108 protein-coding genes, 3 tRNA genes and 2 pseudogenes (1 of these 113 running past the window's edge) are annotated in these 113,849 nt (G+C 68.2%); 53 read left to right on the top strand and 60 right to left on the bottom strand.

Features of this window, described 5'->3' with window-relative positions:
- Together BMZ47_RS14755 and BMZ47_RS14750 are read right to left on the bottom strand one after the other, a co-directional pair.
- Nucleotides 1–180, bottom strand: the 5' end (the start) of a protein-coding gene (locus BMZ47_RS14755; RefSeq protein ID WP_091863201.1) for a KpsE/RkpR family capsule polysaccharide export protein. It extends 1,062 nt beyond the left edge of the window; only the first 180 of its 1,242 coding nucleotides appear in the window; it begins with the start codon at nt 178–180; its stop codon lies off the left edge, out of view.
- A gap of 130 nt (nt 181–310) precedes the next feature.
- Entirely contained in the window at nt 311–964 is a 654-nt protein-coding gene (locus BMZ47_RS14750) for an ABC transporter ATP-binding protein (RefSeq protein ID WP_007566489.1), read from the bottom strand.
- A 529-nt stretch (nt 965–1,493) separates the two neighbouring features.
- Here BMZ47_RS14750 and BMZ47_RS14745 point away from each other — a divergent pair.
- The 3 genes from BMZ47_RS14745 to BMZ47_RS14735 all read left to right on the top strand — a co-directional run bounded on the left by BMZ47_RS14745 (nt 1,494) and on the right by BMZ47_RS14735 (nt 4,503).
- Nucleotides 1,494–1,937 (top strand): PAS domain-containing protein, encoded by a 444-nt coding sequence (locus BMZ47_RS14745; RefSeq protein WP_007566491.1) that lies wholly within the window; start codon nt 1,494–1,496, stop codon nt 1,935–1,937.
- A gap of 57 nt (nt 1,938–1,994) precedes the next feature.
- Nucleotides 1,995–3,245, top strand: a complete 1,251-nt coding sequence (gene frc, locus BMZ47_RS14740; protein WP_091863200.1) for a formyl-CoA transferase — start codon at nt 1,995–1,997, stop codon at nt 3,243–3,245.
- Between the two features lie 82 nt (nt 3,246–3,327).
- Nucleotides 3,328–4,503 (top strand): HPP family protein, encoded by a 1,176-nt coding sequence (locus BMZ47_RS14735; protein WP_091863199.1) that lies wholly within the window; start codon nt 3,328–3,330, stop codon nt 4,501–4,503.
- A gap of 9 nt (nt 4,504–4,512) precedes the next feature.
- On the opposite strand, the gene BMZ47_RS14730 is transcribed toward BMZ47_RS14735, so the two are convergent.
- The 7 genes from BMZ47_RS14730 to BMZ47_RS14700 form a co-directional block, all read right to left on the bottom strand.
- Nucleotides 4,513–6,084: an ABC transporter substrate-binding protein gene (locus BMZ47_RS14730; RefSeq protein WP_091863198.1), complete on the bottom strand. Its 1,572-nt coding sequence runs from the start codon at nt 6,082–6,084 to the stop codon at nt 4,513–4,515.
- Between the two features lie 379 nt (nt 6,085–6,463).
- On the bottom strand, nt 6,464–8,209 hold the full coding sequence (gene oxc / locus BMZ47_RS14725; RefSeq protein WP_091863197.1) for an oxalyl-CoA decarboxylase: 1,746 nt from the start codon (nt 8,207–8,209) through the stop codon (nt 6,464–6,466).
- A 186-nt stretch (nt 8,210–8,395) separates the two neighbouring features.
- The gene (gene oxlT, locus BMZ47_RS14720) at nt 8,396–9,682 is read right to left on the bottom strand and encodes an oxalate/formate MFS antiporter (RefSeq protein ID WP_007566502.1); all 1,287 of its coding nucleotides are present in this window, start codon (nt 9,680–9,682) and stop codon (nt 8,396–8,398) included.
- Between the two features lie 152 nt (nt 9,683–9,834).
- A complete protein-coding gene (locus BMZ47_RS14715) occupies nt 9,835–11,658 on the bottom strand; it encodes a DEAD/DEAH box helicase family protein (protein ID WP_244536820.1) in 1,824 nt (607 codons plus the stop codon).
- Between the two features lie 93 nt (nt 11,659–11,751).
- Complete coding sequence (locus tag BMZ47_RS14710) at nt 11,752–12,855, bottom strand: branched-chain amino acid aminotransferase (RefSeq protein WP_167369050.1); 1,104 nt, start codon at nt 12,853–12,855, stop codon at nt 11,752–11,754.
- A 102-nt stretch (nt 12,856–12,957) separates the two neighbouring features.
- On the bottom strand, nt 12,958–14,718 hold the full coding sequence (locus BMZ47_RS14705; RefSeq protein ID WP_091863194.1) for an ABC transporter ATP-binding protein: 1,761 nt from the start codon (nt 14,716–14,718) through the stop codon (nt 12,958–12,960).
- Between the two features lie 109 nt (nt 14,719–14,827).
- Complete coding sequence (locus tag BMZ47_RS14700) at nt 14,828–15,349, bottom strand: Spy/CpxP family protein refolding chaperone (protein WP_091863301.1); 522 nt, start codon at nt 15,347–15,349, stop codon at nt 14,828–14,830.
- 148 nt (nt 15,350–15,497) lie between these two features.
- On the opposite strand from BMZ47_RS14700, the gene BMZ47_RS14695 reads away from it, so the two are divergent.
- From BMZ47_RS14695 to BMZ47_RS14680, 4 genes are all read left to right on the top strand, one after another.
- Nucleotides 15,498–16,436, top strand: a complete 939-nt coding sequence (locus tag BMZ47_RS14695; RefSeq protein WP_424974335.1) for a metal ABC transporter substrate-binding protein — start codon at nt 15,498–15,500, stop codon at nt 16,434–16,436.
- A 225-nt stretch (nt 16,437–16,661) separates the two neighbouring features.
- Complete coding sequence (locus BMZ47_RS14690) at nt 16,662–18,398, top strand: heparinase II/III family protein (RefSeq protein ID WP_091863193.1); 1,737 nt, start codon at nt 16,662–16,664, stop codon at nt 18,396–18,398.
- Nucleotides 18,399–18,466: 68 nt separating this feature from the next.
- Complete coding sequence (gene purH, locus BMZ47_RS14685) at nt 18,467–20,065, top strand: bifunctional phosphoribosylaminoimidazolecarboxamide formyltransferase/IMP cyclohydrolase (protein ID WP_091863192.1); 1,599 nt, start codon at nt 18,467–18,469, stop codon at nt 20,063–20,065.
- A 596-nt stretch (nt 20,066–20,661) separates the two neighbouring features.
- Nucleotides 20,662–20,916, top strand: a complete 255-nt coding sequence (locus tag BMZ47_RS14680) for a hypothetical protein (RefSeq protein ID WP_007564837.1) — start codon at nt 20,662–20,664, stop codon at nt 20,914–20,916.
- Here the strand turns inward: BMZ47_RS14680 and BMZ47_RS28610 are convergent.
- The 6 genes from BMZ47_RS28610 to BMZ47_RS14655 all read right to left on the bottom strand — a co-directional run bounded on the left by BMZ47_RS28610 (nt 20,908) and on the right by BMZ47_RS14655 (nt 30,464).
- Entirely contained in the window at nt 20,908–21,048 is a 141-nt protein-coding gene (locus tag BMZ47_RS28610; RefSeq protein WP_007564839.1) for a hypothetical protein, read from the bottom strand. The two genes, BMZ47_RS14680 and BMZ47_RS28610, sit on opposite strands and share 9 nt — an antisense overlap.
- A gap of 510 nt (nt 21,049–21,558) precedes the next feature.
- Nucleotides 21,559–23,241 carry an MFS transporter gene (locus tag BMZ47_RS14675; RefSeq protein WP_425285067.1) on the bottom strand — a complete coding sequence of 561 codons (1,683 nt, stop codon included), beginning with the start codon at nt 23,239–23,241 and terminating at the stop codon, nt 21,559–21,561.
- A 240-nt stretch (nt 23,242–23,481) separates the two neighbouring features.
- Nucleotides 23,482–25,164 carry a cation acetate symporter gene (locus BMZ47_RS14670; protein ID WP_091863190.1) on the bottom strand — a complete coding sequence of 561 codons (1,683 nt, stop codon included), beginning with the start codon at nt 25,162–25,164 and terminating at the stop codon, nt 23,482–23,484.
- Nucleotides 25,161–25,535 carry a DUF485 domain-containing protein gene (locus BMZ47_RS14665; RefSeq protein ID WP_091863189.1) on the bottom strand — a complete coding sequence of 125 codons (375 nt, stop codon included), beginning with the start codon at nt 25,533–25,535 and terminating at the stop codon, nt 25,161–25,163. Before BMZ47_RS14665 ends, BMZ47_RS14670 begins: the two co-directional genes overlap by 4 nt.
- A gap of 133 nt (nt 25,536–25,668) precedes the next feature.
- On the bottom strand, nt 25,669–27,615 hold the full coding sequence (gene acs / locus BMZ47_RS14660) for an acetate--CoA ligase (RefSeq protein WP_091863188.1): 1,947 nt from the start codon (nt 27,613–27,615) through the stop codon (nt 25,669–25,671).
- A 269-nt stretch (nt 27,616–27,884) separates the two neighbouring features.
- Complete coding sequence (locus tag BMZ47_RS14655; protein WP_091863187.1) at nt 27,885–30,464, bottom strand: PAS domain-containing protein; 2,580 nt, start codon at nt 30,462–30,464, stop codon at nt 27,885–27,887.
- 243 nt (nt 30,465–30,707) lie between these two features.
- Between BMZ47_RS14655 and BMZ47_RS14650 the strand changes: the two genes are divergently transcribed.
- The 12 genes from BMZ47_RS14650 to BMZ47_RS14595 all read left to right on the top strand — a co-directional run bounded on the left by BMZ47_RS14650 (nt 30,708) and on the right by BMZ47_RS14595 (nt 40,418).
- Entirely contained in the window at nt 30,708–31,196 is a 489-nt protein-coding gene (locus BMZ47_RS14650) for a phasin (protein ID WP_007564850.1), read from the top strand.
- Between the two features lie 132 nt (nt 31,197–31,328).
- The gene (locus BMZ47_RS14645; RefSeq protein WP_091863186.1) at nt 31,329–31,691 is read left to right on the top strand and encodes a hypothetical protein; all 363 of its coding nucleotides are present in this window, start codon (nt 31,329–31,331) and stop codon (nt 31,689–31,691) included.
- A 341-nt stretch (nt 31,692–32,032) separates the two neighbouring features.
- The gene (gene phnD / locus BMZ47_RS14640; protein WP_091863185.1) at nt 32,033–33,055 is read left to right on the top strand and encodes a phosphate/phosphite/phosphonate ABC transporter substrate-binding protein; all 1,023 of its coding nucleotides are present in this window, start codon (nt 32,033–32,035) and stop codon (nt 33,053–33,055) included.
- Complete coding sequence (gene phnC / locus BMZ47_RS14635; RefSeq protein ID WP_091863184.1) at nt 33,052–33,873, top strand: phosphonate ABC transporter ATP-binding protein; 822 nt, start codon at nt 33,052–33,054, stop codon at nt 33,871–33,873. The genes phnD and phnC overlap by 4 nt, the downstream gene beginning before the upstream one ends.
- Complete coding sequence (phnE, locus tag BMZ47_RS14630) at nt 33,870–34,676, top strand: phosphonate ABC transporter, permease protein PhnE (protein WP_007564858.1); 807 nt, start codon at nt 33,870–33,872, stop codon at nt 34,674–34,676. Before phnC ends, phnE (BMZ47_RS14630) begins: the two co-directional genes overlap by 4 nt.
- Entirely contained in the window at nt 34,673–35,482 is an 810-nt protein-coding gene (gene phnE / locus BMZ47_RS14625; protein ID WP_091863183.1) for a phosphonate ABC transporter, permease protein PhnE, read from the top strand. Before phnE (BMZ47_RS14630) ends, phnE (BMZ47_RS14625) begins: the two co-directional genes overlap by 4 nt.
- 218 nt (nt 35,483–35,700) lie before the next feature.
- A complete protein-coding gene (locus BMZ47_RS14620; protein WP_091863182.1) occupies nt 35,701–35,961 on the top strand; it encodes a hypothetical protein in 261 nt (86 codons plus the stop codon).
- Between the two features lie 194 nt (nt 35,962–36,155).
- On the top strand, nt 36,156–36,416 hold the full coding sequence (locus BMZ47_RS14615) for a hypothetical protein (protein ID WP_007564863.1): 261 nt from the start codon (nt 36,156–36,158) through the stop codon (nt 36,414–36,416).
- A gap of 52 nt (nt 36,417–36,468) precedes the next feature.
- Entirely contained in the window at nt 36,469–37,359 is an 891-nt protein-coding gene (locus tag BMZ47_RS14610) for an SMP-30/gluconolactonase/LRE family protein (protein WP_091863181.1), read from the top strand.
- Nucleotides 37,360–37,373: 14 nt separating this feature from the next.
- A complete protein-coding gene (locus BMZ47_RS14605) occupies nt 37,374–39,200 on the top strand; it encodes a glycoside hydrolase family 15 protein (RefSeq protein WP_091863180.1) in 1,827 nt (608 codons plus the stop codon).
- A 35-nt stretch (nt 39,201–39,235) separates the two neighbouring features.
- Nucleotides 39,236–39,748 (top strand): hypothetical protein, encoded by a 513-nt coding sequence (locus BMZ47_RS14600; RefSeq protein ID WP_091863179.1) that lies wholly within the window; start codon nt 39,236–39,238, stop codon nt 39,746–39,748.
- 70 nt (nt 39,749–39,818) lie between these two features.
- Complete coding sequence (locus tag BMZ47_RS14595) at nt 39,819–40,418, top strand: Uma2 family endonuclease (protein ID WP_091863299.1); 600 nt, start codon at nt 39,819–39,821, stop codon at nt 40,416–40,418.
- A gap of 364 nt (nt 40,419–40,782) precedes the next feature.
- On the opposite strand, the gene BMZ47_RS14590 is transcribed toward BMZ47_RS14595, so the two are convergent.
- The 5 genes from BMZ47_RS14590 to BMZ47_RS14570 all read right to left on the bottom strand — a co-directional run bounded on the left by BMZ47_RS14590 (nt 40,783) and on the right by BMZ47_RS14570 (nt 45,386).
- Nucleotides 40,783–41,424, bottom strand: coding sequence for a L,D-transpeptidase (locus tag BMZ47_RS14590; RefSeq protein WP_091863178.1), 642 nt, complete (start codon nt 41,422–41,424; stop codon nt 40,783–40,785).
- Between the two features lie 193 nt (nt 41,425–41,617).
- The gene (locus BMZ47_RS14585) at nt 41,618–42,436 is read right to left on the bottom strand and encodes a transglutaminase-like domain-containing protein (RefSeq protein WP_091863298.1); all 819 of its coding nucleotides are present in this window, start codon (nt 42,434–42,436) and stop codon (nt 41,618–41,620) included.
- Between the two features lie 63 nt (nt 42,437–42,499).
- Nucleotides 42,500–43,429, bottom strand: a complete 930-nt coding sequence (locus tag BMZ47_RS14580) for a transglutaminase family protein (RefSeq protein ID WP_091863177.1) — start codon at nt 43,427–43,429, stop codon at nt 42,500–42,502.
- Between the two features lie 75 nt (nt 43,430–43,504).
- Nucleotides 43,505–44,044, bottom strand: a complete 540-nt coding sequence (locus BMZ47_RS14575; protein ID WP_091863297.1) for a response regulator — start codon at nt 44,042–44,044, stop codon at nt 43,505–43,507.
- Nucleotides 44,045–44,219: 175 nt separating this feature from the next.
- The gene (locus BMZ47_RS14570; RefSeq protein ID WP_007564882.1) at nt 44,220–45,386 is read right to left on the bottom strand and encodes a transglycosylase SLT domain-containing protein; all 1,167 of its coding nucleotides are present in this window, start codon (nt 45,384–45,386) and stop codon (nt 44,220–44,222) included.
- Nucleotides 45,387–45,711: 325 nt separating this feature from the next.
- On the opposite strand from BMZ47_RS14570, the gene alaS reads away from it, so the two are divergent.
- Entirely contained in the window at nt 45,712–48,399 is a 2,688-nt protein-coding gene (gene alaS / locus BMZ47_RS14565; protein ID WP_091863176.1) for an alanine--tRNA ligase, read from the top strand.
- A 299-nt stretch (nt 48,400–48,698) separates the two neighbouring features.
- Here the strand turns inward: alaS and BMZ47_RS14560 are convergent, their stop codons facing one another.
- From BMZ47_RS14560 to mdeB, 5 genes are all read right to left on the bottom strand, one after another.
- The gene (locus BMZ47_RS14560; RefSeq protein ID WP_091863175.1) at nt 48,699–49,109 is read right to left on the bottom strand and encodes a DUF2147 domain-containing protein; all 411 of its coding nucleotides are present in this window, start codon (nt 49,107–49,109) and stop codon (nt 48,699–48,701) included.
- A 35-nt stretch (nt 49,110–49,144) separates the two neighbouring features.
- Nucleotides 49,145–49,822, bottom strand: a complete 678-nt coding sequence (locus BMZ47_RS14555) for a hypothetical protein (RefSeq protein WP_091863174.1) — start codon at nt 49,820–49,822, stop codon at nt 49,145–49,147.
- A gap of 230 nt (nt 49,823–50,052) precedes the next feature.
- Nucleotides 50,053–51,735 (bottom strand): dihydrolipoyl dehydrogenase, encoded by a 1,683-nt coding sequence (gene lpdA, locus BMZ47_RS14550; RefSeq protein ID WP_091863296.1) that lies wholly within the window; start codon nt 51,733–51,735, stop codon nt 50,053–50,055.
- Nucleotides 51,736–51,948: 213 nt separating this feature from the next.
- Complete coding sequence (locus BMZ47_RS14545; RefSeq protein WP_091863173.1) at nt 51,949–53,358, bottom strand: 2-oxo acid dehydrogenase subunit E2; 1,410 nt, start codon at nt 53,356–53,358, stop codon at nt 51,949–51,951.
- 238 nt (nt 53,359–53,596) lie between these two features.
- Nucleotides 53,597–56,272, bottom strand: coding sequence for an alpha-ketoglutarate dehydrogenase (gene mdeB / locus BMZ47_RS14540; RefSeq protein ID WP_091863172.1), 2,676 nt, complete (start codon nt 56,270–56,272; stop codon nt 53,597–53,599).
- Nucleotides 56,273–56,662: 390 nt separating this feature from the next.
- Between mdeB and BMZ47_RS14535 the strand changes: the two genes are divergently transcribed.
- Nucleotides 56,663–57,151 carry an Lrp/AsnC family transcriptional regulator gene (locus tag BMZ47_RS14535; protein WP_007564896.1) on the top strand — a complete coding sequence of 163 codons (489 nt, stop codon included), beginning with the start codon at nt 56,663–56,665 and terminating at the stop codon, nt 57,149–57,151.
- 81 nt (nt 57,152–57,232) lie between these two features.
- On the opposite strand, the gene BMZ47_RS14530 is transcribed toward BMZ47_RS14535, so the two are convergent.
- A tRNA-Ala gene (locus BMZ47_RS14530) sits at nt 57,233–57,308 on the bottom strand.
- A gap of 179 nt (nt 57,309–57,487) precedes the next feature.
- A complete protein-coding gene (locus BMZ47_RS14525) occupies nt 57,488–57,865 on the bottom strand; it encodes a TIGR02300 family protein (protein ID WP_091863171.1) in 378 nt (125 codons plus the stop codon).
- Nucleotides 57,866–58,106: 241 nt separating this feature from the next.
- Here BMZ47_RS14525 and aroA point away from each other — a divergent pair, with 241 nt between their 5' ends.
- From aroA to BMZ47_RS14505, 4 genes are all read left to right on the top strand, one after another.
- Nucleotides 58,107–59,456: a 3-phosphoshikimate 1-carboxyvinyltransferase gene (gene aroA, locus BMZ47_RS14520; protein ID WP_091863170.1), complete on the top strand. Its 1,350-nt coding sequence runs from the start codon at nt 58,107–58,109 to the stop codon at nt 59,454–59,456.
- 5 nt (nt 59,457–59,461) lie between these two features.
- The gene (gene cmk / locus BMZ47_RS14515; protein WP_007564918.1) at nt 59,462–60,100 is read left to right on the top strand and encodes a (d)CMP kinase; all 639 of its coding nucleotides are present in this window, start codon (nt 59,462–59,464) and stop codon (nt 60,098–60,100) included.
- Between the two features lie 95 nt (nt 60,101–60,195).
- Nucleotides 60,196–60,271: transfer RNA gene (locus BMZ47_RS14510), tRNA-Lys, on the top strand.
- A gap of 276 nt (nt 60,272–60,547) precedes the next feature.
- Nucleotides 60,548–60,751, top strand: coding sequence for a hypothetical protein (locus tag BMZ47_RS14505; RefSeq protein WP_091863169.1), 204 nt, complete (start codon nt 60,548–60,550; stop codon nt 60,749–60,751).
- Nucleotides 60,752–60,944: 193 nt separating this feature from the next.
- On the opposite strand, the gene BMZ47_RS14500 is transcribed toward BMZ47_RS14505, so the two are convergent.
- Nucleotides 60,945–61,340 carry a response regulator gene (locus BMZ47_RS14500; RefSeq protein ID WP_091863168.1) on the bottom strand — a complete coding sequence of 132 codons (396 nt, stop codon included), beginning with the start codon at nt 61,338–61,340 and terminating at the stop codon, nt 60,945–60,947.
- A 47-nt stretch (nt 61,341–61,387) separates the two neighbouring features.
- Here BMZ47_RS14500 and BMZ47_RS14495 point away from each other — a divergent pair, with 47 nt between their 5' ends.
- Nucleotides 61,388–61,834 carry a phage antirepressor N-terminal domain-containing protein gene (locus tag BMZ47_RS14495; protein ID WP_280142730.1) on the top strand — a complete coding sequence of 149 codons (447 nt, stop codon included), beginning with the start codon at nt 61,388–61,390 and terminating at the stop codon, nt 61,832–61,834.
- A 291-nt stretch (nt 61,835–62,125) separates the two neighbouring features.
- A complete protein-coding gene (locus BMZ47_RS28020; RefSeq protein ID WP_139220996.1) occupies nt 62,126–62,407 on the top strand; it encodes a hypothetical protein in 282 nt (93 codons plus the stop codon).
- A gap of 66 nt (nt 62,408–62,473) precedes the next feature.
- On the opposite strand, the gene BMZ47_RS28015 is transcribed toward BMZ47_RS28020, so the two are convergent.
- From BMZ47_RS28015 to BMZ47_RS14475, 5 genes are all read right to left on the bottom strand, one after another.
- Nucleotides 62,474–62,698 (bottom strand): hypothetical protein, encoded by a 225-nt coding sequence (locus BMZ47_RS28015; protein ID WP_139220995.1) that lies wholly within the window; start codon nt 62,696–62,698, stop codon nt 62,474–62,476.
- Nucleotides 62,699–62,719: 21 nt separating this feature from the next.
- The gene (locus BMZ47_RS14490) at nt 62,720–62,989 is read right to left on the bottom strand and encodes a hypothetical protein (protein WP_091863166.1); all 270 of its coding nucleotides are present in this window, start codon (nt 62,987–62,989) and stop codon (nt 62,720–62,722) included.
- Nucleotides 62,990–63,014: 25 nt separating this feature from the next.
- Complete coding sequence (locus tag BMZ47_RS14485; protein WP_091863165.1) at nt 63,015–63,476, bottom strand: hypothetical protein; 462 nt, start codon at nt 63,474–63,476, stop codon at nt 63,015–63,017.
- Nucleotides 63,477–63,490: 14 nt separating this feature from the next.
- The gene (locus BMZ47_RS14480) at nt 63,491–63,766 is read right to left on the bottom strand and encodes a hypothetical protein (protein WP_091863164.1); all 276 of its coding nucleotides are present in this window, start codon (nt 63,764–63,766) and stop codon (nt 63,491–63,493) included.
- Between the two features lie 100 nt (nt 63,767–63,866).
- Complete coding sequence (locus BMZ47_RS14475; protein WP_091863163.1) at nt 63,867–65,867, bottom strand: ATP-binding protein; 2,001 nt, start codon at nt 65,865–65,867, stop codon at nt 63,867–63,869.
- Between the two features lie 739 nt (nt 65,868–66,606).
- On the opposite strand from BMZ47_RS14475, the gene BMZ47_RS14470 reads away from it, so the two are divergent.
- From BMZ47_RS14470 to BMZ47_RS14445, 6 genes are all read left to right on the top strand, one after another.
- A complete protein-coding gene (locus tag BMZ47_RS14470) occupies nt 66,607–67,059 on the top strand; it encodes a LexA family protein (RefSeq protein ID WP_091863295.1) in 453 nt (150 codons plus the stop codon).
- Nucleotides 67,056–68,384, top strand: coding sequence for a Y-family DNA polymerase (locus tag BMZ47_RS14465; RefSeq protein WP_091863162.1), 1,329 nt, complete (start codon nt 67,056–67,058; stop codon nt 68,382–68,384). Before BMZ47_RS14470 ends, BMZ47_RS14465 begins: the two co-directional genes overlap by 4 nt.
- A 368-nt stretch (nt 68,385–68,752) precedes the next feature.
- Nucleotides 68,753–69,121, top strand: coding sequence for a hypothetical protein (locus BMZ47_RS14460; protein WP_139220994.1), 369 nt, complete (start codon nt 68,753–68,755; stop codon nt 69,119–69,121).
- A 492-nt stretch (nt 69,122–69,613) separates the two neighbouring features.
- The gene (locus BMZ47_RS28605) at nt 69,614–70,399 is read left to right on the top strand and encodes a hypothetical protein (RefSeq protein ID WP_091863160.1); all 786 of its coding nucleotides are present in this window, start codon (nt 69,614–69,616) and stop codon (nt 70,397–70,399) included.
- A gap of 324 nt (nt 70,400–70,723) precedes the next feature.
- Entirely contained in the window at nt 70,724–70,987 is a 264-nt protein-coding gene (locus tag BMZ47_RS14450; protein WP_139220991.1) for a hypothetical protein, read from the top strand.
- Nucleotides 70,988–71,863: 876 nt separating this feature from the next.
- Nucleotides 71,864–72,613, top strand: coding sequence for an endonuclease/exonuclease/phosphatase family protein (locus BMZ47_RS14445; protein ID WP_091863158.1), 750 nt, complete (start codon nt 71,864–71,866; stop codon nt 72,611–72,613).
- Here the strand turns inward: BMZ47_RS14445 and BMZ47_RS28000 are convergent.
- The 13 genes from BMZ47_RS28000 to BMZ47_RS29175 all read right to left on the bottom strand — a co-directional run bounded on the left by BMZ47_RS28000 (nt 72,588) and on the right by BMZ47_RS29175 (nt 83,177).
- A complete protein-coding gene (locus BMZ47_RS28000; protein ID WP_139220990.1) occupies nt 72,588–73,100 on the bottom strand; it encodes a hypothetical protein in 513 nt (170 codons plus the stop codon). The two genes, BMZ47_RS14445 and BMZ47_RS28000, sit on opposite strands and share 26 nt — an antisense overlap.
- 13 nt (nt 73,101–73,113) lie before the next feature.
- On the bottom strand, nt 73,114–73,497 hold the full coding sequence (locus tag BMZ47_RS14440) for a hypothetical protein (protein ID WP_139220989.1): 384 nt from the start codon (nt 73,495–73,497) through the stop codon (nt 73,114–73,116).
- 246 nt (nt 73,498–73,743) lie between these two features.
- Complete coding sequence (locus BMZ47_RS14435) at nt 73,744–74,742, bottom strand: hypothetical protein (RefSeq protein ID WP_091863156.1); 999 nt, start codon at nt 74,740–74,742, stop codon at nt 73,744–73,746.
- Complete coding sequence (locus tag BMZ47_RS14430; RefSeq protein ID WP_244536818.1) at nt 74,739–76,022, bottom strand: S49 family peptidase; 1,284 nt, start codon at nt 76,020–76,022, stop codon at nt 74,739–74,741. The genes BMZ47_RS14435 and BMZ47_RS14430 overlap by 4 nt, the downstream gene beginning before the upstream one ends.
- The gene (locus BMZ47_RS14425) at nt 76,022–76,207 is read right to left on the bottom strand and encodes a hypothetical protein (protein WP_091863155.1); all 186 of its coding nucleotides are present in this window, start codon (nt 76,205–76,207) and stop codon (nt 76,022–76,024) included. The genes BMZ47_RS14430 and BMZ47_RS14425 overlap by 1 nt, the downstream gene beginning before the upstream one ends.
- 68 nt (nt 76,208–76,275) lie before the next feature.
- On the bottom strand, nt 76,276–76,662 hold the full coding sequence (locus tag BMZ47_RS14420) for a hypothetical protein (RefSeq protein WP_091863154.1): 387 nt from the start codon (nt 76,660–76,662) through the stop codon (nt 76,276–76,278).
- 587 nt (nt 76,663–77,249) lie between these two features.
- Complete coding sequence (locus BMZ47_RS14415) at nt 77,250–77,927, bottom strand: hypothetical protein (protein ID WP_139220988.1); 678 nt, start codon at nt 77,925–77,927, stop codon at nt 77,250–77,252.
- A 464-nt stretch (nt 77,928–78,391) separates the two neighbouring features.
- The gene (locus tag BMZ47_RS14410) at nt 78,392–78,886 is read right to left on the bottom strand and encodes a hypothetical protein (protein ID WP_139220987.1); all 495 of its coding nucleotides are present in this window, start codon (nt 78,884–78,886) and stop codon (nt 78,392–78,394) included.
- Nucleotides 78,887–79,896: 1,010 nt separating this feature from the next.
- Nucleotides 79,897–80,127, bottom strand: coding sequence for a helix-turn-helix transcriptional regulator (locus tag BMZ47_RS14400; RefSeq protein ID WP_208601054.1), 231 nt, complete (start codon nt 80,125–80,127; stop codon nt 79,897–79,899).
- Nucleotides 80,128–80,158: 31 nt separating this feature from the next.
- Entirely contained in the window at nt 80,159–80,884 is a 726-nt protein-coding gene (locus tag BMZ47_RS27995) for a hypothetical protein (protein ID WP_139220986.1), read from the bottom strand.
- Nucleotides 80,884–82,143, bottom strand: a complete 1,260-nt coding sequence (locus tag BMZ47_RS14395) for a site-specific integrase (RefSeq protein ID WP_091863150.1) — start codon at nt 82,141–82,143, stop codon at nt 80,884–80,886. Before BMZ47_RS14395 ends, BMZ47_RS27995 begins: the two co-directional genes overlap by 1 nt.
- A gap of 435 nt (nt 82,144–82,578) precedes the next feature.
- Nucleotides 82,579–82,860, bottom strand: coding sequence for a PilZ domain-containing protein (locus BMZ47_RS14390; protein WP_091863149.1), 282 nt, complete (start codon nt 82,858–82,860; stop codon nt 82,579–82,581).
- Nucleotides 82,861–83,054: 194 nt separating this feature from the next.
- A complete protein-coding gene (locus BMZ47_RS29175) occupies nt 83,055–83,177 on the bottom strand; it encodes a hypothetical protein (RefSeq protein WP_007565073.1) in 123 nt (40 codons plus the stop codon).
- A 187-nt stretch (nt 83,178–83,364) separates the two neighbouring features.
- Here BMZ47_RS29175 and BMZ47_RS14385 point away from each other — a divergent pair, with 187 nt between their 5' ends.
- A complete protein-coding gene (locus BMZ47_RS14385) occupies nt 83,365–84,390 on the top strand; it encodes a hypothetical protein (protein ID WP_091863148.1) in 1,026 nt (341 codons plus the stop codon).
- A 9-nt stretch (nt 84,391–84,399) separates the two neighbouring features.
- Here BMZ47_RS14385 and BMZ47_RS14380 read toward each other — a convergent pair whose 3' ends face one another.
- From BMZ47_RS14380 to BMZ47_RS14370, 3 genes are all read right to left on the bottom strand, one after another.
- Entirely contained in the window at nt 84,400–84,585 is a 186-nt protein-coding gene (locus BMZ47_RS14380; protein WP_007565076.1) for a hypothetical protein, read from the bottom strand.
- 77 nt (nt 84,586–84,662) lie between these two features.
- The gene (locus BMZ47_RS14375; RefSeq protein ID WP_007565078.1) at nt 84,663–85,004 is read right to left on the bottom strand and encodes a DUF1236 domain-containing protein; all 342 of its coding nucleotides are present in this window, start codon (nt 85,002–85,004) and stop codon (nt 84,663–84,665) included.
- Nucleotides 85,005–85,092: 88 nt separating this feature from the next.
- Nucleotides 85,093–85,956, bottom strand: a complete 864-nt coding sequence (locus BMZ47_RS14370) for a formyltransferase family protein (protein ID WP_091863147.1) — start codon at nt 85,954–85,956, stop codon at nt 85,093–85,095.
- Nucleotides 85,957–86,067: 111 nt separating this feature from the next.
- On the opposite strand from BMZ47_RS14370, the gene BMZ47_RS14365 reads away from it, so the two are divergent.
- Together BMZ47_RS14365 and BMZ47_RS14360 are read left to right on the top strand one after the other, a co-directional pair.
- Nucleotides 86,068–86,802: an SDR family NAD(P)-dependent oxidoreductase gene (locus tag BMZ47_RS14365; protein WP_091863146.1), complete on the top strand. Its 735-nt coding sequence runs from the start codon at nt 86,068–86,070 to the stop codon at nt 86,800–86,802.
- Between the two features lie 3 nt (nt 86,803–86,805).
- Nucleotides 86,806–88,401, top strand: a complete 1,596-nt coding sequence (locus tag BMZ47_RS14360) for a cryptochrome/photolyase family protein (RefSeq protein ID WP_091863145.1) — start codon at nt 86,806–86,808, stop codon at nt 88,399–88,401.
- Here BMZ47_RS14360 and bcsS read toward each other — a convergent pair.
- Nucleotides 88,368–89,096 carry a cellulose biosynthesis protein BcsS gene (gene bcsS, locus BMZ47_RS14355; RefSeq protein ID WP_091863144.1) on the bottom strand — a complete coding sequence of 243 codons (729 nt, stop codon included), beginning with the start codon at nt 89,094–89,096 and terminating at the stop codon, nt 88,368–88,370. The genes BMZ47_RS14360 and bcsS overlap by 34 nt on opposite strands.
- 300 nt (nt 89,097–89,396) lie before the next feature.
- On the opposite strand from bcsS, the gene BMZ47_RS14350 reads away from it, so the two are divergent.
- A complete protein-coding gene (locus BMZ47_RS14350; RefSeq protein ID WP_268868599.1) occupies nt 89,397–89,999 on the top strand; it encodes an exopolysaccharide biosynthesis protein in 603 nt (200 codons plus the stop codon).
- Nucleotides 90,000–90,009: 10 nt separating this feature from the next.
- On the opposite strand, the gene ldtR is transcribed toward BMZ47_RS14350, so the two are convergent.
- A complete protein-coding gene (gene ldtR, locus BMZ47_RS14345; protein WP_007565091.1) occupies nt 90,010–90,522 on the bottom strand; it encodes a transcriptional regulator LdtR in 513 nt (170 codons plus the stop codon).
- A 162-nt stretch (nt 90,523–90,684) separates the two neighbouring features.
- The gene (locus BMZ47_RS14340) at nt 90,685–91,143 is read right to left on the bottom strand and encodes a DUF6163 family protein (protein WP_007565094.1); all 459 of its coding nucleotides are present in this window, start codon (nt 91,141–91,143) and stop codon (nt 90,685–90,687) included.
- Between the two features lie 206 nt (nt 91,144–91,349).
- Here BMZ47_RS14340 and hemB point away from each other — a divergent pair, with 206 nt between their 5' ends.
- From hemB to BMZ47_RS14295, 9 genes are all read left to right on the top strand, one after another.
- Nucleotides 91,350–92,408: a porphobilinogen synthase gene (gene hemB / locus BMZ47_RS14335; protein ID WP_007565096.1), complete on the top strand. Its 1,059-nt coding sequence runs from the start codon at nt 91,350–91,352 to the stop codon at nt 92,406–92,408.
- Complete coding sequence (locus BMZ47_RS14330; RefSeq protein ID WP_091863143.1) at nt 92,405–92,773, top strand: hypothetical protein; 369 nt, start codon at nt 92,405–92,407, stop codon at nt 92,771–92,773. Before hemB ends, BMZ47_RS14330 begins: the two co-directional genes overlap by 4 nt.
- 81 nt (nt 92,774–92,854) lie before the next feature.
- Nucleotides 92,855–93,343, top strand: coding sequence for an RDD family protein (locus BMZ47_RS14325; protein WP_007565099.1), 489 nt, complete (start codon nt 92,855–92,857; stop codon nt 93,341–93,343).
- A 124-nt stretch (nt 93,344–93,467) separates the two neighbouring features.
- Nucleotides 93,468–94,214, top strand: coding sequence for an arginyltransferase (locus BMZ47_RS14320; protein WP_039903251.1), 747 nt, complete (start codon nt 93,468–93,470; stop codon nt 94,212–94,214).
- A 109-nt stretch (nt 94,215–94,323) separates the two neighbouring features.
- Complete coding sequence (purB, locus tag BMZ47_RS14315) at nt 94,324–95,631, top strand: adenylosuccinate lyase (RefSeq protein ID WP_091863142.1); 1,308 nt, start codon at nt 94,324–94,326, stop codon at nt 95,629–95,631.
- Nucleotides 95,632–95,683: 52 nt separating this feature from the next.
- Nucleotides 95,684–96,541 carry a D-amino-acid transaminase gene (locus BMZ47_RS14310; RefSeq protein WP_007565106.1) on the top strand — a complete coding sequence of 286 codons (858 nt, stop codon included), beginning with the start codon at nt 95,684–95,686 and terminating at the stop codon, nt 96,539–96,541.
- Nucleotides 96,542–96,622: 81 nt separating this feature from the next.
- A complete protein-coding gene (locus BMZ47_RS14305) occupies nt 96,623–96,955 on the top strand; it encodes a hypothetical protein (protein WP_007565107.1) in 333 nt (110 codons plus the stop codon).
- Between the two features lie 142 nt (nt 96,956–97,097).
- Complete coding sequence (locus tag BMZ47_RS14300) at nt 97,098–98,390, top strand: adenylosuccinate synthase (RefSeq protein ID WP_091863141.1); 1,293 nt, start codon at nt 97,098–97,100, stop codon at nt 98,388–98,390.
- A 284-nt stretch (nt 98,391–98,674) separates the two neighbouring features.
- Nucleotides 98,675–100,066 (top strand): histidine kinase, encoded by a 1,392-nt coding sequence (locus BMZ47_RS14295; protein ID WP_091863292.1) that lies wholly within the window; start codon nt 98,675–98,677, stop codon nt 100,064–100,066.
- Between the two features lie 53 nt (nt 100,067–100,119).
- Here the strand turns inward: BMZ47_RS14295 and rpoH are convergent, their stop codons facing one another.
- Both rpoH and BMZ47_RS14285 read right to left on the bottom strand, forming a co-directional pair.
- The gene (gene rpoH / locus BMZ47_RS14290; protein ID WP_007565114.1) at nt 100,120–101,013 is read right to left on the bottom strand and encodes an RNA polymerase sigma factor RpoH; all 894 of its coding nucleotides are present in this window, start codon (nt 101,011–101,013) and stop codon (nt 100,120–100,122) included.
- Between the two features lie 259 nt (nt 101,014–101,272).
- Entirely contained in the window at nt 101,273–102,256 is a 984-nt protein-coding gene (locus tag BMZ47_RS14285) for an RluA family pseudouridine synthase (RefSeq protein WP_091863140.1), read from the bottom strand.
- 104 nt (nt 102,257–102,360) lie between these two features.
- On the opposite strand from BMZ47_RS14285, the gene BMZ47_RS14280 reads away from it, so the two are divergent.
- Nucleotides 102,361–102,436 (top strand) — tRNA-Glu (locus BMZ47_RS14280).
- Here the strand turns inward: BMZ47_RS14280 and BMZ47_RS14275 are convergent.
- Nucleotides 102,396–102,854 (bottom strand): tyrosine-type recombinase/integrase, encoded by a 459-nt coding sequence (locus tag BMZ47_RS14275; protein ID WP_425285068.1) that lies wholly within the window; start codon nt 102,852–102,854, stop codon nt 102,396–102,398. The two genes, BMZ47_RS14280 and BMZ47_RS14275, sit on opposite strands and share 41 nt — an antisense overlap.
- A gap of 236 nt (nt 102,855–103,090) precedes the next feature.
- Here BMZ47_RS14275 and BMZ47_RS14270 point away from each other — a divergent pair, with 236 nt between their 5' ends.
- On the top strand, nt 103,091–103,333 hold the full coding sequence (locus BMZ47_RS14270) for a hypothetical protein (protein WP_139220985.1): 243 nt from the start codon (nt 103,091–103,093) through the stop codon (nt 103,331–103,333).
- Nucleotides 103,296–104,423: a WcbI family polysaccharide biosynthesis putative acetyltransferase gene (locus tag BMZ47_RS27990; RefSeq protein WP_167369049.1), complete on the top strand. Its 1,128-nt coding sequence runs from the start codon at nt 103,296–103,298 to the stop codon at nt 104,421–104,423. Before BMZ47_RS14270 ends, BMZ47_RS27990 begins: the two co-directional genes overlap by 38 nt.
- 176 nt (nt 104,424–104,599) lie before the next feature.
- Here BMZ47_RS27990 and BMZ47_RS14265 read toward each other — a convergent pair whose 3' ends face one another.
- The 3 genes from BMZ47_RS14265 to BMZ47_RS14255 all read right to left on the bottom strand — a co-directional run bounded on the left by BMZ47_RS14265 (nt 104,600) and on the right by BMZ47_RS14255 (nt 107,964).
- Nucleotides 104,600–105,250, bottom strand: a complete 651-nt coding sequence (locus BMZ47_RS14265; protein WP_244536817.1) for an SGNH/GDSL hydrolase family protein — start codon at nt 105,248–105,250, stop codon at nt 104,600–104,602.
- Between the two features lie 322 nt (nt 105,251–105,572).
- Nucleotides 105,573–106,310: a class I SAM-dependent methyltransferase gene (locus tag BMZ47_RS14260; RefSeq protein ID WP_139220983.1), complete on the bottom strand. Its 738-nt coding sequence runs from the start codon at nt 106,308–106,310 to the stop codon at nt 105,573–105,575.
- A 223-nt stretch (nt 106,311–106,533) separates the two neighbouring features.
- Nucleotides 106,534–107,964, bottom strand: coding sequence for an FAD/NAD(P)-binding protein (locus BMZ47_RS14255; RefSeq protein WP_091863137.1), 1,431 nt, complete (start codon nt 107,962–107,964; stop codon nt 106,534–106,536).
- Nucleotides 107,965–108,900: 936 nt separating this feature from the next.
- On the opposite strand from BMZ47_RS14255, the pseudogene BMZ47_RS14250 reads away from it, so the two are divergent.
- Nucleotides 108,901–109,659, top strand: a pseudogene (locus BMZ47_RS14250) (IS5 family transposase); the annotation flags it as partial.
- Between the two features lie 13 nt (nt 109,660–109,672).
- Here BMZ47_RS14250 and BMZ47_RS14245 read toward each other — a convergent pair.
- Nucleotides 109,673–109,867, bottom strand: coding sequence for a hypothetical protein (locus BMZ47_RS14245; protein WP_091863289.1), 195 nt, complete (start codon nt 109,865–109,867; stop codon nt 109,673–109,675).
- A gap of 123 nt (nt 109,868–109,990) precedes the next feature.
- On the opposite strand from BMZ47_RS14245, the gene BMZ47_RS14240 reads away from it, so the two are divergent.
- On the top strand, nt 109,991–110,380 hold the full coding sequence (locus BMZ47_RS14240) for a thermonuclease family protein (protein ID WP_167369048.1): 390 nt from the start codon (nt 109,991–109,993) through the stop codon (nt 110,378–110,380).
- Between the two features lie 106 nt (nt 110,381–110,486).
- Here BMZ47_RS14240 and BMZ47_RS28600 read toward each other — a convergent pair whose 3' ends face one another.
- Entirely contained in the window at nt 110,487–110,654 is a 168-nt protein-coding gene (locus BMZ47_RS28600; protein ID WP_167369047.1) for a hypothetical protein, read from the bottom strand.
- 127 nt (nt 110,655–110,781) lie between these two features.
- Here BMZ47_RS28600 and BMZ47_RS14235 point away from each other — a divergent pair.
- Nucleotides 110,782–111,191: pseudogene (locus BMZ47_RS14235) on the top strand (DUF4113 domain-containing protein); the annotation flags it as partial.
- 635 nt (nt 111,192–111,826) lie between these two features.
- The coding region (locus BMZ47_RS14230) for a S8 family peptidase (protein WP_208601053.1) at nt 111,827–113,849 on the top strand (2,023 nt) is incomplete at its 3' end.

Below are 113,849 nucleotides of genomic sequence, written 5' to 3'. Positions count from 1 at the left end.
CACGAACAGGATCGGGATCCAGGGATCGTTCTTGACGTGGCTCTGGTAGGACCGGATGCCCTTCTTGCGGTCGACGAACCGCGACATGCGGGCGATCTGCCGCAACGATTCGGTGACCGCCTGCTGGCGGTCCGCGGTCGTCAGCGGCTGCCCCTCGGCTTTCCGGATCTCCATATTCATGACCTGATCCCCGGCCTCCCCGGACTCGACGGCCGGCCCGTCACCGGGCCCTCGACCGCGCCGAAACGCTCGCGTCGGATGCCTCTCGCACGGGGAGGCGGCAAAAGCATGTCTTCGCGGCTGCGATCATTCAGGCGTTGAGGCGCCGATAGACCTCGATCGCGTCGTTCACGTCCTCGTAGATGATCGCCCGCCCGTTGAGCAGGACGAGGCCCTGCGTACACCATTGGCGGATGGTCTCCATCGAGTGCGAGACCATGATGATGTCGGCGTTCTTGCGCCGCTGGGAGAAGACCTCGTCGCAGCGCTTCGAGAATCGCGCGTCACCCACGGAGGTGATCTCGTCGATCAGGTAGCAGTCGAACGGGATCGCCATACTCATGCCGAAGGCGAGCCGGGCGCCCATGCCGGACGAATACGTGTAGATCGGCACGTCGAGATAGCTGCCGAGCTCGGAGAAGTCCTCCACGAAGTCGAGCACGCGGCGCGGATCCTCGCCGTAGATCCGGGCGACGAACATGACGTTGTCGCGGCCGGTCATCTTCGGATGGAAGCCGCCGGCGAAGCCCAGCGGCCAGGAGATCCGCAGGCCGCGATGGATCCGCCCCCGGGTCGGATCCTCGGTCCCGGCGATGAGCCGCATCGTGGTCGATTTGCCGGCGCCGTTGATGCCGAGGATGCCGTAGGAAATGCCGGGCTTCAGGGTGAACGATACCTGCTCCAGGATCGTCCGCTTGTGGCCGTCGGTGCGGTAGACCTTGCTGACTTTCTCGAAACGGATCACCGGGGTGGTCTCCAGGGCGGATTGCCGAAACGCCGGCCCGTGCTGTCTGGCTGCGCGGCTCCTGCCCCCGGAAAGCGGCGAATCTGAGAAGGCCGGCTTGCGCTGGCCGCGCCCCTGAGCTCGCGCGAAAGCCTTCAGCCTCACCGCCCTGGCGAGCACAGCGAAGCAAACCAGGGCAGCCCGCCGTTCCGAAGGGCGATGGATCTCGCGCTCAGCCGGCTGCGCTCGCGGTGTCGATCCGGGCCGTCCGGCGGCCTGTTCCCGACAGCGATCTGGCTCGCGCCGGGTGACAACCGATTTGCAACAAAATGCCGTTTTGCGCCTTCGCGGTTGACGTCGGAGGGTATTTGGCATACCAGATACCAAGACGCACAGCGAGACGCGGTGACGAGCTCCGGGCCGACCGGAACTTTAGCGCCGTATCGCAGGGAGACCGCAGTGACGGACCCGAGCTTCGTTGCCCCCGACACAGCCTGCGTCCCGGCCGCTCGACATCGCCGCTGGGCCGTCCGTGTCGGACGCTGACACCATGCTGGACCGCCCCGCCGGGGACGACCTCACGGGACTCGTCGCCGCCATCGGCGACGCCGTGGTGGTGGCCGATCCGGAGGGGGCGATCACGGTCTGGAACCCGGCGGCCGAGCGGATCTTCGGCTTCACCGCGGCGGACGCCCTCGGGCAGACCCTCGATCTGATCACGCCGGAGCGCCACCGCCGCCGCCACTGGGACGGCTACGCCAAGACCATGCGGACTGGCACCACCCGCTACGGGGCCGAGACCCTGCGGGTGCCGGCGATCCACAAGGACGGCCGCCAGCTCTCCATCGCCTTCACGGTCGGGATGATCCGGGACGCGTCGGACCGGGTGACCGGCATCGTCGCGGTGATCCGCGACGAGACCGAACGCTGGAGCGAGGAGAAACGCCTGCGCCAGCGGGTGGCCGAACTCGAAGCCCTTCCGAACGGATCCTGACCGGAAACCGGGACCGTCCGAAGACCGCAAACCTCAACGCGCAAGGGAGAACGCCAGATGAGCAAGCCGTTGGACGGGATCAAGATCATCGATTTCACCCACGTTCAGGCCGGCCCCGCCTGCACGCAGCTGCTGGCGTGGTTCGGCGCCGACGTGATCAAGGTCGAGCGGCCGGGCGCGGGCGACGTGACCCGCACGCAGCTGCGCCACGTCGAGGATGCGGACGCGCTCTACTTCACGATGCTCAACTCCAACAAGCGCTCGCTGACGCTGGACACCAAGACCCAGGCCGGCAAGGAGGTGCTGGAGAAGCTGATCCAGGATTCCGACGTGATGGTCGAGAATTTCGGCCCCGGGGCGCTGGACCGGATGGGCTTCTCCTGGGCCCGCATCCAGGAACTCAATCCCGGGATGATCCTGGCCTCCGTGAAGGGCTTCTCCGACGGGCACCATTACGAGGACCTGAAGGTCTACGAGAACGTTGCCCAATGCGCCGGCGGCGCCGCCTCGACCACCGGCTTCTGGGACGGGCCGCCGACCGTCAGCGCCGCCGCGCTCGGTGATTCGAACACCGGCATGCACCTCGCCATCGGCATCCTCACGGCGCTGCACCAGAAGAACAAGACCGGCACCGGCCAGAAGGTCGCCGTCTCCATGCAGGATTCGGTGATCAACCTCTGCCGGGTGAAGCTGCGCGACCAGCAGCGCCTCGATGCGCTGGGCTATCTCGAGGAATACCCGCAATACCCGCACGGGGAATTCTCGGACGTGGTGCCGCGCGGCGGCAATGCCGGCGGCGGCGGCCAGCCCGGCTGGGTGCTCAAGTGCAAGGGCTGGGAGACCGACCCGAACGCCTACATCTACTTCACGATCCAGGGCCATGCCTGGGCGCCGATCTGCAAGGTGCTCGGCCGCGAGGATTGGATCACCGATCCCGCCTACAACACCCCGCGGGCCCGGCAGGACAAGATCTTCGACATCTTCAAGACCATCGAGGAATGGCTCGCCGACAAGACCAAGTTCGAGGCGGTGGACATCCTGCGCACCTACGATATCCCCTGCGCGCCGGTCCTGTCGATGAAGGAGATCGCCGAGGACAAGTCCCTGCGTGCCAGCGGCACCGTCGTCGAGGTGCCGCATCCGAAGCTCGGTAGCTACCTGACCGTCGGCAGCCCGATCAAGTTCTCCGACATGACCGTCGAGGTGAAGGCCTCGCCGCTGCTCGGCGAGCACACCGACGAGGTGCTGACCGGCCTCGGCTACAGCCCCGCGCAGATCCAGGCGATGCACGAGGCCCGCGCCGTCTGATAAGCGGCTCCGAACCTCTGCTAATCTGAGTCGGGACGGCGCGCCCTGCGCCGTCCCGACTCGTGTGCACGATGCGGATCCGATGCGATCACTGCTCAGCCGCCTCCTTCCCGAGCTGACGCCGGTCAGCAAGCGCGAGCGTCTCCGCTCGGCCGCCGGCGCCCTGCTGGGGATCTTGGTCACCGGCCTGATCTGCCGCGCCGCGATCGGCCCGGAGGCCGCACCGGTCCTGATCGCCCCGATGGGCGCCTCCGCGGTGCTGCTCTTCGCGGTGCCGGCCAGTCCCCTGGCGCAGCCCTGGTCGATCCTCGGCGGCAACCTCGTGGCCGCCCTGGTCGGCGTCACGGCCGCGACCTGGGTACCGGACCCGTTCGTGGCGGCCTCCGTGGCCATCGGGTTGGCGATCGCCCTGATGATGGCCCTGCGCTGCCTGCACCCGCCGAGCGGGGCGGTGGCCCTGACGGCCGTTCTTGGCGGCCCGGCGATCCGGGAACTCGGCTACGGCTTCGTGCTCTGGCCCGTGGCGGCCAATTCGCTGCTGCTGCTGAGTGCGGCCCTGCTGTTCAACAACCTCACCGGCCGCGCCTATCCGCACCTGCGCCCGGCCGGCCCGCGGACCGACGACCGGGCGCCGGCGTCCCGCCTCGGCTTCCTGGCCTCGGACCTCGATGCGGCGCTGGAGGATTTCGACCAGCTGCTCGACGTCGATCGCAGCGACCTGGAGCAGATCCTGCGGCGGGTGCAGATGCGCGTCTATGGGCGTCGCCCGGGCCAGACCACCTGCGCGGCGATCATGTCCCGCGACGTGATCGGGGTCGCGCCGCACGATTCCCTGGCGCAGGCGCTGCACCTGCTGCGCCGCCACCGGATCAAGGCCCTGCCGGTCACCGACGAGCGCGCCCGGGTGCTCGGGATCGTCACCCAGACCGACCTGTTGGACAAGGCCGAATGGGACCGGAGCGGCCCGCGGCTGGGCCTCGGCCGCCGCCTGCAGCTGACCGTGGAGCGCGGGCGGGCGCCCCATGGCTGCGCCGCCGACATCATGAGTGCGGTCGAGCCCGTCACCCCGGACACGCCGCTGGCCGAGTTGGTGCTCCGGATGGCGGAGGCGGCCCTCCACCACCTGCCGGTGGTCGATCCGGATGGCCGGCTCGTCGGGATCGTCTCCCAGACCGATCTGATCCCGGCGCTGATGGCCGATGCCGGGCCCGGCGGTCCGGCGCGGGCCCGCAGGGCCGCGGATGCCGTGCCGGCCTGACCCGCCCGCTCAGCCCTTCCTGACGTTCCAGAATACCGGCACGCCGTCGAGCACCCCGGTCACAGAGGGCTTGTACGAGGTCTGGTTGAAATACTGCCCGAGCGGCAGGTAGGGCACGTCCGCGAAGGCCTGCTTCTGCAGGGCGTCCGCGAGCGTCTTGCGCGCGGCGGTGTCGGGAGCATCGAGCCATTCCTGGCGCAGCGTCTCGAGCTTCTCGCTGGTCGGCCAGCCGACCGGGGCGCTCGCGCCGGTCCCGCGCAGGAAGGCGCTGACCGCCGGGTTGGCTTGGTCGAGCCCGGCCCAGAAGGTGCAGAAGATGCTCCAGCCGCCCTGGGCGATCGGGTCGCGCTTGGCCCGCCGCTGGACCACCGAACCCCAATCCATGACCTGATAATCGACGTTGAAGCCGGCCCGAGTGAGCATGTCGGCCGCGACATCGCTCAGCGCCTTCAGGCTCGGGAAGTCGGAGGCGCCCATCAGCACCACCTTCTCGCCCTTGTACCCGGCCGCCGTCAGCGCCTTCTTGGCGGCGTCGAAGTCGCGCTTGCTCGTCAGCACGTCGAGGCCGGCCTCGCTCGCCATCGGCAGGCCGGGACAGAAGAAGCCGGCCGGCACGTGCCGCAGCTTCGGGTCGTCGCCGGTCACCGCCTGCATGAAGTCGGTCTGGTCGACCACCTTCAGCAGCACCTGCCGGATCGCCGGGTTGTCGAAGGGCGGCAGCAGCTGGTTCATGCGCAGGCAGCCGATCAACCCGGTCGGGTCCTTGATCGAGGTCTTGAGGCTGCCCAGCGTCGGCACGAGGTCGGAGGGCGGCTGCTCCCACCAATCCATCTCGCCGGTCTGCATCGCCGAGGCTGCGGTGGCCTGATCGGGGATGACGTGCCACTCGACCCGGTCGAGGAAGGCGCGCTTGGGGCCCGAGGTCCATTGCGGCTCACCGCCCTCGCGCGGGACGTATTTGTCGAAGCGCTCGTAGACGACCCGGGCGCCGACCATCCGCTCGTCGGCCTTGAACCGGAACGGGCCGCTGCCGACCATCTCGGTCACCTGCGTGAACGCATCGGTCTTGGCGAGGCGTTCCGGCATGATCGCGCAGATCGGCGAGCCGACCTTGCCCAGCGCGTCGGGCAGGAGCGGGAAGGGCTTCTTCAGCCGGAACTGGATGGTCCGGTCGTCGGGGGCCGAGAGCTCGTCCGTGTAGGCCATGAGCGTCTGGCCCATCGGGTCGCGCTTGGCCCAGCGATTGATGCTGGCGACGCAGTCGCGGGCGAGCACGGGCGTGCCGTCGTGGAAGGTCAGCCCGGGCCGCAGCGTCATGCGCCACAGCTTGCCGTCATCCTCGACGACGTGGCCGGCGACCATCTGCGGCTGCGCGGCGTAGCTGGCATCGGTCCCGTACAGGGTGTCGAACACCGCGAGCCCGTGGTTGCGGGTCACGTAGGCGGTGGTCCAGATCGGGTCGAGCACCGTCAGGTCGGCCTGCGGGATGAACTTGAGCACCCGGGAGGCCGTGCCCTGGGCGAGTGCCGGGGCGGCGAGCGCCGCGCCCGACAGGGCCACGAAGGATCGTCTGGTCAGCATGTCGGCTCGCCCCTGCGCTGCGTTCGCCGAAGCTTAGCACGAGGCGGGCCACGGGGAGGGCGGTCGGCCCGTATCCGCGGGAGGATTACCGGTGGTTGTTGGCTATCTGGGGGAAGAGGCTCGGGCCCTTGTCGATGCCTCAAGCGACGTGGCCCCAAAAACACTGTTCAGGAGCGGCGGCCGCTGGCGACAATGTCATTCCGGGGCGTCGCAGGCGAGCCCGGAAGCCGGATGCGCTGACCGCGCAAGGCTTTGCTCCACCTGAGTTTCTGGATCCCGGGATCCGCTACGCGGCCCCGGGATGACGGGGTGGATGTTCCAACGCTCAAGACACTCTCGAACGTCTTCAGAACACATCGCCCCCTGAGAGGCGTGCGCCTCACGCCTTCTTCTTGATCCCGCTCTGCGGGTTGAGGCTGCCGATATTGCCGCTCTCGCTGCCGGCGGCCGGGTCGATCACGGCGTTGATGAGCGACGGCCGGCCGGAATCCATGGCGGCGTTGACCGCCCGGGTCAGCTCGTCCGGCGAGGTGACGTGGTAGCCGTCGCCGCCGAAGGCCTCCATCATCTTGTCGTAGCGGGAATCCTTCACGAACACCGTGGTGGCCGGGTCGCGCCCGGTCGGGTCGGAATCGGTGCCGCGGTAGATGCCGTTGTTGTTGAACACGACGATGCAGACCGGCAGCCCGTACCGGCAGATCGTCTCGACCTCCATGCCCGAGAAGCCGAAGGCGCTGTCGCCCTCCACGCACAGGACCGGCTTGCCGGTCTCGATCGCGGCGGCGACGGCGAAGCCCATGCCGATGCCCATGATGCCCCAGGTGCCGACATCCAGGCGCTTGCGCGGCTGGTACATGTCGATGATGCCCCGGGCGAGGTCGAGGGTGTTGGCGCCCTCGTTGACCAGGATCGCGTCGGGCCGCTCCTTCACGATGGTCCGCAGGGCGCCGAGCGCCGCGTGGAAGGTCATCGGCGAGGCGTTGCTCATGAGCTTGGGCGCCATCTTGGCGATGTTCGCCTCGCGCTTGGTCTTGAGCGTGTCGATCCAGTCGGCCGGGGGCTGCTGCCAGCCCTGGCCCATCCCGTCGAGGAGTGCCTGGACGCAGGAGGCGATGTCGCCGACCACCGGGGCCACGATCTCGACGTTCGAATCCATCTCGCGCGGCTCGATGTCGATCTGGATGAACTTGGTCGAGCCCGGCTCGCCCCAGCTCTTGCCCTTGCCGTGCGACAGCAGCCAGTTGAGCCGGGCGCCGATCAGCAGCACCACGTCCGAATCCTTGAGCGCGGTGGAGCGCGCGGCGCCGGCCGAGAGCGGGTGGGTGTCGGGCAGCAGCCCCTTGGCCATGCTCATCGGCACGTACGGGATGCCGCTGGTCTCGACGAGCGCGCGGATGGCGTCGTCGGCCTGAGCGTAGGCTGCGCCTTTGCCGAGCACGATCAGCGGCCGGCGGGCGGATTTCAGCACCTCCAGCGCCCGGGTGATCGCCTCGGGGGCGGGGCGCTGGGCCGGGGCCGGATCGATCACCTTCACCAGCGACTTCTGGCCGGCCTCGGCCTCCATCACCTGGGAGAACAGCTTGGCCGGCAGGTCGAGATAGACGCCGCCGGGACGGCCTGAGCAGGCCGCGCGGATCGCCCGGGCAACGCCGATGCCGATATCGGCCGCGTGCAGCACCCGGAAGGCCGCCTTGCACAGGGGCTTGGCGATGGCGAGCTGGTCCATCTCCTCGTAATCGCCCTGCTGGAGATCGACGATCTCGCGCTCGGACGAGCCCGAGATCAGGATCATCGGGAAGCAGTTGGTGGTGGCGTTGGCGAGCGCGGTCAGGCCGTTCAGGAAGCCGGGCGCCGAGACCGTGAGGCAGATGCCCGGCTTCTGGGTGAGGAAGCCCGCGATCGCGGCGGCGTTGCCGGCATGCTGCTCGTGGCGGAACGACACGACCCGCATCCCCGCGGCCTGGGCCATGCGGCCGAGATCGGTGATCGGGATGCCCGGGACGCCGTAGATCGTCTCGATGCCGTTGAGCTTGAGCGCGTCGATGACGAGGTGGAAGCCGTCGGTGAGGTCGGGCTCGGCCTCGATCTCGGGGGCGGTGTGGACGATCTTTGCCAGAGCGGTCATCGCAGTCTCTCCCGGAAATTCAGTGTCGGTATGGGGTGCTTTCGAGGTTTCTGTCAGGATCTCCGACCCGCTATCCGCGTCCTGAGGTGCCCGCCGCTTCGCTTCGTCGCCTCAGGATGAGGGGAAGGGTAGGAGATCCGTGTAGGCCGAGCGTCGTTCGAGCGACGGCGTGATGTCAAAGGCCGTTCAGGCCGCCCGGATCGGCTGGGCGGCGAGCGCCGCGGGATGCTCGGCCTCGGCGAGGTAGCGGGCGCGCAGCGGCCGCAGCAGGAAGATCGCGAGCGCGGCGGCGGCGACGTTGAGCCCGATGATCAGCGAGAACACCGCCGACCACCCATAGGCCGCCGACAGGAGGCTGGCGAACGGCACCAGGAACGCGGCGGTGCCCTTGGCGGTGTAGAGCAGGCCGGCATTGCTGGCGGCGTATTTGGACCCGAACGTGTCCCCGCAGGTCGCCGGGAACAGGGAGTAGATCTCGCCGAACACCCCGAAATACACCGCGGTGGCGAAGACGAACACCATCGGGTGGTGGCCGTAGGTGAGGAGGACGATCACCGCCAGGGCCGCCGTCGAGAAGGCGATGAACATCGTGTTCTCGCGGCCGATATTGTCGGAGACGTAGCCGAAGAACGGCCGGCCGAACCCGTCGAAGATCCGGTCGAGGGAGATCGCCAGGGTCAGCGCCGCCATCTGGAGGCCGAACAGGCTGACCGGCACGCCGGCGACGTGGAAATCCTGGGCGATCGGGGCGATCTGCGCCGCCGCCATCAGGCCCCCCGAGGCGACCATGACGAACATCGCGTACATCACCCAGAAGACCGGCGTGCGCACCGCCTCGCGGGGGCTGCGGTCGATCTTCGTCTGGGGCAGGCGCAGGCTTTTGCGCTGCATCGGCACGATGGTGGCCGGCTTGCGCAGCAGGAAGGCGAGGGCGAGCACGATGGCGCCCTGGCCGATCCCGAAATACAGGAAGGCGTCTTGATAGCCGCTGGAGGCGATCATCCGGGCGATCGGCACGACGGTGATCGCCGCGCCCGCACCGAAGCCGGCCGCGGTGGCGCCGGCGGCCAAGCCGCGGCGATGCGGGAACCACTTCAGCGCGTTGCCGACGCAGGTGCCGTAGACCGAGCCGGCGCCGATGCCGCCGACCACCGCGCCGAGATAGAGCAGCGCGAGACTGTCCGCGTAGGCGTCGATCGTCCAGGCCAGGGCGATCATCACCCCGCCGAAGGCGACCACCAGGCTCGGGCCGTAGCGGTCCACGAACCAGGCCTCCACCGGCACGAGCCAGGTCTCGGTGGCGACGAACAACGTGAAGGCGAGCTGGATCGCCGCCCGCCCCCAGTGGTAGCGCTGATCGATGGGGTCGACGAACAGCGTCCAGCCGTATTGCAGGTTGGCGATCATGGCCATGCAGATCACGCCGAAGGCGAGCTGCCACCATTTCGCCGACGGCGAATCCTGGCGTTCCATCCCTGAGCCTCTCTGGTGGGCGGCGCGTCCTTGAGCTGGCGCGTCTGTCTCGTGCAGGCTCAATCATGCATATTCGGCTCAGGCATGCAATATACCAGACCGATACGGTGGCGGTTCGCTGTCAGTCTCGGAAATATTGTTCCGTCTGCCGGTCAGGTCGCGCTGGGTCCCCAGCTGCCCAGCGTCGGCTCGTCCGCCGGGACAAGCGTCTCATCGATCTCCGGTATCCCGGCGGCATCCTCGGCGATGCCGATCACCGCGCGGGCCGCCTCCCAATCGGGATCATCCGCTACCTCCGACAGGACCCCGCGATCGAGGCCGGTGACGCGCCCGCGATCGAGGCGGACGAAAACGCGGCCGGTCTCGGCCCGGGCGAACCGGACCGCGTCCATCCGCCGAAGGCAATCGCGCAGAAAGCTGGTGTTGGCGGCCGCCGCGAGGTCGACCCCGCGAAAGACTTCGTCGGGCCCGTGAGCGAAAATGTCGACCTTGCGAAACCGGTCGATGTCGATCAGCCCCTTCACGTCGAGAATGTTGAGGACCCCGCCGGCCCCGAACGCGATGGTGCGCGGGCGCTCCCCCTGCGGGACGCTGTTGTCCAGGAACTCGCAGACCACTTGCTTGTCCCGGGCGAGCGCCCAGTTGAAGAACAGGCGCGGCATGCCGGTATAGGCCTCGACGTTGTGGGCCAGCAGGTCTTCGACCGCCTTGAACCGGCCGAACTGCTCGCCGCGCTTGTAGGCGCGCTCCACCGTGTCGGCCGGCGGCGTCACCATGAACTGCATGTAGACCCGCTCGCCGAACCGGGTGAGCAACTGGCCGCCGCCATCCGAGCCGGCTTCGGCCTGGAAGCTGTCGAACCGGAACCGGTCGATCAGCAGGTTCGAGATCCGCCGCTCCGCCGCCTTGCGGGTGACGTAGCGGTCGAGCTTCATGTCGATCATCTCGACCTCGTAGCCCGTGAGCGTACCGGCATACCGGGTCGCCGGGCCGAGGCTGTCGTAGTCGAGCAGGAACTTGCGCCAGACGTCCGGGGTGATCACCGCGAAGTCCGACCAGGCCATCCCGAGCCGCCGGGCCAGCCCGAGCTGGTAGGGTCGGATCGTGCTCTTGCCGGATGCCGAGGCACCCTTGACGTTCATCACCACCGGATGGGCCTGCGGGGCGAGACGCCGATAGCCCCGGGCCTCGACCACGGCGGCGATCCAGGGCTCGATCAGTTCGCCGATGCGGCGGCTGCCGTAGCCGTTCGAGACCAGGGTCCCGGCGATGCCGCGCAACAGGGCGGGATCGCGGATCAGGGTATTCTGCCGCGCGAGAATCCCGGAGACGACGCCGCGCAGGGCCTCGCAGGCGGCGATCTCCAGGCCGTCGCCGGCCTGCAGCGCCCGGCCTTGCCAGGCCTCGAGGTGGTTCAGCGCCCGGGTCGCGGGATCCTGCCGGGGCGGCGGCCTCGGCGGTGGCGGGCGACGCCCGAGCAGCCGGTCGAGCCAGCCGGGCTCCGGGGCTGCCGGGGGCGGCGGGTCGTCGAGGATCGCGGCGATCTCGCGCTGGAGCACGGCGTCGGCTTCGGCGCGGAGCGCCGCCAGGGCCGCCTCGACCTCACCGAGCCGGGGCTCGATGCCCTCGCGCAGGATGGCGGCGACGATCGACCGGAAATTGACGCCGAGATCCGCGTAGACCGCGCCCACCGGCACCGACAGGTCGGACATGACCCGGATCAGCACCTCGTGGACCACCAGGCGCCAGGGCCGGATCCGGGTGAGCTGGCGGGCCGGCAGGCCGCACAGGTCGCTCATCTCGAGGGCGTCGCGCAGCGGCGTCTCGACGTGCTCGGGGCGATAGACGGTGATCAGAGGCGCGAAGGCGGCCGGAAGGTCCGACTGGACGCCGGGATTCCAAGGCCCGGCGACCGGGGGAGCGGCGGCCGGTCCGGTCACGGATGCGCCCGGGCGGGGCGCACGAGCCTCGGGCATCGTCCTGAAGATCGGATCCAGGACGATGCCCTCAGGTTTTGGTGGGGCATCGTCTGTTTTCGGGTGCCGGACAGTGTCTGTCCGGACGATGCCCTAAAAGACCTTCTGGAACCAGCCGTGCGAGTCCTGGGTCGTGCCGCGCTGGATATCGACCAACATGCCCCGCAGCCGGCGGGCCACCGGGCCGGCCACCGCGTCGCCGATGGTGAAGTTGTCCTCGCGGCCCTTCACGGTGCCGATCGGGGTGATCACCGCGGCGGTGCCGCAGGCGAAGGCCTCGGTGAGCCGGCCGGTGCGGACGTCGGCCCGCCAGGCGTCGACCGTGTAGGGCTCCTCCTTGACGGTGAGCCCCGCCTCGCGAGCCAGGGTGATCACCGAGTCGCGGGTGATGCCGGGCAGGATGCTGTCGGAGAGCGGCGGCGTCTGGAGCGTGCCGTCGGCGAACACGAAGAACACGTTCATGCCGCCGAGCTCCTCGATGTAGCGGCGCTCGGCCGCGTCGAGGAACACCACCTGCTCGCAGCCCTGGCGCGCGGCCTCGGCCTGCGCGGCGAGGCTCGCGGCGTAGTTGCCGCCGCACTTGGCCGCCCCGGTGCCGCCCGGCGCGGCGCGGGTGAAATGCTCCGAGATCCAGACCGTGACCGTGCCGGTCGGGTCCTTGAAGTAGGAGCCCACCGCCGAGGCGATGGTGACGAACAGGTATTCCGAGGCCGGCTTCACTCCCAGGAACGCCTCGTTGGCGATCATGAACGGCCGCAGGTACAGGCTGCCGTCGGGCGTGTCGGGGATCCAGTCGCGGTCGATCTGCACCAGCTTGTGCATCGCCTCGACGAACGCATCCTCGGGGAACGGCGCCATCGCCATGCGCTCGGCCGATTGGCGGAAGCGGCGGGCATTGGCGTCGGCGCGGAACAGGGCGGCCCCGCCATCGGCGGTGCGGTAGGCCTTCAGGCCCTCGAAGATCTCCTGCGCGTAGTGCAGCACCGCGGCGGCGGGATCGAGCGGGATCGCCTCGCGCGCCTGGATCCGCGCATCGTGCCAGCCGCGACCGGCCGAGTACCGGGCTACGACCATGTGGTCGGTGAACACCTTGCCGAAGCCCGGATTCTCCATCAGGGCAGCCCGCTCGGCGCTGGTCCGGCGGGCGGGATGGGCGTGGGTCTCGAACGTCAGGTCGCTCACGGGTGGGGTCCTCATAGACTCAAGCCCTTATGCCGCGCTCCGGCGGACGAATCTACGGAGCGCGCGCATGACTCATGCGCCGGATTTGCCGTGCCGGCGGCTCGATAGCAGGTCGGCTCAGGCAGCGGGCGCCGGCTCCGACAATTGCATCCGGTGCAGGCGGGCATAGGCGCCCCCGGCCGCGATCAAGTCGTCGTGACGGCCGGTCTCGATGACGCGGCCGGCTTCCATCACGGCGATCCGGTCGGCCTCCCGCACCGTCGAGAGGCGGTGGGCGATCACCAGGGTGGTACGGCCGCGCATCAGACGGGTCAGCGCCTCCTGGACCAGGCGCTCGGATTCCGAATCGAGCGCCGAGGTCGCCTCGTCGAGGAGCAGGATCGGCGCGTCCTTGAGGAAGGCCCGGGCCAGGGCGACACGCTGGCGCTCGCCGCCGGAAAGGCGGTTTCCGGCCGGGCCGACGCGGAACGCGTAGCCCTCCGGCAGGGCGGTCACGAAGTCGTGGGCGGCTGCGGCGCGGGCGGCCGCCTCGATCTCGGCCCGGCTCGCCCCGGGTCGCCCGAAGCCGATATTGGCCGCGATGGTGTCGTCGAACAGCACCACCTCCTGCGAGACCACCGCGACGGCGGCGCGAAGCGAGGCAAGCGTCACGGCGCGCACGTCCTGCCCGTCGATGGTCACCCGGCCGGCGGCGACGTCGTAGAGCCGTGGCACGAGGTTGAGCAGCGAGGATTTTCCGGAGCCCGAGCGCCCGACCAGCGCGGTGGCGGCGCCGGCTGGAACCGTGAGGTCGATCCCCTCGAGCGCCGGCGCGTCCGGCCGGTAGCGGAACTGCACGCCCTCGAACCGGATCTCCCCGGTGGTGACGACGAGCGGCGTCGCATCGGGCGCCTCGCGGATCTGGGGCGCCTCGTCCATCACGTCGAAATAGCGCCGCAACGCCGCCGCCGCCTCCTGCAGGATGGCGTTGAGGTTGCCTAAGGCCCGGGCGGGCTGCGCGGCGAGCAGCAGGGCCGCCACGTAGCCGGTGAAATCGCCCACCGTCCGCTCGCCGGCCAGCACCCGCTGCCCGACCAGCACCAGCACGCCCGCCACCGCGATGCCGCCGCCCACCTCCAGCAGCGGGTCGAGGCGCCCGCGGGCGTTGGCGGCCTTCATCTTGAGGCGGCGCACCTCATCGAGCGCCTGCACCGCCCGGCCCTTGAGGTAGCTCTCCATGGCGTAGGTCTTGGCGACCCGGGCGCCCTGCAGGCTCTCGGAGATCAGGCTGGCGGTGGCGCCCATCTGCTCCTGGGTGGTGGTCGAGACTCGCCGGAGCTTCTTGCCGATCCGCCCGATCGGCCCGGCCACGAACGGCACCGTCAGGCCGGCGACCAGGGTCAGGACCGGATCCATCCAGATCAAGGCCGCGACCAGCCCGATCAGCATGGCGATGTCGCGCAGCAGCACCGTGGAGATGCGGGTCAGCGCCTCCTTGATGAAGGCGAAATCGGTGGTGAAGCGCTGGGTCAGCGCCGCAGGGCTCTCGCGGCCGAGCTGCGCCAGGTCGGATTCGATCAGGTGGCCGTAGAGCGCCGCCTGCATGTCGGCCTCGACCCGGGTGACGACCCGGTTGGTCAGCACCGTCTGGCCGAACAGCGAGAAGCCGCGCAAAGCCGTGACCACGATCACCACCAGCGGCCCGTAGGCGATGGCCGCCGCATCCTTGCGGTCGAAGGCGTCGAAGGCCGCCTTGATCAGCGCCGGGTACAGCCCGGTCGAGCCGCCCACCAGGGCGATCAGCACCAGCACCACGGCGAGCGTCGCGCGGTGGGGATAGAGCCAGGTGCGCCACAGGCGGACGAGGAGGGGGAAGGTGTCGCCGGGGAGGCGCGCCATGGAGCTTACCGGTTCGGTCCTGTCACCGGGCTCCCTGAGGCAAGATCCGCGGCGGCAGCGGTTTGCAGCCGCCGCCGCCGCGGATCAAGTTTTTTGCCGTCGGCCGCGTTCAGCGGTCGTCGCCGCCGGGGCCGCGCTCGTCGTCGCGATGGCGATGCCAGCCGCCGTGGCGATGGCCGCCCATCGGGCGGGCCAGGATCATGGCGCGCCGCTTCTGGCCCTCGTCGAGGCTCGCGTAGAGCGGCTGGGCGGCGTCGGCGAGCTTGCGCAGGGCCTCGCCCCGGGCGGAGGCGGCATCGGCCATCGCCCGCAGGGCGGCCGGCGCGTCGTCGGACATCTTCGGACGGTCGCGCATCGCCTCGCGGCGCTGCTGGCGCAGCTTGACCATGTCGCGCAGCGCGGCCTCGACCGGCGGCCACAGCTTCTCCTGGTCGGCATTGAGCTTTAGGCCGGCATGGAGCCCGGCGATGCGGGCATCCGCGAAGGCGGCCCGATCCTCCGGGGTTAGCGCGCTCCAGCGCCCGTGGCCCCGGAAACCGTCGGAGCCACGGTCATGCGCCGCGGCCGCTCCGACGAGGCCCAGGCCGAGGGCACCGGTGACGAGAAGGGCGGCTCTCAAACGTCCGGACATGGCATGCTCCATCTCACGCTCGGTCGCCGCGGCGATGACCCGGCAGCGACCCACAGCGCGCATCAGGCGCCGGCCGTGTATCCCGCTTGTGTATGTAACATTGTTACATTACAGGCTCCGTGACCCCGGTGGATTGGGAGGACAGGACGTGCGCGGGACGGTTCGGTTGGCGTGGCTGGTGGGGCTCATCCTGGGGCTCGGCTTCTCTCTTCCGAGCCGGGCGGCCCCGGACGCCGAGAGAATCCGCGCGGTGGCGAGCTTCTCGATCCTCGGCGATCTCGTGCGCGTCGTCGGCGGCCCGCACGTGGCGGTGACGAACCTGGTCGGCCCCGATTCCGACGCGCACGGCTTCAGCCCGTCCCCGGCCGACGCCAAGAAGCTCGCGACGGCCGACATCGTGTTCGTCAACGGGCTGGGGCTCGAAGGCTGGCTCGACCGGCTGATCCGGGCCTCGGGCACCCGCGCGCCGGTCGTCGTCGCCTCCACGGGGGTGAAGACCATCGCCGCCGTGCACGAGCACGCCCATGCCGACGGCGGTCACGACCACGACCACCACGCGGTCGATCCGCATGCCTGGCAGAGCGTCGCCAACGTGCGGATCTACGTCGCCAACATCCGCGACGGCCTGGCGAAGGTCGATCCGGCCCATGCGGAGGCCTACCGGGCCGCGGCCGAGGCCTACACGGCGCAGCTCGACGAGCTCGACCAGGCGGTGCGCCGGGCGGTGGAGAAGATTCCCCCGGAGAACCGCCGGATCATCACCACCCACGACGCGTTCGGCTATTTCGCCGATGCCTACGGGCTGCGCTTCATCGCGCCCCAGGGCGTGTCCACCGAGAGCGAGGCGAGCCCGCGGGATATCGCGGCGATCATCCGGCAGATCCGCCGGGAGAAGGTGCCGGCGGTGTTTCTTGAGAACATCAGCGACCCGCGCCAGATGGAGCAGATCGCCCGCGAGGGCGGCGCGCGGATCGGCGGCAGGGTCTATTCCGACGCCCTGTCCGGGCCGGACGGGCCGGCGGCGACCTATCTGGACATGATGCGCTCGAACCTGCGGGCGTTCGACGCGGCCCTGACCCCGGGCTGAGCGCCCGACCCCCGGTTTTCAGAGCCGAACCTACGGACGCGCTGCCGGAACGACACAACCGGAGCGTGCATGATCCCGCATTCTTTCCCGCCGCGGGAATGACATAGCGTAAACCGCCGGTTAAGAGGCCGCCTCTACCCTGAAACGAAACGGGTGCCAGCCGATCCTCGTATCCGAGGGCTCGGGCCCTTGGGGCCTGGTGAGATCGCTTGGCTCGGAGATCGCGTGGCTTGGGGGCCTGACCGCTGGCGCTTCTATCGGCTCGTGGCGCGCGAGACCGCGCGGACCCTTCGTGCTGTCGGCGCCAGCCTCACCGCCTCGCCCGACATCCTGGCGCGGATGCGCGTCACCGGGCTGGTGATCGCCCCGCAGGACCTGCGCACCTCCGACGCCACCTTCGCCGACGACATCTATGCCGGCATGTTCGTCTTCGCCGGCCGGTCGCTCGCGGCGAGCGGCGGCTCGCCCTTCGATTACGCGGCGCCCTCACCGGAATGGGCCGATGAGCTCTACGGCTTCGGCTGGCTGCGCCACCTGCGGGCGGCCGACACCGCGCTCGCCCGCGCCAATGCCCGGGCCTTCGTGGCCGATTTCATCGCCGGCCGGGGCGACCCGGCCCTGGCCCGCCACACCCCGGTGGCGGCCCGGCGGCTGATCTCGTTCCTGTGCCAGTCGCCCCTCGTGCTCGAGGGGGCCGACCACACCTTCTACCAGAACTTCCTGAAGGCGATCGCCCGCAACGCCCAGCAGCTGGAGCGCGACCTCCGGCGGGGCGTGCCGCCGCAATGGCGCCTGAACGCCGCCGTGGCGCTCTGCTATGCCGGCCTGTGCTGCGACGGCATCCAGCCGATCCTGCGCCGGGCGACCCGGATCCTGTCGCGCGAGCTCGACCGGCAGATCCTCACGGATGGCGGCCACCGCTCTCGCGACCCGCGCTTCGCCATGGAGCTGCTGCTCGACCTGCTGCCCCTGCGCCAGAGCTATCTCAGCCGCAGCGTCGAGCCGCCGGCCGCCCTGCTGCGGGCGGTGGACCGGATGCTGCCTCTGCTGCGGCTGCTGCGCCACCCGGACGCGTCGCTCAGCCATTTCAACGGCATGGGCGCCACCGACGCGGACCATCTCGCCACGCTCCTGGTCTATGACGGCGCGCTCGCCCGGCCGATGATGCACGCGCCGAATTCCGGCTACGAGCGCCTGGAGGGCGGCCGGGTCATCGTGGTCGCCGATGTCGGCAAGAGCCCGCCGCTGCCCTACTCGCTCAATGCCGGGGCGGGCTGCCTCGCCTTCGAGATGTCGAGCGGGCCGCAACGCATCGTGGTCAATTGCGGCCTGCCGGCCTCCGGGCCGGACCTGCGCCTGCTCGCCCGGTCCACGCCGGCCCATTCGACCGCCAGCGTCGCCGATTCCTCGTCCTGCCGGTTCCTCACCGCCACGGGCTGGTGGGGCGAGCGCGTGGTCGCCGAGTGGCTGATCCGCCGGCGCGGCGCCGTGGTCCTGCGCGGCCCTGCCGCGGTGGCGGCCGAGCGGGTCGAGGAGGCCGACAGCACCGTGCTGGCCGCAAGGCATGACGGCTACGCGCCGGAATTCGGCATCGTGCACGAGCGGCGCTGGCATCTCTTCCCCGCCGAGGCCCGGCTCGAGGGCCGGGATGCCTTCCTGCGCCAGGGCAAGGGCCGGCTGCGCGGCCACGACGTGGCGATTCGTTTCCACCTGCATCCCGGCATCGCGGTGCGCGGGGTGCCCGAGGGGCTCGAACTGGCCTCGGCCCTCGGCGAGATCTGGGTGTTCCGGGCTTCGGGTGCCGAGATCGCCATCGAGGAGAGCGTGTATTTCTCCGGCCTCACCGGGCCGCGCCGCACCGACCAGATCGTGCTGCACCTGCGCGTGTCCGACGACGTCGAGGTGCGCTGGAGCTTCGAGCGGCTGGCCTCGGCACCGATGCGGGGCGCGATCGCCCCCTGATCCCGGCTGGCCCCGTGCCCCGGTTCCATGCTACCGCGCGCCGAAATCTCAAGGTTCGGCAAGCTGCTATGGCGCACGATCAGGTGCGGGTCTCCCGCGCGCTCCTCTCGGTCTCGGACAAGACCGGCCTCGTCGAATTCGCCCGGGCGCTCGACGCCCGCGGCATCGCGCTGGTCTCCACCGGCGGCACTCATCGCGCCCTTCAGGAAGCCGGCCTGCCGGTCACCGAGGTCGCCGACCTGACCGGCTTTCCCGAGATGATGGACGGGCGGGTGAAGACCCTGCACCCGGCGGTGCACGGCGGCCTGCTCGCCATCCGCGACAACCCCGAGCATCAGGCCGCGCTCGCCGCCCACGGCATCGGGGCGATCGACCTCCTGGTGGTGAACTTGTACCCGTTCGAGGCGACCATCGCGGCCGACAAGCCGGAGGCCGATTGCATCGAGAATATCGATGTCGGCGGCCCGGCGATGATTCGCGCGGCCGCCAAGAACCACGCCGACGTCGCCGTCGTCACCGACGTCTCCGATTACCCCGCAATCCTCGCGGCCCTGGAGCAGAACGACGGCGCCGTGGGCGGCGACCTGCGCCGCCAGCTGGCCCAGAAGGCCTTCGCCCGCACCGCCGCCTACGATGCCGCCATCGCCAACTGGATGGCGGTGCAGTTCGGGACGGAGGCGCCGGGCCGGTTCCGCGCCTTCGGGGGCACGCTCGCCCAGAGCCTGCGCTACGGCGAGAACCCGCACCAGTCGGCCGCCTTCTACCGGGCGCCCGGCCTGGTCCGGGCCGGGGTCGCGACCGCCCGCCAGCTCCAGGGCAAGGAGCTGTCCTACAACAACTTCAACGACACAGACGCCGCCTATGAATGCGTCGCGGAGTTCGACCCGGCGCGCGCCGCCGCGGTGGCGATCATCAAGCACGCCAATCCCTGCGGCGTCGCCGAGGGCGCCAGCCTGATCGAGGCCTACGAGCGGGCGCTCGCCTGCGACCCGACCTCGGCCTTCGGCGGCATCGTCGCGCTGAACCGGACGCTGGACGCGGAGGCCGCCCGCAAGATCGTCGAGATCTTCACTGAGGTGATCATCGCCCCGGACGCGACGCCCGAGGCCATCGCCCTGGTGGCGGCCAAGAAGAACCTGCGCCTCCTGCTCGCCGGCAGCCTGCCTGACCCGCGGGCGCCGGGCGAGACCGTCCGCACCCTGTCCGGCGGCCTGCTGATCCAGGGCCGGGACGCGGTCGTGGTCGACGACATGCCGCTCAAGGTCGTCACCAAGCGCGCCCCGACCGAGGCCGAATCGGCCGATCTCCGGTTCGCCTACCGGGTCGCCAAGCACGTGAAGTCAAACGCCATCGTGTACGCCAAGGCTGGCGCCACGGTGGGGATCGGGGCCGGGCAGATGTCCCGGGTCGATTCCTCGCGCATCGCCGCCTGGAAGGCTGCCGAGGGCGCCAAGCGCCTGGGCGTCGCCGAGAGTCTGGCGGTCGGCTCCGTGGTCGCCTCGGACGCCTTCTTCCCCTTCGCGGACGGCCTGCTGGCCGCCGCCGAGGCGGGCGCCACGGCGGTGATCCAGCCGGGCGGCTCGATGCGCGATGCCGAGGTGATCGCGGCCGCCGACGAGGCCGGGCTGGCGATGGTCTTCACCGGGCACCGCCACTTCCGGCACTGAGGCGAGACGGTCCCGCGGCGCCCCGCGCCCCGCACCGGACGCATTGCCGAGACGAAGGGGCGATGGCCCCACTGCAAACCGGCCGGTTCACCCCGGGGCGGGCGGCGGCTGCGTGGTATGCCCCGCCGGTCGGGCGCGCGGTTGCGCGGGCCTCGGACTGCCGGCGCGTCAAGCGTCGGAGCTGGTGCGCGCCGCGTTTGCGGGGCGGGCGTCGTGTTAACGCTGTGCCCAGAAACGGATGCGCCCAGACGGCATTCGGCAGCCCCGAATCGCGGGGCCGGCAGTTCGACTATGGATCTATCGGCGACACGTTGCCCAGCGATCGGGCAATCTTGCAGCATCGATTTTGCAAAACCAAATATCGGGCCGCCGAAAACGCTGCATTTTATGCGAATTGAGCAGGATGTGTGCCAGGGCTTGATATTTCAGCGCCTGCGCGGCATGGGAAATCCGCGGTCCGGCGGAACTTTTGCGACGGATTGCGCGATCTGTTCGTGGATCGCGTGTGCGGCGCCCGTGACATAGGGCTTCGGAGCCCCATTTCGGGGATGTTGTTTTAGCGGCGTGCGCTGAACAACCTTGGGCCAGGTGACGCGATGTTACTCGCTGCAGTGCTATTTGTGGTCGGCGTGCTGATCGGCTGGTCCTATACCATGCTGGTCATGATCGCGACCTCGATCCTGATCATGGTCGGGGCACTGATCCTGTTCGCCTTCGGACCGGGGCTCGACCTGCTCCACGTGCTGATCGTGCTCGGCTATCTCACCGCCCACCAAGCCGGCTACCTGCTCGGCGCCTATTGCAGCGGTCTTTACGCAGACAAGCGGAACGGGCCGTCGCCGCTACCATAGCCAGATCGGACGTTCCGCCAGGTTACAGATCAGGGCCCAGAGCACGATCGTCGTGACATTGGCGGCAAGGACCAGGGACAACGGCGGCTTGCTGCCGCTCTTTCGACGGAACTGTGTCAGAACGTCGTTCACGTTAGATATCCTGTCTTGCCATAAAGCGTGTCGAAGACGGCCGAATGCGGCTCTTGGTTCCGTCAAAACTGATTTTTGATTGGCAACAAGCGGTTGTCGCAATACAACTTGTATGTCTGTATCTCGCACTTGCGCGTGCCGCCCGTACCACTAGACGAGTGACGATGATAGTCTCTTCGCTGCCGTGTCACGCGGGAATGTCAATCTTTCGCGGTATATTGCTTTGCGGCCACGCAGGGCGTCCGGAGGTCGCAGGATAGCCAGTACCGCGCCCGGCCGGGTCCATGCGTGATCAAGCGCACCTGCGACAATAGCCTGGGCGATCGGCGCCGCTGACAGGGGCGCGCGATACCGATTCGGCCTGTTCGGGCCGCGTGACGCTGCTGCTTGCGCGACCGGCCGCGATCCGGCGGCGCGGCGCGATCCGGGAGCCGGCTTTGAGCCCCAAACGCAGAACACCCGGACCGCGCGGGCGGCCCGGGTGTCGTCAGGCGATCGGCGTGGCGGCGCTCAGGTATCGGCGAAGATATCGCGATCCTTGGTCTCGGGCACGAACAGCAGCCCGATGATCACCGTCGCGACCGCGATCACGATCGGGTACCAGAGCCCGTAATAGATGTCCCCGGTCTGGGCCACCATGGCGAAGGCGGTGGCCGGCAGCAGGCCGCCGAACCAGCCGTTGCCGATATGGTAGGGCAGGGACATCGAGGTGTAGCGGATCCGGGTCGGGAACAGCTCCACCAGCATGGCGGCGATCGGGCCGTAGACCATCGTGACGAACAACACGAGGATGAACAGCAGGCCGATCACCTGGGCGACCTGCGGCCGGAAGATGTCGAACGGGTTCGCCATCTTGACGATGTCGGCATCGCCGGCCTTCGGGTAGCCCGCCGCCTGGAGCGCGGCGGTCACGGCCTTGTTGGCCTCGGGGGCGCCGCCCTGCGGATAGGCGATCTCGGTTTCGTTGACCCGGATCGTGGTGGGCTGGCCGGGCGCACCGGGCGCGGTGTCGTACTTCACCGAGGATTTCGACAGGAAGTCGCGGGCGAGGTCGCAGGGCGCCGTGAACACCCGTGTGCCGACCGGGTTGAACAGGGTCCCGCAGGCGGCCGGATCGGCCGTAACCGTGACCTTCACGCGCTCGATCGCGGCTTCGAGCTTCGGGTTGGCGGTGGCGGTGATGCCTTTGAAGATCGGGAAGAAGGTCGCCGCCGCGATGGCGCAGCCCGCTAGGATGATGACCTTGCGGCCGATCTTGTCCGACAGCCAGCCGAACACCACGAAGAAGCCGGTGCCGAGAAGCAGCGACCACGCGATCAGCAGGTTAGCCGTGTAGCCGTCGACCTTCAGGATCGATTGCAGGAAGAACAGCGCGTAGAACTGGCCCGTGTACCAGACCACGCCCTGGCCGGCGACGAGGCCGAACAGGGCGATCACCGCGAACTTGGCGTTCTTCCACTGCCCGAACGCCTCGGTGAGCGGCGCCTTCGAGGTCTTCCCCTCATCCTTCATCTTCTGGAAGGCCGGCGATTCCGAGAGCTGGAGGCGGATCCAGACGGAGATGCCGAGGAGCAGGACGGAGACCAGGAACGGGATCCGCCAGCCCCATTCGGCGAACGCCGCCTCGCCGGTGAAGGTCCGGGTCGCCAGGATGACCAGCAGCGACAGGAACAGGCCGAGCGTCGCCGTGGTCTGGATCCAGCTCGTGTAGAAGCCGCGCCGACCGTTGGGGGCGTGCTCGGCCACGTAGGTCGCCGCGCCGCCATACTCCCCGCCGAGCGCCAGGCCCTGGGCCAGCCGCAGGACGATCAGGATGATCGGCGCCGCGATGCCGATCGTGGCGGCGTTGGGCAGGATGCCGACGATGAAGGTCGACAGGCCCATGATCAGGATCGTGACCAGGAAGGTGTATTTCCGCCCGACCAGGTCGCCGACCCGGCCGAAGACCAGGGCGCCGAACGGCCGGACGATGAAGCCCGCCGCGAAGGCCAGCAGCGCGAAGATGTCCCGGGTCGCCGGCGGATAGGCCGAGAAGAACTGGGCGCCGATGATCGCCGCCAGCGAGCCGTAGAGATAGAAATCGTACCACTCGAAGACGGTGCCCAGCGAAGAGGCGAAGATCACCCGCTTCTCCGCCGAACTCATCGGTCTCGCGGCATCCCCCGCCCGCGGGATCGCAGTTGCCCCAGCCATGACCCGGTACCTCCCAGACGACGCGCGCGGCCGATGGCGTCGGCCGCAGATGGCGGACTGCGCGCCCTGCACGGGGCGCAGATCACGTATGCGTGACGGTAAGGAACCCCTCGGTCAATCCGCAATGTGATGGTGGGAGCCGTCATCAACATGGCGGCTTGCCGACGACCGCGGCTGGCCCGAACGACGAAGGGCGCGGCTCGCGCCGCGCCCCCCGGTTCTCGCCAGTGAGCCGCCGTCTCAGTGGGCGTGCGCGCCCACAGCACCGATGCCGGTCTCGGAGCGCACGAACTGCGCCTCGAAGGCGGCGCGCTCGCGCTGGGCCTTGCGGGACCTGTCGAGGCTCGACACGGCCCAGATCGTCACGAAGGCCAGCGGCATCGAGAACAGGGCCGGGTTGTCGTAGGGGAAGATCGGCGCGGCGTTACCGAACGTCACCACCCAGACGGCCTTGGACAGCACCACCATCCCGACCGCCGAGATCAGCCCGACGAGGCCGCCCGCGAGCGCCCCCCAGGTGGTCGTGCCGCGCCACAGGATCGACATGGCGAGCACCGGGAAGTTGCAGCTCGCCGCCACCGCGAAGGCCAGACCGACCATGAAGGCGACGTTCTGGTTTTCGAAGACGTAGCCGAGATAGATCGCCACGAGCCCGATCACCACAGCCGAGATCTTCGACAGGTTGACCTCGTGCTTCTCGGTGGTGCGCCCGCGGTTGATCACCTGGGCGTAGAGGTCGTGGCTGACCGCGGAGGCGCCGGCGAGGGTCAGTCCCGCCACCACCGCCAGGATGGTCGCGAAGGCCACCGCCGAGATGAAGCCCAGGAAGTACGGGCCGCCGACCGCGTTGGCGAGATTGACGGCGACCATGTTGGTGCCGCCGATCATGTCCTTCAGCTTGTCGAAGGTGCCGGCCGCGCCGAGCTTGAAGTAGCTCGGATCCGACATCAGCAGGGCGATGCCGCCGAAGCCGATGATGAACGTCAGGATGTAGAAGTAGCCGATCAGGCCGGTGGCGTAGAACACCGACTTGCGCGCGGCCTGGGCATCCGAGACCGTGAAGAACCGCATCAGGATATGCGGCAGGCCGGCGGTGCCGAACATCAGGCCGACGCCGAGCGAGATCGCCTCGATCGGGTTCGAGACCAGGCCGCCGGGCGCCATGATGGCGTCGCCCTTCGGGTGGACCTGAACCGAGCTGGCGAACAGCGCCTCGGGGTTGAAGCCGTATTTCAGCAGCACGGCGCCGGCCATGAAGGACGCGCCGCCGAGCAGCAGGCAGGCCTTGATCACCTGGACCCAGGTGGTCGCCTTCATGCCGCCGAAGGCGACGTAGACGATCATCAGCACGCCGACGATGATCACCGCGTAGAGGTAGGGCAGGCCGAACAGGAGCTGGATCAGCTTACCGGCGCCGACCATCTGGGCGATCAGGTAGAACGCCACCACCACCAGGGTGCCCACCGCCGAGATGATGCGGATCGCGGTCTGGTCGAGGCGGAAGCTCGCCACGTCGGCGAAGGTGAACTTGCCGAGGTTGCGCAGGCGCTCGGCGATCAGGAACAGCACGATCGGCCAGCCGACCAGGAAGCCGGTGGAGTAGATCAGGCCGTCGAAGCCCGAGGTGTAGACCAGGCCCGAGATGCCGAGGAACGAGGCGGCCGACATGTAGTCGCCGGCGATCGCCAGGGCGTTGGTCCCGGCCGAGATGCCGCCGCCGGCGGCGTAGAAGTCGGCGGCCGACTTGGTGCCCTTGGCGGCCTTGTAGGTGATGCCCAACGTCAGCACGACGAAGAACAGGAACATGCCGATGGCCGGCCAGTTCGTGGCCGCCTGGCTCACGGCGCCGAGATCGGGGCCGGCCGCATAGGCCGCGCAGGCCGTGATCGTGGCCAGCGTCAGGCCGAGAAGAATCCGGTTCATCGGCCCACGCTCCGCTTCAGGGCGTCGCTCAGCGCGTCGAAGCGCGTGTTGGCCCGGGCCACGTAGATGCCGGTGAGGGCGAAGGCGAACAGGATCACGAACACGCCCATGAACAACCCGAGCGAGGCGGTGCCGCCGCCGACCTTCACGGCCATGAGCGACTTGTCGAAGGCGATCAGGCCGATGAAGCCGAAATAGACGACCAGCATCAGGATCGTCAGGATCCAGCCGAACCGGGTGCGCTCGGCGACGAGCTGCTTGAATTCCGGGGTCCGGACGATCCGGTCGATCTGCGGATCGACCGCCGCAGCGGCGGTGCGGGATGGTGGGGGCGCCGTGCCCCCGCGAAGGCCGAGTGTCGAGCCGCTCATGACGTTGTCCTCCCGCGAAGGCGCTTCGGCCTTCCGGTTCCTCTTGAGACCAAGATTCGTGGTTCTTGTTGGAGACGGGCGCCGGACCGGCACCCGTCTCGTCCGCGTCACGCGCCGGCGCGGCACGCCGCGATCAGGGCCGGTTCTGCCGGTTCTCGATCAGGTCCTCGACGACCGCCGGCTCGGCGAGCGTCGAGGTGTCGCCGAGCGCGCCGAAATCGTCCTCGGCGATCTTGCGCAGGATCCGGCGCATGATCTTGCCGGAGCGCGTCTTCGGCAGGCCTGGGGCGAACTGGATCAGGTCCGGCGAGGCGATCGGGCCGATATCCTTGCGGACCCAGACCACCAGCTCCTTGCGCAGGGCGTCGTCGCCTTCCTCGCCGTCGTTGAGGGTGACGTAGGCGTAGATGCCCTGGCCCTTGACCGCGTGCGGGTAGCCCACGACCGCGGCCTCGGCGACCTTCGGGTGCGCGACGAGGGAGGATTCGACCTCCGCGGTGCCCATCCGGTGGCCCGAGACGTTGATCACGTCGTCGACCCGGCCGGTGATCCAGTAATAGCCGTCCGCGTCCCGGCGGGCGCCGTCGCCGGTGAAGTACTTGCCCGGATAGGTCGAGAAGTAGGTCTGCTCGAACCGCTCGTGGTCACCGTAGACCGTGCGCATCTGGCCGGGCCAGGAATCGGCGATGCAGAGGTTGCCCTCGCACGGGCCCTGCAGGACCTTGCCCTCGGCGTCCACCATCTCGGGCTTCACGCCGAAGAACGGCCGCGTCGCCGAGCCGGGCTTCAGGGCTGTGGCGCCCGGGAGCGGGGAGATCAGGATGCCGCCGGTCTCGGTCTGCCACCAGGTGTCGACGATCGGGCAGCGCTTGTCGCCGACGACGTTGTAGTACCACTCCCAGGCTTCCGGGTTGATCGGCTCGCCCACCGAGCCGAGCACCCGCAGCGAGGCCCGCGAGGTCTTCTTCACTGGTCCCTCGCCGCCGCCCATCAGCGAGCGGATCGCGGTCGGCGCGGTGTAGAAGATGTTGACCTTGTGCTTGTCGACCACCTCCCAGAACCGCGAGGTCGACGGGTAGGTCGGGATACCCTCGAACATCAGCGTGATCGCGCCGTTGGCGAGCGGCCCGTACACGATGTAGCTGTGACCCGTGACCCAGCCGACATCGGCCGTGCACCAGTACACGTCGCCCTCGCGATAATCGAAGACGTATTGGTGGGTCATCGCGGCGTAGACCAGGTAGCCGCCGGTCGTGTGCACCACGCCCTTCGGCTGGCCGGTCGAGCCCGAGGTGTAGAGGATGAACAGCGGGTGCTCCGCCTCCACCGGCTCGGCCGGGCAATGGTCGGTCACCTGCTCGGCGGCCTCGTCGTAATAGACGTCGCGGCCCGGCTCCATCTCGACGCTGCCGCCGGTGCGGCGCACGACGATCACGTGCTCGACCAGATCGGTTCCGATCCGCTTGATCGCCGCGTCGACATTGGCCTTCAGCGGCACCTTGCGGCCGCCGCGCAGGCCCTCGTCGGCGGTGATCACCACCTTGGAGGTGCAACCCTGGATGCGCGAGGCCAGCGAATCCGGCGAGAAGCCGCCGAACACGATGGCGTGGATCGCGCCGAGCCGCGCGCAGGCCAGCATCGCGTAGGCGGCCTCGGGAATCATCGGCATGTATAGGGTGATGCGGTCGCCCTTGCCGACGCCGCGGTTGCGCAGGACGTTGGCCATCCGGCAGACCTGCGCGTGCAGCTCCCGGTAGGTGATGTGCTTGGACTCGTCCGGGTTGTCGCCTTCCCAGATGATCGCGGTCTGGTCGCCGCGGGTCTCGAGGTGCCGGTCGATGCAATTGTAGGCGACGTTGGTCTTGCCGTCCTCGAACCACTTGATCGAGACCCGGCCGGGCTCGAAGCTCGTGTTCTTGACCTTGGTGAACGGCGTCATCCAGTCGATGCGCTTGCCGTGCTCACCCCAGAAAGCGTCGGGATTTGAGACCGACGCCTCGTACAGTGCGCGATACTGGGCGTCGTCGACGTGAGCACCCTCACGCCACGCAGCCTGCACTTCGACGACCTTGCCTTCCATGGCATTCCATCCCTGTTTGGTGCCCGATCGTATCGCGGCGTGGGCCGCGCAGCCAGGACTTCCAAAGTAAAGTAGCCTACATCTTGCGGGGACGATATCGTCGCCGGCCCGCCTGAGCCGGATCCGAAGATCCGGAATTCAATTGGGCGCAATGTAAGGCTTAATTGAAGCCCGCCCGGTGCTCTGTCAAGCCGAGCTTGGCGGCCTGAACGTCAGCCGCGGGCTGGTGTTTCGAAGTCCTGCCCGCCCGTGCGATCCCGGCCGGGCGCTCAGCCGTTCGCGGCGCGGCGCGTCGGCATGATGATCTCCACCAGGGTGCCGTCCTCCGGGCGCGCCGACAGCTGGAGCCGCCCGCCATTGGCCTCCACCAGGGCGCGGGGCAGGGCGAGGCCGTCCTCGACCTCGTCCGACGGCTCGGCCGCCGGCTGCGCCGTCCCGGCGCCGGTATCCCGCACCCGCAGCGCGACGCCCTCGCTCTCGGTCGAGCCGGTCGAGACGATGACCTGGCCGCCGGCCGCCGAGCGCCGGATCGCGTGCTCGATGACCAGGCTCGCGGCGCGGCTCACCGAGCGCTCGTCGGCCTCGAGGTCGGCGAGATCGGTGGAGAAGCTGGTGCGCACCACGATCCGGCCGCGGGCGGCCTCGGCCTGAAGCCGGGCGACGCAACTCGCCACCACGTCGTTGAGGGCGATCGGGCGCGGGTCGAGCCGCAGGGCGCCGGCCTCCACGGTGGCGAGGTCGAGGAGTTCGCTGACGCGCTCCAGCATCAGCCCGCCCGACGTCTTGATCTGGGTGAGGCACCCGCGATAGCGCGCGTCGCCCAGGGGGCCGAACGGCTCCCGCAGCATCGCGTCGGCGAGCTCGATCATCCCGGTGAGCGGCCCGCGGAAGGCCCGGTCCAGGCGTGCCAGGGCCGCGTCGAGGCCGGCACCGGAGGCCGGATGCGGCGGCTCGGCGGCCGGCGCGATCTCGGCCTGCGCGGCGCTCAGCACGGCGACGCGCCGCCCGTCCTCCCGGGCCGGCGAGACGCCGATCGTCAGCGTCCGGCCGCCCACCGAGACCGGGCAGGGGGCCTTGGCCGCGCCGCGCAGGGCATCGGCCACCGCGAGCACGCTCTGCCGGTCGAACAGGGCGACGAGGCTGGCGCCGACGATCTCCCGGGGATCGCAGCCGAACAGCTCGGCGGCCGCCCGGTTCAGCGCCACGATCCGCCCGGCGGCGTCGAGGGTCAGGACCCCGGCCTCCAGGGCATCGAGGGCCGCTTCGGCCGCGGCCGTGCGTTCGGCCTGCGCTTCGCGGGCCAGGCGCTCGGCATCGAGCGCGCCGGCCGGATCCGCCTCGTCGAGGGGGCGCAGGACTAGGCAGGCCGCGGGCTGGCCCGCCCAGGTGCAGGCGCCGCCCAGGATTTCGACCGCGCGGGCGCTGCCGTCGGCGGTCTCGATCGCGGTGCGACGCGCGGCCGGATCGGGGGCGTCCGGCTGGGGGACGCCCCGGAACAGCCGGTCGAGCCCGGCCTTGGTCAGGGCCGCGACATCGGCAAAGCCGGCCAGGTCGAGGAGCGCCCGATTCGCCGCCAGGATCGCGCCGTCGCGATGCACGAGCGTCGGCAGGGGCAGCCCGGCGAGGAGTTCGGCGTCCCGGGCGGCCGGGGCCTCGCGGGTCTCCGCGGCGCCGGGATTCGGGCCGGGGAACGGCATGACCGCGCCGCCCTCGCGCAGCACCGGTGTCTCGGCGGAGGCCTCGTCGCCGGCGTAGCGGGCGCCGAGCGCCCGGGCGATCTCCCGGAAGGCGGCGTGCTCGTCGGTCGACAGCGACGGCTGCTCGACGATGGCTGCGGGCGGCGTCGCGGCGGCAGGCGCCGGGGCTGCCGTGACAGGCGCCTCGGCCGGCAGAGACGGTCCGACCGGTTCCGGCTCGAGGACGGCGACGGCCGGCTCCGCCGAGACGGGGGCAGGCACTTCGGTCGAGGGTGCCGGCTGCGGCTCGGGCGGCGCCGAGGCGACCGGTTCGGGCATCGGCTGGGGCTCGGTCTGCACCGGCTCGATCGCGGTCGTTGCCCGCGCGGCCGGCACGCTGCGCACCAGCCCGAACCCGCCGAATCCGGAGAAGGCCGCATCCCCGCGACCCAGGGGGGCGCCGGACAATTCCACCTGGAACGGGCCGTCGCCGAGATCCAGGCAGGCCGGCTCGCCCCGGAAGGTGCTGCGGTCGCGCAGGGCCGCGAACATCCCGTCGGCGCCGGTGATTCGGCCGGTCTCGGCCAGCTCCTGCCAGCGCTGGCCGACGAGGGTGGCGAGCCCCTCGGATCCGGTGAGGGTCGTCAGCGCGCCGGCGGCATCGCTGCGCCACAGGAAGCGGTCGCCGGTGTTCAGGGCGGCTGTCGCGGCGGGCGCCGCCACCGGCACCGGGTCGCGGGCCGGCGCTTCCGCCTCGGGCGCCGCCGGGGCGGTCTGCCGAGGGCGCGGCAAGCGCACCGGCGCCGTCGGGATCACCAGCACGACCGGTCGGCCGTCGTCGCGCGTCCCGCCGACCACCTGGCAGAGCGTCGGCGGGGTAATCCGGCGACCGTCGAGGGCGAGCCGGGCAAGACGGGGGGCGCCGTCCCGGGGATTCGAGCCGGCGACCTGCCGGGCCAGCATCGTCCTGTCGGCGCGCGCCAGCGCCGCGCCCAGGGCCTGCCCCGCCGGGGAGGCGAGCAGGATCCGCCCGTCCGCGGGGTCGATCACGAGACAGACCGCCTCCGGGTCGGCCAGCGCGGCCGCGAGGCTGGGCAGACGTGCCCAGGCCGCGAACGCGGCGGTCAGCGCGGCCTCATCTGCTCCGGCGGTCGATGTCAGTGTCGTCTGCACAGCCCGCGACCTCGAACCCACGCCCGATCCCTCGTCCTCCGGCCCGCTTTGCCCGAGAAACACGCGCAACCGTACCCCTATTGTAAAGCCACCTGCGTTGCGACGCTGGACTCTTGCGCCCACCGTCACACGTTTACGTCATGTCAACCTTAATGAAGGCGGCGCGGGTGGCATATGGCGGCGAATCAGATATTGTGCAGTGCACAAGGCGCCATCAACAGCCGAATATGAGAGGAGACGACGATGAGCACCCCCCCGAACTACGAAGTTCCGACCGAGATGCGTGACTTCGCCGAGAAGAGCGTCGAGCAGGCCCGGAAGGCGTTCGACAGCTTCATCGGCGCCGCCCGCCGCACCGCTGACACCGTCCAGGGTTCGGCCGAGGTCGCCCGCACCAACGCGCAGGACGTCTCCTCCCGCGGATTCGAGTATGCCGAGCAGAACGTGAACGCCGCGTTCGACCTCGCGCAGAAGCTCGTCCGCTCGCGCGACATGCAGGAGGCCATGCAGCACCAGGCCGAGTTCGTGCGCAGCCAGTTCGCCGCCATCCAGGCCCAGGCCAAGGAGTTCAGCGGCATCGCCCAGAGCGCGATGCAGCAGGGCGCCGAGCGCGCGAAGACGGCCATGCAGCAGAGCGCCGAGGAGGCCCGCAAGGCCATGGAGCAGGGCCAGGACGCCGCCAAGCAGACGGCTCAGAACGCCCAGGACGCCGCCGAGCGCTCGACGCACTGACGCCTCGGCACAGCCGACCGCACCAGCGGCCCGCTTCCGGTTTCCGGGGGCGGGCCGTCTCGTTTTCGCCGGTATTGCCGTCGAAGCCGCCCGCGCCGGGTGATGAACCTGCGTCGCGCGAAAGGAACAGGAATGCGCCTCCACCTCAACGGCCGATCCGGGCTGAAGGCCCCGTTCCGGCTGACCCTCGCCGCCGTGGCGCTGGCCGTCGCCCTTCCGGGCTCGGCGGCGCTCGCGCAATATGGCGGCGGCTACGGCGGTCCGCCCCCGGGCTACGACGACCCGGACGAGGGCGGCTACCGCCCGGTGCCGCGCCGCCGCGAGCGCCAGCCCGTCGGCTACAATTGCGATGCCGTGCAGCAGGGCCTGACCGGGCCGAAGCCGTTCGCTTGCCCGCTGCCGGGCCCGCGCCCGCTCGGCGTGCGCTGCTTCTGCGATCTCCCGATCGCCTCGTTCAGCCCGCCCCAGACGGCCGTCGGCCGCGTGGTGCCCTGACGGGCGCGGGGATTCGGCGGCGGCGGGTGTATCGCTTGGTGACTGTGGCGCCGCACGTATTCCTCAGACGCGCCCCTCTCCCTCGCGGGAGCGGCGCGTCGCGGCCTGAATACCCCGACGTGCCGACATCATCGCGGGATCGGGTAAGCAGCCCTCCGGCCGCCCCAGAACTTCGTCGCCGGCAGAATCATAAGCCGGCTTCCTTATAGTCCCCACGCATATCCCACCTTGCGTAATCCGAAGCCCGCCACCTACAAGTTGGGCAAGGGAAGCGTCGCCGCAATCGGGTGACGACGGGACGGCGCGGGCCGCACGGCACCGCACCGCAGGGAGAGAGACGCGTGACACTCGCTCGGTACGGCGCGGCCTTGGCGCTGCTCTGCGGATTCGGCCTCCTGTCGCCTGCGCGGGCCGCCGAATGCGCCAATCGCGGCCAGCTCGACGACGCCTATTGCGACGCGAACCAGGACCTCGTCGCCGACATCCCGGCCAAGACCCGCGACCCGAGCATCATCGTGTTCGCCTACACGCCGGTCGAGGATCCCGCCGTCTACGAGAACGCGTTCAAGCCGTTCACCGCGCATCTGGCGCAATGCACCGGCAAGCGCGTCGTCTACTATCCGGTCCAGTCGAACTCCGCCGAGATCGAGGCGATGCGTTCGGGTCGGCTCACGGTGGCGGGCTTCTCCACCGGGCCGCTGGGCTTTGCCGTGAACATGGCCGGGGCGGTGCCGTTCGCCGCCAAGGGCACCGAGAAGGGGCCCGAGGGCTACAACCTGATCGTCGTCGTGAAGGCGAGCAGCCCGTACAAGACCCTGGCCGACCTCAAGGGCAAGCGCGTCGCCCACACCGCGCCGTCGTCGAATTCCGGAAACCTGGCCCCGAAGGCGCTGTTTCCCGAGCAGGGCCTGAAGCCCGGCGAGGATTACAAGGTCGTCTACTCGGGCGGCCACGACAAGTCGGCGCTCGGCGTCGGCACCGGCGATTACGACGCCGCCCCGGTGGCCTCCGACGTGTTCAACCGCATGGTCGCCCGCGGCACGATCAAGGGCGACGACTACCGGATCATCTACACGAGCGAGAAATTCCCGAGCTCGGGCTTCGCCTACGCGCACGATCTCAAGCCGGAGCTCGCCGAGAAGCTGAAGCAGTGCTTCTACGACTTCCGCTTCCCGCCCGACATGGTGAAGGATTTCGAGGGCGACGACCGGTTCGCGCCGATCACCTACCTCAAGGACTGGGCGATCGTGCGCAAGGTCGCGGAGGATTCGGGCACGCCCTACAACAAGGCCGCCTACGAGCGTGAGGCGGCCCGGGAGGCCGAGGCCGCCCGCAAGAAGGCCGAAGGCCAAGCCAAGCCGTGACGCGAGCCGTGACCGCGTCCGCCGCGCTGCGCGCGCCCGGCACCGAGGCACGGGCGGAGGATCCGCGCGCCCTGGTGATCCGCGGCCTCGTCAAGGAATACCGCGCCGGCCAGCCGGTCCTGCGGGGCATCGACCTCGTGGTGCCGGGCACGGGCCTCACCGCGATCATCGGGCCGTCCGGCACCGGCAAGAGCACGCTGATCCGGTGCATCAACCGGCTGGTCCAGCCCACCGCCGGCGAGATCCTGTTCCGCGGCGAGGACCTCGCCAAGCTCTCTGGCCGGCCTCTGCGCCGGGCGCGGCGGCGGATCGGGATGGTGTTCCAGGAATACAACCTGGTCGAGCGGCTTTCCGTGATGGAGAACCTGCTCTGCGGGCGCCTCGGCTACGTGCCGGTCTGGCGGGCCTGGCTGCGCCGGTTCCCCGAGGCCGACATCCAGCGCGCCTTCGACCTGCTCGACGCGGTCGGCCTGTCGGGCTTCGCCACGCGCCGGGCCGATGCCCTGTCGGGCGGCCAGCGCCAGCGGGTCGGCATCGCCCGGGCGATCATGCAGGAGCCCGAGATCGTGCTGGCCGACGAGCCGACCTCGTCCCTCGACCCCAAGAGCTCGGTGGAGATCATGGAGATCCTGTCGCGGCTCGCGGCCGAGCGCGGGGTGCCGGTGGTGGTCAACATCCACAACGTGGCGCTGGCCCAGCGCTTCGCCACGCGGATCGTCGGCATGTCGGGCGGGCATGTGGTCTATGACGGCCCACCGGATCGCCTGAGCGAGCGCGACCTGCGCGGCATCTATGGCGGCGAGAACTGGCTCGAATGAGCGCCGTCCCCCAGCCGGCCGACCGGAGCGCGGCCGCCCGCATCGCCTTCCGCCCCAACTGGACCGCCCGGGCCGGCTGGCTGCTGCTCGCGCTCTACGCGGTCTACGCCGCGAGCCAGCTCGGCTTCGCGCCCGAGCGCTTCGCCACCGGGCTCAGCCACGGCCGCCAGTTCCTGGCCCGGATGTTCCCGCCGAACTTCTCCCGGTGGGAGCTGATCCAGTCCGGCATCGTCGAGAGCGTGCAGATCGCCGTGATCGCCACGGTGATCGGGATCGTGATCGCCCTGCCGGTCGGCTTCCTGGCCGCCCGCAACCTGATGCCCGCCTGGGTGACCTGGCCGACCCGGGCGCTGATCGCCCTGTGCCGGTCCTTCCACCCGATCATCGTGGCGATCCTGTTCGTGAAGGCGATCGGCTTCGGGGCGCTGGCCGGCGTCATGGCTCTGATCGTCGCCTCGGTGGGCTTCATCGCCAAGCTGTTCGCCGAGGCGATCGAGGAGATCTCGCTGAAACAGGTCGAGGCGGTGCGGGCGACCGGCGCCGGCTTCCTGTCGACGCTGATCATGGGCGTGCAGCCGCAGGTACTGCCGCGCTTCATCGGGTTTGCCACCTACCAGCTCGATTCCAACCTGCGGAACTCGACCATGGTCGGGATCGTGGGCGGCGGCGGCATCGGGGCGACCCTGTTCACCGCCTACCAGCGCTTCGACTACGACGTGGTGCTGGCGATCCTGATCGTCATCGTCGCGCTGATCATGGTGGCCGAGATCGTCTCGGGCTGGGCCCGGAAGGTGTTCCAGTGAGCGCCGGAGCCGCCCTCGCCACGCCGCGCCGCTGGCAGCGCTTCTCGCCCTGGAAGCGGCTGGCGCGCCTCGCCTTCACGCTGTTCGCCGTGGCCGCCTTCGTGGCGAGCCTGCGCACGATCGAGGTGATCCCGGAATTCCTCTACGACGCCCCCGACCAGATGGCCGACCTGTTCGGCCGGATGTGGCCGATGGATGCCGGCTATATCGGGCCGACCCTGCGCGCCCTGGTCGAGACCCTGCACATCGCCACGCTCGGCACGCTGATCGCCATCGCGATCGCGGTGCCGATTGGGCTTCTCGCCGCCCGCAACATCACCCCCAGCCTACCCTTGAACCTGTTCGCCAAGTTCGTGTTCGTGACCTCCCGGTCGGTGAATTCCCTGGTCTGGGCGCTGCTGTTCGTGGCGGTGTTCGGCCCGGGGCCGCTCGCCGGCACCCTGGCGATCGCGCTCCGTTCGGTCGGCTTCACGGGCAAGCTCCTGGCCGAGGCGCTCGAGGAATCGAACCGCGGCTCGATCGAGGCGCTGCAGGCCGCCGGGGCCGGACGGCGCGCGACGCTGCTGCTCGGCTACTGGCCGCAGGTGAAGCCGGCCTTCTGGTCGATCGCGCTGTTCCGCTGGGACATCAACATCCGCGAATCCGCCGTGCTGGGTCTCGTCGGGGCCGGCGGCATCGGCGTCGCGCTCGATACCGCCCTGAACCTGCTTTACTGGGACCAGGTGGCGGTGGTGCTGGCCGCGATCTTCGGGGTGGTCATCCTGGCCGAGATCGTCGTCACCACGGTGCGCGCGAAGGTCCTGTAGGACCGCGCCGTCTCTCTCCATCGATCCCGCGACACGCAGCCTGCGCCCGAAGACGGGGCGCGGGGTGGCGGCTGCCTGCGGCCGCGTCCGGCTTTTAATCCGCTCCGGTGCGTGCGTGTCGGCACGTCACGGCGGGACAAGACTTCCCATCTTCGTCTCAAGCAAGAGGAAACGGGTCCGAACGATCGGACCGTACTTGTAAGAGCGTGAGTATAACCATGAAGACCCGTATCGCCGCTGTCGTCGCCGCGCTTGTCCTTGGCGTTGCCCCGATCTCGTCTGCCATGGCCGCCAACGGTGCCCGCTGGACCGGCTTCGCGCCCTACGATGTCGAGGCGACCCATTCCCTCGGGTTCGGCGTCCACGACAACCCGAATTACGAGGGCTGCCCGATGAGCTCGGCGGCCGAGGGCAACGCCAACCAGCAGACCCGCCCCGTGAAGCAGTACGGCCAGACGGCCGGCGGCTACCGCTGCTGATCGCCCCCTCGAACGCTCGGCTGCCCAGGCGGCGCCGGCGTTCCGATCGGTTGCGGGCGCATATCCTCGGCCGTTTGGAGCGCCGGCCCCCTCTCCCGAGCGGGAGGGGGGCACGTCGAAGCCTGCAGGAGCGGGGGCACCGCGCCGCGCGATAACCGGACATCACACCCCATGCCATGAGGAGACGCCACGCCATGACATGCACGACCCTGAAGCGAGCCGGACTGATCCTCGGCCTGATCGCGTCGCCGGCGTGCCTGAATGCGGCGCAGGCCGGCCCCTATACGGGCACGGGCGGCGGGCCCGAGACGACGGTGAACGCGCCCTATCGGTCCTCGGTGGGCCAGACGGTCCCGCCGGGACGCGCGGCCGCGCCGCTGCACGACCCGCACGAGCGGACGAAGCGGCAGAAGGATCTCGATCCCGTCCTCGGTAGCATCTGCGACGCCTGCTGAACCGGCCGCAGAGCCACCCTGACGTCTGATCGGCACCAACGGGATTGGTCATTTGGATTGTTCGTACGACGCCTGTGTTCTGAGCCAGGTCCGCTGCCATCTCGGTGAGGGACCGAGCTACGATCCGCGCACGGACACGGCGTGGTGGGTCGATATCCTGGAGGCCCGCCTGTTCGAGAAGCCGGTCGCCGGATCCCGCAAGGCGCTGGTCCACGTCCTGCCGTTCCAGGTCAGCGACGTGGCCGCGATCGACGGCTTCCACCAGCTGCTCGCGGCCGAGGACGGCCTCTATGTCCGGGCGATCCGCGATGGCGACATCCGGGTGCTGTGCCCGCTCGAGGAGGAGCTGAAGGGCAATCGCTCCAATGACGGCCGCGTCCATCCGAGCGGCGCCCTCTGGATCGGCACCATGGACCGGGACGCCGCCAAGGGGCGCGGCTCGATCTATCACGTCGCCGGCACCCGGGTGCGGCGCCTGTTCGGTGGCCTGACCGTCCCGAACGGGATCAGCTTCTCCCCGGACGGCGCCACCGGCTACTTCGTCGACACCGACGAGGGCGTGCTGCGCCGCGTCCCCCTCGATCCGAGGACCGGACTGCCGAGCGGCCCGCCCGCGACCCATTTCGACCATCGCGGCGGCGAGGGCGGCATCGACGGCGCCGCGGTGGACGCCGAGGGCCTGATCTGGACCGCCCGGTTCGGCGCTGCCTGCCTCGACGCCTACAATCCCGACGGCGAGCGGGTCCGCACCGTACCGGTCCCGGTGCGGCAGCCGACCTGCCCGACCTTCGCGGGCCGCGATCTCGACCGGCTGCTGGTCACCTCCGCCTACGAGGGCATGGATGCGGCCGCGCGCGCCGCCGATCCCGAGCACGGGCGGACCTTCCTAGTCGATGTCGGCGCCCGCGGCCTTCTGGAGCCGGCCTTCCGGCTCGGCGCCTGAACACAGGAGAATCGATGTCAGATCCGGGCGAGCGCCCCTACCAGCCGATCGAAGCCTATGCCCTCATCGGCAATTGCGAGGGCTGCGCCCTGGTGGCCCGGGACGGGTCGATCGACTGGGCCTGCCTCGAGCGCTTCGATGCCGAGCCGACCTTCTCGCGGTTGCTCGACCGGCGGCGCGGCGGCCATTTCACCATCCGCCCGGCGGGCCGGTACGAGACGACGCGGCAATATCTGAGCCGCAGCAACATCCTGGAGACCACCTTCACCACCCAGGACGGCTTCGTCACCCTGCACGATTTCATGGTCGGGCCGGAGGGCGGGCCGGACCGGCCGCGCCTGGTGCGGCGGGTCAGCGGCATGTCCGGCCAGGTCCCGATGGTGGTCGCGTACCGGCCGCTCGCGGGCTTCGCCGAGCGCTTCGCCCGGCCGGCGATCGACGGTGGCCGGGTCGTGACGCCGGGATGCCCGAGCCTCCTCGCCGACGTCGCCCTGGCCCCGGACGGGGATGGCGCCACCGTCCGCTTTACCCTGGCGGCCGGCCAGGAGCGCAGCTTCAGCCTCTACACCGACACGCTGCCGAATGCGCCGCCGGATACCCGCACCCTGATGGAGCGGACCCGCAAGGCCTGGGTGCTGTGGACGCAGGATGCGGCCTATACCGGGCCGCTCGCCGACGAGCTGATCCGCTCGGCCCTGGTCCTGAAGGCGCTGACCTACGCGCCGACCGGGGCGATCGTCGCGGCCGCCACGACCTCGCTGCCGGAGGAGATCGGCGGCATCCGCAACTGGGATTACCGGTTCTGCTGGATCCGCGACGCCTGCCTGTCCTTCTACGTCCTGAAGAAGTTCGGGATGCTGCGCGAGGCCGAGGCGTTCTTCGGCTTCGTCACCGACCTGTGCGAGCGGGCCGAGGGCCGGCTGCGGCCGCTCTACAGCGTCGCGGGGGAGGGCGACCTCAGCGAGACCACCATCGCGCATTTCGAGGGCTGGCGCGGCAGCGCGCCGGTGCGGGCCGGCAACGAGGCCGCCGAGCAGCACCAGGCCGACGCCTACGGCCAGGTGCTCGACCTGCTCTACCTCTACACGCGGCTCGGCGGCACGCTGCCGGAGGCGATGCAGGGCCATGGCGCCCGGCTCGCCGACATCTCGGCCGCGCATTGGCACAAGCCGGATGCCGGCCTGTGGGAGCCGCGCAAGCCCGAGCAGCGCTACCTGCACGCCGCGATCATGAACTGGGTCGCCCTCGACCGGGCGATCCGCCTGTTCGGCCCGCGGGAGAACTGGTGCCGGGAGCGCGACCGGATCGTTGCCTGCGTGAACCGCGAGGGCATCCACCGGGACGGCTACTACCCGCAATATCTCGGCGGCGACGATGTCGATGCCGCCCTGCTGATGGTCCCGATGGTCGGCTTCCCCGTGGACGAGGCCGCCTTCGCCCGCACCGTGGATGTCGTGATCGAGCGCCTCGGCCGCGGCCACCTCGTCTACCGCTACCGGAACGATGACGGCCTGCCCGGCCACGAGGGCACGTTCCTGCTCTGCGCCTTCTGGCTGGTCGATGCCCTGCTCTGGCTCGGCCGCGAGGAGGAGGCACGGACCCGCTTCAACGCCCTGCGGGCCCTGCAGAACGATGTCGGGCTCTACGCCGAGGAGGCGGCCGAGGACGGCACCTTCCTGGGCAATTTCCCGCAGGCCTTCAGCCATCTCGGCTTCATCCACAGCGCCCTGATGCTCGACCTGTTCGAGCATGGCGGCCGCGCCGCGGTGCAGGGCACCTACGCCGACCGCTCCCTGCGCGAGACGGCGCTGCGCCGGGTCCCGGAACTCGCCGCCGATTGACCGTTTCCCGTTTCCACCCCCAGCCCGGAGTGCCCATGTCCGTATCGAGCCGCCAGGAAGCCCGCCTGCTCAGCGCCGACGAGGCCGACCTCGTCGCCCGCTCCCATCACCCGAGCTTGCGCGAGGCCGACGATACCGGCCTGGCCGAGCTGATTACCCGGCTGCGCGAGCGCCGGGACCGCGCCCGGGATGTCTCCCGACGTCAGCGCCGGGAGCTGCGCGGCAAGGCGGCGCCCTCCGGCGCACGCCCGGCCACCGGCAATACCGGTACCCGCCAGAAGGCGGCGCTGCTCGCGGCCGCGGTGAAGCGCGCCAGCAAGGAGAGCGAGCGGCGCCGGAACGCGCAGGCCCGCGGAAGCTTGGTCGCGACGTCGCGCCGGGCCCTGGCCCTGAAGCAGGCGGCCGGCGACCGCACCGCCGGGCGCCCGGCCTCGCGCACCGCCAATGCCGGAATGAACCCGGTGCCGAACGAGAACCTCGCCCCGTCCGGCGCGCTCGACAGCCAGGGCCAGGAGGTCGCGATGCGGCGAGGCGGCGGGCCGCGGTAGGCACAGTCCGACGCCGAGGCTCTATGGGCTTTCACGCCGATGATGTAGTCCCGTGGAGACGGAGGGCTTCATGGCCGACGCTGCCCACCAGCCTCATCCTCTGACGATTGCCGACTACGACCGGTTCGTGGAGGCGCAGCACGACGACCGCGAATGGGAACTCGTGGACGGTGAGCTCGTGATGATGAGCAATCCGACCGAGAACCATGAGCAGATCGCCGGAAACGTCGGCGCGCCGCTTAAACTCGCAATGGATGCCGCCGGATGCCGGAGCTATCAGGGCGGCATGCGCGTCCAGCGTTCAAGCGACAGCCGGGGCAAGGACAAGACAAAACCCGATATCGTCGTCCGCTGCGGTCCGCGGCAGAACCAGACTTACCTCACCGATCCGCTCGTCGTGGTCGAAGTGCTGTCGCCCTCGACGATGGACTATGACAGGGGCGGCAAGCTCAAGTTCTACAAGTCCCTGCCGACGCTGCGCCACATCGCTCTGATCTACCAGGACCAGATGCGCGTCGAACACTACGAGCGGACCGACGAGGGGTGGCGCCTCGATGTTTTGACTGCGCCAGACGATGTCCTGAGGTTCGACGCGTGCGATTTCGAGATCGACCTCGACCGGACCTATTTCGACGTTCCCGTGCGGCGACCGATCCTGGACGCCGACTAGCTCCGTTGATCCCCGCTCCGTTCACCGCCCTCGACGACCGAAGTCGGGAGATCGCGGCGGGCAGAGGTCGGATGCCACAGATGCCGTTTCGATTTCTAATGGCGTCGCCGGTCCGCTGCCTTGTCATGATGCGAGCGTCCGCCCGAACCGCCACCCCGTCATTCCGGGCTCGCCTCCGGCGCCCCGGAATGACGGGGTGATTGCTTGGGCGTACCCGCAGACCTCTACGGTGCTCACTAACAAAGAAGCCGGCAGGTCATCTTCATGACCGGCCGGCTTCTTGCTCGAAAAACATTATGCGCTTGGCTCCACCACGCTCAACCTGAGAGTGGAAACAGCCACTGAGGTCCCAGGTGCGGTCGGCTCAGTTCAGCACGACGACCTTGGCGCCGACCTTAACCCGCTCGTACAGATCGGTGACGTCGTCGTTGGTCATGCGGATGCAGCCCGAGGAGACCGCCTGGCCGATCGTGTCCGGCTCGTTGGAGCCGTGGATGCGGTACTCGGTGTTGCCGATATACATGGCGCGGGCGCCCAGCGGGTTCTCGATGCCGCCGGCCATGTACCGCGGCAGGTCGGGGCGGCGGGCGATCATGGCCTTCGGGGGCGTCCAGGACGGCCACTCGCGCTTGGCGGTGATCTTGTTGCTGCCGCTCCAGCTGAAGCCCGGACGGCCGACGCCGACGCCGTAGCGGATCGCCTCGCCGTTGCCGAGCACGAAGTACAGGCGGCGCTCGGCGGTGGAGACCACAATCGTGCCCGGCGCGTAGGGACCGTTGAACGCAACGATCTCGCGCGGGATCGGCTGGACCTGCGCCTGCGGCGCGTCCTGCACGCCCTGGCCGTAGCCCGGGGTGCCCTGATAGCCGTACTGGCCCGGATCCGAATAATACTCCTCGGCGCCGTTCTCGCCGAACGGGTCGTAGGCGGGAGCTGCCAGCGCCGGCGCAGCGGCAAGAACAGTTGCGGCGAGGAGCGCCGCGAGCGCGGTGGCCGAGGTCTTCATGGTGAGCCTGCCTGTGCAATAACCTTTGCTATTACAAGCGTGAGCATAGGTTGGCAGTTCCACGCCGCGAAGAAGATTTTGGCTGGCGCTGGAATACGTAAGCGGGTTTGCGCGTGCCCAGCGCCGGACCCCCGGTGTTGCATCGATCCGGTGCGAATGCTGGTAACCATCCTGCGCGATCCAAACCGCGCCGTCAGGCGACTTCGTCGGTATGGACATCGAAGCGCGCCAGGTGGGCGTAGCCGAAATTCGTCGAGATCGCGCAATCGGTGGCGTCACGGCCGCGGGCCATGACGATCCGGCCGATCCGCTGGCGGTTGTGCCGGGCGTCGAACGTATACCAGCGCGGGCCGTCCGGGCCCTCCAGGTAGACCTCGAACCAGGCCGAGAAATCCATCGGCGCCGGGTCCTTCGGCACGCCGATATCGCCGAGATAGCCGGTGGCGTAGCGCGCCGGGATGTTCATGCACCGGCAGAACGCCACCGCGAGATGCGCGAAGTCCCGGCAGACGCCCTCGCGCTGCATGAAGCCGTCATGGGCGGTGCGGGTGGCGTCGGCGCGCTGGTAGTCGAACCGGATGCGCTCGTGCGTGTAGGCGACGATTGCCTGGACCCGCGCCCAGCCCTCCGGCGTGCCGCCGAACAGGGACCAGGCGGTCTGCGAGAGCTTGTCGGTGTCGCAGTAGCGGGACCCCAGCAGGTAGACCATCACGTCGTCCGGCAGGTCCTGCACGGGAATCTGCCGGGCGTCGGGGGCATATTCGTCGAGCAGGCCGGAATCCTGGATCGTGAAATCGGCCGAGATCGTCAGCAGGCCCGGCGGCGCGACGATGCGGTGGCAGACATTGTCGTAGACGTCCCGGTACGCGTGCGCCGGGATCCACGGGTCGAAGTTGATGACCTGCGGGGTCAGCAGGTCGGCCATCCGCGACGGGTGGACGCTCAGCATCAGGATCATCGGCGTCGGCTGAGTCAGGCTGAAGGCGATGTCGTATCCGGTCCTGATCTTCATCGCGGCCACCTGTATCCTCTCGCCCCGGCGGGTCGCCCCGCAGCTCAGTCCGGTTTTCAGGTCTCAACGCGCCACTATTGGCGGATGAGCCTCAATTCCGCGTGTTTTTGCCCGCTCGTCAGGCAGCTCGACGACATCGACGTCCACCCGCATGCCGAGGTCGTCGCTGGCCAGGCCGAAGAAGGAGCCGTGCAGGGGCACCGCCTGGGCCGGATCGCGGGCCACCGCCACACGGATCAGGTCGCGATTGCCGACGATCCCGTTGGTCGGGTCGAACTCGATCCAGCCGGCGCCCGGCAGGTAGACCTGCAGCCAGGCATGGGTCGAGCCGCCGCCGACATGGCGGGCCCGGTCGTTGCGCGGGTTGTATAGGTATCCGGAGACGAACCGGGCGGCCATGCCGAGCGCCCGCACCGCCTCCATCATCAGCACCGCGAAGTCGCGGCACGAGCCGCGCTTGCTGCGCAGCGTCGTCAGCGGCTCCTGCACGCCCTTCTCGGAACGGGCCAGATAGGTGAAGTTCGCCCGCACGCTGCGGGTCATGTCGGCGAGCAGCTCCTGGGTCGGGATCCGACCCTCGCTCGGGATGAAGCTGCGCGCCCAGGCATCGACCTCGTGGCGCGGGTCGGGCCATTGCCGCTCGATCGACCGGGACAGGTCGGGCATGTCCTCGGCCCCGTAGCCGAACGGGTAATGCGTGGCGTGCGGCGCCAGCGGGAAGACCGGCGCGTGTTCGGGCGTGTGGTCGAGGGTGATGCCGCACGCGAAGGTGAGGGTCTCGGCCCGGACCCCGAAGGTCGCCACCGCGACGCAATTGCCGAACACGTCGAACATCCACCGCAAGGCGGCGGGCTCGGGCGTGATCTCCAGCGAGGCCTCGATCAGCCGCTGGTCGTAGCTGTCCCGGGGCCGGAACATGATCCGGTGCTCGCCGAAGGCGACCGGACGCCGGTACCGGTAGACCGTGCGGTGACGGACGGACAGGATCGGCAAACTCAGGGGCTCCGGGCTCGCGCCGATGTCCCGACCCTCAATGCAAGGGCCGGGCCCGACGGCGCGGCTGCGGCATCAGGTGACGGGCGGCGCCGGATCGGTCGTCGCCCGCTCGGCCTCGACCAGCACGTCGAAGGGCCGCCAGGGCTTGGCGATGAACACGGCCTCGCTCGGCAGCTCCGGACGCCGGATCCCGTGGCCGGAGGTTACCACCAGCCGCGCCCGGGGCCACAGGGTCGCCACCGCCCGGGCGAGCTGGAGCCCGTCCATCTCGCCGGCGAGCCGCACATCGGCGAAGACCAGGGCCACGTCGCCGCCGCGCGCCTGCAGGACGGCGAGCGCCGCCTCGGCGCTGTCGCAGCCGACCACGTCGAGCTCGGTCTCCTCGAGCAGGGTTTCGGCCAGCGCGCGGATCTGCGGATCGTCCTCGACCACAAGGGCGAGGCGCTGCGCCACGGCCTCGGTCGCCGCGGGCTGGGCCGGGTGCGGCGCGGCGGGCTCGGCCTCGCTCTGCCGGACCCGGCGCACCAGGGCGGCGAGATGCTCCGGCACGCCTTCGGAGACGAGATCGTCGTAGATCGAGGCGAGCGTCTGGCCGATCTGGTCGAGCGGGATGCTCGGCGAGAGCGTTTCGGTGAGCGGCGTGCCTGCGCTCGACAGAGGCTTTCTCAAGAACGTCCCCCGAAATCTCCGTATCAGGCCACGCGGACGCGGCGCTTGTGGACGAACGTCGGCAGGTCGCGGGGGGTTGCGCGCGGAGCCGCGAATTGGCGGCCCGCTCGCTCAGGCGTTACTGCGTGGCGACGCCGCTCTCGGCATCCGCGTAGGCCATGATGCCGGACACCGCCCGGACGTTCTGGTAGCGGGTGCCGCGGGTGCTCATCATTGCCTCGAACTTCTCGTGGACCTGGGCCACCGAGAGGCTCGCCGGCTTGCGGTGCCGGCCGCGGCCGACGAAGCGCCCGGCCGCGAAGAAGATCGAGCGGTTGGCCCGGGCCGGGCCGGGCAGTAGCGCGGCCGCGGCGGCGGCCGGCTTGTTCACGACGTTGGCCAGGAACTCGCCGGCATCGTCCACGCCCAGGAAGTGCGCGAGGTAGACTTCGCCGAGGGTGAGGTCGCGGCCGATGCGCTGGGCGATGCGCCCGGCATCGCGCTTCAGCATCTCGCCGGCCATCAGGGCCGAGAGATAGGGGTCGCGGCGCAGCTCGAGCACCCGGGTGCGCTCGGCGGCATCGGTGATCACCGGCCGGTCGTTGGCATCCGAGGAGACCAGGGCAGCCTCCTTCTCAAGCCCGTATTTCGGGCCGAAGTCGCGCACCACGCCGAGCCAGGTGCGCTCGATGAACTGGTAGAGGCCGGTGGCCGAGGAGGTCTTGGCCTGGACCGCGGTGACGAAGCTCGATTCCTTGTCGGCCACTGCCATCAGCAGGACCGGGTCGGTCTGGACCGCCTGGGCGGCGCGCACGATCGTCTGCACCAAGTGGCGCCGGATCTTCATCGGGCCGAATTCGAGGATGTCGTTCGGGTCGCCGCCGGCGCTCTCCGAGAGCAGGAAATCGTAGGAGACGCGGTCGACGCCGTTCGAGCCGACGGCGGTGTCGAGGTCGTGGACGGCCGCGAAGCTCGCCGAGGCGCGCAGCGGCGTACGCTCGATCTCTTCGCTCAGCGCCACGGTATGGATCCGCGGGCGCGGCATCGGCAATTCGGTGGCGGCCTGCGCCGACGAGACCGCCTGGTTCAGCCCGACCTTGCCGAGATCGACCCCCGACCCGATCAGGGCGGCGCTGAGGCCGCCGGCGATCAGCGAGACGGTGAGCAGCGAGCGGGCCAGCGCCGGGACGCTCCCGTGGGCGCGGCCGACCATCGGCTGTGCGGTGATGGCATCGGCGCGGCCGGACCCGAACCGGCCCTGCTGACCCGTGACGTTCCTCGGCGATCCGACCGTGCGGCCCTGCATCGTGTACCCGATTCCTCACGCGCCCTTGATGGCGCCACGGACACACCATCGCTTGACAGATGTGGCGACAACACGGCCGTGCTTGTGGCGACCGTGGGGCGGGCCGGGGAGATTTCGCGGCAGGCGTGTCGGCACCCCGGGCTGGATCGCCTTCTGCGAGCGTACGCCGCGGATCCGTAGCCCGTCTCATCCAAGGCCTTGCAAGGCCTTGCCGCCCTTCGCGATTGCTACGCGATCGGGAACGGCTCTAAGAGGGCGGCATGCGGGCCCCGCCTGAAACGGGTGACGGCCCAGTCCCTTGAGCCCTGCTTAGAGTTCTGCCCCGATGAGCGGCGTCAACGAGATCCGGTCGACCTTCCTCGACTACTTCGCGCGTGCGGGACACGAGGCCGTGCCCTCCTCGAGCCTCGTTCCGAAGAACGATCCCACGCTGATGTTCACGAACGCCGGCATGGTGCAGTTCAAGAACGTCTTCACCGGTGTCGAGAAGCGCGCCTACGATCGGGCGACCACAGCGCAGAAATGCGTGCGCGCCGGCGGCAAGCACAACGACCTCGACAATGTCGGCTACACCGCGCGCCACCACACGTTCTTCGAGATGCTCGGCAACTTCTCGTTTGGCGACTACTTCAAGGACCGGGCGATCGAACTGGCCTGGACGCTGATCACCAAGGAATTCGGCCTCAAGCCCGACCGGCTGCTCGTCACCGTCTATGCCGACGACGACGAGGCCGCGAACCTGTGGAAAAAGATCGCCGGCTTCTCCGACGACAAGATCATCCGGATCGGGACCTCCGACAATTTCTGGCAGATGGGCGATACCGGCCCCTGCGGCCCGTGCTCGGAGATTTTCATCGACCAGGGCCCGGCGCTCCAGGGCGGCCCGCCCGGTTCCCCGGACGAGGATGGCGACCGCTTCCTCGAGTTCTGGAACCTCGTGTTCATGCAATACGAGCAGCTGGAGCCCGGCGTGCGCAACCCGCTGCCGCGGCCCTCGATCGATACCGGCATGGGCCTGGAGCGCATGGCGGCGATCCTCCAGGGCGTCCATTCCAACTACGACACCGACCTGTTCAAGGCGCTGATCGATGCCGTGGCGCATGCGGTCTCGCGGGCGCCCGAGCCCGCCACCATGGCCTCCTACCGGGTGATCGCCGACCACCTGCGCGCCTCGTCCTTCCTGGTCGCCGACGGCGTGCTGCCGGGCAACGAGGGCCGCGGCTACGTGCTGCGCCGGATCATGCGCCGCGCCATGCGGCATGCCGAGATCCTCGGCGCCCGCGAGCCGACCATGTACCGCCTCGTCCCGACCCTGGTGCGCGAGATGGGCCAGGCCTATCCCGAGCTGATGCGCGCCGAGGCGCTGATCGGCGAGACCCTGAAGCTGGAGGAGACCCGCTTCCGCCGTACCCTGGAGCGGGGCCTGTCGATCCTCGATTCGGAGAGCCGCGACCTCAAGTCGGGCGACAAGCTCTCGGGCGAGACCGCCTTCACCCTCTACGACACCTACGGCTTCCCCCTCGACCTCACCCAGGACGCCCTCAAGGCCCGGGGCATCGGGGTCGACACGGAGGCGTTCACCGCCGCGATGCAGCGCCAGAAGCAGGCGGCGCGCGAGGCCTGGAAGGGCTCCGGCGAGGCCGCCACCGAGACGGTCTGGTTCGGCATCCGCGAGCGCGTCGGCGCCACCGAGTTCCTGGGCTACGAGACCGAGGCCGCCGAGGGCATCGTCACCGCGCTGCTGCGCGACGGCGCCGAGGTGACGAGCCTGGAGGCCGGTCAGACCGGCCTCGTCCTGGTCAACCAGACGCCGTTCTACGCGGAATCCGGCGGCCAGGTCGGCGATACCGGCCTGATCCTGAGCGCCGGCCTGCGCGCCCGCGTCACCGACACCGAGAAGAAGCTCGGCGACCTGTTCGTCCACCATGTCAGCGTGGAGGAGGGGATTCTCAGCCTCGACCAGCCGGTGGAGCTGAAGATCGACCATGCCCGCCGCAAGGCGATCCGGGCCAACCACTCGGCCACCCACCTCCTGCACGAGGCCCTGCGGCAGGTGCTCGGCGACCACGTCGCCCAGAAGGGCTCGCTGGTCAGCCCCGACCGGCTGCGCTTCGATATCAGCCACCCCAAGCCGATCGAGGCGGACGAGCTCGCTCGCGTCGAGGACATCGCCAACGCGGTGCTGCTCCAGAACGGCCCGGTGGTGACCAAGCTGATGGCCGTGGACGACGCCATCGCGTCCGGAGCCCGGGCTTTGTTCGGCGAGAAATACGGCGACGAGGTCCGGGTCGTCTCCATGGGCCTGCCGGTCGATGCGGACGGCGCTGAGACCGATCGGGGCCGGCTGAAGAACTTCTCCATCGAGCTCTGCGGCGGCACCCATGCGGCGCGCACCGGCGATATCGGAACGATCAGCATCGTCGGCGAGAGCGCGGTCGGGGCCGGCGTACGCCGGATCGAGGCGCTCACCGCCGACGCGGCGCGTCACCACCGAGCCGAGGAGGCCCACACCCTGGCAGCATTGGCCGGGATCCTGAAGGCCCCGGTCTCGGAGGCGCCGGACCGCCTCACGGCCCTGATGGAGGAGAAGCGCCGGCTCGAGCGGGAGCTCGCCGACACCCGCCGCAAGCTCGCCATGGGCGGCGAGACCGGATCGGGCTCGAACGCCCGCCAGAGCGAGGTCGGCGGCGTGGCGTTCCGGCGCTCGGTGGTCGAGGGGCTCGACATGCGCGACCTCAAGCCGATCATCGACGAGGAGAAGAAGCGGCTCGGCTCCGGCATCGTGGCGATCGTCGGTGTCTCGGCCGACGGCAAGGCCGGCCTGGTGGTCGGCGTCACCGAGGACCTGACCGGCCGCTACGACGCGGTCGGGCTGGTCCGCGCGGGGGCCGGCGCGCTCGGCGGCAAGGGCGGCGGTGGCCGCCGCGACATGGCCCAGGCCGGCGGCCCCAACGGCGCCTGCGCCGAGGCGGCGCTCGATGCGATCGAGCAGGCGCTGACCGCGGCGGCCTGACGCGTTCACGGGTGGGCCGCGGCGTTACCGACGCGGCCCTTCGGATCTGCCCGGCGGGATGTACCAAGCTGCCCGCCCTGACCCTCCTCGCGCGCGGATCTGCATCGATCCGGTCGAAGCGTGGGTGCCTTCTCCCGTGCGGGCCAGCGGATTCACGGAACGCGATCCGGATGGTTCTCGGCCGCACGAGAAGTCTCGCGGAGGCCAATCCGCGCTTTCCCGCCCCCGCAGAGGGCGGAGCGAGGCGCGCTTGGGGTTGGCCTAGGTTCTCGCCGCGGGGCGCGCCGCCACGCGTTTGGTCAGTTCACCCGGGTCCAGGTCTGGCGCTTGCAGAACACGCTCATCACGCAGCCCGAGACCTCGAGCGCGTTCGGGCCGGTCAGCCGCAGCGAGCCCGAATAGGTCTTCCCGTCGTTCGGGTTGTAGAGCGAGCCGGTGAAGCTCGACCCGTCCGCCTGCTGGGCGTTGAGGATCTGCACGCCCACGACGCTGCGGTTGCGCAGGGCCGGGTCCGGGTTCTTGGCGTCGAGCGCCTTGCCGGGGGCGCTGACGATGGTGCCGCAATAGCCGCCGCCGCAGGGGGTGATCTTCACCCGGGAGCTGCCGGTCTCGGTCAGCCAGAGTCCGGCCGGGTCGGCCGCGAAGGCTGGGCCGCCGAACGGCACCGTCACCAGCACAGCCAAGACCGTCCGACGCAGCGTCGATCCCATCCGCAATCCTCTCAAGACCAATCCTCGCCGCTCTCTTACCGCGAAGCTTCCGGCAGCGCACCGCCCAGATAGGTTTCGGCGACCTCGCAGAACGGCTGGCCGGCCCCGGTGGAGAGCACCGCGTCGATCTCGAACAGCTTGTCGTCGGGGCCGGGCGCCGCGGCCTGCGGGAACGGGCGGACCTCGATCGTCCGCCGGGTCGGCTCCAGCGGTCGCACGACCCGCCCGAACGGGGTGCGGGTGCCGTCCAGGGTGGCGTTCATCTCGGGCGTCAGGCGCGCCGGGACGTACCAATTGTCGGCCTCCGACAGGACCCGGTCGCCGCAGGCCAGGCGGACCCGGCGGTAGCGCACCGGCTCGTCCGGGCCGATCGCCAGGCGGGCCCGCTGCGCGGCGCTGAGCGGCTTGTCGGCCACGTCCATGCGGCGGGCGACGAGATGGGGGTCGCCGGCGAGCTTGTGGTCGGCGCACCAGCTTTCCAGGGCAAGGGTCGCGCTGTGGGCCGCCAGCACGCGGCTCTGCAGGGAGGCGATCAGGGCGGCCTGCGGCTGGGCGGCGGCCGGCGCCTCGGCCGCGACGGCCGACGGCCTCATCGGGATCCCCGCCAGCGCTGCCGCGAGGCCGAGATGGAGTGCCCAGTCGCGCCGGACCAGGAAGGCGACGCAGCGTTTGACCGCCCGCGGATCAAGCGCCGTGAAGGTGAGCTTTGGCATCGGAACGTCCCGGAACGGCTAATTCGGCACACCGCATCGTCTCGGCCCGAATCCCCCCGGGGTGGAGGCGTCCTGTTCTTCTGAAGACGGGCCGGCGCAGCCGAGCCGTCCCCGGCCTCACGCCGGACGGTTTATCCAAACCGCGTCGCGGGGTCGAGGGCGTCACCCGTGTCGGGCCCGACATGGGCGCGTGATCCGACGCGCCCGCTCGCGCCGAACCGGCATCCCCTTCAGCGCCGGATGGGCGGCAGGTCGGTGCAGAGGCCGAGCGCGGCCTCGGCGGCGAGCCCGATGGTCTCGCCGAGCGTCGGGTGCGGGTGGATCGTGCGGCCGATATCGGCGGCGTCCGCGCCCATCTCGATGGCGAGCACGATCTCGCCGAGCATGTCGCCCGCGCTCGGGCCGACGATGGCGCCGCCGACGATGCGCTTGGTCTGCGCGTCGAACAGCAGCTTGGTCAGGCCGTAATCGGCGCCGTTGGCGATGGCCCGGCCCGAGGCCGCCCAGGGGAAGCGCGCCACCTCGACCGCCCGGCCGGCGGCCTCGGCGGCGGTCTCGGTGAGGCCGGCCCAGGCGATCTCGGGATCGGTATAGGCCACCGACGGAATCACCGCCGCGTCGAACCCCGCTCTGTGCCCGGCGGCCACCTCGGCGGCGACGTGGCCCTGGTGCACCGCCTTGTGGGCGAGCATCGGCTGCCCGACGAGGTCGCCCACCGCCAGGATGTGGGGCACATTGGTCCGCATCTGCGCGTCCACCGGCACGAAGCCGCGCTCCACCGTGACACCGGCCGCGTCGAGGCCCAGCGCGTCGCCGTTCGGGCGCCGCCCCGCCGCCTGGAGCACGAGGTCGTAGACCTGCGGCTCCGCCTCGCCGGCGAGCGTCACGGCGATGCCCTCCGGGGTGGCGGTTGCCGAGACGACCTCGGCACCGGTGCGGATCCGGTCGAACCGGTGGCCGTTGCGCTTGGTCCAGACCGCCACGAGGTCCCGGTCCACCCCCTCCAGGAGGTTCGGCAGGCGCTCGACCACGTCGACCCGGGCGCCGAGCGCGCTGTAGACCGTCGCCATCTCCAGGCCGATGATGCCGCCGCCGATCACCAGCAGGCGCCGGGGCACGAAGGGCAGCTCCAGCGCCCCCGTGGAATTCACGATCCGCGGATCCTCGGGCAGCATCGGCAGGCTGACCGGCGACGAGCCCGCCGCCACGATGGCGCTTCGGAATCCGACGGCGCGGCTGCCGCCCGCCTGCATTGCCACCGACACCGCGTTCGCGCCGGTGAAGCGCGCGGTGCCGCGCACGACCTCGACCTTGCGCTGGCGGGCCATCTGGGTGAGCCCGTCGGTCAGGCGCCGCACGGTGCCGGCCTTGAACGCCCGCAGCTTGTCGAGGTCGATCGTGGGCGCGCCGAAGCTGATCCCGTGGGCGGCGAGCCGTCCGGCCTCCTCCGTCACGGCGGCGACGTGCAGCAGCGCCTTCGAGGGGATGCAGCCGACATTCAGGCAGACGCCGCCCAGCGTCGCCTCGCGCTCCATCAGGATCACGCGCTGCCCGAGATCCGCGGCCCGGAACGCCGCCGCGTAGCCGCCGGGGCCGCCGCCGATCACCAGCACGTCGCAGGCTTCCTCCGTCGGCGCGTCGGCGGGGGCCGCGACGGGCGCCGCCGTCTCCGTCTCCACGGCGACCCGGGCGATCAGCGTCCCGGCCGAGACGGTGTCGCCGAGGCCGACCAGCATCTCCACCAGCCGGCCGGCGACGGGCGAGGGGATGTCGAGGGTCGCCTTGTCGGATTCGACGACGAGCAGGGTCTGGTCGCGGGCGACGGCGTCCCCCGGCGCCACCGGGATCTCGATCACCGGCACGCCGGAAAAGTCGCCGATATCAGGGACGCGGATCTCGCGGGTCTCGGGCATGGCGGCGGCGATCACAGTCGAGGGGGATGGGCGGCAGGCATCGAGGTTGTCAGGGCTTTCACGCCCCGACAGAGGACGAGGCGGTGCGCCCACGTCTCTCCGGAGGCGCGACGCGCGCCCTCTCCCGTGCGGGGAGGGGACCCACGCTAGGTCCGACGATGTGGCGATGCGCGAGCCCGCACAGGAAGGCGCGTCGCGCATCCGCCATCGCTGTCACAGCAGCGCCCGGCGCAGGTCCGACAGGACCGAAGCGATGTGGCCGAGGAAGCGGGCGGCGGCGACGCCGTCCACGACCCGGTGGTCCCAGGAGAGGCTGAGCGGCAGGATCAGCCGCGGCCGGAACGCCTGGCCGTCCCAGACCGCCTCCGTCCGCGAGCGCGCCGCCCCCAGGATCGCGACCTCGGGGGCGTTGATGATCGGGGTGAAGCCGTCGCCGCCGATGCCGCCGAGCGAGGACACCGAGAAGCACCCGCCCTGCATGTCCGCGCCCGAGAGGCTGCCCGCCCGCGCCTTGTCGGCGAGCGAAGCCATCTCGGTGGCGATCTCGATCAGGCCCTTGCGGTCGCAATCGCGCACCACCGGCACCATCAGGCCCTTCGGGGTGTCCACGGCGAAACCGATATGGACGTAGTCCTTCAGGACGAGGTCGGCGCCCTCCAGGGAGGTGTTGAAGCGCGGATAGGCCTTCAGGGCCAGGGCGGCGGCCTTGATCAGGAAGGCCACCATGGTGACCCGCGCCGGCGGCGTGCGCGTCTCCGTGTTGAGCCCGACCCGGAACGCCTCGATCTCGGTGACGTCGGCCCGGTCGAAATTGGTCACGTGCGGGATCGTCAGCCAGTTGCGGCTGAGATTGGCCCCGGAGATGGTCTGGATCCGCGACAGCGGCTCCCGCCGCACCGGGCCGAATTTTTCGTAGTCCACCTGCGGCCAGGGCGGCAGGCCGGCGCCGATGCCGGACGACGCGGCGGGCGCCTGGGCCGGGGTCTGGAGCGCGGCCTTGACGAAGGCGTGCAGGTCCTCCCGCAGGATCCGCCCCTTGGGGCCGGTGGCGGGCACCCGGTCGAGGGTGATCCCGAGCTCGCGGGCGAGCTGGCGCACTGACGGGCTGGCATGGACGTCGCCCGACGTGACGGGACGCTGATCGTCATTCGACGGCTGGGCCGGGGGAAGGCCCGCTCCGGAATTGCCACGCGCGCTCCCTCCCCCCTCTGCGGGGGAGGGTGGCCCCCGAAGGGGGTCGGGAGAGGGGAGCGCCGTATCCGGAAGAGTGGCGACAGGTGTGAGAACCGCACCGTCGCGCTGCCCCTCTCCCCCCCCGCTTCGCAGGGTACCCTCCCCCGCAGAGGGGGGAGGGAGAGGCGCGGCGGCTGCCTCGCCGCCCTCCGCAGGCTCGACCAAAAGAATCGGCGTGCCCTCCGAGACCTTCGAGCCCACCGCGACCAGCAATTCCCGCACGGTGCCGGCCACCGGGGAGGGGACTTCCATGGTCGCCTTGTCGGATTCGATGCTGAGGATCAGGTCGTCGACGGCGAGGCGGTCACCCGGCTTCACCAGGAGTTCGATCACCGGCACGTCCCGGTAGTCGCCGATATCCGGGAGGGCGATCTGCAGCGCGGCGCTCATGCGGGCGGGTTTCCGTGGCTTGTCTCGGGCGGACGGGTTTTTTTTCGGGGCGAGGTCCGTGGTCGGGCCTCGCGAAGCGTTTGGGATTTCCGGGGGATCCCCCACCCACACCCTCATCCTGAGGTGCTGCGCAGCAGCCTCGAAGGAGGGCTCCAGGGATCGCGCGCCCGGCTGGAGGGCTCCCCCGAGGGCTCCGCTTCGCTGCGCCACCTCAGGATGAGGGTGCGGGCTGGATGTCTCAGATCGTCCAGGGCGCCGGCGTGTCCGCGTCGATCCCGTAGCGCCGGATCGCCTCGGCGACCGTGGCGCGGGGCACCGTGCCGGCCTCGGCGAGCGCGTGCAGGGCGGCGACCACCACGTGCTGGCGGTCCACCTCGAAGAAGCGGCGGAGCGCGTTGCGGGTGTCGCTGCGGCCGAACCCGTCGGTGCCCAGCGTCACGAACCGCGCCCCGACATAGGAGGCGATCAGCTGCGGATAGGCCCGGACGTAGTCGGTGGCCGCCACGACCGGCGCCGTGCCCGGCAGCAGGGCGGCGACGTGGCTCACCGGCGCCTCGGCCTCCGGGTGGAGCATCGCTTGGCGCTCGGCCTCGCGGGCGTCGCGGGCCAGCTCGCTGAAGCTGGTGACGCTGAACAGCTCGGCGGCGATCCCCCAATCCTGCGCCAGCAGGCCGGCCGCCGCGATCACCTCGGGCAGGATCGCGCCAGAGCCCAGCAGCCGCACCGCCGCGGGAGCCGCATCCGGCCCCGACAGGCGGTACATCCCCTTGAGGATGCCGGCCTCAGACCCCTCCGGCATGGAGGGCTGGGCGTAATTCTCGTTCATGGCGGTGAGGTAGTAGAAGGCGTCCTCGCCCTCTTCCATCATCGCCCGCGCGCCGCGATCGACGATCACCGCCATCTCGTAGGCGAAGGCCGGATCGTAGGCCCGGCAGTTCGGGATCCCGGCGGCGGCGAGGTGGCTCGAGCCGTCCTGGTGCTGCAGGCCCTCGCCGCCGAGCGTGGTCCGCCCGGCCGTGGCGCCGATCAAAAAGCCGCGGGCCCGCTGGTCGGCCGCCGCCCAGATCAGGTCGCCGACCCGCTGGAAGCCGAACATCGAGTAGTAGATGTAGAACGGCAGCATCGACAGGCCGTGGACGCTGTAGGACGTGGCCGCCGCGGTCCAGGACGAGATCGCCCCGGCCTCGGTGATGCCTTCCTCCAGCAGCTGCCCGTCCCGGGCCTCGCGGTAATACAGCATCGAGCCGGCATCCTCCGGCTCGTAGAGCTGCCCCTCGGGGGCGTAGATCCCCACCTGCCGGAACAGGTTGGCCATGCCGAAGGTGCGCGCCTCGTCGGCGACGATCGGGACGACCCGCGGCCCGAGATCCTTGTGCTTGAGCAGGTTGCCGAACAGCCGGACCACCGCGGTGGTGGTCGACATCTCCTTGCCGGCCGCCTCCAGGGCGAAGCCCGCATAGGTCGAGAGCGGCGGCACCGTCACGGTCGGCGCGGTGCGGCGGCGGGCCGGCAGCACGCCGCCCAGCGTCTCGCGGCGCTCGCGCAGGTAGCGCATCTCGGCGCCGTCCTCGGCCGGCTTGTAGAAGGCCAGCCCCTCCACCTGCGCGTCGGAGAGCGGCAGGGCGAAGCGGTCACGGAAGGCGCGGAGCGCATCCACGTCGAGTTTTTTCGCCTGGTGGGCGGTCATGCGCGACTCGCCCGCGCCGCCCATGCCGTAGCCCTTCTTGGTCTTGGCCAGGATCACGGTCGGCCGGCCCTTAGTGGCCTTGGCGGCGGCGAAGGCAGCGTAGAGCTTGCGGAAATCGTGGCCGCCGCGCTTCAGCCGGTCCACGTCGGCATCCGACATGTGGGCGACCAACTCGCGGACCTCCTCGTCCTCGCCGAAGAAGTGGGCGAGGTTGTAGGCGCCGTCCTTGGCGCCGAGCGTCTGGTATTTGCCGTCCACGGTGTCGGCGAAGCGGCGCAGCAGGGCGTGGTTGGTGTCGCGGGCGAAGATCGCGTCCCACTCGGAGCCCCACAGCACCTTGATGACGTTCCAGCCCGCGCCGCGGAACAGGCTCTCCAGCTCCTGGATGATCTGGCCATTGCCGCGCACCGGGCCGTCCAGCCGCTGCAGGTTGCAGTTGATGACGAAGGTGAGGTTGTCGAGCTTCTCCCGCGCGGCGAGCGCCAGGCCGCCGATCGATTCCGGCTCGTCCATCTCGCCGTCGCCGAACACGCCCCAGACGTGCCGGGCCGAGGTGTCGGCAAGGCCGCGATGGCCGAGATAGCGCATGAACCGCGCCTGATAGACCGCGTGGATCGGGCCGATGCCCATCGAGCCGGTCGGCACCTGCCAGAAATCCGGCATCAGCCAGGGATGGGGATAGGAGCAGAGGCCGTCGCCGGCGATCTCCTGGCGGTAATGCTTCAGCTGCTCCTCGGAGAGCCGCCCCTCCAGGAAGGCGCGGGCGTAGACGCCCGGCGCCGAATGTGGCTGGAAGTAGACGAGGTCGCCGTCCGGGCCGCCCTTGAAGAAGTGGTTGAACCCGACCTCGAACAGCTCCGCCGCCGAGGCGTAGCTCGCTACGTGCCCGCCGAGCTCGCCGTAGGCCATGTTGGCGCGCACCACCATGGCGAGCGCGTTCCAGCGCATGATCGAGGTGAGCCGCTCCTCAATGTCGAGGTCGCCCGGGTAGCGCGGCTGCTTCTCCAGGGGAACCGTGTTCCGGTAGGGCGAGTAGGGCAGCGCCTCGTCGAGGATGCCGATCTCCTTCGAGCGCCGCTCCAGCCGGTCGAGGATGAACCGCGCCCGGGCCGCGCCCTCATTGCGGAACAGCGATTCGAGCGCCGCCAGCCAATCCTGGGTCTCGGCCGGATCGTGATCGACCTCGGCGGACCGCGCGATCGTCGTCCTCGGCGGTATGGCGTTCATCGGCGCGGCTCCCAGCTTTTGATCGGAGCATACGGTTTGCCGCACGGGGCGACATGCCGAAGTTTTGTTATTGCCGCGCGAAAATTGGCATATTTTGCCGGGTTGTCCTGGGAATGCGGTTGATCATACCGTTGCGCGTGACGTCGCCTCCTCCTGACTCCGATGGGTCGTCCGGTTAGTCCGTCCCTCACCGTCATTGCGCGCGCAGCGAAACGACCTAGGGAGCCGCCACGGTTGGAGATCGCGCGCTGTTCTGGGTTGCTTCGCTGCGCTCGCAATGACGATGGGCGCATGGCGAAAAGAGGTGCCAGCATCGATCGGCGCCAAAACTTTCCTGTCATCCAGCGATTGGCGGCATGCTATGCCGATCGCAAACCGGAGCGCGAAACAATGGTCTCCCGACCGGCCCATCTCGACGCCGCCTCCTTGCGCATCCTCGAACGCCTGCAGCAGGACAGCGAGATCAGCATCGCCGACCTTGCCGAGCAGGTCGGGCTGTCCACCTCGCCGTGCTGGCGCCGGGTCAACGACCTGAAGGAGGCCGGGATCATCCGGGGCTGCGTCGCGGTGGTGGATCCGATGAGCCTCGGGCTCGCGGTGAACGTCTTCGTCCACGTCTCCCTGGAGAAGCAGACCCAGGCCGCCCTCCAGGCCTTCGACGAGGCGGTGCGCAGCCGCCCGGAGGTGATGGAATGCTACCTGATGAGCGGCGAGGCCGACTACATGCTGCGGGTCGTGGTGGAGGATCTCGGCCAGTACCAGCGGCTGGTGCTGGACCACCTCACCCGCATCCCGGGGGTGGCCAATATCCGCTCCAGCTTCGCGCTCGGCCAGGTGAAGTACACGACGGCGCTGCCGCTCGGGCACCTGACCCGGTGAGCCGGTCGTTGGCTGGATAGGAGTTTTTAGAGTTTCCCAGCGGGGCCGGACTGGACCGGCCGCATCACGCTGAAGGAAGAATGGTGGAGCCTAACGGGATCGAACCGATGACCTCTTCCATGCCATGGAAGCGCTCTCCCAGCTGAGCTAAGGCCCCACTTGTCCGCCGCGGTTTGGGTCCCGCGGGGTCTCGCCGTCCGGGTTGCGTCCGGCGACGCCGGTTCTATAGGCGGCTCGTGACGCGGACTCAACCCCTTTTTTTCGGGATTCTTCGCCGGGACGCCGGCCCCTCTCCGACTCCGCGCAGGGTCTTCGAAGGGACGGCGCGGACGGGATTCAGCTCTCTTCGTCAGTTTCGATATCGCCGTCGATCAGGTCGGAGACGTCGTCGCCGGAATCCTCCTCCTCAAGGAAGGTGTCGTCCTCGGCGGATTCGCCGTCCTCGTCGCCGGCCTCGTCCTCGGGCGTGGGATCCGCCTCGTCCTCGGCGGCCTCGACCTCGTCGAGCGAGACCAGCTCCGGACCCTTCTCGTCCGTCTCATCCTCGTCGTCGGCCTCAGGCCCCCGCGCCAAAGCGGGCGCCGGCACGCGGCTCGCCGCCGCCTGGTAGACCGCGCCGCATTTCGGGCAGGTGGCGGGATCGCGGGCGAGGTCGTAGAACTTCGCGCCGCAACTTAGGCATTGGCGCTTCATGCCAAGTTCGGGTCGGGCCACGGGCGGACACCTCGTCGTCTCTGCTGTCTTCGGAAGACGGGCCCGTTAGTCGCGGCCCCAGCCCCTGTCAATCGAGCCGCAGGACCCCGTTTTCGAAGCGGCGCCGGGCGGGCGCGATGGATGACGCGGGCCGATGCGCGTGTTAACCGCGCCGCCAGTTCACGGTCCGATTGTGGCCCCGCGGCGCCCCCGCACGAGGCACCGGATCCCGGCCCACCTGAGATTCCCGAACGGACGCCCCGTGTCGCACAATTCGCCTCCCCAGCCCCTCACCGCCGCCCCCGGCGCGCCGCTCACCGGGCGGCTGCGTCCGCCGGGCGACAAGTCGATCTCGCACCGGGCCATGATCCTGGGGCTGCTGAGCCAGGGCGAGACCCGGGTCGAGGGCCTGCTCGAGGGCGACGACGTGCTGCGCACCGCCGCCGCCGCGAAGGCGCTGGGTGCCGGAGTCGAGCGCCTCGGCGAGGGACGCTGGGTGGTGCGCGGGGTCGGCATCGGCGGCCTCACCGACCCGGCCGAGGTGCTGGATTTCGGCAATGCCGGAACCGGCTCCCGGCTGATGATGGGCGTGGTCGGCGGCCAGCCGGTGACCGCAACCTTCGACGGCGACGCGTCGCTGCGCTCGCGCCCGATGCGCCGGATCCTCGACCCGCTCACCCGCATGGGCGCGCGGGTCCTCTCCGAGGCCGAGGGCGGACGCGTGCCCCTGACCCTGCGCGGCCTCAACGAGGCGATCCCGATCACCTACGAGACGCCGGCGGCCTCGGCGCAGATCAAGTCCGCGGTGCTGCTCGCGGGCCTCAACGCGCCCGGCACCACCACCGTGATCGAGGCGGCCGCCACCCGCGACCACACCGAGCGGATGCTGCGCCTGTTCGGCGCCGAGGTCCGGGTCGAGCCGCACGGGCCCGGCGGCCACGGCCGCAAGATCTCGCTCACCGGGCAGCCGACCCTGCGCGGGACCGACGTGGTGGTCCCGGCCGATCCGTCCTCGGCGGCCTTCCCCCTGGTGGCGGCGCTGATCGTGCCCGGATCCGACGTGGTGATCGAGGGCGTGATGATGAACCCCCTGCGGACCGGGCTGATCACCACCCTTCTGGAGATGGGCGCGCAGATCGAGCGCCTGGCCGAGCGGGAGGAGGGCGGTGAGACCGTCGCCGACCTGCGGGTGCGCGCCAGCCGCCTCACCGGCGTCGACGTCCCGCCGGAGCGGGCGCCCGCGATGATCGACGAGTACCCGGTGCTCGCGGTTGCCGCGAGCTTCGCCGAGGGCCGGACCCGGATGAACGGCCTGCACGAGCTGCGGGTGAAAGAATCCGACCGCCTCGCGGCCGTGGCGGCGGGCCTTGCCGCCAACGGCGTGCGCCACAGCGTGGAGGGCGACGACCTCGTGATCGAGGGCGACGGCACGGCGGCGCCCGGCGGCGGCACGGTGGCGACCCATCTCGATCACCGGATCGCCATGGCGTTCCTGGTGATGGGGCTCGCCACGAAGGCGCCGGTCACGGTGGACGACGGCGCGATGATTGCCACGAGCTTCCCCAGCTTCCTGCCGTCCATGCAGGCCCTCGGCGGCCGGATCGGGGCTTGACCATCATGCCGCTCGTCATCGCGATCGACGGCCCGGCCGCCTCGGGCAAGGGTACGCTGGCCAAGCGCCTGGCCGACCATTACCGGCTGCCGCATCTCGACACGGGCCTCCTCTACCGCGCGGTGGCGCTGGCCCTGATCGATGCCGGCCTGTCCCTGGACGATCCGGAGGCCGCGTCCCGGGCCGCCCACGCCCTCGACGCCGACAGGCTGGACGATCCGCGCCTGCGCGACCGCGCCATGGGCGAGGCGGCCTCGCGGATCTCTGCGGTCCCCGAGGTCCGCGCCGCGCTGCTGGCCTGGCAGCGGCGCTTCGCGGCCGATCCCCAGGGTGCGGTGCTGGACGGGCGCGACATCGGCACGGTGGTGTGTCCGGACGCCGACGTGAAGCTGTTCATCACGGCCTCCTCCGAGGAGCGGGCGCGCCGCCGTCACCGTGAGCTCTCCGGGCGCGGCGAGGCGGCAACCTTCGCGGCGATCCTCTCCGACATCGAGGCCCGCGACGCCCGCGACGCCTCGCGCGCCGCCGCGCCGCTGCGCATGGCCGACGACGCGGTCCGTCTCGACACGACGGCCCTCGACCCGGACGCCGCCTTCGACGAGGCCCGGGGCATCGTCGAGCGTGCCCGCGGCGACGGCGACTAGGCGCCACCCACAACCCCGTGTTGACCCCCCGGCCCCGCTCACCTATTGCGAACGCGCCGTCCCCGCGCGGCCGCCCCAGGGCGGTTCCCGGACGCGAGCGCGTAGCTCAGCTGGTAGAGCAACGGACTTTTAATCTGTAGGTCCTGGGTTCGAGTCCCAGCGCGCTCACCAAAAACTTTTCCAGAACAATAGCTTAACCCGCATCACAAATTCGGTGCTACCCCAAAAGTGGTCGGGGTTGCACCGGGGTAGCACGCTTGCAGGGCGGCCTATTTCGGTACGGCGCCGCCCTGAGACGCCTGACGGCCGGTTAAGCCTGCTCCAGCATGGTGATCACCGGGCCGCGTTGTGTATCGGCCCACCGCTGGTGAGATCGGACGCTCCCCCGCCTCGTGATCAGATCGGGGCGGGGCCGGGCGCCTGGCATACGGGTGAGAGGGTGCATCCATGCCTGCCGAGCGCGACCAGGTGCTGCCCAGCGATGCGCTGGATCGGTTGGCTTGCAGGTTGCTCGCCGAGGTGCGGTCGCAGTACCCCCAGAAGCCGTTAAACAAGCCCATAGGCGAGCTTGGCGATGACGTGGGCACCAATCTTCTGGCCTGGCTGTTCGACGCCTACGACGACGCAATGGGTGAAGATGGCCGGGATTGAGCTGCCCGGTGACCAGAGCCGAGCTGCGCGCAACCGAGCGTGGCTATAAGCGTTCATGTGGAAGTGGCGCCGTTTGGCACCTGAGGCTTCCAACATGCTCCTGATCACCTTGCTCATCGCGGGCACGTTCATGCTCGCCGGCTCGTTTTGATCATCGCTGCTCTGGCGGACTGACCGATGAATGGGGGTCGGCTTACAAGCCGATCCCCCGCGCCGTTAGTACGGTTTGCAGGGCCTCGGCGAGGCCATCGGGCATAAAGGGCTTACGCAGGAAGCGCGCGCCCATGGGCATCTGCTCCGGGCCAGGCCATTCCACTCCCGACACGATCAGGATGGCGAGCTCTGGCCAGCGCGCTGCGACAGCCTTGGCTAGGGTAAAGCCGCTGAGGGGCTCACCGGCAAGGTCTACGTCTGCGACCATGGCCGCGAGTTCGGGCCGTGCTGCAAGGTGGGCTTGAGCGGCCTCGATGGTTGCGGCCTCGGCAACCTCGTACCCCGCTTCCCGCAAGGCTGCTGCCGCTTCCATGAGTTGCACAGGGTTGTCCTCGACTACCAGCACGGCAAGCCGCGGCGCAAAGTCGTCCGCCATTCGGGGTCTCCTCACAATCGGCGCCGCACTAACGCAGCTGGCCTCGATTGCGCCCCGGGGTCGGGTGCAGTGGCCTTAATAGGCCAGCTCGGCATCGCAAACTGAAGGCAGGAGGCGAGCGCTGGGTTGTGATGCGCCCCGTGGTTGAGGGCATGGGCCTCGCTTGGCAAAGCCAAAACGCCAAGCTGAACGCAGGTAGCGATCGTTACGGGGCGCGTAACGATATCGTTACGCGCGATGCTGCCGGGCGAGAGCAGGCTATGACCTGCATGCCGCTCAAGCGGTACCCGTTGTGGCTGGTGACGATCAACCCGGCCAAGGTCCCAGACCCCGCCGTGCGCCAGCGGGTTGAGCTCTATCAGGATGCCTCGGCTGAGGCCCTGTACCAGTTCTGGGCCACGGGCAGCGCCACGGTCGAGACGGTCGCCGCCGTCATCCGCGAGTCGCCCCAGAACGGACATCCGGCAGTGACGTGCCGATGCCCTCCAGACTGAGGCCCAGGCCAAGCGCCGGCCGGCGGACGAGTACGACGCCGCGCAGGAGCGGGGCGAAGTGGCCGGGCCGCAGGGCGGGGGCGAGCGTTCCGGCCGGGAACGGTCGCCTACGACGGCAACCGTCGCCGACCTCGGCCTGACCCGCAAGACGATCCACGAGGCCCGGCAGCTGCGCGACGCTTACGCGGGGGTCCCGGTGTTATCCGTCCCGCGCCCGATGAAAGCCCTGCGATCGCTTGCCGGATCGTGGTTGAGATCCCAGGTTCTGGATCTACAGGGAAGGGAGCATCGATGAGCGACGAGAAGAGCGGCGAGCCGAAGAACGAGGGAGCCCTTCGCAAGACCACCGCGGATGCCGATTTCTCACAGCAGATCGGTAAGGGTTTTAGCGCCGAAAGCTCCCACACAACGACGCGCACGAGTGAGATCGACGCCACCCCGACTGAAGCTCCATCTAGCGGCCACACTTCGGTCCGCAGCAGCGTAGTCGACGCCTCGACGGATCCTGTCATCGAACGCGCAAAGAGGAAAAACGATAGTCCAGATGATGCGGCGAAGGATGGACAAGCCTGATCCGCGATCCTGCAGAGCATGTCGTTGATGAGCCCCGGCCCGCGTGAGCGGCCGGGGCTCATCCGTTTACTCAGCCGTGCGAATGAGGCCGGCGCCCCGCAGATCGTCCGCCACTTCATCGGCAAGGTGGCCGCGCTCTACAGCGCCGGGGGACGGCATGATGGTGAGGCGGGAGCCCAGCACCACCACGTTGCCCGGGCCCTGATCGGGCGCGGGTGCCGGATCTGGCGCGGGCGGCACAGCTGGCGGATCGGGCTCGGGCTGCTGCCGGCCGATCCGGCCGGTGTCCATCGTGTAGACCTTGCCGCCGCGCTAGACCGTGCGCGTGGCCTGCATCTTCGGATCATCCGAAGATGGCAGCTCGGCCCGCATCCTTCGAACCAGCCCTTCGTCAACAGCGCATCGGCGGGCGATCTCGCTGTTGTTCCACTGCCCCCATTCCTCGTCCTGCAGCAGCATCAGCACGGCGCGGCGCTTGTCCGCGTTCGAGCGGCGCAGGCCGTGGGCCGCGTTGGCGCCGGCGCTGTGCAGGATGGCATCGCGCAGGCCGCCCTGGCGCACGTCGCACGGCAGCACGGCCAAGCCCGCGTGCAGGCCTGCAGCGTGCCTAGGGCGCTTCGTTCTGCTGCTCTGCAGGCGGCCGCACCTCGTACGGTGCCAGAAAGGCCGCCAGATCCCGCCCGATCGACGGGTAATGCCACAAGTCGCCCCACTTCGGGGTGTGGCCGTGCCGGGCCTTCACCCAGTCGAAGAACAGGTCATGGGGTACGAGAAACCACGTGCGTGCCACCGTAGGGCTGTACGGCGCTGAGGGGAACAGCATCAGCAGCTGGCGGCCGCCATAGCGGCGCCAATCCACCAGAGGCCGGCCCTTGAGCTGTACGCCGGCCAGCGCACCAGCCGGATCCCGCACCACCAGATCCTCGCCCTCGATGTCCGCTTCCGGCCGGTACACGCGGTACCCGCAGCGGATCAGCAGCGCAGTGGCCTCGGCCCTGTTGGCCGCCTCCGTGTGGGCCTGCCGGAAGCGGGCTTCTGTGGCTGTTGCGACGTCCAAGGCGACCTCCATCGAGCGTTGCCATCCTACACGCGCACGGCAGCCTTCGTGGGCTCCCGGCCTTCCGCCAGCCGTGCATCGAGCGTGCGGCGGATCACGCCGGGGTCGGCCGCCTCCGCGTCGCGCAGCTGGCGGGCCTCGTGGATCGCTTTGCGGGTCAGGCCAAGGTCAGCGACGGTGGCCAAGCTGTTCCCGTCTGGAACGGCTTTTCCGCGCTGCCCGTTGGCAGCTACCTCGCCCCGCTCCTGGGCGGCGTCGTATTCATCCGCGAGCCGGCGCTTGGCCTGCGCCTCGATTTCCAAGGCATCCGCCTGGGCACGGTGGGCAGCCGCTATCAGCTCGTCGTGCTCCAGGCCACTCAGAGGTGGTCAGGTCAAGCGGCCGGGTCGCTTCTACCTATAATCAAGCTTCATTAGCAGCATCAGGCTCCTCCCCATCTGATTCAATGACGCCGCTTAGATACTTTTCGTAAGTTTTCTTCAAATATTTCAGCGAGCTATCACGATCTACATTGGCTTGCAGATGGTCTTGAACAAATTTGAGCCGTGATTTGCACTCCGACAGAACCTCCGCCCAGCTCTTGACCCAAACGGAAATTGACCCGTCCTCGGATAGAAATATCTGACCGCGCGCTTTCCCATGCTGTCGAGTTTGAGCGCGAGCGTAAGCGTCGAGGTCATTTGATATGACCCAGAAACTCCAGCGCGTCTTCAGGTGCCTAAATCGCTCATCGTCCGCTACTGTAAATGCATATTTTTGAACTTGAGTAATTTCTTCGGCGCCAATCTTGACGGAGGGGCGCTTCAACTCAACAACGAGATGCTCACGCTCATCTGCATGATTCTGCGGCACCGCACGTGATAACATCAGATCAACAATGCCGACTTTTCCATCAATGCGGCGAACCGGTTGATCTATGGCGGTATCTTGCCCGATCAGCTTACGATGTTTCTTTAGCACCTCGGTCAGCGACTGATCATCAACTGTGAGGTTGAACTCCTCTCCAAATATCCAGGTATTGTTGTCCGCAATCATCCGATGAAGCTGACTTCTCTCCTTCAGTAGATTGCGACTTTCGGCATCAAAAAGAACCGCCTCTAGTCCGTGAACAAATTTCAATCTGTCAGATACGAGCGCCGATGCGCCGATTACGTTGGCTAAGCTAGCCTCATCAAGCAGTTTCGCAAGTTCTTTTTGTGTACGTTCCGGAAGCTCGAGAACTTCGGTCAGAATATGCTGAAGTTCGTCTGGCCCGCGCTCAATTGCCTGTTTGAGCATGCGCAGCTGAAAGGCCTTGGTTCTGCGACTTTGGTCTGAAAATTCAGTCAGGTGCTTGTTTACATTTAAAGCAACTATATCGAAGACCTTCCTCTCGGCTTTCTCGACGGACGTGACCGGCTCTGCCGCGTAAGGATAAATTGACTCAGCTTTCCACTGATCGATCTCAGATTTTGCGGCGTCGATCTCTTTAGCGCGTGAAAATTCTTTAATTTTGTCGGAGGCAGCCTCATAGGCGGCCTGAAGGGGTGCACTCATCTCAGCGAGATCGAGAAGCCCTTGCTGCTGAAGCACGCCTATGAATGGTGATTTCAAGTATGCGGTAAACTGGAAGCCCGGAGTGTGGAATCGAGGGGCCACTCTATGGAAGGGGAATCCCTCAGGGCCGCAGAGAAAGACCCATCGCTCAGATGATGATTTCCACTCGATTATTTCCACTTCAACGGGATATGTAGAGCCGTCATCGATAATCGGTGGAAGCGAGTACGTTTCCCGCCCCAATATTATCTGACTAGGATCAAGTTCGCCATTGTCGAAAAATATCCTCACGTCAGAATAATCTGTTAAATACAGCGCAAACACCTCAGATAGCGATTGTATGGCATTCGCCGGATCAAGCGATCTAAAGGTTCTGTCAAGTTCTGTAATGCGGACTTCGACCCCGGTCCCCAACTGTCGATCGACCTCGACCGCCTCGGTGGCCGCAACATCTTCGAGCTTATCCCGAATGATCGTTATCTTGTATTGTAAAAGTTTTCCAGCGTCGAGATATCTAACCGTCCATTCCGCCACTCGGCCAAGCGCAAGAGCTTTATAGCGTCCCTTGCCCTCTTTGCCGTGAAGCATCCTTCTTTTCAATTTCGAGCGATTGCCGTGAGATTTCCAAGATCCGCCAATCTTTGCAAATAAGTACTCAACCTCAGAACGCGGGATTCCATGTCCGTTGTCTCGGATGTTGATGGCTTTCGTGGCCAAGTCATCCGTGTCGATTTCAACGTCGACGCGGGTCGCGTCGGCATCGACAGCGTTCCAGATGAGTTCAGCTGCTGCCTGAATGGGCTTTGCGCTGGAGAGCTTCCGGATATGGTCGCCTTCGACGCGGACGCGATAGTGTTGCTCGCTCATCTCAAACTCGGCCTTGGCGGACGATTTCTGCGGTACAAAATGACACGACGATTGGCCCTAGACATTTATCCTGAGAGCGGAAAATTGACAGACCCGCAATGAGGCAAACAGCCATTGTGGCTGGCGCCAATCACTCCTAGTGACATCCTATCCCGATTCGGTCCTACCAGGATTGCGTTACCGCCTTCGCAAAGCGTCGACCCGCCGTGCGCCGGCACACCCGCAGACGGGTCGCTGCCGGCCGCGGCTTCAGCGCATCCAAGACCGCGCTAAGAATTGCTTCATCCTGCCAGAGACCGCGGTCAGAAGGGTCAGCGCAAGATGCTGTCCCAGAGGCGCCAGGACGTCGTGGGCGCGCCGGATATCCCGGCTGAAGGCAACGAGGGCGAGCGGGCCAATGTTGCGTCCAGGCCACGTTTCCGTCAGCCATTACCGGCCGGCGCACCACTTGATGAGCTAGCGCTGGGGCGCAAGCGCATGCCGGGCCCTTTGCCGTCATCCACTATGAATTCCGCGCCCGCCGCCTCACGTGCAGTCAGGTCGATGGGCTTGGCCGCCAGGGCCGATGCCGGCCCGGCACCACCGGCGCTCGGAAGCCGTAACACCAGCATTTCGTTCAACTTTCTTCGACCCATCCACAGCCGCCCACCGCGATATTCGCCGGATCCAGCATATCGGTTGAACCCAGGCCGTCGGTCGGCTTTGTTCTTACTGTGTTCTGGTTCGGATCGTGGTCGCCGTGCATATCGAGCGCATCGAGGAACTGCAGATGGGCAGCCCCGACGCCGTGCGCGTGCCCCTGATCGGGCACGCGCTCTGCGCGGGCTTCCCGTCGCCTGCAGACGATTTCCTTGAGGGCGCGCTGGAACTGCCGCGGTGGTTGGTGCCGAACCCGCCAGCGACCTTCCTGTGGCGTATCGCGGGCTCCTCGATGGAGGCCGCCGGCATCTACGACCGCGACCTGGCGTGCGTGGACCGTAGCTTGAAGCCCGGCCACGGCAGCGTGGTGGTGGCTGCCATCGACGGGCAGATGAGCTGCAAGCGCTTAGTGATCGACGGCAACGTGGCTCGGCTGGCGTTCTGCAATCCGGATCTGCCGGCCTTCGCCGTCGAGGAGATGGGCGAGGGCGTGATCTGGGGCGTGGTGCGCTTTTCGATCCGCTGGCACATCGCCCGTGGGCGGTTGGCGTGAGCGATCCGGCCGCGCGTCTGCGCGACCGGATCGGCGGCGGCCGCGCGGTGGCGCTGATCGATGGCAACAGCTTCTACTGCAGCTGCGAGCGGGTGTTTGACCCCAGGCTGGCCCGGGTGCCCATCATCGTGCTGTCGAACAACGATGGCTGCGCGATCGCCCGCACGGCCGAGGCCAAGGCGCTCGGCATCAAAATGGGGGATCCGTTCTTCAAGATCCGGGAGATGTGCCGGGCCCAGGGCGTGCGGGTATTCTCCTCGAACTACACGCTCTATGGCGACATGAGCGGGCGCACCAACGCCGTGTACCGCCAGTTCGCCCCCCAGGTCGAAATCTACTCGATCGATGAGAGCTTTCTGAACCTGTCGGATGTGGCGCCGGGGCTGCGGGTGGAACTCGCCCGGGATCTGCGGGCCACCGTGTTGGCCTGGACGGGGATCCCCACCTGCGTCGGCATCGGCCCCACCAAGACGCTGGCGAAGCTTGCCAACCACATCGCCAAGACCGTGCCCGAGTTGCAGGGCGTGTGCGACCTGACCGACCCGGCGGCCTACGCCCACTGGCTCTGCCGAATCGACGTGGCCGAGGTGTGGGGCATCGGCCGGGCCTCGCTGGCGAAGCTGGAAGCGATGGGCGTCGAGAGCGTGGCGGATCTGCGCGACCTCGACCCCAGGCCGGTGCGCAAGGGCCTGACCGTGGTCGGCGAGCGCATCATTCACGAGCTGCGCGGGCTGGCCTGCCTGCCGCTGGAAATGGTCCCGGCCCGGCGGAAGGGCTGCGCCGTGACGCGCTCGTTCAGCAGCCGCATCACCGAACGGGCGGTGCTCGAGGAGGCCGTGGCCGCGCACGCCACCCGGCTGGGCGAGAAGCTGCGGCGGGAGGGGCTGGCCACCAATCACGTGTCAATTTTTTACCACACGTCCGAGCACGACAGGGATGCCCCGATGCGGTCGGTGTCCACCACCGTCTCCCTGCCCGAGCACACCAACGACACCCTGGCGCTGATCAAGGCGGCGCAGCTGGGCGTGGCCAAGACCTGGCGCGAGCCTGGGCAGCGGCCGTGGCGGTACTCGAAGGCCGGCATCATCACCAACGACCTGGTGCCGCTGTCGCACAGCCCGCGGGCCTTGATCGGCGCCATGGATCGGGAGCGGTCAGGGCCGCTGATGGCGGCCATGGACGCCTGTAACGCTCGCTGGGGCCGCGGCGCCGTGGTGCCGGCCCGGGCAGGGCTGGTGGCCAAACGGGGCTGGAACACGAAGTTCGAGATGCGCACGCCGCGCTACACGACCCAGGTGGGCGAGCTGCCGGTGGCCCACGCCTGATCGGCGCACTGGCGCCTGTCCGCGTGCCCACGATCCATGTTCACTCCGGTCGCCCAGGCCAGCGGCGCTGCCAAATCCCACGGGCTGCCCTGCCGGCAGATACAGGGTTCCAGCGCGCTGTGCTGCTGATCGGCGCTCTAAAAGCGAAGATTGAGCCGCAAAGTATTAATTTCATCGAGTGATCATAAACACGACCCATGTAAACACGGATCGTGTTCATAATATTGTACTGCTTGATTGATTGACAATAAAAATTCGCAGAGTAAGTTTCCGCTGCCTTCAATAGCTGTGGGCGCCTTCCGATGTATCTCTGCCTCAGCGCTGGCGTTTCGATTGGTCTGTAATTCAGCACATAAAAGAGCCCTCAAATGCGAAACGTCCGCCATGCCGATAAGAATAAGCTCGAAAAGCTGGATCGCTCCATCAAGAATTTAGTCGATCTTGATGCTGGTCAATACATGGACGACCCCGACAAGCCGATGAACGAACTTATCGGCATTCTGAACGGAACGGCCCGCAAGCCGATCGTAAACGACATGCAACTGCGGATCCTGCGCACAGGTATCGAGTACCTGATGGAAGAGCACCCAAGATCGTCCCAGGGTTCGATCGAGGCTGCGATGGATGCGGCGATGCAAGAGGCCATTCGCGTGGCTGAAACGCCCCTGCAGGGCGCCTTGCTGGCCCTCGTGCAGCACCAGCTTAAAGGCCACCGCATCGAGCCGTTGAACGGCTAGAACGGCCTGGCAGGTACCGTATCGAGCACCGACCGCTGTGGTGTGCCGTTTCCTGCTGTGGCTGTCAGCTTTCCCTGCCGCCCGGGCATGCCGCCAGAAGCTGCCCACATATCCAAGGAGAGCCGCAGCACGTTGGCGGTGCCTTGAAGCTCTCCATTCCACAGAGCGCCGGAATTTGAGTACAGGCGCCAAGCTCGAAAGAAGAGCGCCGATCTAATACAACGCTGGGCCTTGCTCGGCGCAGCCGTCGAGGTTACGCGTCGAAACATTGCCCACGGGCAGGGAGTGCAGCCGCCGCGCAACGAGCCTTGAGAAGCAGACGGCCCCGCCCTTGCCGGGGCGAGGCCGTCCAAAATCCCGGCTTATGAGAGCCCAGATCAACACCTCTCAGAAGCCACACGACCCCCTAGGGAGTCAAGCCGGGACCACCGTTCCGGCGATGGGGAAGCTTTGCCTGGACCTTGGCCGCGGCCCGCAAGGGACCGGGAACGGATGGACGTGTTTGATGAGATGCGCCGGGCCGTCGAGGCCGCGGCCGCCGATCGGCTGGACAAGGTCGCTGCAGCTCTATGGCAGGCCTACGGCGCCGGCGGGCTTTCGGACGAACAGGCCGAAGAACTGGATGGGCTGCTGGCCTCCCGCCGGCGGATCGCCCAGGCGGTGCCCACCAGGGCGCTGGCCCTGGGGGCTGCCTGTGCCCAACTGGTGCCGGCAGCTGCCCCTGCCCCTGATGGGCAGGGGACAGCGCCTGCCCGCGCGCACCCGCGCACCGGATCGCGGCCCCGCACCCCCGAAAGCAAGGCCAGGCGCCGGCACTGGGCTGCATCAGGGTACCTGCCCCCCAAGCTGGCGAAAGCCTTCACCCCCGGGGAACAGGCGGTGATGGCGGTGGTGGGCAAGCACATCGCGGCCCGCGGCGTCTGCAACCTAGCCATGGGCCACATCGCGGCCCTGGCCGGCGTCTCCATCACCACCGCCAAGCGCGCGATGCGCCAGGCCGCGCTGGTGGGCCTCGTGACCGTCGAGCTGCGGCGCCTGACCGGCTTTCGGAACGACACCAACCTGGTCCGCATCGCCAGCGCCGAATGGGCGGCCTGGCTGCGCCTGCGCCTGCCCCGCAGCGCCCGCCCGGACTTGGTGGGAGGGGGGCAATTAGCTGCTGGCACGGGTGTCAGAGTTCCTTCTAAGAGTCGGGAGGGTCTCGGAAATTTCGGCCAGAGCCCTTTTGCGCGGCCCGATCGCACCACCCGGCCTGCGGCGCGCGGTGCAGTCGCCTAGCCCGGCCGCTACGCTCACCTGAAGGGCGAGCGGCCGGCCCAGGCTGGTGGTGGTGAAAGCTCGAACCTGCAGCCGTGCGGCCAGCGGTCCCCGTGAGATGCTCGGGGGGGCGGCTGTTTGCCCCAGCCGTGTGGGCCGTACGCTGGGCGCACCTAGCGAAAATTCTACATGGTCTGGTTCCAGCCATGTTGTGGCACCATGCAGCCGAGCGGTATGGCGAACGGCTTGTGTCGGCGCTTTGCGCCATCTATTGGGCCGCCCTCGCGGTTGCGCTGTGCGTAAACCGTGGCCATCTGAAACCAATCCCGCCTTAGGACAGTATCAATGCCCAACGGTCACGCTGAACCGTGGAGGGAAATTTTTGCGGGTGTCGGCCGCCGGGCGGTGTTTTTCGTGGCTCACGGTCTCGAACTGCTCGTGTTCGTGGCAGTTGTGCAAGGGGTCGAATGGGGACTACACTTCATTGCGCACGGTCATGAGCCGATTTTCTTCGACCGTTTGCCGTTGCACTATCTCACGCACGGGGCGGACATCGCCCTGCTTTTGATGTTTTTCGTCAAGGGGTTACTGCACTTCTGGAAGCTTTGAGGACTGTATGATGGCCACCGCTCACACCTCGCACCTAGCCCACGAAGTTGGCGTCGAAGTAGCCGGTTCGGCGAAATGGTACGCGGCTGCGGCTGTTGTCGGTGCCATCGCGGGCGGCCTGTTCGGTCTGTACGACTATACGCCGCCCGTCCCAGAGCCCGCACAGATTGTCACCCCGGCGGTTGTTCAGCCTCCGCCCGCAGTTCGGCCTCACCAATCCGACGAGCCCGACCCTGCACTCGTAGCCGGGGCGCCATCCGCGCACGCCGTCGCCATACGACGTGACCCGATGCACTGCGTCGATCAAGTCGCGGCCGATGGTAAATTCCTCGGCCGGCTCTGCCAGCGCGACCCCGGTGGTGTCGCAGGATCGGCTATGGGTGCGGTCCAGCGCTAGGGTAGTGCTTAGGGGCCCCCCTTTCTCGCAAAAGGCCCGGCCGAGGGGCGTTTAGCAGGCTCCTCTGGTCAAGCCGCCCGCGCCTTCGCCATCCTAAGTCCCGCCTTCCGCCGGCAGACCCGCAGGCCAATGGCCGCCAGTTTTGGCCCCAGACCCGCCAGAGCCTCGCGCAACGACTCTTCGTCCCCCCAGCCGCCTGAGGCCATCAGCATCGCCGCGGGATGTCGGCCACCAGCTGCCAGGGGGCCAACGTGCGCACGATCCGCGCAGTCGTGCCGATGCCGCCTACCGGGCCGCGCAGCAGCAGCGCGGCGGCGTCTACACCGAACAAGCGCCCCGCAGGCGGCCGCAATCCAGGCTGCACCTGGGCCGCCAGGGCCCAGGCAGCTGCCGCGTTCCTGGCGGCAGCTTCTGCCTTTCCCCGTAGCTGCGGAATCGTCCAAGATGCAGTCGGCCCATAAGTCGGGGAAACCAGCGCCGTGCGGATTGGAACGTGGAACGTTGAGTACGCCACCGGCGCCGGCAAGAACGCGCGGCGGCGCGACGTGCTGCAGCAGCACAACTGCGACGTTTGGGTTCTGACCGAGACACACGACGAGTTGGCCCCATCGGTGGGTCACACGGCAGTTCATAGTGACCAGCGGCCGACAGGGCGGCTGGGCGGGCGCTGGACGTCCATCTGGACCCGCTACCCGGTGTTGCAGCAGCTTGAAGTGGTTGATCCGCGGCGCACCGTGGCAGCCGTGGTGGAGGCGCCGAAAGGTCCGCTCATCGTCTACGGTACAGTGATGCCCTGGCACGACGATCGCGGCGATGCCGAACCGGGCACGCCAGTACGCAACTGGTCCGAGATGCATCGCGTCGTCGTTCAGCAGGGGCAGGAATGGGCTGCGCTGCGCCAACAGTATCCGGAGGCGGATCTGTGCGTGGCCGGCGACCTGAACATGAACCTGGGCGGCAAACACTATTATGGCACGGCCCAAAGCCGCCAGCTGCTGCGCGAGGCCATGGCTGCCTGTGGCCTATTCTGCGCGACGGAGACAGAGCGTGTACCCGCCGGAAAGCTGGCACACCCGCCGATCGATCACGTGTTGCTACCCGCAGCCTGGGAGCCGCATGCTGCAGCGATTGCGGCCTGGGAGGGCAAAACCGGCCAGGAACCGCGATTGAGTGATCACAGCGGATTGGCAGTCGAGGTGGATCTTATGGCCGCGCCTTCGCCATTCTAAGGCCGGCCTTCCGCCGGCAGATCCGCAGGCCGATTGCAGCCAGCTTCGGCCCCAGACCCACCAAGGCCTCGCGCAACGCTTCCTCGTCGCCCCAGCTGCCCGCGGCCATCAGCACCGCCGCGGGATGCCGGCCACCAGCTGCCAGGGGACCCAACGTGCGCACAATCCGCGTAGTCGTGCCGATGCCGCCCACCGGGCCGCGCAGCAGCAGCGCGGCGGCGTCTACACCGAACAAGCGCCCCGCCGGCGGACGCAGCGCGGGTTGAACTTGAGCTGTCAGGGCCCGAGCGGCCGCCGCGTTCCTGGCAGCTGCTTCTGCCTTTTCCCGCAGGCGCGCGATCGTTTTCGATGACGGGGGGCGTTTGACCGGCGGCGCATTGGGATCTGTCGGCGCGATCACCGCGATGGTGACCCACGGGTTGTCGGCGTCGGCCGGATCCATTCCGGCCGCGCGCAAGGCGCGCCGGCGCGCAGCTGCATCGAGCATCACTGAAGCTGTATCAAACCGCGGCGGCCACGCCGGGGCGGGCCAGAACGATGGAGTTGCCGGCGTTGAAGGGGATCTGACGCGGCGTCTTGGCCCACGCCAGGTACGTGCCGCGGGTGGAGGGCTCCGGCGCCGGATCGGTGCCGATGATGTTTCCCTCGTAATCCTTGAGGGGTGACGCCCCCGGCCGGGACGCGGGATCCAGCCATTGTCCGACCGCCACCTTCACATTGTCCTCAGGCGTGATGCGCAGCTGCAGCTCCTGGGCGGCGGCTGCTGGCGGGATCGCTGGCGTCAACGCCACCGCGGCATCAGCCACCAGCACCGTGCCGGTGACGAGTTCGGTGAAGGGCTGATCGAATGCGGATCGGCCAAGTACAGCAACGGTGACGTTCATCGCATCCTCAAAAGTGTAAGCCGCCGCCAGGAAGGGCACCTCCACTGGCGGCGGCCAACCGATCTTGCCTCAACAGAGCAAGGTCGGATTAGAATAAAGGTGCCGGCTTGCGACCTTGAACAGTGCATCGCCTTTCGGCGGCAGGGCTTGCAGGTCACTATTCGCTATCGGACTGCCGCGCGTCGCCCTCAATGTTTGCCCTGTCTTACTGGCAAGGCCGCCACGGCCTGCCAGTAACTCGTGAAATTAGGCGCCGGTGGTCTCATCGGCTGAGTACCGACCACGGTACTCGCGATGGCTCTCAGGCGGCGGCAGGGCCTGAACCGGCTCCACATTTGCTGGGACAAGCCGCCCTTCGACTGCTTGCTGCGGCGCGCCTCGCGGTGCTTTTGCTCGGAGCTTTGCTATCCGGGAAAGCACATCACGTGGCTGGACAGTACCCTGGTAAGGGCGCTCCACAGGCTGGAAGAAATCTGCGTCGCCCTGCCGGAATCCGGGCAGTACAAGCCGCTCGGCCAGGCCTTCAGGAGCCGCACCATGGTCCGCTGGGAAGAAATATTGCTCAGTAAACCAGCGCAGCTCGACTTCGTGGCCTTCCGAAATAGGTAGACCTCGAACCGGGATCCTGCCGCGGCCATTGCCTGTGGCGTAAACCTCGTCCTGGTCGAAACTTCCCGGTCTGATCTGGCCGACTTGGACCCAGCGCTCAACGCGCACTTCGTCCAGCACTTCCTCAGGCGAACCGGGACGGCTGCGGACGCGCCGTTCGACCCCTGGGATTGCCTCGGTCCCTTCGGGGCGATCGGCGTTGGCAGCCTGCACCAGCTGGTCGGCCCGCGCGACCACCATGAGCAGGGCGACCAAATCGCCAGCCAGCTTGGGGTACAACTCGCCAAGGGCTGCCGCGGCGTCGTCCGCCTCCCGGCTGGCCTCCTGAAAACGCATGACCCGCGCCGCCTCGGCCTCCCGGGCCTGGGCATCGGCAAGGCGCGCGCGCAACGCATCGATCAGGGCTGTAGCCCTATCGATGCGTACACCAGCCTCGCGCCGGGCAGCGTCCAGCTGCAGAAGCCCGGCCTCGTCGGCGGTCAGCAGCGCACCGCGATAGGCCTCCTCGGCCGCCGTCTGGGCTGCCTGGGCGGCGGCAAGCTCGGCCTCCGCGGCCGGTAGCGATGGTGCCAGTTCGCCGGTGGTGGCGTCTTCGCGCTGGGCGAGGCCGAACAGGCTTTTAAGGGCGCGGATCATCGAGCCGCTCCCACCGTTGCGTTGACCTCGGCCACAACCTCATCCCAGGAGAAGGCTTCGGCCTGAGCGGTAGTCGATGCGGGCTCCTGCTCCCCCGCGTCCGTGCCCATGCGGTTAGTGCTGGCCTTGGGCAGGGTCGCGTTCACCTCGGCCACAACCTCGTCCCAGCTGAAACCGGGCTCGGCCTTAGCCGAGCGTGCAGGGGTCTGCGAGGCGGCCGCGGGTGCCCCCCCGGCGGTGGCGAGCGCGGCAACGGCCACGGCGGTTTGCGCAGGGGTCATAGTGGCGGTCGATCCTTGGGTGGTTCGCCCCGCTGCGGGGCTGTTGCTGCTCATCTCGCCAAGCACGCTCTCGAACGTGCCCAGCGCGTCGATCAGGCCGAGTTCCAGGGCTTCGGCCCCCATGAACGTGCCCGCCTCGGTGCCGCGGATGGCCGTGGCGGTCAGGCCCTGGCGGCCGGCGGCCACGGTCTCCACGAACAGGTCGTAAAAGGTATTCACCTCAGCCTGCAGCTTGTCACGCACAGCAGCGGGCAAGGCCTGGTAAGGATTGGCGTCAACCTTGTTCGCGCCGGCGTGGATGAACGTCGGCTTGATACCTTCGTTTTCCAGCATCTTGCTGTAATCGAAGTGGGCCAACACCACGCCGATGCTGCCGCTGATGCCGGTGGGCATCGAGACGATACGGGTGGCCGCGGAGGCGATCGCGTAGGCGGCCGAAGCCGCCAGACCGTTGACCAGGGCCCACACGGGCTTGGTCAGGGCCAGGCGCCGCACCGCGGCGGCCGCCTCGAAGGCGCCCACCGCCTCGCCGCCGGGGCTCTCCATGTCCAGCAGCACGGCCTTTGTGCGCGCGTCGGCGCCGACCATTTCCAGCTGGTACTTGAAGCCCTCGTAGCTGATGACGCCGGACGAAGCGCCGACGTACCCGCCGCGGTTCACCCACTCGCCCACCAGGGTGATGATCGCCACGCCCTCGGCGGTGCGCCGGTAGGGCAGGGGGCGCCGGCTGCCGTCCTCGGACAGCGGCACCTCACCATAGAACCGGCTGGCCTGGGGCGTGTGAACCGTCATGGTGCCATCGCCCCCCAGCTCGGCCGGGAACAGCGTGGTGCTGGTCTGCGCGGTGTCCTCGCCACCGCCACCGCGCCCGCCCAGCTGCGCGCCACCGTCGCCGATGCGGGAAAGCAGTACGTTGCTGATGGTGTCGGCGGCCTGCGGGGTGAGCAGGAGCGGCCGGTTGTAGAACTGGCCAGCGATGCGGTGGAGCGGGATGCGCATCAACGCACCTTCCGGCCGACGAGACCGACCGCCTGCTGCGCGGCCTCCCGCAGGAGGCCGGACATCGTGGTGCCGCGGCGGCGGGCTTCGTCCGCCAAGGCATTCTTCAGGTTCAGGGGGAGGCCAACCTTGACGCTTTCAGTAGCGAGCCGGTCGGCCTGATCGAAGCGGGGATGCGTAAACATGACCGGGACGGTACCCGGCGGCAGCCCCTACCTGGCAGCCCTCAACTCCGTCGTGTTCGTCGGAACCTTCACGGCTCGCCGGCTGGGATGTGCTCGACGTAGCGGCGCCAGCGAGCCAGCGGGATCGACCACCTGCCATTTTCCAGGCCGCCAGCTTGCCACCCAAGGCGATCGTGCGGGTACCGGGCATTGTGTGTGACGATGTGCCGGCGGGTCCGCTGCTCGGACCAGCCCACGGCATGCGCGGCCTCTGCGAGGCTAACCACTGGGCCGCCGAAGTCGGCCGCGCGCTGGGGCGTGCTCGCCTCGCTGTCCTGGGCGTGTTCAAGCTGCCCCAGCAAGTGGGTGAGCCGATCGCGCACCGCCGCCAGTTCGGCCCGCAACTCGGCAACCCCAGGGCTCGGCCGGGTGGCGGAGCAGGCACGGCGGTGGAGGGGGAAAACTTCGGCGGCCATGTTCTGTAGGTCCAGCGACAGCCTGAAGAGTACCCTAGGCGCCAAGGCACAAGCGTGGCTAAAGCGCTGCGTTTATTGGGCGAATGGAGTTTTCCACAGGCTGGTCCGGCCTAGGGCTCTGGTGGGTAGGCCGCCGCGCGCGGGGGATGGGTGGCTTGCCTGGTGTCCGGCTTTGGAGTTGGTGCCTGCCCGGCTCGATCGTGGTGCATCAGAAAAGCCCTAAGCCGTTGATTTTGCTCGATCGGCTACGCAAGGAAAACCGGTTTTCAGAAATGCTGAAAACGCTCAAGGGCAAGGCTGCGCGTCGGCGCGGGCCCTCCCAGCCTTTGTACGGTCCCTAAGTGTCTCGCAACGGAGACGGCGGGGCTCACAGCCCCTCCTGCCTGGGGGGTGCCAGGCGTGCGCAGCGCGGGCCGTGGGCTGGCGAGGGCAGGCAGCGAGGTGCGACGGGCCGGGCGCCGAACGTCGGGCGCCACAGGCCAATTTCTGCGGGGTCGGCCGGGCGGGCGGTGGGTGGTGGGCCGGCGGCGGGAGGGGTGGCGACAACGGTGCTGGCAGCCTCGGCCTCAAGGGCGGCGCGACCCCTGTTAATCGGTGGTCGGTGCTTCGGGCGTGGCAGGATCCGTAGAGACAGGTCCGCACATGCGGGCAAACCAGTCCTGCAGGGCGACTTGGATGATGAGGTGCAGGTGATGCATGCATCTTGAGGGCTCGTGGAAATGCTTTTCCTCGCGCCCGTGATCATTGGGCCCGATCACGAGGTCAACTACATTCTCCTGGTCGCTGTCCCTGAACACCTCCTTGATGTGCCGGTCGGAAAAATGAATGTATCCGGAGGTAAGCTTATAAACGTCCTTCATCCAAGGATTGCGTGAGGATACGCGCTCAAGCAGATACCTATCGTGCATCTGATTTCCATCATCGCTGTTAACCTGCTTGATCTGCTTCCCGTTAAATACCGCTTTGCAGAACTGCATGGGATCCTCCACAAAGAACCCCGCGTACAGCCGAAGCGCGGTGTCCAGCTGCATCCGCACCATTGGCAACGCGCAGATGGAATTGCGCTGCTCGACCATCGAGCGGTAGCCGGCGGAAAGGGCCAGTGCGCGCCGGCCGATGCCCATCCCATAGAGGTCGGCATAGGTGATCCCGCGGCTGGTTTTGAGGTGGGTAAAGCAGATTTCGGAGATGCCCGTTTCTGATCTGAGCAGTGCTGCAGCCACATCTTCGTAAGGCGCAGTTGGTTCTAGAAGCGTGAGATCCATGCCCTCACAACTATAGTGCCCCTCGTACCTTGCAAGCCGCACCGATAAGGCGTGTGGGGCGCGCGTTCGCCCCCAGGGCGAGGAAGCGCGGCTCACACGCCGCCTTGTGAGCGGAGCGTGGGTGGCCGTGAGCAGTGGACAGAAGCTTGGGAGAATGTGAGCGCCGACTGTGAGGAGACGGCACCGAGGTGTGAGGAAAGGCCCGCAGGAAGGCCCTCACACCCTGGTGAAGTGCCAAGGTCCTGGATCCTGTAGCCGTAGCAAGGAGTGGTGCTGCCCGTGCCCAAACCGGCCGGGCGGATCGGACGAGGTCGGACAGCGCGCCCTGGGGGCGCCTGCCGCCCCGCCGCCCCGCTGCGCCAGGACAAGGTGCAGCCCTGGCAAGGTCGATGGCAAGGGCAGGTGGGACAAAACGTGGATAGAACCTATACCCCAAGGGGGTACGATCCACGTGTTGTCCCACTTCAAGCCTGTGCTCGCTCCTTGGCCATCCGCCGGTAGAAGGCCGACTTGCTCTCGCCCAGCAACCGAGCGTTCGTGTTGCAGATTGCCTGCACCCGTGGGGTCATGCTGGGGTTTCGCAGCAGACGATCCTCACGTGCCCAGGCAGCCTTGTTGTCGAGCGACAAGCGCTTGCGGTCATCTGCCGACATGCCGGCGGGCCAGATGTGCCAGAGCCGCCCAGCCATGAACTGCTCGCGCGATACACCGAGCATGGTCCCCGTGGTGGCGGAACTGTAAAAGCGCCGATCCTGCCGGTGCGCCCGGATGCGATCCTGGAACCAGGTCTCCGGCCGGGCGGCACACAGTGCAGCCACATACCGCCGCGCCCACGCCATCGGGCCCCATGTCCACTTTGGGCGGCTGGCCGCGATGTGGGTGAACTGGCTTAGCGCGATCTCGAACCACACCTCACAGCGTTGAAGATCGTCGCCTGGGCCACCGGACATCTCGTGCAACCGGCGCATCTGCCCCAAGATGCGGGTGGCGACAGCTGCCTGCCTGCGGTGGCGCTGGGGATCATCCTGGCTTGTGGTGGCAAGTGTAACGCCACCAATGCTCAGCGTCTGTCGTCCTCGCCGGATATCGAGAACATGGTGGGCTTGGTTCTGAAGCGCGGGCGCGCTATGTAGGCCACCATCACGAGTGGACTTGTTATGGGCCTTCGCCGGTTGCAGCTGGCGGGGCCTATTTTCTGTCTGTATGTCGCCCGCGCCCCATTTTGGGGCAGCTATCATCCTCGTCTCCTCTCGTTTTCGGCTTGCGTTGCACGCACATCCAGAGCTGCATCCAGCAACTCATGCGCGCAGTTTAATGCGTCTACCGGTGAGAGGCCACGCCTAATCAGACGCCGTTCTACGTTGCGGCCGATTTTTGCCCACTTCTTCTCGAACGCATCATCGTAAAAGTGTGGCAAACTCTCCACGGTGCCCGACAAGATCTCCACGTTTCTCGAAAGTGGGAACGCTAGCACGGGCGCGGGGCTCAGGACGCGTGGCTGCCCGACCCGGGTCCGCTGTCCAGGCGCCTGCGGGCCCCGTAGGCGGCGAGCGCCTTCCAGGCGCACGTCCGCCGCGCGCTGGGCCGGTGTCGGCTTCCTGGGGCCGCGCTTGCGTTTGGGCGCGGGCTGCGCGGTGCCAGCATCCAGGGCGATGCCGACGTGGTCGAACAGGTCGGGTAAGCTGGGTTCTGACATTGCGATGTTACTCCCCGGCTGCCTGCCTGGATGAAACCCTGGGGCGCGGGCACCAACGGAAGGCGGCGCCGCTACCTGCACTGCTGCCGGGCCGGCCGCGCTGGCGGTGGGCCCGCTGCACGAGCTCCATCCGCCCCACCAGGCTGCGGGAACGGCGCTGGCGATCCACCTCGACCAGGGCGGCGCCAGCGAGCCATCGGCGGGCTTGCCGCATGAACCACAGCGGCGGGCGCGCCTCGGAGGAGGGGAGGGCGAACAGCATGGAAGTTTCGCCTACGCTGCAACGTCCGACGTGGACCCACGCACCTGGGCCTCGATCCAGGCGTCCAGATCGCTGTCCTTGTAGAAGACCTTGCCGCCGATCTTGTAGTAACGGGGCCCCTTGCCCTTCACCCGCCACGCCCGAAGCGTGGAGGGCTTCGATCCCAGCTGACTTGCAGCATCCGTCTCACAACGGAAACCGCGCTGTTCCAATGCTGTAGGGTTATTCATCTCTGCCGCCATCGGTTTGCTTCACCGTTTACGGCTCGACAACCTAATCAGATTTTGGCGGAACGCTACACAAACAATTCGCGCTCGGGGCAGCCTTTTCTGGGGCAGGATGAGCGAGGGCATCCAAGTCGGCGCGCAGCTGCGCGGTGGCGCTGTGCTCCGCTTCCAGGGCCGTTCGAGCCAGGGCCATGGCATTGGTGAGAGCCCTGCGATCGCGCAGGTGGGTCACACCGGCCTTGTGCGCGCAGTCCGCAAGTTCGACCAGTAGGTTCATGAATTCCGGGGATGTGCGCCCCTGCCGATCTTTCGTGGCCCAACGTTCGGTCCTGGCAAGCTCCAGCATCGATGCGGAAAATGCTGTGATCTGCGTATCAGCCGGCCGGCCTCGTGTAGGTTTCTCCCGGTCCTGCGCAAAGACCCTATAATCATCGTCAGTATCTTCGCCGCACTCAAATGTGAGACGTGCAATTTTGGCCCGATTGTCGAGGTTTTGCTGTACCAACGACCCGCGAAATTCATCGTTCCCGGCGTAATATGCGCTCTCAGAAGCTGATAATTCAATCAAGGTGTCGTGAAAGATTTTCGCGGCTTTGGATGCCCGTTCTAGAGCATCGATGTGCCGCTGTAGCTCTTTCGGTCGCTGAAAGGCGCGAAGGATAATGTCGTCCAACTGATGTCGTACGTCATCCGACGCTACAAAGCCCTCAAGGTTTGAGGCAAGCACCGCTATACTGGCCCACTGTTCGTCGTTCAGATGGAACACCACCATCACCCTCCCGTGCGGAGGGTGACAACGTTCGTGGCCTCAAGCTTTTTGCGGGCCTCTTGCAGCGCCGCCGCGCGCTTCTTGGAACTGCCCTCGGCGGCGCGCTTTACGGCCTCCATTTGGAGTTGTGCGTAACGCATGGCGGTGGCCACAGACTTGTGGCCGCATATCCGCATCTGATCGGGAAGGGGGATGGTTGGATCCGAGTAAATCTTCGTGCAGAACCAATGCCGGACTAGATGCGTTGTGGCGTTCTCCTTCGCGATCACGCCGGCAGCGGCCATCGTCTTCTCAAAGGCGCCTTCCAACGTTTCCACGCGCATGGCCTTGAGGTTCTTCGAAGGGCACACCGCTGGCGCGCCCTCGATCCTGGGCGCGGCGTTGAGGAGGTCGCGTGCCTCCTCGGTTAGCGGCTTCACCAGCGCGCCGGTCTTAGTATCCGGCCACGCAATAACGCCTTCCTCGAAGTCGATGAACGCCCATTCGAGCGCGGTGATTTCGCCCACACGGCACCCTGTGGCGAACAGAAGCTTGATCCCAAGCGCCTGGAATTCCGTGATGGTCTTTGCGGTCGCCAGCGCCTCCACGGCGTTGAGCAGCTTGGCCACCTCCATGTCGGAGAACAGGCGCTCCCGCCGGCGGGAGCCGAATTTGCGCACCCTGCACGGGTTCGAGCCGGGATCGCGGAGGCCCCACTGTTCGGCCAGGCTCATGGCGGATGAGAGCACTCGCACGATCTGGTCGGCGTGGGTTTTGGTGGCACGCCGCTTGTGGTGCAACTCGGCGACTTGTGCGGGGGTGAGCGTCCGCACAGGCTCATCACCCAGTTCGGGCTTCAGCACGTTCTCGATGATGTGCCGGTAGCCGTACGCGGTGCGCGCTTTCAAGCGCGTATCGACGTGCTCAGCCACGAAGCGGTCGAGGAGATCGCGTACCTTCGGGGCCTTCCGTTCCGCGGCCTGGGCCTCCTTCACAGCCGCCAGTTCGGCTGCGGGATCCGAGCCCAGCGTGGCACCGGCCAGGATGCGTTCCGCCTCCTGGCGCGCCTGGTCGGGGGACAGCTTGTTGGCGGCGCCGATCGTCTGCCGGCGATAGGGCGCGCTGCGGCCTCGCCCGGCCCGGTACGCCACGATGTACGACTTGGCGCCGGTCGGCCGGACACGGACCCCAAAGCCTGTCAGGTCGCGATCCCAGGTGGTGTACTCGGCCTCGCGGGGCTCGAGCCCATCCACCATCCGCTTCGTGATGCGCTGCTCGGCCATGCCACCCACCGGGCCCGGGCTTTCGTGATGATCCACGGGGGTGTGGGCGGGGAAGCACCGAACCCTGTCCGGGGTAGCACCGGGGAAGCACGAGCGATCAACAACGAGCGACAAGGATCGCCGCCCGTCGATAGGGTGTAGCGCTAAGCCACTACAAAGCAATCGTTTTATCGCGCGGCATCCACACGGGTCGCCACCGATAACGTGGCCGCTTGCAAGCTTTTAATCTGTAGGTCCTGGGTTCGAGTCCCAGCGCGCTCACCATACCGCCGGCATCGATCATGGCCTGACAACCTTCGAACTCGAACCGAGCTTGGTCGAGCACGAATGGCCCGCGTCGTCGCGCGAAGCAGCGCTCGGCCGTCACAGTTGCGGCGGGATAGTCTTTTCGATGCGCGCTCAGATTTCACCCTGCACAGGCCGCCCAACCAATCGTCACGCACAGAACAGCACCCCGGCCGTCCGGTCCTTCCGCCAGACCAGCGTCACGGCGTAGCGCGTATCAGAATTGGCCAGCACGAGGTCGAACGCCGTCTCCAGCACGGCCGCGTTCGGCCCGAAAAATTCCAGCATCGCGCCGCCGTCGGACAGGTTTTGGATCCGGCACGGGAAGCGCGACCCATCCGGGTGCTGGGCGAAAGCCAGCAGCGCCGTCGCCTTGCGCTCGCTGGCGCGTCGCTCGACGAAGATGGTCGGGGGCCGGGCGGTGCGGGGCATGGCCGAATGACCCTGACGGTATCGGCCGATCTGGCGCGATGTCAGTAAAAATGCGCCCAACATACTAACGATCGATTGATCAAAGCTCTCGTGATAGGAGAATAAAGGTATCGGCGAGGACATCTGAGCCAACAGCGGAACGCGCACCGGCCGGACGCTGGGAGACTGCGACCCGGCCTGCCGTCCGCGCCTTGCTACCGCCGCTCGTCGTCGCGCAGCGGCGGTCCCTTGCCGGCCTTGATGAACCGTCCGACGAACAAGCCGACCGGGATCGACAGCAGGAACCAGTTCCGCAGGAATCGTAGCGGCTTCGACATGGCTCGCCCTCCGTTTCATCGATCGGCGGCGCATCGGACCGCGGCGCGTCGCGGGAGCCAAACGCGCGGCCGGCCAGGGCGTTCGATCCGATCGATCGGGTCATGGCTTTTCCGGCTTCGACCCGTCAGGTTCCGCGCGCAGCCTCGACTCGTCGAGAGAGCCCCACGGGACATCCGGAGACGATCCATGTGCATTCGCCCCGGCCTCGCGGCCGTGTTCGGCTTCCTCCCGGCCCTCCTATCGGTCGCGGTCCACGCGGAGGCGCCCGGCCGGGTGCCGCCGCCCGCGCCGCCGCTGGCTTGGCCGCCCGGGTTCTCGCGAAATGTGCAGGGCACCGGTGTGCCGGGCCTCGACGGCGGCCACGCCTTCCTGTGGAACCGGCCTCCGGGCTTCGACCCGGCCTCGACCCTGCGGGTCGATCGGCACATCCCCGAAGGATCCGGGGAGCCCGGCCATACCTACAAGGCGCTCTGGGCGCTCGGATCCTCGGGCCCGCACAATGCCGGCTACGAATGGACGATCACGGGCGAGCTGCACAATCGCAGCCTCGCCAGCACCGGGGCGCAGAACGTCGCCGTCAACGGCACGATCTTCAAGGAGCCCAACGGGATCGGCCCGGTGGGGCCGTCCTGGGCCGGGAACTTCAACTGCGTGGACATGACCCAGGAGGCCGATCCCGTCGCCTCCTGCATCGGCGCCGAGGTCGACGTGTCCGCGCAATCGCCGACGACAGACCGAAACCGCCAACGGGTCGGCCTGCAGATCTCCACCGGCGGGGTGCCGGGTGCCCATACCGGCTACGGCATCCTGCTGGGCAACCTCGCCGGTTCGGTGACCGACCGGGGCTTCTCGTTCCAGGGGGAGGGGACCTACGGGATCGGCATCGATACGGCGGCCGCCCGATTCACCGGCGCACCCATCCTGCTGGGGTCGGGCCAGTCGATTGCGCTTGACGGAAACCGGGACGGGCGCTTCGCGCGCAGGCTCGGCTTCGACGGGCGCGACCTCGTCTACGGGACCGGCAACGGGCCGGTCCTGCGGGTGAGCGACGGGGGGCAGATCCAGGCCGCCTCGGTCCGGGAAGCGTCCCCGCAGCCGCCGAAGAGCAGCCGGGAGGCGTGCACGCCCGGCGATCATGCCTGGGACGCGGCCTTCGAGTATCGCTGTGTCGCCCCCAATCGCTGGAAGCGCGCGGCACTCAGCGATTGGTGAGCGCCGCCCTCAGGCGCGGCGGAACGGCATGATCGCCACGAAGGCCGCGACCGCAGCGCCGATCACGCGCAGGAGGGCGTAGCCCGGATTGTCGGGCGAGATCACCATCCACTCGAACAGCATCGCCGCCGAGAGCAGCACCAGAACCGAGACGAGAAGCGTCTCGCTCGAGACGGCAGGCGATTTGGCCTTCATGGTCGTTCCCCCGGGCGCGTTTTGTCTCGCGCGTACCGGGGTGTTAGCGGATCGGCGCCTCGAAGGCGAACCGGGCCCTAGCGATCGAAGATGCGCACGACCGTGCGGGTCGCGGGATCCACGACCACGACCTTGTCGCCGGGGGCCACGAAGTAGCCGTACCGGCGCAGGCGCGGATTCTGGGTCTCGGTGAAGGGGGCGAGTTCGACATCCGACGGCACGATCGTGCCGGGCCGGAGCGGGATCGAGCCGACGATCGGGCCCGGGCCGACCGGGCGGCGCACGATGTAGTCGCGCACCACGACCTCGTCGTCCGGACCGAAATCGTCCTGCTCCACGATCACGCCCTGAGCGAAGGCGCTTCCGGTGAACGCCGCGGCAAGCCCGAGGGCGGCGGCGAGGCTTGCGCGTGTCGACATGTGAGACTCCGTGACGTCCAGGGCCGGCGGAAACACCGCCCGTCACGATTGTGTTCCCGGCGCCTCGGCGCAACCTCAGCGCCCGACCTCAGCGCCCGACCTGGGCGGCCTCGGCCAACGGCACCGGCGACCAGCGGGTGATCTGCACGTAGCCGTCGAGCGCAGCGATCACGACATGCCGGCGATGGCGGTGCACCACGGTGCCGGGCGTGTGGGGGTGGCGCTCGCGCCAGCCCTGCGCCTCCGCAACGTAGACCCGCGCGTCGCCGATCCGGGCGATGGTCTCGACGGCGCCGAAGGCCCGGACGCGGCGCAGGATCGGCTCGACTTCCTGGCGGAAATCGAGGGTCCGGTCGGCGTCGGTCGCCCGGGGCCAGTAGGACCCGTCGCCCTGCGGCTCGGCCCGGCGCCAGCGGGCGGGAAGCTCTTTCCCGAGCGGACCGACGGCGAGCCGCCGGGCCGCCATCTGGCACTTGGCCAGGACGGTCTCGTGGGATTCCGCCGGTTCGAGGCCGAAGATGTCCTGCGCCAGGATATCGCCGGTGTCGAAGCCGTCGGCGAGGACGTGAGCGGTCACCCCCCAGGTCTCGTAGCGGTCGAGCACCGCCCGGAACAGCGGGTAGGGGCCTCGCCCGGTCGGCAGCGGTGAGGGGTGGATGTTCAGCCCGTAGGCCGCCCGGCCGCGCCAGCCCTTCACCAGCCAGGGATAGCCCGCCACCACGAGCGCCCAGTCCTTGCCGTGCTCCGCCTGCAGGGCCTCGATGTCGCGCTCGCGAATGCGCGACAGCTGGATCGGCAGGCGTAGCGAGCGGGCGCGGGCGACCAGAACGTCGTTGTGGTCATAGACCCCGTCGCAGGGCCGGGTGAACAGCTTCACGGGCTTCCAGCCGGCCTCGACCAGGCCCTCGAACACGCCGCCCAGGAAGTCGATGCCGGCGAACGCGAACTTCATGCTTGGCGCCTGCGACCTTGTGCACGTGGAGAGGGCGGGGTCTGCCGCCTGCCCGGGGGCGCCACCGGCCTTACTTTGTCCGAGGCCGGTTGGGTAGCAAGAGGTCCGCACGTGCGACAGGTTCTGATCTACGGCGGCACGGGCGGCATCGGCTTGGCGACCGCGCGGGCTCTGCGGTCCCGCGGCTACGCGCTCCATCTCGCGGCACGGGACGCCGACCGCTTGGCCCGCGCGGCCGAGGAACTCGGCGAGACCACGTTCACGGCGGGCGATGTCGGCGATCCGGACTTCTTCGCGGCGGCGAGCGCGGCGGCCGGCTCCGCGTTGGCGGGCCTGGTCTACGCGGTCGGCACGATCAACCTGCGGCCGCTCGGGCGTCTGACCCGGGCCGATGCGGAGAATGATTTCCGCATCAACGCGCTCGGCGCCTTCTCGGCCGTCCAGGCCGCGGCCGCCGCCCTGAAAGCCGGAGCCGGGGAGGCGGGGGCCGGGATCGTGCTGTTCTCGACGGTGGCGGCCGCGCAGGGATTCCCCGCACACGCCTCCGTGGCGATGGCCAAGGGCGCCGTCGAGGGACTCGGCTTGTCGCTGGCGGCCGAGCTCGCTCCGCAGATCCGCGTCAATGTGGTCGCGCCGTCCCTGACCCGCACGCCGCTCGCCGCCGCCATCACCGGCAACGAGACCCTGGCCCAGGGAATCGCCGCGATGCACGCGCTGCAGCGGCTCGGACGTCCCGAGGATGTCGGATCCCTCGCGGCGTTCCTGGTCTCCGACGAGGCGGCCTGGATCACCGGCCAGGTGATCGGTGTCGATGGCGGTCGCGCGACCCTGCGCACCAAGGGCTGAGGCGTGCCGGAACAGGCCAGACCGCAGGGCGGCACCCTCCGATTCGTGCTCGGCGACCAGCTGAACCGGCGGGTTTCGAGCCTCACCGACCTCGACCCCGAGCGCGATGTCGTCCTGCTGGTCGAGGTGCGGGACGAGGCGACCTATGTGCGCCACCACAAGCAGAAGATCGCGTTCCTGTTCGCCGCGATGCGCCATTTCGCGACCGAACTGGAAGCCGAGGGCATCGCGGTCGACTACGTCCGCCTGACCGAGCCCGGCAACACCGGCAGCTTTACCGGCGAGCTGGAGCGGGCGGTGGCCCGTCATGCACCCGCGCGCGTCGTCGTCACCGAGCCCGGCGAGTGGCGGGTCTGGGAGATGATGCAGGATTGGCGCGAGACCCTGCCGGTGCCGGTGGAGATCCGCGCCGACAACCGCTTCCTGTGCCCACGCGAGGATTTCGCGCGCTGGGCCGAGGGGCGTCATCATCTGCGGATGGAGACGTTCTATCGCGGCATGCGCCGTCGAACCGGTCTGCTGATGGAGGGGGGTGAACCGGTCGGCGGCCGCTGGAACTTCGATCCCGACAACCGCAAGCGCCTGCCCAAGGGGCACCGGCTGCCGGACCGGATCGGCTTCCAGCCGGATGCGATCACGCGGGAGGCGATTGCGCTGGTCGAGCGCGAGTTCGCCGGCCATTTCGGCGATCTCGCGACCTTCTCCTGGCCGGTGGCCCGGGCGGACGCGCTGGCCGCGCTGAAGCACTTCATCGACCAGTGCCTGCCGACTTTCGGCGATTACCAGGACGCCATGAAGGCGGGTGCGCCGTACCTCTACCACGCGCTGCTCTCGCCACCCCTCAACGCCGGGTTGCTGACCGCAGAGGAGGTCTGCTGGGCTGCCGAGCGGGCCTATCGGGATGGGGCCGCGCCGCTGAACTGCGTCGAGGGTTTCATCCGGCAGATCCTCGGCTGGCGGGAATACGTTCGCGGCGTCTACTGGGCGCGGATGCCCGAGTACCGCGACAGCAACGCCCTAGGGGCGAGCCGTGACCTGCCGTGGTTCTACTGGTCAGGCGAGACCGAGCTCAACTGCATCGCGAATGTGGTGGCGGATACGCGGGCTCACGCCTACGCCCATCACATCCAGCGACTGATGGTGACCGGCAATTTCGCGCTGATCGCCGGGCTCGATCCGGCTCAGGTCGAGGCATGGTACCTGATCGTGTTCGCCGACGCCTATGAATGGGTCGAGTTGCCCAACGTGCACGGCATGGTCCTGTGGGCCGATGGGGGCGTGATGGGCTCGAAGCCCTACGCGGCATCGGGCGCCTATATCGACCGGATGTCGGATTACTGCGCGAACTGCGCGTACGACGTGAAGGTCAAGGCGGGGCCGAATGCCTGCCCGTTCAACTACCTGTACTGGAATTTTCTGATCGAGAACGAGGACAGGTTGATCGGCAATCAGCGGATGGCGATGCCGTATCGGACCCTGCGGGGCATGGGGGACCAGCGCCGCGCCGAGATCCGGCGAGACGCTGCCGGGTTCCTCGGATCCCTCAGGGCCGAGCCCGAGCGCGCTCACCAGGGGGACCAGACCGCCAACGCCACATAGGGAACGGCGCTTCGCCGGCCCGTTTCGGTCTGGAGGCCCGCCGAGACGCGGAAGCTGTAGCGGGCGATGGCGAAATCGGTGGCGTGCAGGCCGAGATTCCACTTCCGGTAGCCCGTGTCGTCTCCGTAGACGCTGAGCTCCGGGCCGAGATAGGCGCCCCAGGCACGATAACCCCAGGCCAACCGCGACCACAGGCTCCCGCGCGTCGAGCCCGCGATGCCCGTCGCCTGCAGGAGCGTGTCCTCGGTCGGGCGTGCCCAGATCTCGGCGTGCAGGCGCGCACCGTAGGTCGCCGGGAAGACGGCCAGGGCGCGACGGTCGGCCAGCATCTCGATCGCGCCCTCGGGCCCCGCGAAGATGGCCGCCGTTCCCCAGTCGAAGAACCATTGGTAGCCGAGCACGGCGGCCGCGCTGAATGTGTAGCGTGTGCGCGGGAGACCGAAGTCGCCGCGTTCCCGTTGCCGGCCGCTCCCCGCGCTCGCCAGCATGACGAAGCCATCCTGATCGAGCGAGCCGAGCCCGAGCTTCGCGCCGACGGTCAGGAACGTCGCGGCCCCCGCATCCAGGCTCCCGAACAGGAGCGCGTCGATCTCGCCGCCGTATGCCGCATGGGCCTGCGCGAGGAACAGCGAGGCGGCCAGGACGGATCCGGACGTCCGGCTGCGAATGTTCGGTAAGACCCCACGCCTGAACACGGAGCGAGCCTCGATGGTGAGGCCGTAAACATAATGTAAACTTACGTAGAGTGCAGCGAGGTTGACCGGGGATTCACCAAAAATTTCTTTAGGTTTGCAGGAGCGAGTCATCAAAAAGCTTGGTCTACCGAGGAACTATGTTTTATGTAACGTAAGATTTGCTGAGTTTGATGTGGCGCTGACCTCAGGTGTGAATCCCCAGGTCCGGCCCCGCTTCGGGTTCGCGCGAGCGCCGCGCGCTTGGCCTGCCGGGTGATCTCGGCTAGAGCCCGCCGCAGGACAGCGAAGGTTGGCGGATCCTTGACTGCCGGTGCACGAACGTCGGACGTCCTCACTGTGCTGGCGAGCCAGGAGGGGGAGCGCCTCACCGTGGGCGATATCGTCGCGGTCCTACGGGACCGCGCCTTCGCGCTGCTCGTGGTGCTGCTCGGCTTGCCGAACTGCCTGCCGATGCCGCCGCCGATCCCGCTGATCTGCGGCCTGCTGCTGCTGCTCGTGGCCGTTCAGATCGCGGCGGGCATGTCGGCGCCGTGGCTGCCCCGTATGCTGCTCGGCCGATCGATCGCGCTCACCGATGTGCGGCGCGCCGTCACCCGGGCTGTCCCGATCCTGCGGCGCCTGGAGCGCTGGTCGCGCCCGCGGGTCAGCGTGTTCGAGACCGCGCTAGGTATGCGCGGCATGGGGATCGCCCTGTTGGCGCTGGCGCTTGCGCTGATCGTCGCCGCGCCGATCGTCGGGCAGATCCCTCTCGGGCTCGCCGTCTGCCTCGTGGGCCTGGGCCTCGTCGAGCGCGACGGCATCGTCGTGATGGGCGGGTTGGTGATCGGCCTGTTCGGCGTCGCCATCAATGCCGGCTTCGCCTACGCGGTCATCGCCGGGATCGTGGGTCTCCTGAACCTCTGATGGGGGCGGATCAGAGCCGGTAACGGATCTGATCGGTCCAGAAGCGCTCGAGACGGCCGAGGGCCTGGTTCAGCCGGCCGAAATCGTCGTCCGAGATGCCCCCGATCGGCGCGATCGTGCGGGCATGCTTGTCGTAGAGCCCCTGGATGATCTCGTGGACCTGCCGGCCCTTGTCGGTGAGGCTGATCCGGACCGAGCGGCGATCGGTCTTCGAGCGGGCGTGGTGGAGGTAGCCGGCCTCGACGAGCTTCTTGACGTTGTAGGAGACGTTGGAGCCGAGATAGTAGCCCTTGGTCCGGAGCTCGCTCGCGGTCAGCTCCTTGTCGCCGATGTTGTACAGCAGCAGGGCCTGGACGCTGTTGACGTCTTCCCGGCCGCGCCGCTCGAACTCGTCCTTGATCACGTCGAGCAGCCGGCGGTGCAGACGCTCGACCAGGTGGAGGGCCTCCAGGTAGGAGCCCTTGGCGGACGGGGCGTCTTCCGGGGTCTCGCTCGTCGCGACTCGGGCGCTCTGGGTCTTCATCGTCGGCCTCACCGTGTGATGCTGCGGCTTCCGTTCGATGCGGTGCCGCTGATGATGGCTAAGCTACGTACCGGGAATGAAAGGCGATTTAAGCGACAGGATGAATTCCCGATTTACTCTTTGCGGTAAAGACAAACTGAAGCGAAGATCAGAACGGTTCGTTCACCGTGCTTCCTGCGCGGCCAGCCAGGACAGCAGGAAGTACATCAGCACGACCGTGAGGCCGAATACGAGCAACGGCACCGGCAGCGGCACGAGTTGCGGGGTCAACACCGCCAAGGTCATCGCGGATGTCACCGCCAGCAACCAGATCACGCCGCCCCAGGCGCTGGTCAGCCACAGGCCGATGGCCGCCGACGCGTCCACCACGGCGAAGTAGACGATCGCCGCCTGGCGCCCGAACGGCTCGATCTCGAAGGGGCGCGAGCCGGGAAGCACGTCGAGGATCGTCGCCCAGGACGCGATGCTCTTGACCAGCCAGAACAGCGCCGTCACCCGCATGAACCAGACGAGCACCGTATCCCAGGTCCCGGGCGCGGGGCCCTGGGCGCGTTCGATCCGGTCGGTCGGCGGGTCACCGGGCCGGGCACCCTTGCGCCGGATCGGGAAGGAGCCGGGCACTAGGATGCGCTCGCGGGTGAAATAGGCCGGTTCATCGTCGGGAGGCCGGGATTCATGTGCGGGGGATGCGCCGGGTTGAAGCCGTTCCGGCGCCCTGCGTCAACGGCCTGATTTCGCCGGGCCGGGCCGGTGTGCTAGTCCGGCGCCCCCAGCGCCGATGCGCCGCGCGATCGTCAGCTCTTCCGCGCGCACGATACCGAAGCCGCATGTCAGACACCTTGCCCGAGCCGCGCCCCATCGCCCTGCAGGCCGCCCGCGAGAGCGGTCGCCCGGAAGGGCTGAAGATCACCCAGCGTCCGCGCCGCAACCGCAAGGCGGACTGGTCGCGGCGCCTGGTCCGCGAGAACACGCTGACCGTCGACGACCTGATCTGGCCGATGTTCGTGATCGACGGCGAGCGCCGGCGCGAGCCGATCGCCTCCATGCCCGGGGTCGAGCGGCTCTCCGTCGACGAGATCGTGCGCGATGCCGAGCGCGCGGCGCGGCTGGGCATCCCGGCGGTGTCGTTCTTCCCCTATACCGAGGTCGAGCTGCGCGATCCGACCGGCTCGGAGGCGCTCAACGCCAAGAACCTGGTTTGCCGGGCGGTGCGGGCCGTGAAGCAGGCCGTGCCGGAAGTCGGCATCATGACCGACGTGGCGCTCGATCCCTACACCAGCCACGGTCACGACGGCCTGATGAAGGACGGCGCGATCCTCAACGACGAGACCGTGGCGATCCTGGTGGAGCAGAGCCTGATCCAGGCCGAGGCCGGCACCGACATCATCGCACCCTCGGACATGATGGACGGGCGCGTCGGCGCGATCCGGGCCGGGCTCGACAAGGCCGGGTTCCTCGACGTCCAGATCATGGCCTACGCGGCCAAGTATGCCAGTGCGTTCTACGGGCCGTTCCGCGACGCGATCGGCACCAAGGCGGCGCTGGTCGGCGACAAGCGCACCTACCAGATGGACCCGGGCAATTCGGCCGAGGCCCTGCGCGAGGTCCGCCTCGACCTGGAGGAAGGCGCGGATTCGGTGATGGTCAAGCCGGGTCTGCCCTATCTCGACATCATCCGGCGGGTGCGGGACGAATTCCAGGTTCCGACCTTCGCCTATCAGGTGTCCGGCGAGTACGCGATGATCGAGGCGGCCGCGCGCAACGGCTGGCTCGACGGGGATCGCGCGATGGTGGAGGCGCTGCTCGCCTTCAAGCGCGCCGGTGCCGACGGGGTGCTGACCTATCACGCCCCCCGGGTCGCCGAGCGCCTGCGCCAAGCCCCGTGAGGCGGGGACGCCGCTGGCTCCTCGGGGCGGCGGTGGCCGCGGGTTTCCTCGGGGGGCTCGCCGCCTGCCAGGATACGCTGCGTCGGGAGCGGGTCGCGACCTGCCGCCGGGCCCTGCCGGCGGTGGCGCCCCAACCCGGGATCCGGCTGCTGCGGGCGGCACCGGGACCATCGACGGACACGGTCCGGGTGGATTACGCCGATGGGAACCGCCAGCATTGGCTGACCTGCCGATTCGACGCCGGCGCGACCATCGTCGCACTGACCACCGAGGGCAGTAACCTGTCGGGCTCGTCACTCTACTTGCTGAAACGCTTCTACCTCGACACGCCCGATGCCGAGGCCGACGATCCCGCGGCGCATTGAGCGCGGTTCGGACGGCTCTTGCGTCCGCCGCACGGGGCACCCACCTTTTTCTCCGCCGCCTCGCTTGCAGGACGCGACACCATGCAGAATCCCCAACCCGGCTACGCCGAACGCTTCGAGGCCCCGCATTACGCGGCCTCGCTGCCGATCCCGTTCGTCCGCGCGAGCCTGGGCGCGCGCACGGTCGCGTATCTCCTCGATATCCTGTTCATCTTCGGGTTCACCGCGTTGCTGACGCTGCTGATCACGGTGATCGGCGTCGTGACGTTCGGCCTGGGCTGGACCTTGTTCGCGATTCTGCCGGCGAGCGGGGTCATCTACAGCGCCATCACGGTGGGCGGCTCCAAGCAGAGCACGATCGGGCAGCGCCTGATGGGGCTGCGGGTCGTGGCCCCGGAGCGCGGCGGGTCGGTCGATTTCATCACGGCCGCCGTCCACGCACTGTTGTTCTACGTCGCGGTCTCGACCTTCCTGCTGTGGTGCCTCGATCTCGCCTTCGGGCTGATGCGCTCGGATCGCCGCCTGGGTCACGACCTGTTGCTCGGCCTCGCGGTCGTTCACGCGCGCTGACACGTCCGACCTGCGGCGAAATTCTCGCGCGCCGAGCGGCCGGGGGCATTGAGCCCGGCCGCGCCGCCTGTACACTGATTTGCCGGCGCCGCGAGGACCACCCGGTGCAGGGTCAAGACCGAGCGTGACGAGCCATCCGCGCGATACTCCGCAATTCTATCTCACCGCGCCCTCACCGTGCCCGTACCTTCCGGGCCAGGAGGAACGGAAGGTGTTCACGCACCTGGTCGGGCGCCGCGCCCGGGATCTCAACGAGATCCTGACGCAGGGCGGATTCCGGCGCTCGCAGACCATCGCGTATCGCCCCGCTTGCGAGACCTGCCGGGCCTGCATCTCGGTGCGGGTCGTGGTGGACGATTTCGAGCCGAGCGCCAGCCAGAAGCGGATCCTCGCGCGCAATGACGATTGGATCGGCACCCCGGAGCCGAACCGGCCGGCCTCCGAGCAATACGCCCTGTTCCGTCGCTACCTCGACGCCCGCCACGGCGATGGCGGCATGGTCGACATGACGGTGCTCGACTACGCCATGATGATCGAGGACAGCCACGTCGACACGCATCTCGTGGCGTACCGGCGGCGCGGTCCGGATACGGCGATCACCGGGCGCGGCTTCGGCCCGCCGCTCGCCTTCTGCCTGACCGACGTGCTCGCGGACGGGCTGTCGATGGTCTACTCGTTCTACGATCCCGAGGAGGCCGGGCGCTCGCCGGGCACCTTCATGATCCTCGACCATATCCGCCGGGCCCGCCGGCTCGGATTGCCGTATCTCTACCTCGGCTACTGGGTCGAGGGCTCGCGCAAGATGGACTACAAATCCCGCTTCCGTCCGCAGGAGCGGCTGATGGGGCAGGGCTGGGTGCGGGTCGGCTGACGGGGAGCGTCCCCATCCGTGTCGCCCGGGCCTGCGCGAACCGCATTGAGCGGCCGGGGCGGCGCATGCTACCGGCCACGCACGAGTTCCGGACCGTGCCGAGGCCCCCATGATCCCCCGTTACAGCCGCCCGACGATGACGGCGATCTGGTCGCCCGAGAGCCGCTTCAAGATCTGGTTCGAGATCGAGGCGCACGCGACCACGGCGCTGGCCGAGATCGGCGTCGTCCCCAAGGCGGCGGCCGAGACGATCTGGGCCAAGGGCAAGGACGCGGTGTTCGATGTCGCCCGCATCGACGAGATCGAGGCGGTGACGAAGCACGACGTCATTGCCTTCCTCACCCATCTCGCCGAGATCGTCGGCCCCGAAGCGCGCTTCGTCCACCAGGGCATGACCTCGTCGGACGTGCTCGACACCTGCCTCAACGTGCAGCTCGTGCGCGCGGCCGACATCCTGATCGCCGATGTCGACGCCCTGCTGGCGGCTCTGAAGAGCCGGGCGCTCGAGCATAAGCTCACGCCGACCATCGGCCGCTCGCACGGCATCCACGCCGAGCCGGTGACCTTCGGGCTCAAGCTCGCGCAGGCCTATGCCGAGTTCGAGCGCAACCGCCGCCGCCTGGTCGCGGCGCGCGAGGAGGTCGCCACCTGCGCGATCTCGGGGGCGGTCGGCACCTTCGCCAACATCGATCCGCGGGTAGAGCAGTACGTCGCCGAGAAGATGGGCCTGACCGCGGAGCCGGTCTCGACCCAGGTCATCCCGCGCGATCGCCACGCCATGTTCTTCGCCACCCTCGGCGTCGTCGCCTCGTCGCTCGAGCGCCTGGCCATCGAGATTCGCCACCTCCAGCGCACCGAGGTGCTGGAGGCGGAGGAGTTCTTCTCCGAGGGCCAGAAGGGCTCCTCGGCCATGCCGCACAAGCGCAACCCGGTGCTCACCGAGAACATCACCGGGCTCGCCCGGATGGTCCGCGGCTACGTCGTGCCGGCGCTGGAGAACGTGGCGCTCTGGCACGAGCGCGACATCTCCCATTCCTCCGTGGAGCGGATGATCGGCCCCGATGCGACCGTCACCCTCGACTTCGCGCTGGCCCGCATGACCGGCGTGATCGAGAAGCTGCTGATCTACCCCGCCAACATGCAGAAGAACCTCGACCGTCTCGGCGGCCTGGTCCATTCGCAGCGGGTGCTGCTGGCGCTCACCCAGGCCGGCGTGTCCCGCGAGGATTCGTACCGTCTGGTCCAGCGCAACGCGATGCCGGTCTGGCGCGGGGAGGGCGATTTCCTCGCCCTGCTGAAGGCCGATCCGGAGGTGACCGCGGCGCTCACCCCGGAGCAGATCGAGGAATGCTTCGACCTCGGCTATCACTTCAAGCACGTCGACACGATCTTCGCGCGCGTGTTCGGCACGGCCTGAGCGCGCAGCACGAATCCTGCTTGGACCCGCGACGAACACAGGAAGGCAATCCGTGACCGCTCCCCGCATCGTCTACCTCAACGGCGCGTTCCTCCCCTTCGAGGAGGCGCGCGTGCCGATCATGGATCGCGGCTTCCTGTTCGCCGACGGGATCTACGAGGTCTCGGCGATCATCGACGGCAAGCTCGTCGACAACGCCGCGCATCTGGCGCGCCTGGATCGCTCGCTCGGCGAGATCGGGATCCGCAACCCGCACGATGCGGCCGGGTGGGAGAAGCTGCAGACCGAGCTCGTCGCCCGCAACGGGGTCCGCGAAGGGCTCGTCTACATGCAGGTCACGCGCGGCGTGGCCGAGCGGGACTTCGCCTTCCCGAAGGCCGGGACCGAGCCCACCGTGATGATGTTCACGCAGGCCAAGACCGTGCTGGCCAACCCGCTCGCGGAATCCGGTGCCCGGGTGATCACCGTCGAGGATCTCCGCTGGAAGCGCCGGGACATCAAGTCGGTGGCGCTGCTGGCGCAGGTGCTGGCCAAGCAGCAGGCCGCCGAGGCCGGGGTCGCCGAGGCCTGGATGGTCGAGGACGGGGCGGTGACCGAAGGCTCCTCGTCCACCGCCTTCATCGTCAGCCGCGAGCGCGTGCTCGTGACCCGGCCGCTCTCCACCGCCCTATTGCCCGGCATCACCCGGGCCTCCGTGCTGAAGCTCGCCGCCGAGGCCGACCTGCGGGTGGAGGAGCGGCTGATCCCGGTGGCCGAGGCCTACGAGGCCCAGGAGGCGTTCTACACCAGCGCCTCCGCCTTCGTGATGCCGGTGGTGGAGATCGACGGCCGGTCGATCGGCGAAGGGCGCCCCGGTCCGCTGACCCGGCGCCTGCGCGAACTCTACATCGAGGCCGCCCGTCAGGGCTGAGCCCCGCCCGCGGCGGACAGGAACGGATCCGGCACCTGGCTGTTGCTCTTGGAACACGTGTTCCAAGAGGGGAGACCAGTCTTGTCGAGGAAGATCCTGCTCGCTGCTTTCGCGGCGGCTCTGTTTGCTGTTCCCGCCTATGCCCAGAACCCGGACGCGCCGCTGAAGGGGCGTGATACCGACCCGGCCCTGCCGCCGTCGACCCAGACGCCGCCGGATCGCGTCCGTCCGAGCGCCGACGCGCCGCCGAAGGACCAGTCGCTGAGCGACAAGCTCCAGAAGAACGACGGCGTGATCAAGCCGCCGGAGACCGGGACCACGGGCACCGTCATGAAGCCGGACGAGACCGGCTCCACGCCCGTGATCAAGCCGCAGGAACTGCCCGGCCGCGATCCCGGCACCGAGGCGAAATAATCGGACGCCGCGATCGAGCGGGCCGCCATGCGGCAGCCTTGCTTGATTTCGTGGCCCGGATCGCGGAAACGGCACACGACGTACGCAGCCCGCGCCCGCGGGCGGCTCCGTCCCGGTTCCCGTCGCGGGTGAGTAGGCAGGCATGGCCAACGTCGTCGTTGTAGGCGCCCAATGGGGCGACGAGGGCAAGGGCAAGATCGTCGACTGGCTCTCCGAGCAAGCCGACATCGTCGTCCGGTTTCAGGGCGGCCACAATGCCGGCCACACGCTGGTCATCGACGGGGTGACCTACAAGCTGGCGCTGTTGCCCTCCGGCGTGGTGCGCGGCGGCAAGCTCTCGGTGATCGGCAACGGGGTCGTGGTCGATCCCTGGCACCTCGTGGACGAGATCGAGCGAATCAAGGCGCAGGGCGTCGAGGTTTCGCCGGCCTCCCTGCGGATTGCCGACAACGCGACGCTGATCCTGCCGCTGCACCGCGAGCTCGATCATTTCCGCGAGACTGCCAATGCGGGGCTCAAGATCGGCACCACCAAGCGCGGGATCGGGCCGGCCTACGAGGACAAGGTCGGCCGCCGCGCCATCCGCGTGGTCGATCTCGCCGATATCGACGCGCTCCCGGCCAAGATCGAGCGGGTGCTGACGCATCACAACGCGCTCCGGCGCGGCCTCGGCATCGAGGAAGTGAATGCCGAGGCGCTTCTCGCCGAGCTGACCGCGATCGCGCCCAAGATCCTGCCTTTCGCCGACACGGTCTGGTCGCTGCTCGACGACCAGCGTCGGGCCGGCAAGCGCATCCTGTTCGAGGGCGCGCAGGGCGCGCTGCTCGACGTCGACCACGGCACCTATCCGTTCGTGACGTCCTCGAACATCGTGGCCGCCCAGGCGGCGACGGGCTCCGGCCTCGGCCCGGGCGCGATCGGCTACGTGCTGGGCATCGCCAAGGCCTACACGACCCGGGTCGGCGAGGGGCCGTTCCCCACCGAGCTGCATGACGAGATCGGCGAGACCATCGGCGCCCGCGGGCGTGAGTTCGGCGTCAACACGGGTCGCAAGCGGCGCTGCGGCTGGTTCGACGCCGTGCTGGTGCGCCAGACTGTGCGAACCTCCGGCATCCATGGCATCGCGCTGACCAAGCTCGACATCCTGGACGGGTTCGAGGAGATCCGCGTCTGCACCGGCTACAAGCTCGACGGTCAGACGATCGACCATTTGCCGGCGAGCCAGGCGGCCCAGGCCCGGGTCGAGCCGATCTACGAGACCATCCCGGGCTGGTCCGAGACGACGGCGGGCGCCCGGTCCTGGGCAGACCTGCCGGCGCAGGCGATCAAGTATGTCCGCCGGATCGAGGAACTGATCGGAGCGCCGGTGGCGCTGCTCTCGACCTCGCCGGAGCGCGACGACACCATTCTGATGCACAATCCCTTCGAGGATTGAGGGCGGGCATCCTATCCCGTTGATGACGCATCTTTTCTGCTGTTCGGCCTGTATCCAGCCCGCGTCCGCTTGATCTAGAACCAGCCTATGGCGGGACGGCGATCCCTGGGATCGACCGCCCCGCGCGATTTTGGAGGAACCGGCTCGCGGGTGCCGATCCGCGCGGCGGGCACACGACACATCGGCCGACGGCCGTGACCGACCTCGGGGGCGGGCAGGGCCGTCGGCTCTCGGCCTTTGACCGGTCCTGCCGGGCGGCGGCCGAAGGGGCGGACCAGGGCAACATGGCCGATTATTACCCGCTTCTGGCACGCGCCCTCGATGCGCTGCCCGACCGATCGCCCGCTTTGCGCAAGGCGGTCTACGACCGCGCGCGGAACGCCCTGATCAGCCAGCTGCGCTCGCTGGATCCCCCGCTCTCGGAAGCCGATATCGACCTCGAGCGCCGGGCCCTCGACACGGCGATCGAACGGCTGGAGGTCGATCACGGCGGCCTTCCGGCCCCGGCCAACGACGCGGCCGTGGTCCCCGAGCCGCCGCACCCGCCTGCACCGCCGGAGATCCCGGAGCCGTCGCCGCCGAAACCCGTGGCCGCGGAACCGCCGCTCCGTCCCGCCCCGGAGCCGGTCCTCCCCGCCGCCCAGCCGCCCTTCGCGCGGGTGGAGCCGGAGCCCGAGCCGCGCGAGGCGCCGATCGCCATCTCGTCGCCGCGACCGGGGGCGACCCAGGCTTCCGCGCCCGAAGAGGCGCCGGCCAGTCCCGATCCGACCCTCGACCACGAGGATCCCGACCTGGGCGCGTCCGCCGGCGAGGCCGGCAATGGTCGCCAGCGACCGCGCATCGAGGTGGTCCCGCCGCGTTCGGGCCGCTCGCACATCCTGCGCAACGTCTTCGTGGGCTCCGTGCTCGCGGTGGTGATCGGATTGATCGCCGTGGCCGCCTTCATGCTCCGCGACCGGCCCCAGACCCTGCCGACGAACGGCACCGAGACGGCGGATTCTCAGCCGACGGAAAGCGAGAGCAAGTTCGGCGATCGGGTCGGTGGCGAGGCGGCACCGGCGCCGCGATCGGCTGCTCGCCAGGACGGCACGGCTCCCGCGAAGGTCGCCCCGACGCCGGCCCAGCCGAACCTGTCCGTCGCGCAGCGGGCCGAGTTGATCGAGGAGGGGACGGGCGCCGACAACGCGCAACCGACCAAGACCACCGGTCGGGTGACGTGGCGGCTGGATACTGTGAACGGCGAGCAGGGCCAGCCCCTCCAGAACGCCGTCGTCGCGACCGTGACGATACCGGATGCCGGGCTGACGCTGGTGATGACCATCCAGCGCAACCTCGACGCGACGCTCCCGGCGTCGCACACGGTCAGTCTCGCCTTCAGCCAGACGGGCGATGGCGCCCGGACGGTGCAGGATGTCGGCCTGCTTCAGGCCAAGGACGACGAGAACGGCCGCGGTTCTCCGGTCTCCGGCCTGCCGGTCCGGGTCCGGGACAACCTGTTCCTGATCGGCTTGTCGTCGCTTCAGAACGACGTCGACCGCAACACCGACCTGCTGCTCCACCGCAACTGGTTCGACCTAGCGGTGCGCTACACCTCCGGCAAGCGGGCCGTGCTGACCTTCGAGAAGGGCAGCGCCGGCGCGCAGGTCATGCAGAACGCCTTCGACGCCTGGCAGTAAGCGCCGTAGGTGACCGGATCCGGCGCGTACCCGGACGCGTCGGATCCGGTCGATCAGTGGGCCTCGATGCCCGTGCGCGGCAGCTCGCGGTTGGCGATGTTGCGCTTGACCGCTTCCTGCACCTTCTCGAAGGCACGGACCTCGATCTGCCGGACGCGCTCGCGGGAGACGCCGAACTCGCCGGACAGGTCCTCCAGCGTGATCGGATCCTCGGCGAGACGCCGCGCCTCGAAGATGCGCCGCTCGCGCGGGTTGAGCACGCCCAGCGCGTCGCGCAGGGCCGAGAGGCGGTTCTGCCCCTCTTGCTCGCGGGCGAGCACGGTCTCCTGGCTCGGGGCATTGTCGACGAGCCAGTCCTGCCACTCGCCCTCGCCCTCCTCGCGCAGGGGCGCGTTGAGCGACGTGTCGCCGGAGAGACGCCGGTTCATGTCGATCACGTCCTGCTCGGGCACACCGAGACGGGTGGCGATCTGCTTGACCTGATCGGGGCGCAGGTCGCCCTCGTCGAGCGCCGAGATCTTGCCCTTGGCCTTGCGCAGGTTGAAGAACAGCTTCTTCTGGTTCGCCGTGGTGCCCATCTTCACGAGCGACCACGAGCGCAGGATGTATTCCTGGATCGCCGCCTTGATCCACCACATGGCGTAGGTCGCCAGGCGGAAGCCCTTGTCGGGATCGAAGCGCTTGACCGCCTGCATCAGGCCGACATTGCCCTCGGACACGACCTCGCCGATCGGCAGGCCGTAGCCGCGATAGCCCATGGCGATCTTGGCCACGAGGCGCAGGTGCGAGGTCACGAGCCGATGCGCGGCCTCACGGTCGCCGGCATCCCGCCAGCTCTTGGCCAGCGTGAACTCCTCCGTCGGCTCCAGCATCGGGAACTTGCGGATCTCGTCGAGGTAGCGCGAGAGGCCACCTTCATTGGCGAGCACGGGTAGCGTACCGGCCATGGCATTCTCCTGGACTCTGGTCCCCCTGACGGGCGGACGCGACGGGCAACAGTGCCGTCCACTGGGGCCGCTCTTGAGCCGACCCTCCCGGCCACCCATGTCATACGGGTAAGTCGGACGGACCGGTAGCGGTTGGGGACACCCACGTCGCCATCAACGCGCGACCGGCCGAATGGTCGTACCATGTCACGATGTGACGCGGCCCGGCGTGATCTTTCGCACGCGGCGCGGATTCGGTTTCCTGTCCGACCATCGTGGTTCAAGCCTTCGCGAGCGTGTCCATGAGCGCGGCGATGTCGGGCGGGATCGGGCTCTCGAACCGCAGGGTCTCCCCGGTGCGCGGATGGCTGAAGCCCAGCAGTTCCGCGTGCAGGGCTTGCCGCCCCAGGGCCGTGAGCGCGTCGCGCGCCGGCGCCGACAGCCGCGCCGCCTTGGTGCGGAACGCGCCGCCATAGACCGGATCCCCGAGGAGCGGGTGGCCGCGATGGGCGAGATGCACCCGGATCTGATGGGTCCGCCCGGTCTCCAGGCGGCAGCGCACCAGGGAGACTTCCGGAAAGGTCTCGGCGACCGTGTAATGGGTCACCGCGTGCCGCCCGGCCTCGTCCGAGACCACGGCGATCTTCTCCCGATTGTGCCGCGAGCGGGCGAGGCTGGCCGCAATCGTCCCCGTGCGCGGGTGTGGGATACCCCAGACCAGGGCCGCGTAGGCCCGCTCCAGCGGCCCCGTCCGCCCGTGATCGGCGAATTGCGCGGTCAGGCCCTGGTGCGCCGCGTCGTTCTTGGCGACGACGATCAGGCCGCTCGTATCCTTGTCGAGCCGGTGGACGATGCCGGGCCGGCGCACGCCGCCGATCCCCGAGAGGCTCGCGCCGCAATGGGCGATCAGCGCGTTGACCAGCGTCCCGCTCTCGTGGCCCGGCGCCGGATGGACCACGAGGCCCGCCGGCTTGTCGATCACCACGAGGTCGTCGTCCTCATAGGCGATCGCCAGGTCGACGGCCTCGGCCGCGGGTTCCGCATCCGCCGGCGGCGGCACCGCCAGCACGATCTGCGCGCCGGCCGCGACCTTCGCGGAGGGATCGCGCACCGGGGTACCGTCCCGGGTCACGCGCCCGTCGCGCACCAGATCCTGCAGCCGAGCCCGGGACAGGTCCGGGAACAAGGCCACCAGCGCCCGGTCGAGCCGGATCCCTCCGTCCGCGACGATCCCGACCCGCGCCTCGTCCAATGCGTCCACCACGACCTCTATCCGTGCCCCATCCGCACCGATCCATACGGAATCTCGAAAGAAGCCCCTTGCTCCCCCGACGGGGCGTGGCTATAGCACCCGGGCGCCGCCGGAAAGCTCCCATCGTCTAGCGGTCTAGGACGTCGCCCTCTCACGGCGAAAACAGGGGTTCGATTCCCCTTGGGAGCGCCACCGGCGCATTTTCAGCAAGCTCTGACAACGACTTAGTGGAAGTGGGACCCGAACCCGCTTCCGCGGTGGGACCTTGCTGCCCCTTGGCGTAGCGCTCCCAGGCGCTGTCAGCGAGCCCCGCGCGCTGGGCCTCCCGGGTATATCGCTCTACCTCCTCGAGCGTTTGGGGGCCTGTCACGGCCATGATTTCGTGCGGGGTGCAGCCCCGCTCGGCCAGCCGCGCCGCGGTCGCCTTGCGCAGCCCGTGGGCTGAGCAGTGCGGTAAGCCTGCCTGGTTGCGCCACTCGCGGAACCGGTTGCCGAAGCCCACCGTCGAGAACGGTTTCCCGTACTCGGTGACGAGGAAGGTCAGATGCGTGCGCGGCGCCGCCGCGATCGCCTCGGCGAGGTCAGAGAACACCGGCACGTTCATCGAGATCGGCTTGCGGTGCTCGTTCTTCGCCTGCAGCTCGTGCTCAACGCGCTCTACTAAAGCACGCTCTTGTTCGTTGTCGGCCGGATCTTCGCCATGGCGATTGACCGCGAGCCGCCGGTTCGCCAGGTCTCGCGCGAGATCGTCAACCCGAGCAAGCAGTCCGGCCCGGCGAGCGGCTGCTGATCCGCGGTGTGCGGGAGCGGTCGCGCTCGTGCGAGATCACGCGACGCTGGTGGCTGGTGGATGGCGCCGGGCGGCGCCTGGACTACGAGGTTGAGCGGTTCGACGCCTACGGGCCGCTGGGGCGCGAGGAAGAGGTGATCGGCCCGTTCATCCCGCTCGACGCCATGCCCGGCCGCGGGCGGCTCCTCGGCGTGGTGGCTTACGACTGCAACCCGCTGCAGCGCGCGCTGGGCTGGTCGATCACGACGATCCTGCCCCCCCTTGAGTTCGAGATCCTGCCGCGGGCTCCGGCGCCGTGAACTGCGCGCCGCCTGGTCAGGACTTGAGCCATATCTGGGCCCTGATCGCGCTCCTGGTCGGCCTGATCATCTCCAACCTGACGAAGCGCTAGCTCTCCATCACATCTCTGTCGTTCTGCCCAACCGCCCGGCTCCAGCTTCGGCGGTTTTTTGTTTCTGGGCACCGCGGCCTCCATCGCCGCCTGCTTTCACAGCCCAATCATATGGGCTACTCAGCGCATTAAAGATCCACGCCGCGCCACGGGCATTTATTCAAATGGTAATAGCTTTTTTCGGCAATTGTCAGTTAGGCGTTGTTGCGGAACACATTTCAATAATTTGTGAGCATGTTGGCGCCAAATATCTCAGCAATAATGCCAGAACAGGAAATTTTAAAGGTGAATTGGAGACCTATAAAGAGCTGATCGATGCGGATATCATCGTTTGCCAAGAACTCGATGCAAATCATGGCAGATTATCTATATCGTATTTAAAAGAAAATTTTTACGGCAAGCAGATTATCACCGTTCCTTATATTTTTAACTCTGGAATGACGAACGTTGGCTATGCGCCAATGTCCGCGAAATACTCTTTCGGAGAAATATACGGTCAAGAAGAAATTATGCACATTTTGGATCGAGAAGAAGCCGCATCCTCCGTTATTTCAGAAATTGAACAGGGGAATGATCTAGGAAGCATTTCGAGGTTCAAGCAATGCGCCACCGAGCTACGGGCGCGAGAGGCGTCCTTGGACGTCAAAGTTTCTGATTTCATGACAGAGCGTCATCAGGATATGCTGCTCATGCTGACACACAATCATCCAACCAACGAAGTTTTTGCCCATGTGGCCGAGCAGATATGTGGAATATTAGGTATTGGTCATAATAGTAGCGTGCTGGAGTTAATTAGAAAGGCAGATAACAATTTGCCTTACAACGGCGCCCCATATACGCCACAAGACGCTCTACGGCACGGCTATAAATTCGGCTTCCATCAGGATTGGAAAGAAAAGATTGCACATCTTACTGAGATGCTGATATACTATCGACGAACGAAGAATGCTGATCCTTGGATATACGATGGTATCCGCGCCCCATCCAATGAGATGTGACCAGCAATTGTAAGCCACTCTATGCCTTGAAGTTAGATTGTCGGCGGTGCTGCTCACCTATAACCGGCGCCCGTGCAGGGGCCTGATCGAGACGGGGCGCCCCTGCGGCCGGTCGATCATTCGCCGCCCGGCTAAAGCCTGAGCCTTGTCTGTGCCCTGAACGCTCTTTTTGGAGGCTAGAGAGCGTTGAGCGCCGTAGCCCAGAGCCTGCCTGCCCGCTCGCTGTTAAGGTGGTGATCCAACGGATCTTCAGCCCGAAAGGCGTCAGAAATCACCCCCGTGGCCCGGTCAATGATTTCGCTCGATATGTCGATGAAGGGCAACCCCCGCCGCGCTGCGCCGTCACGCAGCATCGCGTTGTACCGCATGGTCAGTTGAGTGCGCTCGACGAGGGAAGTCACCACCTCGCGCCTCTTGTTCGCGATTTCTCCCCAATCCTGGCCATCCCGGATCGTCGGCAGCGCCGCTCCGGTAAGGACTACGGTGCTGTACCCTTCGCTGAGAAGCCGATCCACGAAGCCAAAATGGGCATTGATCGATGTTTCCAGTTGAGCATCGACGCTCTCTGCGAGCTTCATTGCCCGCCACCAGATCACAAACCCGCAATCGACCTCGCCGAGCTGCATGACGGGCGTGAACTGCTCCCGCGGAGGCAGTAGGCCTTGAGCGAATATCTCCAGGGCGTTCGTTTGACCATTGGGATTTCGCAGCCCGACTGCTGTTGCCCCCATGACCTCTATGAAGTCGCAAGGCTGCCTGATCCAGCCTTTTTCATCCGCGTATTTGAACGTCCAGATGTGACTGTCGCCGAAGATAAGCCAAGCCATCTTTCCACCGAGAGCAGGCGCCCGCGCAGGGCCGTCCTAGAGACAGCACGCCAAGTCTGTGTGGCGGCCGGTCATGCGCATACCGGTAGGCCGCCCGAATGGCCATGGCTCGCCTACGGCCGGTCGCCCGCCCGCCGCCCAGCCATGACCTGACCCATGTCTGGGCCCTGATCGCGCTCCTGGTCGGCATCATTGGCGGCCGGGCGCTCCCTCGGGATCCGCCATAGCTGCCCCGCGGTTCCTCCCAAGCCACCTTCAGCCCCGTCGGCAGCCGCCGCGCGGGGCTTTCTTTCGTCTAGGACCGGCCCCGGAACCGAGCAGATCAGCCCTCTGTCGGCTTCTGCCCCGCCGTGAAGATCGATCCATGGTGACCCCAGAACTTTCGGCCCTTCTCCGGCATGCCGCCCTGATACCAAAGCATTACAGCTAAGGGGTTTTCGATCAGTGTGCCGCTCCAATCCAAAACCCCGTCCGGGGGAGGGTCGATAATTAGGCCTGACCTTCGATGCTCATGATAATACTCCGCCGTAAGCCGCGTGAAGTTTGCCAGTAGCAGATCATAGCTGCTCAACAGAACGCCGCCTGGACGCAATAACTTGGCAGCATTATTGACGATAGCTCCGGCGGCGGCGACCGGCATCTCTTCGAGAACAGAAATCGAAACGATGATATCGAAATAATTTTCCGGAAGCTCATGTCCTGCGATGTTCTCGCCGACCAAGGTTCTCGCGAATTTTACCGATGGACATGCCGGGACCATCTCAGCCGCAAAACGCTGATCCCACTCATCATCCTTGAAATAGTGTAGCCCTTGAGGACGATCGGCTCCCCAAACCTCATATCTATTTTGATATCGAGAAAGCAGCCAGTGATTGAAGCCGTGGCCGAACTCCAGAATTCGAATGCCTTTGTCGTTGTGTCTTGAGGCAAACCGCTCTTCGATGAAACTCGCCGCTTTCATGACGCCCCAATTTTTTAGATTGGTGACCGTTACGCCGCGGAACTCTGGGTGCCTAACGCTTAATTCATACCATTCATTGACCGTCGCGAGTTCGAACACTTGTTGTCTCCCCGTATCCGGGAGTGTCTTTATCGCGATCAACCACAAGTCGCAATATTGATCTGATCGGCCGACGCGACAGCCTAGGAGGGTGTTCACATCTCGCGTTGTGGGCGAACTTCGACGCTCCTGAGATTGCTCTCCTACGGCCGGGCGCTCCCGCGGGATCCGCCGTAGCTGGCCCGCGGCTTGCTGCGCTCGTCGCGGCTCCTCCCGACCACCTTCAGCCCCGCCCGCAGCCGCCGCGCGGGGCTTTTTCGTTCGAGGTTGCATCGCTGGAATCGAGAGTCTTGACCACTGTCGCTGCAAGGCGCGTGGCTGTGGTGCGGATGTCAGGTACGGCTGTACATTCCCACAACACCCCGCGCAGGAGCGGCCCTATCGTCCATAGCGTCCCCTGAGACTGAGGACCGAGCACGCGAAATTCCGCGTCGGTATCGAGCCCCAAGCCGAAGGGGCCTGGCTGGATCAGGCCCCGGTCGAGGAGCCGTGTCAGCAAGGGATCGTGCGTGCCGGCGACGCCCCCTACACCGGTAGCGTCGAAAATACACTGGACGCGCATCGCTTCAGGCTGGGTTCCCCTACGTGGCAGCCACGTGACGAGGGCCTCCGCAGGCTCGTCGACGACGGACAGGATGCGTCCAGCCCGGACCGCCAGCGATCCGCGTGCGATGTTTTCGGCCAGGGCCTCCGCGACGGGCGGCGCCATGCGATGGCGGTGAACGTCCCAGTACGGGCGCAGGTGACGGAGAAAGCGGGCGCGCTCCGCCGCCGGCAGACCCTTCCAGGCGCTGTCAGTGATCGGCCGCAATGCGTCGAGAACGCCGCGCCAGTCGGCGTCGGCCGCCTGGGCGGCGGCGATTTCTGCCCGGATCCGACCGAGCAGATGGGATAGAGATGTGAGATCCGTCGGGGCCAACGTGGGGACCGGCCAAGGCCGTGTGGGCGCGTGGGCACTCGGTAGAAGACCGCGGCGCGAGATTGCAACGACGGGACCGGCGAAGCCACGCCCGCGCAGGGCGGCCACGGCGTCGACCATCGTCAACCCAGTGCCGACGATCAGAACAGGCCTGGTGGGGTCGAGGCGATCGAACCCTTCCGGCCGCCACGGGCTGGCGCGGTGACGGCTGGCGAACTGTCCGTTGCTGGGCAGGTTGCCCATGGCGAGCACTGCGCCTGCAACGCGACGCGTGAGACCGCCCTCCGTGCGCAGCAAGAAGCCTTCGGTTGTCGGCTCAAGATCGACGACGGCATCGTTGATGAGGCGGAGGCGTGGGACGTCCGGACCGGTCACCGTGTCGATCAGCAATTCCGCGAGATAGCGACCGTAGAGCCCGCGCGCGACAAAGGTGCCGGCCGCGGTTCGGCAGATTCCTGGTGTCTCAGCGGGTGCGAGGTTGAGCTCCGTGCGAGCAAGCCATGCCTCGAAATGGTCCGGCCGATCGGGGAAGGCACTCATATTGGCCGCCCGGACGTTTAGGACGTGGGCGGGATTGTCGGTGGCGTAGGCCAAACCACGCCCGAAGTTCTCCGCGCGCTCGCATAAAAGCACAGGACGACGATTCGATGCGGCGAGCACCTGAAGCGCGACCATTGTGCCGCTGAACCCAGCTCCGATTACCGCGACCGGAAGGCCGGTCGTGTCTGCCATCATTTAACCCACTCTTTGCCGCCCTCGGAGTCGTTCCGGAGGCAAGCATGCTACCTGCTTTGACGCTCCTGCAAGGCGTTTTGAGCCGCCTGGCGAGCCTCGGGTGACTTGTCACGTTCGAGCCGTGGCAGGACCTAGGCCCGCAGGCCGATGAGGCATCTTCACGCCAAGCCAAGTTGCGTATCGACTCAGCTCGACCGCCGGCGAGATCGGGCGCTCCCCTGCCCCGTGAGCAGATCGGGGCGGGGCCGAGCGGGTAAGCTTCCGGCGATGGCGCCCGAGCCATGCCCTCAATCCGACGGGCGGCAGGTTACGATCGTGGAGCGCGCCCGATATGGATCAGCACCGGTAGGCGTTGAATTGGCTCCGGCTCTTGGACGAGGACCGTACCAGTCGAACCGTGCCATGGCGAGAAATATGCCGTGGTGCTGGCTATCCTGTCGATTAGCGGCCAGTGATAGTAGGCCGTGACCCGGAGCATCGGCCCGTTGATGGCGAGGCTCTTTCTGAAGCAGGAGCGTGTGGCCGGCTCTCCCTTCTTTAGGATGGGGATCTCGTCAAACGCATCCCCACCTGTTTCCAGGTGACCTATGGATGCTTGGCTGCCGACGAGCTCGCAAACGAACGTGATCCCGTACAATGGGACATGCCCAGTGTTCGTCGCGACGAAACTGGTTTGGAAATCCTGTTGCGGATCGAGGTTGGCTCCAGTGGCTAGGGTCAACGATGGCCAGAAGTAGCCAGCGACGTTTGCAGCTGTCACCAACGCCCCGACCACCGGCCAGAAACGTTTCCGGGCGGACGCAAAACCTGCTCTGGATTTCGGTCGATCTGATCGCCCTAGGTAGAGAACCCATACAACCATTTGCGATCGCTCGCGTTTTCTTCCTGAGATTGGGTTTCCAGCGCAGGAGGATCGCGATGGCACGGTTGTTCTAGCTCTCCGATGAAGCCTGGGGGCGGATCGAGCCACATCTGCCTCACGGCCAACCCGGCAAACCTCGGGTCGACGACAGGCGGGTGATCAGCGGCATACTGTATGTGCTGAAAGTCGGCTGCCGCTGGCAGGATACGCCCGCCGCCTACGGCCCGCACACCACGATCTACAACCGCTACAACAGGTGGTCCCAGCGCGGGGTCTGGCCGCGCTTGTTTGCAAAGGTCGCGGCCACAGGCCCCGTGCCAGATGAGTTGATGCTCGACGCGTCCCCCGTGAAGGCACACCGCTCGGCATCGGGCGGAAAAGGGGGGCCTGGAGCCAGGCGATCGGCCGCCTCATCCTGAGCCTGTCGAAGGACGCGCGGCGGCTTCACGAGTAAAATCCATTGCTTGGCCGATGATCGTGGCCGACCGGTCGCGTTCGCCCTGACGCCCGGCAACGTGGCCGACATCACCATGGCGCTGCCCCTTCTGTGCGCTGTGGTGCCGCCCAAGCGTCTGATCGCCGACAAAGCCTACGACGCACAGAGCTTGAGGGATTGGCTGAAGAGCCACCGGGTGATCGCCACCATCCCGTCCACGGCCACCCGAACGGTACCCTATAAGCACAGCCGGACCGCCTACCGGAGGCGCAACAGGATCGAGCGCCTATTCGGCCATCTCAAAAACTGGCGGCGCGTCGCGACCCGCTACGACCGCTTGGCCTGCAACTATCTGGCCGCCGTCGCACTCGTTTCCTGTGTGATCGCATGGACCTGAATGAGTCCCCTACCTAGACTTTTCTGGACCGCTCGCGAGCCGCCTCTTCGTCGGCCACGGCCTCGACGGCGGCAATCATACTTTCAAGCTCTGAGATCCGGCGGATGAGGTTTGCGGGCGGCAGGCAGTCACTGGTTGCCGCACTGAAGATAAGTTCCTTTTGATGTGCCTTCAAACGGTCGAGGAGGGCGAGCAGCTTGTCCGTCATGATCCGTCATACGCCTTCGATGTCATGCCCGTGGAGCCGCGAATGCTGGCGCTAAGCACACCACGGCCAAGCCCTTTACGCATGCTGTGTGCGGCGCTGGCAATCGCTGGGACGGCGGTGCCCGTGACGTCGGCGAGATCGGAAACGTTGGACGGGACCCGGATCATCATCCTGGACGGCGACACAGTGGCGCTACCCTGCGTCGTGGTCACCCGGGGCTGCGCGGAGAAGATCCGGTTCACGGCGATCGACGCGCCGAAGGTCTTCCATCCCAGTTGCGATGCCGAATTGCAGGCCGGATTGCGGGCCAAGGAGCGGGTCGCGCAGCTGGCCCGGGGGAATCCGGTCGAGGTGGTGCGAACGGGCGCCACCGGCCGCTACGGGCGCACTCTCGGCGATCTCAGCGTGCGGGCCGGGATCGTCGGGACGATCCTGGCGCGTGAGGGCCTGGCGCTGCCGTATCAGCCGGGCCGAGAGGAAAAGGAGGGGCGGACCCGGCACTGGTGCCGATGATCGGCGCCAGTGCCTCGAAACTTCATGGGCGTGACCATGCACCGCTCGTCCGCGAAGCGGTCTCCCGTGAAACGGGAGATGGCCGCCCCTTGGGGCGGCCCCGCCGTCAGGCGGTGAGCCCGGCGAGCCGGGCCTGCGCCGCCCGGAACTCGCGCTCGATCTGGCGGCGCTCGGACCGGGAGAGGACGGAGGCCAGTTCGGCGCGCAGTTCCTCGACGTGGACCTGGAGGGTGTAGCGGGCGGCGGCGCAAGCGGTGGTGGTGAAGCTCGGCATCGTCTGGGTCCCCCGTGCGCTCGGCACCGTCCCGGGCGCGATGGCGCCCCCAGAACGGGCCCCGGTGTAGCCTGCACCCCGCAGGGGCCGGAGCGCAGCGGAGGCTTGTGGGCGGCGCCGGGATCCGTTCTTCTACCACACCAGCGAGCACGACCGGGACGCGCCCATGCGCTCGGTCTCGACCACGGTGACGCTGCCGGAGCACACGTCCGACACGCTGGCGCTGATCAAGGCGGCGCCGCACGGGGTAGCGAAGACCTGGCGCGAGCCCGGCGAGCGACCGTGGCGGTATTCCAGGGCGGGGATCGTCACCAATGATCTGGTGCCGCTGTCCCACAGCCACCGAGCGCTGATCGGGCGGATGGACTGGGAGCGATCCGGGCCACTCATGGCGGCCATGGACGCTTGCAACGCGCGCTGGGGCTGCGGCGCAGTGGCGCCGGCCTCGTGAGCGGCCGGGAGTGGAACACCAAGTTCGAGATGCGGACGCCGCGCTACACGACGCAAGTCGGCGAGCTGCCGATCGCTCATGCGTGAACGATGTGCACCACACGGCGCTGTCGCTGCGAACTCCCTCGTGTTCACTGCCGAGCGGGTCATGCCGCCTGTCAGCGGCTGGAGACATAGTGTTGTTCTGACAAGAGCAGATGCTTTGGCTGGCCGCCGAAATGCTGTGCCGTAGCATTTTGATCACACGGCGTATGGAAACATCTGCTGTACCGCACATAGGCACGCTGGCAGCCAATGATGCTCCTGCGGAAACTAGCAAGAAACATGCCATTCCAAAATGTAGCCGGCGACATCATCTGAGTCATGTCAAAGCATTTTTGATCATTATTTTCATATCGATACGAATATTAATCGATATCGTGAGATGTATTAGAGATAAAATCTTACTTGCGCGTCGTATTTTTTGAGATCTAATCTCCTCCACTTCATACCGCTCACTGCTGCTAGGTTCGATTAACGACGATCCCTCACGGCGAACAACGGCGTTGTCTCCATTTTTCCGGGAAATTGAGCAGCTGAAGATGCGTAACCAAGCATATGTCGATAACAATGCCTGTGGTGGGTTCAATCGTCGGCGATTAATTACGACCGTACTGCGCCGATCGACTCTCGGTCTCGCGGCATTGGGGGCCTCGGTCTCGTATCATGCCCTCGCGCAGAGCTTGGCCAGCGCCGACCCCGCGAACTGGCGCACGCCGGAATACCGGGCGGATTGGGGCCTGGAGGCGATGCGCGCGGCCGATGCCTATGCGGCCGGCTATACCGGCCTGGGCGTCATCGTCGGGGTGGTGGATTCCGGCGTCTACAGCGACCACCCGGAATTCGCCAATGGACATGTCAAGCCGCTGACGATCACCGGAACATTCGGGTCGGACGGCTACTATTTCCAGGACTGGTACGGCCAGCCTCAAGACTCTTGGCCCCAGCCGAGCTTCTTCAAGACAGGCGATGCCTACACTGTGCCCGGTGCGTACGACGCGCGTTATAACGACCCTCACGGCACCCACGTAACCGGAACGGTCGCAGCGGCCCGGGACGGCACCGGGATGCACGGTGTGGCGTTCGACGCCGACGTCTACGTCACGAACACCCATTCGACAGACGAGACGCGGTACGGGCCGAACGCGGATTACGCCTACTTCAAGAACGCCTATGGCACCCTGGCTGCGGCGGGGGCCCGCGTGATCAATTCGTCCTGGGGCAGCCCGCCAGTCGGAGACAACTACGACAGCCTCGCCGGCGTGCGTTCAGCCTATTCCCGGTTCGACGGCAAGCTCGGCTTGCTCGATGCCATGGCCGACGTCACCAAGCGCTACGACGTCATTCAGGTGATTGCGGCTGGAAACACGGGCTACAGCAATCCCAATGTCCGCTCGTCGCTGCCCTATTTAAGGCCCGATCTGGAGAGGAACTGGCTTGCCGTCGGTGGCGCTGAGGCTGGCGCGAATGGCAGCTTGAACTCGGCCGATCTGATACTCTCATCGTATTCCAACCGGGCCGGCATCGCCAAATACTGGTATGTCGTTGCGCCGGGCACAGCGATCACGAGCACAGCGCCGCCCTGGGTCCCGGGAGCTCCGTGGGACGCAGCGGAGTGGCAAATCGATCCCGATAACCAGACCGGGTACACACGCGTCGACGGGACCTCGATGGCGGCGCCGCACGCCACGGGGGCGCTCGCGGTTATCATGCAGCGCTATCCCTACATGACCAATCAGCAGGCCCGCGACGTCCTGCTCACCACCGCCTATCACCGCAACGCGGTCGACGGCATCCCGGACGCCAACCCCAATGCGCCCAATGCCGTCTGGGGCTGGGGCGTGATCGATCTCAACAAAGCCATGAAGGGGCCGGGTCAGTTCCTCGGGCCGGTTGCGGCCAACCTCCCGACCGGCACCCGCGACATCTGGTCCAACGACATTTCCGAGGATGCCCTCGTTCAGCGCAAGCAGGAGAAGGATCCCGGGGCCGCGGCTTGGGCAGACCACGGCAGCCTGATCAAGTTGGGCGGCGGCACGCTCACGCTCACCGGCGCGAACACCTATGCCGGCGGCACGACCTTCGCCGGCGGCACCCTCTCGGTCAGCCGCGACGCCAACCTCGGCGCCGCCGTGGCCCCGCTCACCTTCGACGGCGGCATCCTCCGGGTCACCGGAACCGGCTTCACCGCCACCACCCGCCCGATCACCTGGGCGAACGGTGGCGGCGGGCTCGACATCGCCGACCCGGCCAACACCTTCACCCTCACCCAGTCGCTCGCCGGATCCGGCGGCCTAGCCAAGCTCGGCGCCGGCACACTCGCGCTCTCCGGCATCAACACCTATGCCGGTCCCACCACCATCGCGGCCGGAACCCTCCTGGCCGGCGGCGGCCAGGCCATCGGCGACCGCAGCGCCGTGCTCGTCGGCGCCGGCGCCACCCTGGCGCTGGCCGACAGCGAGATTGTGGGGTCGCTCGCCGGACAGGGCCGCGTCGCGCTGGGCGCCGCCCGCCTCACCGCCGGCGGCGACAACTCCTCCACCAGCTTCAGCGGCACGATGGACGGCGCCGGCGGTCTGACCAAGGCCGGTGCCGGTACCCTGACGCTCGCCGGCAGCAACACCTATACCGGCGGCACCACCATCGCGGCCGGCACCCTCCAGGTCGGCAACGGCGGCACGTCGGGCAGCCTGGTCGGCGACGTCG

This window comes from Methylobacterium brachiatum (assembly GCF_900113845.1).
GTDB classification, from domain to species: Bacteria; Pseudomonadota; Alphaproteobacteria; order Rhizobiales; family Beijerinckiaceae; genus Methylobacterium; species Methylobacterium brachiatum.
Note: the sequence above shows the minus strand (reverse complement) of the source record. Positions and strands in the feature narration are given on the sequence as shown.

Excerpts from the sequence above, each read along its gene's own strand:
- BMZ47_RS14745 (WP_007566491.1), top strand. The coding sequence starts at position 1,494 with ATGCTGGACCGCCCCGCCGGGGACGACCTCACGGGACTCGTCGCCGCC.
- frc (WP_091863200.1), top strand. The coding sequence starts at position 1,995 with ATGAGCAAGCCGTTGGACGGGATCAAGATCATCGATTTCACCCACGTT.
- BMZ47_RS14735 (WP_091863199.1), top strand. The coding sequence starts at position 3,328 with ATGCGATCACTGCTCAGCCGCCTCCTTCCCGAGCTGACGCCGGTCAGC.
- BMZ47_RS14730 (WP_091863198.1), bottom strand. The coding sequence starts at position 6,084 with ATGCTGACCAGACGATCCTTCGTGGCCCTGTCGGGCGCGGCGCTCGCC.
- oxc (WP_091863197.1), bottom strand. The coding sequence starts at position 8,209 with ATGACCGCTCTGGCAAAGATCGTCCACACCGCCCCCGAGATCGAGGCC.
- oxlT (WP_007566502.1), bottom strand. The coding sequence starts at position 9,682 with ATGGAACGCCAGGATTCGCCGTCGGCGAAATGGTGGCAGCTCGCCTTC.
- BMZ47_RS14715 (WP_244536820.1), bottom strand. The coding sequence starts at position 11,658 with ATGCCCGAGGCTCGTGCGCCCCGCCCGGGCGCATCCGTGACCGGACCG.
- BMZ47_RS14710 (WP_167369050.1), bottom strand. The coding sequence starts at position 12,855 with ATGAGGACCCCACCCGTGAGCGACCTGACGTTCGAGACCCACGCCCAT.
- BMZ47_RS14705 (WP_091863194.1), bottom strand. The coding sequence starts at position 14,718 with ATGGCGCGCCTCCCCGGCGACACCTTCCCCCTCCTCGTCCGCCTGTGG.
- BMZ47_RS14700 (WP_091863301.1), bottom strand. The coding sequence starts at position 15,349 with ATGTCCGGACGTTTGAGAGCCGCCCTTCTCGTCACCGGTGCCCTCGGC.
- purH (WP_091863192.1), top strand. The coding sequence starts at position 18,467 with ATGGCGCACGATCAGGTGCGGGTCTCCCGCGCGCTCCTCTCGGTCTCG.
- BMZ47_RS14680 (WP_007564837.1), top strand. The coding sequence starts at position 20,662 with ATGTTACTCGCTGCAGTGCTATTTGTGGTCGGCGTGCTGATCGGCTGG.
- BMZ47_RS14675 (WP_425285067.1), bottom strand. The coding sequence starts at position 23,241 with ATGGCTGGGGCAACTGCGATCCCGCGGGCGGGGGATGCCGCGAGACCG.
- BMZ47_RS14670 (WP_091863190.1), bottom strand. The coding sequence starts at position 25,164 with ATGAACCGGATTCTTCTCGGCCTGACGCTGGCCACGATCACGGCCTGC.
- BMZ47_RS14665 (WP_091863189.1), bottom strand. The coding sequence starts at position 25,535 with ATGAGCGGCTCGACACTCGGCCTTCGCGGGGGCACGGCGCCCCCACCA.
- acs (WP_091863188.1), bottom strand. The coding sequence starts at position 27,615 with ATGGAAGGCAAGGTCGTCGAAGTGCAGGCTGCGTGGCGTGAGGGTGCT.
- BMZ47_RS14650 (WP_007564850.1), top strand. The coding sequence starts at position 30,708 with ATGAGCACCCCCCCGAACTACGAAGTTCCGACCGAGATGCGTGACTTC.
- BMZ47_RS14645 (WP_091863186.1), top strand. The coding sequence starts at position 31,329 with ATGCGCCTCCACCTCAACGGCCGATCCGGGCTGAAGGCCCCGTTCCGG.
- phnE (WP_007564858.1), top strand. The coding sequence starts at position 33,870 with ATGAGCGCCGTCCCCCAGCCGGCCGACCGGAGCGCGGCCGCCCGCATC.
- BMZ47_RS14620 (WP_091863182.1), top strand. The coding sequence starts at position 35,701 with ATGAAGACCCGTATCGCCGCTGTCGTCGCCGCGCTTGTCCTTGGCGTT.
- BMZ47_RS14615 (WP_007564863.1), top strand. The coding sequence starts at position 36,156 with ATGACATGCACGACCCTGAAGCGAGCCGGACTGATCCTCGGCCTGATC.
- BMZ47_RS14605 (WP_091863180.1), top strand. The coding sequence starts at position 37,374 with ATGTCAGATCCGGGCGAGCGCCCCTACCAGCCGATCGAAGCCTATGCC.
- BMZ47_RS14600 (WP_091863179.1), top strand. The coding sequence starts at position 39,236 with ATGTCCGTATCGAGCCGCCAGGAAGCCCGCCTGCTCAGCGCCGACGAG.
- BMZ47_RS14595 (WP_091863299.1), top strand. The coding sequence starts at position 39,819 with ATGGCCGACGCTGCCCACCAGCCTCATCCTCTGACGATTGCCGACTAC.
- BMZ47_RS14590 (WP_091863178.1), bottom strand. The coding sequence starts at position 41,424 with ATGAAGACCTCGGCCACCGCGCTCGCGGCGCTCCTCGCCGCAACTGTT.
- BMZ47_RS14585 (WP_091863298.1), bottom strand. The coding sequence starts at position 42,436 with ATGAAGATCAGGACCGGATACGACATCGCCTTCAGCCTGACTCAGCCG.
- BMZ47_RS14570 (WP_007564882.1), bottom strand. The coding sequence starts at position 45,386 with ATGCAGGGCCGCACGGTCGGATCGCCGAGGAACGTCACGGGTCAGCAG.
- alaS (WP_091863176.1), top strand. The coding sequence starts at position 45,712 with ATGAGCGGCGTCAACGAGATCCGGTCGACCTTCCTCGACTACTTCGCG.
- BMZ47_RS14560 (WP_091863175.1), bottom strand. The coding sequence starts at position 49,109 with ATGGGATCGACGCTGCGTCGGACGGTCTTGGCTGTGCTGGTGACGGTG.
- BMZ47_RS14555 (WP_091863174.1), bottom strand. The coding sequence starts at position 49,822 with ATGCCAAAGCTCACCTTCACGGCGCTTGATCCGCGGGCGGTCAAACGC.
- lpdA (WP_091863296.1), bottom strand. The coding sequence starts at position 51,735 with ATGCCCGAGACCCGCGAGATCCGCGTCCCTGATATCGGCGACTTTTCC.
- BMZ47_RS14545 (WP_091863173.1), bottom strand. The coding sequence starts at position 53,358 with ATGAGCGCCGCGCTGCAGATCGCCCTCCCGGATATCGGCGACTACCGG.
- mdeB (WP_091863172.1), bottom strand. The coding sequence starts at position 56,272 with ATGAACGCCATACCGCCGAGGACGACGATCGCGCGGTCCGCCGAGGTC.
- BMZ47_RS14535 (WP_007564896.1), top strand. The coding sequence starts at position 56,663 with ATGGTCTCCCGACCGGCCCATCTCGACGCCGCCTCCTTGCGCATCCTC.
- cmk (WP_007564918.1), top strand. The coding sequence starts at position 59,462 with ATGCCGCTCGTCATCGCGATCGACGGCCCGGCCGCCTCGGGCAAGGGT.
- BMZ47_RS14505 (WP_091863169.1), top strand. The coding sequence starts at position 60,548 with ATGCCTGCCGAGCGCGACCAGGTGCTGCCCAGCGATGCGCTGGATCGG.
- BMZ47_RS14500 (WP_091863168.1), bottom strand. The coding sequence starts at position 61,340 with ATGGCGGACGACTTTGCGCCGCGGCTTGCCGTGCTGGTAGTCGAGGAC.
- BMZ47_RS28020 (WP_139220996.1), top strand. The coding sequence starts at position 62,126 with ATGAGCGACGAGAAGAGCGGCGAGCCGAAGAACGAGGGAGCCCTTCGC.
- BMZ47_RS28015 (WP_139220995.1), bottom strand. The coding sequence starts at position 62,698 with ATGGACACCGGCCGGATCGGCCGGCAGCAGCCCGAGCCCGATCCGCCA.
- BMZ47_RS14485 (WP_091863165.1), bottom strand. The coding sequence starts at position 63,476 with ATGGAGGTCGCCTTGGACGTCGCAACAGCCACAGAAGCCCGCTTCCGG.
- BMZ47_RS14475 (WP_091863163.1), bottom strand. The coding sequence starts at position 65,867 with ATGAGCGAGCAACACTATCGCGTCCGCGTCGAAGGCGACCATATCCGG.
- BMZ47_RS14460 (WP_139220994.1), top strand. The coding sequence starts at position 68,753 with ATGCGAAACGTCCGCCATGCCGATAAGAATAAGCTCGAAAAGCTGGAT.
- BMZ47_RS28605 (WP_091863160.1), top strand. The coding sequence starts at position 69,614 with ATGGACGTGTTTGATGAGATGCGCCGGGCCGTCGAGGCCGCGGCCGCC.
- BMZ47_RS14450 (WP_139220991.1), top strand. The coding sequence starts at position 70,724 with ATGCCCAACGGTCACGCTGAACCGTGGAGGGAAATTTTTGCGGGTGTC.
- BMZ47_RS28000 (WP_139220990.1), bottom strand. The coding sequence starts at position 73,100 with ATGCTCGATGCAGCTGCGCGCCGGCGCGCCTTGCGCGCGGCCGGAATG.
- BMZ47_RS14440 (WP_139220989.1), bottom strand. The coding sequence starts at position 73,497 with ATGAACGTCACCGTTGCTGTACTTGGCCGATCCGCATTCGATCAGCCC.
- BMZ47_RS14435 (WP_091863156.1), bottom strand. The coding sequence starts at position 74,742 with ATGATCCGCGCCCTTAAAAGCCTGTTCGGCCTCGCCCAGCGCGAAGAC.
- BMZ47_RS14430 (WP_244536818.1), bottom strand. The coding sequence starts at position 76,022 with ATGCGCATCCCGCTCCACCGCATCGCTGGCCAGTTCTACAACCGGCCG.
- BMZ47_RS14425 (WP_091863155.1), bottom strand. The coding sequence starts at position 76,207 with ATGTTTACGCATCCCCGCTTCGATCAGGCCGACCGGCTCGCTACTGAA.
- BMZ47_RS14420 (WP_091863154.1), bottom strand. The coding sequence starts at position 76,662 with ATGGCCGCCGAAGTTTTCCCCCTCCACCGCCGTGCCTGCTCCGCCACC.
- BMZ47_RS14415 (WP_139220988.1), bottom strand. The coding sequence starts at position 77,927 with ATGGATCTCACGCTTCTAGAACCAACTGCGCCTTACGAAGATGTGGCT.
- BMZ47_RS14400 (WP_208601054.1), bottom strand. The coding sequence starts at position 80,127 with ATGGCGGCAGAGATGAATAACCCTACAGCATTGGAACAGCGCGGTTTC.
- BMZ47_RS27995 (WP_139220986.1), bottom strand. The coding sequence starts at position 80,884 with ATGGTGGTGTTCCATCTGAACGACGAACAGTGGGCCAGTATAGCGGTG.
- BMZ47_RS14395 (WP_091863150.1), bottom strand. The coding sequence starts at position 82,143 with ATGGCCGAGCAGCGCATCACGAAGCGGATGGTGGATGGGCTCGAGCCC.
- BMZ47_RS14390 (WP_091863149.1), bottom strand. The coding sequence starts at position 82,860 with ATGCCCCGCACCGCCCGGCCCCCGACCATCTTCGTCGAGCGACGCGCC.
- BMZ47_RS29175 (WP_007565073.1), bottom strand. The coding sequence starts at position 83,177 with ATGTCGAAGCCGCTACGATTCCTGCGGAACTGGTTCCTGCTGTCGATC.
- BMZ47_RS14385 (WP_091863148.1), top strand. The coding sequence starts at position 83,365 with ATGTGCATTCGCCCCGGCCTCGCGGCCGTGTTCGGCTTCCTCCCGGCC.
- BMZ47_RS14380 (WP_007565076.1), bottom strand. The coding sequence starts at position 84,585 with ATGAAGGCCAAATCGCCTGCCGTCTCGAGCGAGACGCTTCTCGTCTCG.
- BMZ47_RS14375 (WP_007565078.1), bottom strand. The coding sequence starts at position 85,004 with ATGTCGACACGCGCAAGCCTCGCCGCCGCCCTCGGGCTTGCCGCGGCG.
- BMZ47_RS14370 (WP_091863147.1), bottom strand. The coding sequence starts at position 85,956 with ATGAAGTTCGCGTTCGCCGGCATCGACTTCCTGGGCGGCGTGTTCGAG.
- ldtR (WP_007565091.1), bottom strand. The coding sequence starts at position 90,522 with ATGAAGACCCAGAGCGCCCGAGTCGCGACGAGCGAGACCCCGGAAGAC.
- hemB (WP_007565096.1), top strand. The coding sequence starts at position 91,350 with ATGTCAGACACCTTGCCCGAGCCGCGCCCCATCGCCCTGCAGGCCGCC.
- BMZ47_RS14325 (WP_007565099.1), top strand. The coding sequence starts at position 92,855 with ATGCAGAATCCCCAACCCGGCTACGCCGAACGCTTCGAGGCCCCGCAT.
- purB (WP_091863142.1), top strand. The coding sequence starts at position 94,324 with ATGATCCCCCGTTACAGCCGCCCGACGATGACGGCGATCTGGTCGCCC.
- BMZ47_RS14300 (WP_091863141.1), top strand. The coding sequence starts at position 97,098 with ATGGCCAACGTCGTCGTTGTAGGCGCCCAATGGGGCGACGAGGGCAAG.
- BMZ47_RS14295 (WP_091863292.1), top strand. The coding sequence starts at position 98,675 with ATGGCCGATTATTACCCGCTTCTGGCACGCGCCCTCGATGCGCTGCCC.
- rpoH (WP_007565114.1), bottom strand. The coding sequence starts at position 101,013 with ATGGCCGGTACGCTACCCGTGCTCGCCAATGAAGGTGGCCTCTCGCGC.
- BMZ47_RS14265 (WP_244536817.1), bottom strand. The coding sequence starts at position 105,250 with ATGGCTTGGCTTATCTTCGGCGACAGTCACATCTGGACGTTCAAATAC.
- BMZ47_RS14255 (WP_091863137.1), bottom strand. The coding sequence starts at position 107,964 with ATGATGGCAGACACGACCGGCCTTCCGGTCGCGGTAATCGGAGCTGGG.
- BMZ47_RS14245 (WP_091863289.1), bottom strand. The coding sequence starts at position 109,867 with ATGACGGACAAGCTGCTCGCCCTCCTCGACCGTTTGAAGGCACATCAA.
- BMZ47_RS28600 (WP_167369047.1), bottom strand. The coding sequence starts at position 110,654 with ATGCCGAGCTTCACCACCACCGCTTGCGCCGCCGCCCGCTACACCCTC.